Genomic DNA, 110,072 nt, shown 5'->3' with positions numbered 1-110,072 from the left:
CCCCAGCGCCTCGATCCGGAACACCCCGACACAGGCGGCAACGGCCGGCCATTCGGCGGCGAGGTAGCTTTCGATGAAGGCCTCGCTCAGGTGGCGAACCTGCAGCCGAGCGCAGTCGGCATGGTCCCAATAGGTATGGCCATTGCGGGCGAGGGCGGCCGCGCTGTGCAGTTCCATCACCTTGCCCGAGAAGAAGGCGAGGTGCTGCGCCGCCTCGTGCCGACCGCCCGGCTTGTCGAACCGCCGCCCCTCGACCGAAACCAGCGAATCGCTCCCCAGCACCCAGGCATCGGGCACTTCGCGCGAGACCGCGAGCGCCTTGGCCCGGGCCAACGCCAGCGCCACTTCGGCCGGCGGCGCACCGCCCATCTCGGCCTCGATCGCGCGTTCGTCGACCGCGGCCGGCCGGGCCACGAAATCGACCCCGGCAGCTTCGAGCATGGCCCGGCGCGAGCCGCTCTGCGAGGCGAGCACCAGCAGGCTCACTCGGCCTGCTCCGCGGAACGGCGTTCGTTGAAGAAATTGATCACGGCAGCGGCTGTCTCCTCGATCGAGCGACGGGTCACGTCGATCACCGGCCAGCCATTATCGGCAAACATCCGCCTGGCATATTGCACTTCCTTGGCCACGCGTTCCTGGTCGACATAGGCGGTTTCGGGGACCTGGTTCAGCGACAGCAGCCGGTTGCGGCGAACCTGGACCAGCCGCTCGGGCGCGGTGGTCAGGCCAACGACCAGCGGGTGGCGCAGCCCGAACAGCGCGGGCGGGGGCGGGCTTTCCACCACGATCGGGATATTCGCCACCTTGTACCCACGATTGGCGAGGTAGATGCTGGTCGGCGTCTTCGAACTGCGCGATACCCCGGCCAGGACAATGTCGGCCTGTTCCCAGTCTTCCCAGGCCACGCCATCGTCATGGGCAATCGTGTAGTGGATCGCATCGACGCGCGCGAAATAGGCTTCGTCCATCGCGTGCTGGCGACCGGGCCGGGCGTGAGGATGCTGGCCCAACGCCGCCTTGAGCGCCTCGACCGCGGATTCCAGGACCGCCACTGTCGGCAGGCCCAGCGCGCGGCAGCGTTCCTCCAGCCGATCGCGGATCTCCAGATTGGCGAGGGTATAGAAGACCAGCCCGGGATGGCTGGCGATCTCGCCCATGATCCGGTCGAGGTGCTGGAGCGAGCGGACCATCGGCCAGAAATGGCGGCTGACGTCGGCCCCCTCGAACTGGGCGAGCGCGGCCTTGGCAATCGTCTCCAGCGTTTCGCCGGTCGAATCCGAAAGCAGGTGGAGGTGAAGGCGCGGCATGATGCTGGTCAGGGAACCCCTGTGGACAGAGTGCCGCATAAACCACGGGAGAAAGGCCGGGACAAGTTCGGGCCGCAATTCGCTGCCCGTTACCGGCGTTCAAAAGGGACTCTTGTGGACAGGTGGAAAAGGATTCCCACAGGCTGGGGACAGTGGGGACAAGTGCGGCTTGACCAGCCTGTCCGCAGAGTCGCACCCACGCTTTGCCCTGTTCAGGCCGGGACAAATCGGGCAAGGGGCGGCCATCCCCGCTATCCACAGCCCAACAGCTATAGAATCCTATTAAGAATCTAATTTGTATTTGATTGGAATCGCGCAATGCCCGGTTTGCTGCTCCGTACCCTGACTGGCGAAAACACGGCCGAGCGGCCCGTCTGGCTGATGCGCCAGGCCGGGCGCTACCTGCCGGAATACCGGGCGCTCAGGGCCAGCAAGGGCGGTTTCCTGCCGCTGGTCTACGATAGCGAGGCCGCCGCCGAGATCACGCTCCAGCCGATCCGCCGCTTTGGCTTCGACGGGGCGATCCTGTTTTCCGACATCCTGATCGTGCCCTATGCCATGGGGCAGGACCTGGAATTCCTGGTGGGCGAAGGCCCGCACCTGTCACCCCGGCTGCTCGATGCGGCGCTTTCCAGCCTCAGCGCCGTGCCGCAGCGGCTGGAGCCGATCTACGAGACCGTAAAGCTGGTCCGTGCCGCGCTGCCGGCGGACAAGACCATGCTGGGCTTTGCTGGCAGCCCCTGGACTGTGGCGACCTACATGGTCAACGGCGAGGGCAGCCGCGACCAGCATGATACCCGCGCCTATGCCTATCGCGACCGCGCTGGGTTCCAGGCGATCATCGACGCGATCAGCGCCGTGACGGTCGAATACCTGGCCGGGCAGATCCAGGCCGGAGCCGAGGCCGTGCAATTGTTCGACAGCTGGTCCGGCAGCCTCGCTCCGGCCGAGTTCGAGCGCTGGGTGATTGCCCCCAATGCGGCGATCGTCCGGCAATTGAAGGCCCGCTTCCCGCAGGTGCCGGTGATCGGTTTTCCCAAGGGCGCAGGCGAAAAGCTGGCGGCCTATGCCCGCGAGACCGGGGTCGATGCCGTGGGGATCGACGAAACCATCGACCCGGTCTGGGCAGCGAAGACCCTGCCGGCGGGAATGCCGGTGCAGGGCAACCTCGATCCGCTGCTGCTGCTGGCCGGGGGCGATGAGCTGGACCGCCAGGCGCTGCACATTCTCGAGGCCTTTGCCGATCGCCCGCACGTGTTCAACCTGGGCCACGGGATCGGCCAGACCACGCCGGTCGAACATGTTGGCCAGCTGCTGGCGCTGGTGCGCGGGTGGAAGCGCTAGTATGATGTCGCCATGCTATCGTGGGTGCTCAGCATGACCTACCTCTGGCTCAAGGCGGGCCATATCACGTTCATGGTGTTCTGGATGGCGGGGCTGTTCATGCTGCCGCGCTTCTTCGTCTATCACCAGGAAGAGCTGGAGCGCGATGGCGCGAGCGGCCCGCAGCACGCGCTGTGGATCGAGCGCGAACGCCGCCTGCTGAAGATCATCCTCTGGCCTTCGCTGGTGGTCACCTGGGCGCTGGGGCTGGCCCTGGCGATGAGCATTGGCGCCTTCACCCAACCCTGGTTCCACGCCAAGCTGGGACTGGCGCTGATCCTGACCGCCTATCATGTCTGGATGGCCGGCTATGCCGAGGACCTGGCCCAGGGGCGGATGCGCTTTACCGGCAAGCGGCTGCGGCTACTGAACGAAGTACCGGGCCTGGCCGCGGTGCTGATCGTGGTCGTGGTGGTGGTGAAGCCGTTCTAGGCAGACCGGTCGTTGCAGCGTTGACCGCATCGCGGCAAAGGCCTATCTGATCCCCGTCCGGCATGGGCGCCCGACCTGATTGACGCGCCCCGATCCGCTTTCTCCAAGCCCATCGATCGACCGGCCAGCACAGCCTTTGCGCGCTTGCGCAACTTTCGGAAATACCACGACAATGCACCTTAAAGAACTCAAGAAGAAAACCCCCGCCGAGCTGGTCGAGATGGCCGAAGAGCTTGAGGTTGAAGCCGCATCGACGATGCGCCGCCAGGACCTGATGTTCGCGATCCTCAAGGAACTGGCCGAGGATGGCGAGGAAATCATCGGCCAGGGCACGATCGAAGTGCTGGCCGATGGCTTCGGCTTCCTGCGCAGCCCCGAAGCGAACTATCTCGCCGGTCCCGACGACATTTACGTCTCGCCCAACCAGGTCCGCAAATGGGGCCTGCGCACCGGCGATACGGTGGAAGGCGAAGTTCGTGCGCCCAAGGATGGCGAACGCTATTTCGCGATCACCAAGCTGATCAGCGTCAATTTCGACGATCCCGAAGTGGTCCGTCACCGCGTCAATTTCGACAACCTGACCCCGCTTTATCCCGACGAGCGGCTGAACCTCGATACGGTTGATCCGACCGTCAAGGACAAGTCGGCCCGGGTGATCGACATCATCAGCCCGCAGGGCAAGGGCCAGCGCGCGCTGATCGTCGCCCCGCCGCGCACCGGCAAGACCGTGCTGCTGCAGAACATCGCCAAGGCGATTACCGACAACCACCCCGAAGTGTTCCTGCTGGTCCTGCTGGTTGACGAACGGCCGGAAGAAGTGACCGACATGCAGCGCAGCGTTAAGGGCGAGGTGATCTCCTCGACTTTTGACGAGCCTGCCACGCGCCACGTCCAGGTCGCCGAAATGGTGATCGAGAAGGCCAAGCGGCTGGTCGAGCACAAGCGCGACGTGGTGATCCTGCTCGATTCGATCACGCGCCTTGGCCGCGCCTACAACACCGTTGTCCCATCCTCGGGCAAGGTGCTGACCGGCGGTGTTGACGCCAACGCCCTGCAGCGGCCGAAGCGGTTCTTCGGTGCGGCCCGCAACATCGAGGAAGGCGGCTCGCTGTCGATCATCGCCACGGCCCTGATCGATACCGGCAGCCGCATGGACGAAGTGATCTTCGAAGAATTCAAGGGCACTGGTAACTCGGAAATCGTGCTCGACCGCAAGGTGGCGGACAAGCGCATCTTCCCGGCGCTGGATGTCGGCAAGTCCGGTACCCGCAAGGAAGAACTGCTGGTCGGCAAGGACAAGCTCAGCAAGATGTGGGTCCTGCGCCGCATCCTGATGCAGATGGGCACGATCGACGCGATGGAATTCCTGCTCGACAAGATGAAGGATTCCAAGACCAACGAAGACTTCTTCGCTGGCATGAACCAGTAGGATGGCCTTGCTCCTCCCCCGGCACGCGGTTCTGACCGGTGCGCCGGGGGCGGGGAAAACCACCCTGCTCGATGCTGCGGCCGCGGCCGGGTTGACCACATCGCCAGAGGTTGCGCGCCGGCTGTTGCAGCAGCCCGGCGGCATGGACCTCTGCGCGCAGGACCCGCTGGGGTTTGCCGAAGCCATGCTCGAAGCCCATGCGCGCGAGTATCAACGCTTTGCCGATCACCCCGGCCCGGTGGTGTTCGATCGCGGCTTTCCCGACGTGGTCGGTTTTCTCGACGTTTCGGGCCTGCCGGTGCCAGAGGCGGTGGACCGGGCCTGCCGAAACCTGCGCTATCGCGGCCCGATCCTGCGCGCGCCGGCCTGGGCCGCGATCTATGCGCAGGATCCCGAACGCATCCAGGACTGGCAGCAGGCCGTGGCCAGCGACGAGGCCGTGACCGCGGCCTGGCGGCGCTATGGCTATGCGGTGGAAGACCTGCCGCTGGCCGGGGTGGAACAGCGGCTGGCCGTGCTGCGCTCGCGGCTTTAGGCGCTAGCGGCCTGCAGCTGGGCGGCCATCATTTCCCACAGCTTGTTCACCGCCTTGACCGGGCGGACCATCACTTTGAAATCGATGATCTTTCCAGCGTGGTCAAAGCGGATCAGGTCGATCCCGTTGACGTGGATCCCGTCGATCATGCAGGTGAACTCAAGCAGGACGTCGTTACCCTCCACGATCTCGCGCACATAGGTGAAGCTGTCGTTGCCCAGCACCTTGGCGGCGCTCAGCAGGTAAAGCATGACCTTGGCCTTGCCGACCTGGGGCGAGTGGACCACCGGCGAGTGGAACACCGCATCATCGGCCACCAGGGCGCCAAGCAGATCGGCATTGGCGCCGCTGGCCATATAGGCGTGCCAGGCATTCACGCCGGGATGAGTGGTCATGGTGGCTGTTCCTTTTCCCGTGATGACGCCCGATCATGCCGCGCCTTGCGAAGAAGTTCCAGCCTGCCCTATGCCGTAGTCATGGAAACCAGCTTTCAGTCTGCCCTGGCCGAGGCCCGCGAGGCCATGCAGCGCCGCGATGCCGCGCGCGCGGCGGCGATTCTGCGCGAACTGGCCGGTAGCGTCCCGCCGCCCGGCTTTCCCTGGCTGGAACTGGCCACGGCCGAACTGGTGCTGGGGCGGGGCGATGCGGCCGAGGCGGCGATCGACCGGCAGCTAGAAGCCGCGATCCGCGATGTAGCCGCGCTGTTGATGAAAGGACGGCTGCGTGAGCAGGCCGGGGATGCCCGGGCTGCCTCCTCGTTCTATCGTGCGGCCGAGGCCCAGATCACCTTCGATGGCCACTGTCCGCCCGACATGGTCCCGCTGCGGGCCCATGCGCAGGCCTATCTTGCCAGTTCCGAGCAGGACTTTACCGCGCACCTTTTGGGCAGCCTCGATGGCACGCTCAGCCCGACCATGCGCGAGGCGGTGGAACTGCTGACCGGCCAGCGCCAGCTCTATCTGCAGGAGCCGAAGGTATTCTATTACCCCGGCCTGCCGCAGCGGCGGTTCTGGGAGGTGGACGAGTTTCCCTGGCTGCACGACATGCTGGCCTTCGTGCCGCAGATGCAGGCCGAACTGGCGGCGGTGATCGAGGGCGGCGATACCGGGTTCGATCCCTATGTCCGCCACGATCCCAGTCGGCCGGCCCCGGCCAATCACCTGCTGGGCAAGGCGGACTGGTCGGCCTTCCACTTCTGGCGCGATGGCGCGGTGGTGGCGGAAAACGCCGCGCGCTGCCCCGCGACCATGGCGGCGCTGGAACGCGCGCCTTTGCCGGTCATCCCCGGCCGTTCACCCAATGCCCATTGGTCCAGCCTGCTGCCCGGCACGCACATCAAGCCACACAGCGGCATGCTCAACACCCGGCTGATCTGCCACATTCCCGTCCTCACCGCCCCGGACTGCTGGCTGCGGGTGGGGAGCGAGACGCGTACCTGGGAGCCGGGCGTGCCGCTGGTCTTCGACGATTCGATCGAACACGAGGCGAAGAACGACGGGCCGCAGCGCCGCGTCGTCCTGCTGTTCGAGATCTGGCGGCCCGAGATCGGCGAGGAAGACCGCGCGGCAATCACGCGGCTCTTCCAGGCGATCGGGTCCTACAGTTCAGGCTAGATTGGCTGCCAGGAAGGCGCGGGTCCGGCTGTCGGCCAGCTGGGCACCGGCCTCGTCGCGGCGATCGCCCATCTCGGCGGCGAAGCCGTGATCGAGCCCTTCGTAGTCGTGCAGGGTGACCTTGGGATGGCTGTCCAGCCCGGCGTGGATCGCCGCCTGGGCTTCCGGCCCGACGAAATGGTCGGCGGTCGGGATGTGCAGCATCAGCGGATTGGCGATCGCGTGGGCCTCACCCAGCATCTGGTCGATCATCACCCCGTAATAGCCGACCGAAGCATCGATATCGGTCCGCGCGGCCGCCATATAGGCCATGCGACCGCCCAGGCAGTAACCGACCAGGCCAACCTTGCCGACGCCCTCGGTGCCGCGAATGTGGCGGATCGCGGCCTCGATATCCTGCACGCCGAGGTCCGGATCGTACTGGCCGAAATAGCCGAAGGCTTCCTGCAGCTGGTCGGGGACATCGGGATCAAGCTCGATGCCGGGAGCGAAGCGCCAGAAGATATCGGGCGCGATCGCCAGGTAGCCATCCCTGGCCCAGCTGTCGCACTTTTGCCGGATCCCCGGGTTCACCCCGAAGATCTCGGGAATGACGATGATCGCGGCCTTCGCCGCGCCTTCCGGGCGGGCGACATAGGCGGGGATCGTGGCACTGCCATCGAGGGCGGGGAACGCGGTGTTGGTGGCCATGGGGGCTGCTCCCGGTGGATTGGGGGGAAGGAGATCGGCTTTGGCCCAATATGCCCGCTGGATGGACTTTGCCAAGGCCCTGTGCCAGCTTCCTTTGCCAGGGACCTGGAACCGTCGTGCCAAGGAGAGCAAGATGAAGATCAATGTCGAGATCGACTGCACGCCGGAGGAAGCACGCACCTTTCTCGGTCTGCCCGACGTGGGCAAGGCCAACCAGTTCTATGTCGAGGCAATTGCCAAGGCGATGAAGGGGGCGGGCAATGTCGAACAGATTCAGGACATCGCCAAGAACATCGCGCCGATGGGGCAGATGGGCCTCAAGCTGTTCCAGCAATTCGTCGAGAATGGCGCGGCCTTTGCGGCCGGAGCCAAGAAGAAGAGCGAGGACTGAGCGCCCGCCGCCGGGGGTGAACCCGATCCTGCCATGACCGATACGATCTTTGCCTTGTCGAGCGGTGCGCCGCCCGCCGCCATTGCCGTGGTGCGGATCAGCGGTCCGGCTGCCGGAGCGGCGCTGGCCGCGCTGGTTGGCCGGGTGCCGCCAGAGCGCCGGGCGGTGGCCGCCACGCTGCGCAATGGCGCGGGTGAAGTGCTTGACCGGGCGCTGGTGCTGTGGCTGCCGGGGCCAGGCACGGCAACTGGTGAGGATACGGCCGAACTGCACCTTCACGGTGGCCGGGCGGTGGTGGCGGCCGTCTCTGCCGCGCTGGCTGCCGTGCCAGGCCTGCGCGCCGCCGAGCCGGGCGAATTCACCCGCCGAGCCTTTGCCAATGGCCGGATCGACCTCGCCGAAGCCGAGGGCCTCGCTGACCTGCTTTCGGCCGAAACCGAGCTGCAGCGCCGCAGTGCGATCGCCATGGCGGGAGGTGCCCTGTCGCGCAGGGTCGAGGATTGGCGCGAGCGGTTGCTGAGCCTTTCCGCCTCGGTCGAGGCCGTGCTCGATTTCGCCGATGAGGATGACGTGGCAACCCTGCCGGCCGATTTCCTGACCCGGATCGATGCCTTGCGTGCCGAGCTTGCCGCCTGGCTGGCGCGGCCACGGGCCGAAGTGCTGCGCGAAGGCTTCCGGGTGGTCATCGCGGGACCACCAAATGCGGGAAAAAGTACTTTATTCAATGCCTTGGTTCAGGACGAGGCGGCGATTGCCACGCCGATTGCCGGGACGACTCGCGATGTCCTGACCCGCCCGGTGGGCTATGACGGGGTGCCGTTCCTGTTTGCCGATACCGCCGGGCTGCATGATGCGACCGATGATGTGGTCGAAGCCATCGGCATCGAACGCGCGCTTGAGGCGCTGGACCGGGCCGACCTGGTGCTGTGGCTTGGCCCGGAAGGGCAGGGTCCGGCTGGCGCCTGGGAGATCGCCGCACAATGCGATCGGGCAGGGGTTCCGCCCAAACTGCATCCCCGGCACCGGATTTCAGCCGTCACGGGGCTGGGCATGGCCGAACTGATCGCTGACCTGGTTGCCACGGCGCGTCAGGCGCTGCCCAAGCCCGGTGAGGCGGCACTTAATGAACGCCAGCACCACATGCTCCGAGACGCCGCCCGCGCGTTGCACTCGGCCGAGGATGAAGGCGATCCGCTGCTGGTGGCCGAATCGCTCCGCCTGGCGCGAGTGTCATTTGATGGCCTGCTCGGTCGCACAACCACCGAGGATATGCTGGATGCACTGTTCGGGCGGTTCTGCATCGGGAAATAGACTGTTCCACGTGAAACATCGCTGGGGTAAAGCCCGCCCGGCACATGGATCAGTTTGACATCATCGTAGTGGGCGGCGGGCACGCCGGAGTCGAGGCGGCAGCCGCTGCCGCGCGGATGGGCACGCGCACCGCGCTGGTCAGCTTCGATCTCGACGCAATCGGCGCGATGAGCTGCAATCCGGCAATCGGCGGGCTGGGCAAGGGGCACCTGGTGCGCGAGGTCGATGCCTGCGACGGGATCATCGCCCGCGCCGCCGATGCCGGGGCCATCCATTACCGGATGCTCAATCGTTCGAAGGGCAGCGCAGTCCAGGGGCCGCGCGTCCAGGCTGACCGCAAGCGGTTCAAGGCCGCGGTGCAGCACCTGCTTGCCCGTCAGGGTCCCTTGACGCTGATCCGCGGTGAGGCGGCAGCGTTGCGGCTTAGTGGCTCGCGCGTTGCGGGGATCGACCTGGCCGATGGCACGACACTCGCCGCGCGGGCCGTGGTGCTGTGTACCGGCACGTTCCTGGGCGGAGTGCTGTTCCGGGGTGAGGAGCGGATCGTCGGTGGCCGGATTGGCGAGGCTTCGGCCCAGCGGCTGGCCGAACAGCTGCGCGAAGCAGCCCTGCCGATGGCACGCCTGAAAACCGGCACGCCGCCGCGCCTCGACGGGCGGACGATCGACTGGGCGCGGCTGGAAGAACAGCCGTCGGATGCCGAACCATGGGCCATGTCGGCGCTGGGGCCAGGCCGGGTGCTGCCGCAAGTATTCTGCGCGATCACGCGCACCAATGCCCGTAGCCACGACGTCATTCGTGCCAACCTGCACCGCTCGCCGCTGTTTTCGGGTGCAATTGATGCCCAGGGGCCGCGTTACTGCCCATCGATCGAGGATAAGATCCATCGCTTCGGAGACCGAGACGGGCACCAGGTGTTCCTGGAGCCGGAGGGCCTCGATACCCATCTGGTCTATCCCAATGGCATTTCCACCTCGCTGCCGGCCGATGTCCAGCTGGCCATGCTGCGGACCATGGACGGTCTGGAAGGTGTCGAGATGGTCGTGCCGGGCTATGCGGTGGAATATGATCACATCGATCCGCGCGCCTTGCGCCCCAGCCTGGAACTGCGCGATCTGCCGGGGCTCTACTGCGCGGGGCAGATCAATGGCACCACCGGCTATGAGGAAGCCGCCGCGCAGGGCCTGGTTGCCGGGATGCAGGCCGCGGCTGAAGTACTGGGTCGCGTGCCGATCGCGCTGGACCGGGCCAACAGTTATATGGCGGTGATGATCGACGATCTGACCCTGCACGGGGTGAGCGAGCCGTACCGAATGCTGACGGCTCGTGCGGAGTACCGACTTCGTCTGCGGGCCAACAATGCCTCGACCCGGCTGACCCCGCTGGCGCTGGAGGCGGGCTGCGTCGGTTCAGAGCGTGCGGGATGGTTCGCGCGGCGCGAGGAAGCGCGGGAATCGATTGGTGCGGCGCTCGATCAGATGGCCACCGGGCACGAATTGGTTCAGGCCGGATTGCCCGTGCGGGCTGATGTCGGTCGCCTGGCGATGCGCGAATGGCTGCGGTTTGGTGGCATCGATCTCGCCGCGTTGGAACCCTGGCTGGGTGAGGCCGTGGCAATCGATCCCGATCTTGCCGCCGAACTGGCCGAAGATGCCGCTTATGCGCCGTATCTGGCGCGGCAGGAGAACGAGCTGGCCGACCTGCGGGCGGGCGAGGCGCTGCCGTTGGGTGACGACTTTCCCTATGCGGAGATCCCCGGACTGTCGCGCGAGATGGTTGAGCGGCTGACCAAGGCGCGGCCGGCCACTCTGGCTGCAGCGGGGCGGATTCCCGGCATTACCCCGGCGGCACTGGCGGCATTGCTGGTCCATGCCCGCCGTCGCAGCGACATCGCGGCATGATCGACAGCGAGGCAGCGGCGCAAGCCTGGTTGGCGGCTCGGCCCGAATGGGATGCGCTCGCGGCGGAGCGGATCGAGCGGCTCATCGCCTTGCTGGCCGAAGAGAACACCCGGCAGAACCTGGTGGCGGCAGGGAGCCTCCCTGTGGTCTGGCAGCGCCATATCGTCGATTCGGCGCAATTGCTGGCCCATGTTCCACGTGAAACATCCTCGCCTTGGCTCGACCTTGGCACTGGTGCGGGGTTTCCCGGCCTGGTGATCGCCGCGCTGCGCCCTGAATGCGAGGTGGTCATGGTCGAATCGCGGGCGCGGCGGGTCGAATGGCTTGAGCGGGTGCGGGCGGCACTGGGTCTGGAGCGGGCCAGTGTGATCGGGTCACGGCTTGAATTGGTTCCCAGCCGCAGTTTTCGCGTCATTTCGGCACGGGCTTTCGCGCCACTACCCAGATTGCTCGAGCTATCCGCACGATTTTCCACAAAGGACACGCTATACCTGTTGCCGAAGGGGCGTTCGGCGCAGCAGGAACTGCTAGAGTTGAGTCGGTGGAATCATCTGTTTCACGTGGAACAATCGCTCACCGATACCGAAGCCGGCGTGATTGTGGGGCACCTCTTGGGGCCGAAAGGAAGAAAACCGTGATTCGCATGGCGATCGCTAACCAGAAGGGCGGGGTGGGCAAGACCACCACGGCGATCAACCTGGCCACGGCCCTGGCCGCAACTGGCTCGAAAGTCCTGCTGATCGACCTTGACCCGCAGGGCAATGCCTCGACCGGGATCGGGATCGGCGTGGATCAACGCGAACGCTCGACTTACGATCTGCTGGTCGATCAGGTCCCGCTGCGTGAATGCGTTGTGCCAACGCGGATTCCGGGGCTGGATATTGTTCCGGCGACGGTCGACCTGTCTGGCGCCGAGGTTGAGCTGGTTTCGGTCGAGAACCGGACTGAGCGACTGGCCGCCGCCTTGGGCCAGGACGTTGGCCACGATATCTGCCTGATCGATTGCCCGCCCTCGCTGGGCCTGCTGACGCTAAATGCGCTGTGTGCCGCCGATACCCTCCTGGTGCCGCTGCAATGCGAGTTTTTCGCGCTGGAGGGGCTGAGCCAGCTGCTGCGCACGGTCGAACAGGTGCAGCAGCGGTTCAATCCGGATCTGGGGATCATCGGCGTGGCGCTGACCATGTTCGATCGCCGCAACCGTTTGACCGACCAGGTGGCGGACGATGTGCGCTCGTGCTTGGGGCCGCTGGTGTTCGACGCGGTGATTCCGCGCAATGTCCGGCTGTCCGAAGCGCCCAGCCATGGCCTGCCCGCGCTGGTCTATGACCATGCCTGCGCCGGCAGTCGCGCCTATATGGCCCTGGCCCGCGAACTGATTGCCCGCCTGCCCGAAGCAAGGAAAGCCGCATGAGCGACGACGAGATCATCCGCATTTCGGTTCCGCCGGCAACTGGCGCACGCAAGAAGCCGCCAGCCTTGGGTCGCGGCCTTGGCGCCTTGTTGGGTGACAGCCGCCGCGAAGAGCCGCTGGTCAATCCGGCCGCGGTAACTGCACCCGGTGGCAGTGCAGCACCGCGCGAAGGGCTGGCCATGCTGGCCGTGGCCGATATCGTGCCCCATCCGGACCAGCCGCGGCGTCACTTCGACGAGGCCGCGCTGGACGAACTGGCCGCCTCGATCGGCCAGCGCGGGTTGATCCAGCCGGTGATTGTCACGCCATACGGGGCCGGACGGTGGCGGCTGGTAGCGGGTGAACGTCGCTGGCGCGCCGCTCAGCGCGCACAAATCCATGAAATTCCAGCAATTGTTCGCGATTTGGATGAGCGCGAGGTCACCGCGCTGGCGCTGATCGAGAACCTTCAGCGCGAGGATCTCAACCCGATCGAGGAAGCGCGCGCCTATCATCGTCTGGCCGAGAATGATGGGCTGACCCAGGCGGAGATCGCCCGGCTGGTCGACAAGAGCCGCAGCCATGTCGCGAACCTGCAGCGACTGCTGAGCCTGCCGGACAGCGTTGTCGAACTGGTCGAGGCGGGCAAGCTCTCCATGGGCCACGCCCGCGCGCTGGTCGGGGTGGAGGATGCCGCCACGCTTGCCGAGCAGGCGGTGAGCAAGCAGCTGTCGGTCCGCGAGGTCGAGCGACTGGCCCGCCGCAAGACCACCGGCACCAGTGCGCCGCGCCGGGCCCGCAGCGAGCGCGATTCGGCCAGCTCGGCCGATATCGCTGCAGTGCAGAGCCACCTTGAGGAGTTCCTCGGCCTGTCAGTGCGAATCAACACCGATGCCGATCCGAGGTCGGGTGCGGTGACGATTCGTTACCGCACGCTCGACCAACTGGACCTGATCTGCCAGCGGCTGACCGGTGGCGGTATATAAGCAGTAATGATTAGGTGTTTTTGCGGGCAAAGCGTTAACATTTTCCGGTCATCCATTAACCATACCGGAAAATAATCCCACAACTCCGGGTATTTACATAGGTGCTTGCGAATGGGGGCAGACCGCCCGTTCGGGGCGGCGTTCTGGCGCTGTCTTGTAGATTGCTTGGAAGGGATACTGATCAAATGCGTAATTCGCTTCGTCTTGCTCTTGTTGGTGCTGCGCTGAGCGCCGCTTCGTTTGGTTCGGTTGCTCACGCGGCCACTTCGGCCACTGCCACCGCCACGGCGGAAGTGCTCAGCACGCTGACTGTTTCGGCCGATTCGGCCCTGAACTTCGGCCAGATCGCGGCCAACACCGGCGGCACCGTGACCGTCAACGCCGACGGCACCGTTGCTTCGTCGGGTTCGCTGGTTTCAACCGGCACCCGCGCCCCGGCTGGCTTCACCGTGACCGGCACCAACGGCACTTCGGTCGTCGTCAGCCTGCCGACCTCGGCTGCCACGCTGAGCCTGCAGGGCTGGGCTGGCGCTGGTCCGGCTCCGTCGATGTCGCTGGCCGGCTTCAACTCGAACCCGGGCGGTTCGTTCCAGCTGAGCCCCTCGACCGGTTCGGCCACCTTCAACGTCGGCGGCACGCTGACCGTTGGTTCGGGCCAGGCTTCGGGCGTGTACAGAGGGACCTTCGACGTTTCGGTCGAATACCAGTAAGTTGCGATAACCGGATCCGTCCCTCGGGGCGGAGGCGGGAGACCAGGGGCCGCATCAGCCAGACGCTGATGCGGCCCTTCGCTTTTGGTCCTGGCCCGCATCATGCTTAGCGGGATGTTAACCCTGTTTTCCTAACACCTACGGGAACACCCGGAGCGCAAGACAGGCTCCGGTCAAGGAATACGGGGAACCCGCAGGAAATGACCTTCACCAATTCGCTGAACCGCCTGGCCCTTGGCCTGGGGACGATTGTTGCCGCAGCTCTGGCCACGCCTGCCTCTGCGCAGGGCGACCTGCTGGTCGCGCCGACGCGGGTCGTGCTGAACGGTGGCGGTAATGCCGAAGTCGTCCTGAGCAATATCGGCAGCCAGCCGGCGACCTATCGCATCGGAGTCGAGCTGCGCCGGATGGAGGCGGACGGCAACTTTGCCGACGTCACCGAGGCCGAGGCCAATGCCACCGAGAAGGCGGCGCTCGAGATGCTGCGCTATGCCCCGCGGCGAATCACCCTGCTGCCCGGCCAGCCTCAGTCGATCCGGCTCAGCGCGCGACCCGCGCCCGAACTGCCCGATGGCGAATACCGCGTGCACATGAGCTTCCGCGCCGTGCCGCCGGCGCTCTCCCCCGAAGCGGCGCAGGAACAGGCGGCGGCCGGCCAGCTCTCGATCCGGCTTACCCCGGTCTATGGCATCACCATCCCGGTCTTCATCCGCAAGGGTCGGCTCGAGGCCGGGGCGACGATAGCCAACCCGCGGCTGGTCCGCACCGCGACCAACACGGTGCTTGAACTCGACATGCGCCGTACCGGCCAGCGCTCGGTCTATGGCGAGATCCTGGGCAAGCGTGGCAGCGAGCAGGTGTTCCAGATCAAGGGCGTCGCGATCTATCCCGAGGTCGAGGGCCGCACCGTCAAGATCCCTCTGTCAGCCGACCAGCTGGGCAAGCTCAAGGGTCCGGTGCGCATCGAATATCGCGAAATGCCCGAAAACGGCGGGCAGCTGATCGCCGAAGTCACCAGCGCGATCCAGTAAGTCGCTCAAAAGAATATAGAATCGGACATCTGACGTCATGAGGCATCGCCTCCCACAGCTGCGCCTGGCCGCCGCCCTGTTCGGGGCGGCGCTCGGCGTTGGTGTGGGCAGCGCGCCAGCCCAGGCCCAGGCCCACGGGACCGGGTGGACTGCCAGTGACGAGGATTCGCTGATCCTTGAACTGCGCAGCGGTCAGTACAAGCTGGGCGAACCGATGCGCGGTTACCAGATCCCGGCCGGGGTCTGTGTCGATCTGGCCGACCTGATCCAGGCACTCGACCTGCCGGTGCGACTTGACAAGAAGTCGCGCCGCGCAACTGGCTGGCTCTTCGCGGAGGATCAGCGCTTCGTCCTCGATCGCGATTCAAATACGGTACAAACCATGAACGGCAGTCGCGCGCTTGCCGCCGGAGCCGTCTACGATACGCCCGAAGGCTGGTGCGTCGACCTGAAGGCACTGTCCGGCTGGATGGGGGTTCGCTTCCGCGCCGATCTTTCGAACCTGGCGGTCGTGCTGGAATCCGACCGCAAGCTGCCGTTCCTTGAAGCCATCGAGCGCAAGAGTCGCGCGGCGCGACTTCGCGAACCGCGCATGGCCGAATTTGACCTGGCCAAGCTTCCCCAGGCCCAGTTGCCCTATCAGGGCTGGCGGATGCCGTCCGTCGATGTCCAGGTCCAGGCCCAATGGGCCCGGCAGGGCGGGGCCAGTGTCCAGTTCGAGGCCCTGGCCGCCGGGGAGGCCCTGGGGATGAGCTACACCGCCCGTCTTGCGGGCAACAGCAATGCCGGGGCGGATTCGCTGCGGCTCAAGCTGTTCCGCAACGATCCATCGGCCGAATTGCTCGGACCGCTGCGGGCAACGCAAGTGGCGCTGGGTGATGTCGAGACCGTTCGCGGGGCCTTGACCGGGCAGACCGCCTATGGCCGGGGGGCTTTCGTCTCCAACCAGCCGCTCAACCGGCCGGGACGCTTTGGCGTCACTTCGCTGGCCGGTTCCATGCCGGTCGGCTGGGATGCCGAACTCTATCGCAACGGGGAACTGCGCGCTTACCAGGCCGATCGCGGCGACGGGCGCTATCGTTTCGACAATATCGAGCTGCTGTGGGGCGAGAACGACTTCGAAGTCGTGCTTTACGGCCCGCAGGGTCAGATCAAGCGCGAGCGCTCGTCGATGCCAGTCGGGATCGACAGCATTCCGGCGGGCAAGACGCTCTACTGGGCGGGTATTGTCGATGCCGGGCGCGATCTGATCGACCTGACCAGCAATTTCACCGATCCGCACACCGGCTGGCGCTGGGGCGTGGGCGTGGAACGCGGAATCGACCGAAGGACGACGGTCGGCATCGAATATCAAAGCCTGATGCTGGCCGGACAACGCCGCCATTATACCGAAGCGACGCTGCGGCGCTCGCTCGGCCGGATGCTGCTCGAAGTGGCCGGTGCCCAGCAGTTCGGCGCGGGCCGGGCCTTGCGCGCCCAGGCGCTCGGCCGGCTGGGCGGGCTGCGCTATGATGCGCAGGTCCTGTGGATCGATGGCGAGTTTGACAGCGAACTGGTCGATGCCCAGCAGCGGCGCGAATACAGCCTGCGCCTGGGTACCGGGCTGAAGCTGGGTTCCTGGCGTCTGCCGGTCGAGGCCGGGGTGCGGCACTATGCCACGCGCAAGGGGGCAAAGGTTACCGAATGGTTAATGCGCGGCTCGGTCCAGCTGCGCCGTACCACGTTGACCGCCGAACTGGCCCACCGCACGGCTGCCGGGCCGGGCTGGGCCTCGGCCGCCAGCGATCTCGGTTCGCGCCTGACGCTGATCGGCAATACTGCGGTCGGCCCGGTGCGGCTGCGCGGCAGTGCCCGCTTTGCGCTGAGCGGCAGCGAGCACGGACTGGAAAACACCCAGGTCGTGGCGGAGACGGGTCTTGGCAAGTCATCCACCCTGCGGCTGGGCTACGAGCACGACGCGCGCGCGAAGCGGCATGAATACTCGCTCGGCTGGGTCCGCCAGTTCGATCGCTTTGCCCTGCGCGCCGAAGGCCGGGCCGACAATCGCGGCCGCCTGTCGTTCGGGCTGACGCTGGGCTTCAGCTTCGGGCCGGATCCGGTCGATGGTGGCTGGCGAATGTCGCGCCAGCGGCTCGCCGAAAGCGGCCAGGCCGCGATCGAGGTGTTCCGGGACGACAATGGCGATGGCTATCGCCAGGCCCATGAAAGCCTGGTCGAGGGCGTCTCGGTCGAAGCCGGCTTCCGTCATTCCGAGACGCCGACAAATCAGGCCGGCCGCACGGTGATCGACGGGCTGGCACCCTATATGCCGGTGCTGGTCTCGATCGATGCCGGCAGCCTGGCCGATCCGCTACTGCAGCCCAAGGGGCCGGGCGTGGTGGTTGTGCCGCGCCCCGGCGTCGCGGCGAAGATCAGCCTGCCGCTGGCCCCGACCGGCGAGGTCGAGGCGATCCTGCTTGGTCCCGATGGCGAACCACGCGAAGGCGTCACGATCGAGCTGACCGATCCGGCTGGCCGGGTGGTGCGCCAGGTGGCCAGCGATTTCGATGGCTACGTGCTGTTCGATGCCGTGCCCTATGGCGACTATCGCCTGCGCCTGGGCGCGGCGAGCGCGGCGGCGCTGGGGGTGCGGGCGGACCTGGGTCAGGCGCTGCGGATCGACCGGACCAATCCCTCGCTGCGGCTGGGGCGGATCCGGTTGCAGCCGCTGGCCGTGGCGCAGGTGGTTGCCGCCCCTTAATCGCGCGATTAAAATCCGGTTGACCGGGGCGCAGGGCAACGTCAGAAGCTGGCTCGATCAAGCCTAGCCAAAGGGATTGCCATGTCGCTCGATTCGCTTGCCCGCACCGCTTACACCGAAGACCACGAAGCTTTCCGCCAGACCGTGCGCCGCTTCATGCAGGAAGAGGTGGCCCCCCACGGCGCGAAATGGGCCGAGGACGGCATCGTGCCCAAGTCGATCTGGCCCAAGGCGGGCGAACTGGGTCTGCTGTGCCCGACCGTGCCTGAGGAATACGGCGGTCTCGGCCTCGATTTCGGCTACAACGCGATCGTTGACGAAGAGGCGGCCTATCACGGTGGGGTGACCACTGGCTTCTCGCTCCAGTCCGACATCGTCGTCAGCTATATCGTCAACTATGGCTCGGAAGAGCAGAAGCGCCATTGGCTGCCCAAACTGGTCTCGGGCGAAGTGATTACCGCCATCGCCATGACCGAACCGGGTACCGGTTCGGACCTGCAGGGCATGCGCACCACGGCCAAGAAGGACGGCAACCATTATGTGATCAACGGGTCGAAGACCTATATCACCAATGGCCAGAACGCCGACCTGATCCTGGTCTGCTGCAAGACCGACACCGAGATCCAGCCGGCCTACAAGGGCGTGTCGATCGTGCTGGTCGAGGCGGACCGCGAAGGGTTCAAGCGTGGCCGTAACCTCGACAAGATCGGCCAGGACGAGGCCGATACCTCGGAACTGTTCTTCGAGGACGTGCGCGTGCCGATCACCAACTGCTTGGGGCAGGAAGGGATGGGCTTCATCTACCTGATGAGCGAACTGCCCCAGGAACGCCTGTCGATCGCGGTTTCGGCCCAAGCCGGCGCCCAGCGCGCCTTCGACATGACGGTGGAATACACCCGCGATCGCAAGGCCTTCGGCAAACCGATCCTCGATTTCCAGAACAGCCGCTTCGTGCTGGCCGATCTCAAGACCAAGCTGCAGGTTGGCTGGGCGCACCTCGACTGGGCGCTGGCCCGCCATCTTCGCAAGGAGCTGACCCCGGAAGAGGGCGCGGCGGCCAAGCTGTGGCACACCGAGCTTCAGTGGGAAGTGATGGACAAGTGCCTGCAGCTGTTCGGCGGGGCCGGCTACATGAACGAATACCCGATTGCCCGGATGTGGCGCGGCGCGCGAGTTACCCGGATTTTCGGCGGCACGAACGAGATCATGAAGGAGCTGATCGGGCGCAAGCTCTGATCCGCTGACCGGTTGCACAACAAAGGGCGGGAAGCCGGCTGGCTTCCCGCCCTGCTTGTTGGTTGGCGCGTGACGCCGCTTACTTGGTGCGGACGCGCTTGTCCGGGACGATCCGCACCCGCTTGTCGCGGATGATCCGGCGCTTGGGGTGAGAAACGGTCACCCATTCCTCGATCACCGTCGTTTCCTTGCAATCCCGCTTGGGCGCGGCCGGGGCCATGGCGACCGGCACCATCATCATCACCGGCTGCATCGCATAGCCATAGGCATAACCGGGATAGCCGTATCCCGCCGGGCCATATCCGGCAGGGCCATAGCCGGATTGCTGGCGGGCGAGGTAATCATCGAGGTAGCTTTCGCAGTAATCGCGGGCGCGACGCTTGTCCGAAGCATTGCCGATTGCCGTTCCGGCGACAGCCCCCAGGGTGCCGCCGGCAATCGCGCCGACCACGCGGTTGCCGCGGCCCGCGATCGCGCTGCCCGCAACGCCGCCAACCAGTCCACCAACGATCGTGCCGGTGGTCCGGCCCTTGTGGCCAAAGCGGGCGCGGCATTCGGCCAGCCAGTCCGCCCTGGCCTCTTCCCAGGCGATCCGCTGCTGTTCCGGCTGGGACATTGCCGGCAAGCCGGGGCGGTCGACCGAGGGAATCGGGGGCAGGGCAGGCTGCTGTGGCGGGGCCGGCTTCCATTCGGGGCGCGGGTCGTAAGGTGCATTGCCGAACACCCGGCCTTCGGCATCGGTCGCGGCTTGCCCTGCCGCCAGGGCCGGGCTGGCCAGCGTAACGAGGCTGGCGGCAAGGCTGCCGAGCAGCGCGGTGGGCAGGATCCTGGTCTGCGACATGTTGGGTTGTCCGCCGATGGCTGCCGGGGCGAGTCCCGGCGTTAATCTGTAAGTTACCATCGTCAGGCGCATGAAACCAAGCCTCTCGCTGCGGAGAGACTCGCCCTGTCCCGTTTCGGAGCAGGCTGGCGGGGTTAGATCGAAGCGGCGATCGCCGCAGCCAGCGCCTCGATCCCTCTGGCATCATCGGCATCGAAGCGGGCCGGCTCGGGGCTGTCGAGATCGATCACCGCAATCACCTGGCCATCGCGCCAGACCGGCACGACCAGTTCCGAGCGGCTGTCGGCATCGCAGGCAATATGGCCGGGGAAGGCGTGGACATCGGGTACCAGCTGGGTTTCGCCGCTGGCCAGCGCCGCGCCGCACACGCCTTGCCCAGCAGCAATGCGGATGCAGGCCGGCTTGCCCTGGAACGGCCCCAGCACCAGGGCGCCATCGACCGTGCGATAGAACCCGGCCCAGTTGAGCCGGGGCAGGAACTGCCAGATCAGCGCCGAAAGGTTGGCCATGTTGGCGACCGGGTCGGGCTCGTCGTGAACCAGCGCCCGGGCCGCCTCGATCAGGTCGGCATAGAAAGCGGGCTTGGGCTGGGCGGGATCAGGGGTGAAGGCAAACATAAGCGGCCTGATAGGCGAAAGGTCCATTGTCGCCCAGCCCCTGCGCGCTTATCAGTGCAATCATGTCCAGACTTCGGAAATGGCTGATCGGCAGCCTTGTCGTCCTCGTGGTCCTCGCGGGCCTCGGTTATGTCCTCACCCGGCCGACCCCGGCCAAGCACACCGTCGACGAGATGTCGGGCAAGGATCCGCTGATCGTCGAGCCGGATGTCGAGCGGTTCCCGTCGATCCGCATTGCCAAGCCGGTCGGCTGGGCCGCGGGCGAGGCGCCGACTGCGGCGGAAGGGTTGCAGGTCAACCGCTTTGCCGAAGGGCTTGACCATCCCCGCGTGATACTGACCCTGCCGAACGGCGACGTCATTGTGGCAGAGGCCGACGCACCCAAGGGCAACCTCGGCAGCGGGCTCGAGGCGATGGTTGCCAAGCTACTGATGAGCGATGCCGGGGCGCAGAAGGGTTCGCCCGACCGCCTGACTCTGCTGCGCGATGCTGATGGCGATGGCGTGGCCGAAGCGCGCCATCTCCTGCGCCAGGGCAATGGCCTGGCCTCGCCCTCCGGCCTTGGCTGGCGCGATGGCAAGCTGTTCGTGGCGAATCACGATGCCGTGATCTGGTTTCCCTACCAGCTGGGTGAAACGGCCATCACCGCTGCGCCGACCAAGCTGACCGACCTGCCGCCGAGTGGCAATCACTGGATGCGCAACCTGGTGCTCAGTCCCGATGGCACGGAGCTTTACGTTGCGGTCGGTTCGGCTTCGAACATCGGCGAGAAGGGCATGGAAATCGAAGAGGGTCGCGCTGCGATCTGGGAAGTCGATGTTGCCACCGGGACCAAGCGCCTGTTCGCGCAAGGGCTGCGCAACGCCAACGGACTCGACTGGAATCCCTCGACCGGTGAATTGTGGACCACGGTCAACGAGCGCGACATGCTGGGGCCTGATCTCGTGCCGGATTACCTCACCAACGTGCCGGTCGGCGCGCATTATGGCTGGCCGTGGATCTACTGGAAGAAGTACGACGATGACCGGGTTGAAGCGCCGGCGCCGATCTACATCGACGATTACGTCCGCAAGCCCGAATATGGCCTGGGCTCGCACACCGCGCCGCTGGGCCTCGCGTTCCTGCGTGGCGGTGAACGGATCGGTTCGATCTTCACCAACGGGGCCTTCATCGCCCGCCACGGTTCATGGAACCGCGAACCACTGATTGGTTATGACGTCGTCTTCGTGGCCTTCGATGCCAACGGCAATCCGCTGGGCAAGCCGGTCCCGGTGCTGACCGGGTTCCTGTCCGGCAAGGCCGAAACGCGGGGCCGGCCGACCTGGGTCGGGTTCGACAAGACCGGTTCGCTGCTGGTGACCGACGATACCGCCGGGATCATCTGGCGTGTTTCGGCGCCCGGCGCCGCGCCCGGTCCGGCCTTGCGCCCGGTGGTAACCGCGCGGATGCCGGCCCAGCGCCAGCTCGACGCCAAGCTCGAGGCCGAATACCGCGCCGGGATCAAGCAGACCGGCGGCGGCTAGCCGGTCTCGGCAGTCAAGCAATAGGGCGCGGGGTCAAAGGCTGCGCCCGGCCCGACCGGCCAGTTCGGTAACGAATTGCCAGGCGACGCGGCCCGAACGGGCGCCGCGGCGCTTGGCCCATTCCAGCGCTTCGCCATGGTCGAACGCCAGCCCCAGGTCGGCACAATAGCCGCCGACGATCGCCAGGTAATCGTCCTGGCTGCAGGCGTGGAAGCCCACGGACAGGCCAAACCGGTCGGCCAGGGCCAGCTTGTCGTCCACCGCGTCGCGCGGGTTGATCGGATCGTCCTGTTCGCTGGCATGGCGCGGTACGATCGCGCGGCGGTTGGCGGTTACGGCCAGACGGACATTGGCCGGCCGGGCATCGACCCCGCCCTCCAGCCAGGATCGCAGCGCGCGCGGCCCTTCGCTGTCGCCCTCGGCAAAGCCCAGGTCATCGACATAGACGAGGAAGCGGCGTTGCACCCGGCCCAGCTGGTCGAAGAGCACAGGCAAGCTGGGCAGGGCATCGGGCGCGACCTGGACCAGCGCCAGCGCGTTTGGATTTGCTGCCTGCGCCGCGATAGTGCTGGCCCGGATCAGCGCGCTCTTGCCCATGCCCCGCGCGCCCCAGAGCAGCATGTCATGCGCGGCATGGCCGGCCGCCAGGCGCTGCACGTTGCCGCTGACCACTGCCTTCTGGGCATCGATCCCGCGCAGCAGGTCAAGCGCCGGGGCGCTGAAGCGCTGGGCGGGGCGTGCGCCGCTCTGGCCCCAGACAAAGGCCGGTCCAGCGGCCCAGTCGGTCGCGGTACTGGCATCGCCCGCCAGCCGTTCCAGCGCTGCGGCGATGCGGGCCAGCGGATCGCCCTGGTCGCTCATCCTGCCAGGGCCTCGGCGCTGAGCGCATAGAGCAGGTCGGCACCAGCCGTCGCCTGCACCTTCAGCCCGCGCGCCTCGCTGGCGATGTGCGTGGCGAAATAGCGCGCGACCACCGCCTTGGCCCGGGCCTGGGGCGTATCCGCACCCGCCAAGACGCGGGCCTGGCGCTGCAATTGCCAGCCAGCCACCGCCACCGCACTCATCGTGCAGAACGGCACGCTCCCGGCCAGGCGATCATCGAGGCTGGCCGAGCTACTCATCCAGGTGGCAATCTCGCGGCAATCGGTGGCCAGCGCCGCCAGCTCGGGCGCATCGCCGCAATCGGCGGCGATCTCGGCATAAAGTGACGCCAGAACGCCACCCTGTTCATAGCCCAGCTTGCGGGTGACGAGGTCCGCCGCCTGGATGCCGTTGGTCCCTTCATAGATCGGGGCGATCCGAGCATCGCGGTAATGCTGGGCGGCCCCGGTTTCCTCGACAAAGCCCATGCCACCGTGGATCTGTACGCCGAGGCTCGCCACTTCGCAGCCGATGTCGGTGCCCCAGGCTTTGAGCATCGGCACCAGGCAATCGGCGCGCAGCTGCGCTGCCGCATCGCCCAGCGCGCCGCGATCGACCTGCCCCGCGGTGTAATAGAGCAGCGCGCGCGAAGCCTCGGTCAGCGCCCGCATCCGCAGCAGCATCCGGCGCACATCGGGATGCTCGACAATCGCCACTGGCTCGCGGCTGGACCCGCCGGCGCGGGCCGACTGGACCCGCTCGCGGGCATAGCGCGCGGCCTGCTGCAAGGCGCGCTCGGCAATCTGCACGCCCTGGTTGCCGACATTGATCCGAGCCGAGTTCATCATCGTGAACATGGCCTTCAGGCCCTCGTTCTCATGCCCGACCAGCTCGCCAATGCATTCGTCGTTGTCGCCGAAGCTCATCACGCAGGTCGGGCTGGCCATGATCCCCAGCTTGTGTTCGATCGACACGCAGCGCAGGTCGTTGCGCGGACCCAGCGCGCCATCGGGCTTGACCAGGTATCTGGGCACCACGAACAGCGAAATGCCGCGGCTGCCGGCCGGAGCGCCGGGCGTGCGGGCCAGGACCAGGTGCACGATATTGCCGGCCAGGTCATGCTCGCCCCAGGTGATGTAGATCTTGGTGCCCTTGATTGACCAGGTGCCGTCTCCGCGCGGCGTGGCCGTGGTGCGCAGCGCGCCGACATCGGAGCCCGCCTGCGGCTCGGTCAGGTTCATCGTGCCCGACCATTCGCCGCTGACCAGCTTGGGCAGGTAGAGCCCCTGTTGCTCCGGGCTGCCGTGGTGGGCCAGCGCCTCGATCGCGCCGACCGTCAGCATTGGCAGCAGCGAAAAGGCCATGTTGGCCGCGCCGAGGTTTTCGAGCACATTGGCGGCGAGGGTAAAGGGCAGGCCCTGTCCGCCATGCGCTTCATCCCCGGCTACCGCGTTCCAGCCCTGCTCGACATAGGCGCGATAGGCCTCGGCAAAGCCATCGGGCAAGGTCACGGTGCCGTTAGCCAGCCTTGCGCCTTCGGTATCGCCCTTGCGGTTCAAGGGGGCAAACTCGCCGGCGGCGAACTGGCCGATGCCCTCGACAATCGCCTCGACCATGTCGGGGCTGGCCGCGGCAAAGCGCGGTTGGGCGGCCAATTCGTCGATTCCCGCATTCACGCGGATCGCCAGGACCTGGTCGGCAGTGGGGGCGGTGAAGTTCATCGGCGCTGTTTCCCTTGGCTTTGCGGCAATCCGCCTATAGCGGGAGGGGCATGGCCGACAAGCATGAAGCCGCACAGATCCGCGCTGCCGACCCCGCCGGGATTGCGGCCGCGGCTGATCGCCTGCGCGCTGGCGGGCTGGTCGCCTTGCCGACCGAGACCGTCTATGGCCTGGCCGCGCGGGCCGACCGGGCCGAGGCGGTTGCGGAAATCTATCGCGCCAAGGGGCGGCCGGACTTCAATCCGCTGATTGTCCATGTGCCGAGCCTGGCCGCTGCTGAACGGCTGGCGCTGTTCGATGACCGCGCGCGGGCCTTGGCTAATGCCTTCTGGCCGGGCGCGGTTACCCTTGTTCTTCCGTTGCGCGCCGATGCCGGGATCGCCCCGGCGGTGACGGCTGGCCTCCCGACCATTGCCCTGCGCTGTCCGGTCCATCCGGTAATGCGGGCCGTGCTCGAAGCTACTGGTCTGCCGCTCGCAGCGCCCTCGGCCAATCGCAGCGGTGGGGTCAGCCCGACCCGCGCGGACCATGTTGCCGCCTCGCTGGGCGCGGTCGTGCCACTTGTGCTCGATGGCGGAGCCTGCGCGGCGGGGATCGAATCGACGATAGTTGCGCTGCGCGACCAGGGCCGCTGGCAGATCTTGCGCCCTGGCCCGATTGCCGAGGCCCAGATTTCCGCCATTCTTGGCGCGGATCCTGACGTTGTGACGTCAGCTGCGATTGAGGCACCGGGGCAGCTTGCCAGCCATTATGCGCCCGGCAAGCCGGTGCGGCTCAATGCCGTGAAGGCCACGCCAGACGAGTTCCTGATCGGCTTCGCAGCCGTGCCTGGCGATATCTCGTTATCGCCAAGCGGGGACCTCGCCGAAGCGGCGGCCGGGCTTTATGCTGCGCTCCATGCCGGGGCGGCGGCAGGCCAGCCGCGGATCGCCGTGGCGCCGATCCCGGATGAGGGGATCGGCGCGGCTATCAACGACCGGCTGCGCCGCGCGGCGGCCTGATCAGTCGCGCTCGTACGGAACGCCCGGCATGAGTGAACGCATTTCGGCATAGGCGTAATCGGCCTTCCGGCAGGCCTCGTCATCGCCGCGCTCGCACTTCTTCGACTGTTTGCGGTATTCCCGATCAAGTTCGCCAAGGCGCTCTTCTCGGCGGCGGATCTCTCGGCCCCGCTTCTGGTCCTTTTCCGATTGGCTTGTGGTCATCACGTCGACCACGGTACTGCCAGCCTCAAGTGCCCGCGTCGTGCCGCGCACCGGGGCCGAGGCCAGATCGACTGCGGCACCGGCCACCCCGCAGCCAGGCAGGACCAGCAGTGCCGACACGATGAACAGCTTCTTGTTAGACATGAGGGGCCCCAGGCGCGATCAGGACCGGGCTCTTCTGATCGCGCACAGGTTAGCCGAAGATGAACCGATCTTCACTTTCCTGCGGCTTGGGCTGGGGCTACCCCGTTGCCCGGTTCGCAGACCAGCTTGCCCGATCCCATCGCCTCGACCGTGCAGGTGGCCCGGCCGCGCACGGTGACGCTGCCCGACCCAACGATGTTGGCCTTTACCGTGCCATCCGAAGCGAAGGCGGCATTGCCCGAGCCCGCGATGGTCAGGTCGGCAGTCTCGGCCTTGAGGGCATCGGCGGCGGCCGAGCCGCTGCCGACGATGTTGAGCTTGAGCTGTTTGACATTGCCCGCGCCGCGATAGGACCCGGAACCGGCGATGGTCAGGTCGAGCGAATCGCTGGCCACGCCTGGTGTCTCGATGTCGCCCGATCCGGCGATCGTTACCTTGGCTTCGCTGGCCAGGGCGGCGGCATTGATCTTGCCTGATCCGGCCATGGTAAGGCTGCGGGGCGCGGGCATGGTGACATTGACGATGGCCCGGCCGTCATCCCCGCCGATGCCGAAGGTCTTGCCTTCGCGCATTACGCCAAGGGCCCCGTCCTTCAATGTGAAACGCAGCTTTTCGGTAGCGGCAGGATCCCCTTCGACGGTGATCGCCAGCTTGTCGCCGGTGGTCACCCGGACTTCGTCGGGACCCAGCAGGACGAGTTCCTGCGGCGGCGCGCCGGTCAGGTCGAGTTCGGCCAGCGGCTTGCCCTTTTCGCCGTTGATCGAAATGTTGCTGCTGTCACAGCCTGAAACGCCGGCAGCCATGGCCACCGCTACAATCGGCGCAAAGGCGCGGAAAAACTTGTCGAGCTTCATGCCACTCTCCTGCTCTTGTGTATTGGCGATATAATACAGCAGGGCGCATTCGACAAGAGGGCGTTCGTTCGGGTCGTCCGGACCAACGAGAAAGGGCCGCTCCCGGCGGGGAACGGCCCTTTCAAGCGTCAGGTAATCGGGATCAGGCCGTAGCCGTCTCCGCATAGTACTTGGGCGCGTGTTCGTTGAGGATCGCGAGGATCTTCTTGAGCGCGGCCGGTTCGTCGGTCTTTTCCATCGCCGCCAGCTCACGCGCCAGACGCGAGGAGGCTGCTTCGAAGATCTGCCGTTCCGAATAGGACTGTTCCGGCTGGTCATCGGCGCGGAACAGGTCGCGGGTCACTTCGGCGATCGAAACCAGATCGCCCGAATTGATCTTCGCTTCGTATTCCTGGGCGCGGCGCGACCACATGGTGCGCTTGACCTTGGGTTTGCCCTTCAGCGTATCGAGTGCTTCACGCAGCGTCTTGTCGCTCGACAGCTTGCGCATGCCGATCGCCTCGACCTTGTTGGTCGGGACGCGCAGGGTCATCCGCTCCTTCTCGAAGCGCAGCACATAAAGTTCCAGCTTCATGCCGGCGATTTCCTGCTCGAGCAGTTCGATCACCCGGCCAACACCATGCTTGGGATAAACGACGTAGTCACCAACATCGAAGGCGTGCGCCTTGGAAGCCATGTATCGTCCTTTCGTAGGGCAGGGGACACCGGGCGAACAGGACAGCGGCGTGGATCGTCACGGCTACCCGCAGGTACCGCGCTTCCCCCGCTCCCATGTTCGCAGCCCTGCCTGTAGACAGTGATTGCCAACCGTCCGGAGCGCGAAATCCCCGGAAGTCACGAGATTATATAGCATGCAGGCAACAAAATTACCAGTCCGCAGAATCCTGCGGAGTCACAAGCCACTGGCGGACGTCGGTTTCGCCCGGCAAGTGCACGAAATGCAACCGATTCGCCCGCCGGGCGAATCGATCAATCGCCTTCGCCGGGCTCGGGCGAGAAGTACTTCTCGAACTTGCCTTCCTCGCCCTTGTGGTCATCGGCATCGGCCGGCGAATCCTTCTTCGAGGTAAGGTTGGGCCACTCGGCCGAATACTTGGCGTTCAGCTCGAGCCACTGCTCCAGCCCGCTTTCGGTATCGGGCAGGATCGCTTCGGCCGGGCACTCAGGCTCGCACACGCCGCAATCGATGCATTCGCTGGGGTTGATCACCAGCATGTTCTCGCCCTCGTAGAAGCAGTCGACGGGGCAGACCTCAACGCAGTCCATATACTTGCACTTGATGCAGGCATCGGTGACGACATAGGTCATGGCAATCAGGTCCTCTCGGGCGAATGGCTTTCAACCGCTGCTATGGGATTTGCGCTGCGCTCGTCAAGCGTGCGGTAGCATTCGCGCGCTTCAATTGCCGGACCGCGCCGGACGGGCAGGGCAATCACCTCGACAATCCGCACGCCCGAGTGGAATGGCACAGTCAGCACGTCGCCCGCGCCAACCGCGGCGCTGGGCTTTTCGATTCGCCGCCCGTTGAGCCGGAAATGACCCTCCGCGACCCAGTCGTGCGCGGTGGTGCGGGTGGGGGCGAGGCGCAGGAACCAGAGCAGCTTGTCGATCCTCATGGCGCTACTGCCGGTTTCACCGCACCAGCCCGGCCAGCGCGGCAAAGGCGCTGCCCGCCGGCGCGGCAGGGGGGCGGGTTGCCGGTTGTGGTTCGCGCCGGACCGGCTTCCAGCGCCAGCGCAACGGGGCCGCCGGGCCGAATGCGCCCTCGGCCAGCGGGCGCGGCATGAGCGGCTGGAATCCGGCCTGGCGCAGCAACTGGGCATAGGCGGCGGTGGTCAGCCCCATCGAGACGGCCAGCGCCGGATCGATCACCATGGCCTTGCCACCGCCCGCCACGCGCAGACCATGGGCGGCGTGCAGCAGCTTTTCCGCCATGTCGATCCGCAGCGCCTGCTTGCCGAGCGGACGATAGCCGGGCGGCGGGGGAGCCTTGCCGGGCAGCGGCAGGACGGGGGGCATTTTTGGATGCGGCATGGCCAGCACTTGCCCGCGCAGGGCCAGCAGGCTGCGCCAGGCGAGCAGGGGCGCCGCGCGCAGCATGGCCGGAACGAAGATATCAAGCGCGCCGACCTGCACCCCCAGCCGCCGCAAGTGCTGGCGCTGCGGCTGGCTGAGCGCTTCCAGCCCTGATTCAGCCCGCACCAGCATCCCGCCAGCCTCGGCCAGCCGAATCAGCAGCGCGCGCAGCTCCGGCCCGGCCCCCGGATCGCGGCTGGCCAGCTCCAGCTTGCGCAGCGGGGCCAGCGGCGCCAGTTCGCGCTCCAGCCAGCCTGACAGTGCGGCTTCCAGCGCCTGCCGCGCTGGTGCAGGCAGGGCGGCCAGTGCCGGTTCGAGCAGCAGCGCCGGGCTGAGCCGCGCCTTGCCCGGTCCAAGCCGCGCAATTCGCTCGCCATCCGAGGTCAGCGCCGTCCCCGTCAGGATCAGGCCTGCTGCCTCGCCAGCTGCGATCCGCCCGGCCAGGTCGCTCGCCCGGCCCGCCAGCAGGCCGGGCAGGTGGCGTTCGGCAGCGGCCAGCAGCAGCTTGCGATCCGCCAGCCGCGCGCCGGGATCGACCCGGAAGGTGAAGCCGGCCAGCGTCCCCAGCGGTTCGCCATCGACCAGCACCCGGTCATCCTCCAGCGTTACCGGCAGGAGCGCGGCATCCGGCCCCAGCTTCTTCATCAGCACCGAGGTGCGACGATTGACGAAGCGTTCGGTCAGCCGCGCGTGCAGCGCGTCCGACAGGCGCGCTTCGGCGGCGCGGGCGCGGGCGGCCATTTCCTCGCGCGCCACCACCCAGTCGGGCCGCTGGGCGATATAGGCCCAGGATCGGATCGCGGCGATCCGCCCCTGCAGCGTGTCGATATCGCCCACTGGCCGATCCAGCTCCGCAATTGCGCGGGCCACATGATCGCCGGGAATCTGCCCATCCTTGAGATCGGCCCACAACCGCGCGACGAACCGCGCATGGGTGTCGGCGCCGTGCTGACGGAAATCGGGGAGGCGGCAGGCATCCCACAGCCGCGCAACCCGCGCCCGGCTGGTGACGTCGGCGGCAATTGCCGGATCCTCAGCCAGCCGCTTCAGGACGGCAAGGTCGATCGCTTCGGGCGCGGCAGCCAGTTCGGGCCGATCAGGCAGGCGCTCCAGATCGGCGATCAGCGCGGGCAGGGTGCTGCAATCGGGATCGGCTTCGCGCCAGAACAGTCGGGTCAGCGGGGCGAAGCGATGCTCCTCGATCGCATAGACCTCTTCGGGGGTGAACTCGGCATCGTGCGCGCCGGTCCCTGCCAGGGTGCCAAAGGCACCATCGGTCTGGTGCCGCCCGGCGCGCCCGGCGATCTGGGCCATTTCCGCCGGGGTCAGGCGGCGTTGGCGCACCCCGTCGTACTTGGACAGGCCCGCGAAGGCGACATGGGTGACGTCAAGGTTGAGCCCCATGCCGATGGCATCGGTCGCCACCAGGTAATCGACCTCGCCGTTCTGGAACAGCGCGACCTGGCGATTGCGGGTTTCCGGGCTGAGCGCGCCCATCACCACTGCCGCCCCGCCACGGAAGCGCCGCAGCATCTCGGCGATCGCATAGACCTGCTCGGCCGAGAAGGCGACGATGGCGCTGCGCGGTGGCACCCGCGACAGCTTGCGCGCGCCGACATGGCTGAGCGTCGAAAAACGCGGGCGGCCGACGATCTCCGCCTCGGGAACCAGGGCGCGGACCAGCGGCTCGATCGTCGCTGAACCCAGGATCATCGTCTCCTCGCGGCCGCGCGTGTGGAGCAACCGGTCGGTAAAGACATGGCCGCGTTCCCGATCCGCGCCGATCTGGGCCTCGTCGATGGCGACAAAGGCCAGGTCCGGATCGCGCGGCATGGCTTCGGCGGTGCAGAGCAGCCAGCGCGCATGCTTGGGCTCGATCCGCTCCTCGCCGGTGATCAGGGCCACCCGGTCCGCGCCCTTGATCGCGCAGACCCGGTCATAGACTTCGCGCGCCAGCAAGCGCAGCGGAAAACCGATCGCGCCGGAGGAGTGCGCGCACAGCCGCTCGATCGCCAGATGGGTCTTGCCGGTGTTGGTCGGCCCCAGCACGGCCTTGACCCGGGAATCCCCGGACCGGCGGGCACTGGCAGGCGGGTTGCGCAACATTGTGACCAAGGATGTGGCATCGCCCCGTGAGCACTGCAAGGCAGCCTTCCGGCACCATCCCCAATCCAGGCCGACTTTAGGCGAAGATTAACCTTACCAGTGCAGAGCAGAGGCTGATTGCAGCCGCAGGGGCAGGTTTGGTGTTCACGCCGCGCGAAGCGCTTGAAACAGGGGCGGGATCGGCCCCGCTCGGCCTGCGCCTGGCGGGAAGCGCTGCCGCTGTGGCCCCACCCACCGCTGCCGGACTGGACCGCCTGGCCGGACGGCTCGCCGCGCTGAGGCGCGACTGGGAACTGCGCCTAGCCCGGTATGACTGGACCCCGGACCTCGCCGAAGAGATCGGTTCACCCCGCTGGTTTCGGGGCTTGGGGACCTTGTTCGGCCTCAGCGCCCTGGCTCTCGCCTTTCTGCCCGACTTTTCGGCAATCTCCGCCGCCGCAACGATGCCACTCGATCCCGCGGCGCGCGAGGAGTTCCGCAGCCAGACGATCCAGCCACTGGCGCTTGGTGCCGACTCCGGCCACCGCATGGGCCCGACCGAGCGGGTTCGCCCGCTGGCCAGCGTGCCCGAACGGGCCATGATCCAGACCACGGTGACCTTGGGCCAGGGCGACAGTTTCGAGCGCGTGCTGCAACGCGCCGGTGTCAGTTCAGCCGATGCGGCGCAGGTGCGCGGCCTGGTGGCCGGTGCCATCGATCCGGCCGGGATCGCGCCGGGAACCAGGGTTGAGATCACGCTGGGCCGCCGCCCCGCGCCTGACCAGCCGCGACCGCTCGATGCCCTGGCCTTCCGCGCCCGGTTCGACCTGAAACTGGCGGTGGCGCGGACCGAGGCGGGGCTGGCGCTGCGCCCGCAGCGGATCGCGGTCGATGCCACCCCCCTGCGGATTCGCGGCACGGTGGGGGTGGGGATCTATCGTTCGGCGCGGGCTGCCGGCGCGCCGGTCGAGGCGATCCAGCAATATCTTCAGGTGCTCGACCAGCATCTCAGCCTCGACACCGCGATCGAGCCGGGTGATACCTTTGACATCATCGTCGATTTCAAGCGCGCCGCTACCGGCGAAAGCCAGGTCGGCGGCCTGCTGTTCGCCGGGGTCGAGCGCGACGGGCGGGCCAAGGCGCAGTTGCTGCGCTGGGGCGGCGACGGCCAGTTCTTCGAGGCATCGGGCATGGGGGCGCAGCGCACCGGCCTGCTGATGCCGGTGGTGGGCCGCATCTCGTCGAACTTCGGGGCGCGGCGCCACCCGATCCTGGGTTATACCCGAATGCATGGCGGGGTCGATTTCGCCGCGCCGCACGGTGCGCCGATCTATGCCGTGGGCGATGCCGTGGTATCCTTTGCCGGCTGGGGCGGCGGCCATGGCAATCATGTCAAGCTGGACCACGGCGGCGGTTTCGGCACGGGCTATTCGCACATGAGCCGGATTGCCGTTTCGCCCGGGGCGCGGGTCCGGGCCGGGCAGATCATCGGCTATGTCGGCTCGACCGGGCTCTCGACCGGGCCGCACCTGCACTACGAGCTTTACAAGAATGGGGTGAAGGTGAACCCGCTGTCGGTGCGCTTCACCGTGTCGAACCAGGTCGATGCCAAGGAACTGGCCGCGTTCCGGGCGCGGATGGCCGCGCTCAAGGCGATTGCGCCCGGTCTGGCACCGAGCCGCCCCGCCGCGGCACAGATAGCCGTGGCCGCACCCGTTCGGGAAATCGACAAGCCTTCCTGAATCGCCTAGGCAGGCGGGCATGAGTGCCTATCCCGCCATCCGCCTGCGCCGCACCCGCGCCTCTGCCTGGAGCCGCGCCCTCCACCGCGAAACGGTGCTGACCCCCGCCGATCTGATCTGGCCGCTGTTCGTCACCGAGGGTCAGGGTGTGGAAGAACCGATCGGCTCACTGCCGGGCGTGTCGCGCTGGTCGGTGGACTTGATCGCCGCGCGGGCCAGGGAAGCGGTGGCGCTGGGCATTCCGTGCCTGGCGCTGTTCCCCAACACCCCCCCGGCGTTGCGCACAGACGATGGCAAGGAGGCGCTCAACCCGGACAACCTGATGTGCCGGGCGATCAAGGCGATCAAGGATGCCTGCGGCGATGATATCGGCGTGCTGACCGACGTGGCGCTCGATCCCTATACCAGCCATGGCCAGGACGGGCTGGTCGATGGCGCGGGCTATGTGCTGAACGATGCGACGGTTGACGTGCTGATCGGCCAGAGCCTGAACCAGGCGGCAGCCGGGGCTGACGTCATTGCGCCCAGCGACATGATGGATGGCCGGATCGGCGCGATCCGCGAAGCACTGGAAGGTTCGAGCCATGCCAATGTCCAGATCATGGCCTATGCGGCCAAGTATGCCAGCGCCTTTTACGGCCCGTTCCGCGATGCGGTGGGCAGCCGGGGGCTGCTGAAGGGCGACAAGAAGACCTATCAGATGGACCCGGCCAATGCCGAGGAAGCGCTGCGCGAGGTGGAACTGGACCTCGCCGAAGGGGCGGACAGCGTGATGGTCAAGCCGGGCCTGCCCTATCTCGATATTGTCCGCCGGGTGAAGGATGCCTTCGAGGTGCCGGTATTCGCTTACCAGGTGAGCGGCGAATACGCGATGATCGAGCACGCTGCCGCCGCCGGGGCGGGAGATCGCGATGCGCTGGTGCTGGAAACGCTGCTGGCCTTCAAGCGGGCCGGATGTTCGGGCGTGCTGACCTATCACGCGGCTCACGCGGCGCGCCTGATCAATGGCTGAATTCCGGCTGGAGACCGAGCGGCTGGTGCTGCGATCCTGGCGGGACGCAGATCTCGATCCATTTCACGCCGTGTGCAGCGATCCCGAGGTGATGGCCACCCTGGGTCCGGTCATGTCGCGTGACGAGGTGGCGGCATTGATCGAGCGGATGCGCGGGATCGAGGCGGAGCATGGCCATTGTTTCTGGGCCATGGTGCGCCGCGCGGATGACCGGCTGATCGGCTGGTGCGGGGTGATCCGGGGGTCGGTCGGGCCAATCGTGGACAAGGCCGAGCTGGGCTGGCGCATGGCGCGTGATTGCTGGGGGGCTGGCTATGCCACTGAAGCTGCCAGCGCCGCGCGCGACTGGGTCTTTGCCAATCGGGGCGACGATGCCGTCTATGCCATCACCAATGTCGACAACTGGAACAGCCGCAAGGTGATGGAACGGATCGGGATGACCCGGCTGGCCGATGGCGATTTCGATCATCCCAAAGTGCCCCCTGGCGATCCGCTGGTGCCGCATGTGACTTATCGCATGACCCGCGCGGCCTGGTCCGCGCGATGAGCCGCCCGGCAACCGCCCCGTCGCGCACCCTGTTCGTGGCGACGATTCTCGCCGGATCGTTCCTGCTGTTCCTGATCCAGCCGCTGGTCGCGCGGATGGCCCTGCCGCGCCTGGGCGGCGCGCCCAACGTGTGGAACAGCGCCATGCTGGTCTACCAGGCGCTGCTGCTGGCGGGGTATTTCTATGCCCACCGTCTCGCGCGGCTGCCGCTGCGGCGGCAGGCGCAGGTGCATCTGCTCCTGTTCGCGCTGGCCGCGCTTACTCTCCCGATCACCCTGGCCGATCTGCCGCCCCCAAGCCCCGGGATGGAGCCGCTGTGGGTCCCTGCGTTGCTGGCGATTAGCATCGGTCCGGTGTTCTTCCTGGTTTCTGCCCAGGCGCCGCTTATGCAGCGCTGGTTTTCGACCCAGCCCGGTGCCGGGGCGCCCTGGGCGCTTTACGCCGCTTCGAACCTGGGCAGTTTCGCCGGCCTGATCGCCTACCCGCTGCTGGTCGAGCCCTTGCTGCCACTCGAGGCGCAGCGGTGGGGCTGGTCGGCGGGCTATGTCCTGCTGCTGGTACTGATCGCGCTGTGTGCCCGGGCCCGCCGGGGGATCGACGGGGCTGCGGCGGCCGAGGCGCCGCTTGCGCCAGTCCCGCGCCGCCAAGTGCTGATGTGGCTGGCCTTGTCGGCGGTCCCGTCGGGTCTGATGCTGTCCACCACGACGCACCTCACCACCGATATCTTCGCCATGCCGCTGCTCTGGGTGATCCCGCTGGGGCTTTACCTGCTCAGCTTCTCGATCGCTTTCGCTGACCGGCGTGGACCGGCGCGGGCGATTTCCGCACTGGCCTGGGTGGTCGTGCTTGGGGCGGGCGGCTTTGCCATGGTCTCGAACTCGACCGGCGGACTGGCCCCGGCGCTGGCCAGCGTGGTTCTGCTATTTGTGGTCTGTGTTGCCCTGCACGCGCGGCTTTATGACCTTCGCCCTGATCCCGCGCATCTGACCTATTTCTACCTGGTGATGTCGGCCGGGGGTGTGCTGGGCGGGGCCTTTACCGCGCTGGTGGCGCCGCTGGTATTCGACTGGGTTTGGGAACATCCCTTGCTGGTCCTCGCCGCGGCGGCGCTGCTGCCGCTGGGCCTGCTGCCCGACTGGCGGCGCTTGCGCGGGGTCGACCAGACCACCGCGCGACTGGTGCTGATCGTGCTCGGCCCGGTGGCGGGGCTCCTTGCCTATCAACTCCACGGACTGGTCGAATGGCAGGAATCGCCTGGGCAGCAATGGGCGCTGACCGGTGGTCTGGTGGTGCTCGGATTGGCCCTGGCCCCCTGGCGCGGGGTGGTGCTGGCGGTGCTGCTCGCCACGATGCTGGCCCAGGGCGGGGTGCAGACCTTGCGCGACAGTCGCGACGGCCTGCGTGATCGCAGCTATTTCGGCGTCTATACCGTGCGCAACTATACCGAACGCAAGATCCGCACCCTGGCCCACGGCACCACGCTGCATGGCCAGCAATCGCTGGCGCCGGGCCTGCGGCTGGTGCCGCTGACCTATTATGGCCCTGGATCGGGCGCGGGCATCGCGTTCGGCAATGCCGCCCGGCTGTTCGGGCCGAAGGCGCGGCTGGGCGTGGTAGGGCTGGGAACGGGCTCGCTTGCCTGCTACCGCCTCGGCGCGCAGGACTGGCGCTTCTACGAAATCGACCCGGCCGTGCTCGACCTGTCGCGCCAGGGCACTTTCACCTTCATCCGCGATTGCGCACCCGATGCCAAGGTTGTGCTGGGCGATGCACGGATCGAACTGGCCAAGGCGCGGCGCGGCTCGCTCGATCTGCTGGCGGTTGACGCCTTTTCATCCGACGCGATCCCGCTGCACCTGATGACGGACGAGGCCTTCGGGGTCTATCTCGATGCGCTGTCGCCGCGCGGGATCCTGCTGGTGCACATTTCCAACCGCTTCATCGATCTGGAACCGGTGGTCGCAGCGCTGGCGCGCCAGCGCGGCCTGGCCGCTGCCCTGCGCGACGATACACCGCAAGGCCCCTTCGCGGACCTGATGACAAACTCGACCTGGATTGCGCTGAGCCGCGATCCGGCACAATTGCGGGCATTGCAGGCCGTCGTGCCGACCATGCCCTGGCGACCGCTCGTGGCCCCGGCGCCGCATGCCTGGAGCGACGATCACGCCTCGATCCTGCCCCATGTTCTCTGGGAAAACCTGCTGGGAAGCTGAGCCATGAACCGACCTGACGTCACCATCCTCGAAATCCACGGCAAGCGGCCGCGCATTCACGACAGCGCCTTTGTCGCGCCCGGCTGCCGGATCATCGGCGATGTCGAGATCGGGCCGGATGCTTCCATCTGGTACAATTGCGTGCTGCGCGGTGACGTTAGCCGGATCGTGATCGGCGCGCGCACCAATGTGCAGGATGGCAGCGTAATTCATTGCGACGGGCCGATGCCGGGCAAGCCCGATGGCTATCCCACCCTGATCGGCGAAGACGTGCTGATCGGCCACATGGCGATGATCCACGGCACGGTGATCGAGGATCGCGGCTTCGTGGGCTTTGCCGCTCAGACAATGAACGGCTGTGTGATCGAGGCCGACGGGATGCTGGCCGCCGGTGCGCTATTGGCCCCTAACAAGCGCATTCCGACGCGGCAGCTGTGGTCGGGGCGACCCGCCCAGTTCATGCGGGATCTGGATGACCGCGCGCTCGCCGGCCTGCAGCTGGGCGTGAAGCACTATGTCGAGAACGGCAAGCACCACGCCGCCGCGCTGGCGGCCCACGGCCACCTGCTTGGCCAGACCGAGGGCTGACCTTCCTTCGGCGGGAGCCATCCGCGCCCTGGCCGATGCCGAGGGACGGCTGGCCCTGCGGGTCACGCCAGGCGCCCGCGGTGAGGCGATCACGATCGAACAGGGCCGCCTGCTGGTGAAGGTTCGCGCCAAGCCGGAGGACGGCAAGGCCAACGCCGCCGTGCTCGAATTGCTGGCCGAGGCGCTGGGAATCGCGACGTCACGCCTTCGCATGTTGCGCGGCGCAACCGGGCGCGACAAGCTGGTTCGCCTGCTGGATTAGCCTCGGAAGCAGCCAGGTTCAGGCGCTGGGCGGGGCCTTCAGGTGCCGCATCATGTAGCCCAGGTAATCCGCCTTGCCGATCGCCAGCCCATTGGCGCGCAGGATCGCGTAGGCGGTCATCAGGTGGAAATGGAACTGCGGCATCGACCAGTCCCGGACATAGTCGGCGGCGCTCAGGCGGAAGACCAGCCCATTGGGCACGTCGAACTCGATCATCGTGTCATCGCTCACCGGGGCGGCATCGCGGGCCGCGGCGATCAGGGCGCGGACCTCGGCCAGATGGGCGCGGGCCTCGGCCAGGGTGGCGTGATCGCTTGCGGGACCGGCATGATCGGTGCCGAACAGCCGGTTCAGCGTGTTGTAGACCTGCTGGGTCGTGAACCGTACCTGCGTTGCCAGCGGGAACATGTCGGGTGCCAGCCGCGCCTGTAGCAGCGCCTCGCCCTGGTCGCTGGCGGCCGCCTTGCCCAGCAGGTGATCCAGTGTGCCCAGCAGCTGGTCGAAGGTGGCAAGGGTAGTTGCGGCAAGGCTCATGGCAGGCTCTCCAGTTTCGATTTGAAACTGGAATAAGGCGAAGTGACTGGACGTTCAAGCCCCAGGCATCAAGGTATCGGGAGGGGTCAGGTTAGTCGTGGCGCAAACAGGCACAGGATCAGTGCCCAGCCAGCCGCGAGCTACAGCGCCACCTGCGGCCAGCCGATCAGGACATAGGCACCCAGCACCGCTCCGGTGGCCAGACTGATCCACAGCAGCAGCCAGTTGTGCCAGCCCTCGCCACCGGTTCCGGTCAGCCGGGCAGCCACGCCCTGGGCAAACCGGACGAGTGCCCCGGTCATGTAGGTCAGGCCGACCGACACTTCGCCATCGCGCCGGAAGGTATTGTTGAGCGCCCCCATCGCCAGCACCAGCAGGGCCAGCATGACCCAATGGTGGGTCAAGGCACCGGCCAGCGCCGACCCGGCCAGCAGCAAGGCAACCAACGCCAGCACGGCCACCTTGCGCCGCGCCCCGGCCCGAGCCGCCAGCAGCGCGCCGCCGAATACACCCGCCACGAACCCGGCGATCAGCAATGCCGGGATGAGTGCAGCTGCGGGGCTGGTGACCAGATCCACCCCCAGCCGGGTCGTATTGCCCGACATGAAGGACACGAAATAGCTGTTGGCCGAAAGGAACCCCACCGCATCGACAAACCCCGCCAGCGCGGCAGCGGCGATGGCCAGGCGGCGGCGGGACTGATCGATCGCGTTCATGGCAGCAGAGCCTAGCTCCGCGCCATGCCCTTGGCCATGCGGCTCAGCACATCGGCCATGGCCGCACCGATCTCGCGGTCGGCCACTTCGGTTTCGATAATGGCGCGGGTCATGGCTTCGGCCCACTGCCCAGCTGTAGCGCTTGTGATCGCCATGCCGCCGTGGGCGCTCATCATGCACTTGCCGGGGTTCGCCTCGAACCAGTCGCGCGGACCGCCGGCCCAACCGGCGAGGAACGAGGGCAACTGCGCGCGCATCTCGGTCAGATCGGCGGCGTGGATCGCGCGCAGGTCGGCATAGGCCGGATCCTGATCCATCAGGTCATAGAACCGGTCGGTGATCGCGCGCAGCACGGCATGGCCCCCGATCCGCTCAAACGGACTCGTGGCTGGAACTTCGGCGGTTGCAGTCATCGGATGGCTCCAGAACAAGGCTGTGATAGTCTCTGCCCTCGCAGGGCGAAGAGACAGCCGCCTTGATCGGAATCAATCTCCCTCGCCGCCCTTTTCCTGCTCGGCCTTGCCCTTGCGCTTTGGTGCGGGCTTTTCCGCCTTGCTCTTGGCGAGCTTCGGCGGGGCCGGGGTCAGCTCGAAGGACAAGGCATTGTCCTTGACCGAAACGTGGACCTCGCCGCCGTGGCGCAGCTTGCCGAACAGCAGCTCCTCGGCCAGCGGCTGCTTGACCTTCTCCTGGATCAGGCGGGCCATCGGCCGCGCGCCATAGAGCTTGTCATAGCCGCGCTCACCCAGCCATTTCCGGGCATCGCCATCGAACTGGATGTGGACGTTCTGGTCGGCCAGCTGGAGCTCCAGCTGGAGCACGAACTTGTCCACTACCCGGGCGATAACTTCGGTGCCGAGGTAGGCGAAGGGTACGATCGCATCGAGCCGGTTGCGGAATTCCGGGCTGAACATCCGCTTGACCGCTTCATCGCCGGCATCGGCCTTGGATACGTCGCCAAAGCCGATCCCCTGCTTGGCCATGTCGCTGGCGCCGGCATTGGTGGTCATGATCAGCACGACATTGCGGAAGTCGACCGTCTTGCCGTGATGATCGGTCAGGCGGCCATTATCCATCACCTGCAGCAGGATGTTGAACAGGTCGGGGTGGGCCTTCTCGATCTCGTCGAGCAGCAGGACGCAATGCGGCTGCTGGTCGACCGCATCGGTCAGCAGACCGCCCTGGTCGAACCCGACATAGCCCGGCGGCGCGCCGATCAGGCGGCTGACCGAATGGCGCTCCATGTATTCCGACATGTCGAAGCGCTGCATCGGGATGCCCAGGATCTCGGCCAGCTGCTTGGAAACCTCGGTCTTGCCGACCCCGGTCGGGCCGGAGAACAGGAACGATCCGATCGGCTTGTCCGGATCGCGCAGGCCCGCGCGGCTCAGCTTCATCGCGCTCGACAGCACCTCGATCGCCCTGTCCTGACCGAACACGACCCGCTTCAGGTCCTTTTCGAGGTGTTCGAGCGCCTGGCGATCGTCAGAGCTGACCGACTTGGGCGGGATCCGCGCCATGGTGGCGATCACTGCCTCGATCTCGCGCGCGGTGATGGTCTTCTTGCGCTTCGATGGCGGCACCAGCATCTGCATCGCGCCCACTTCGTCGATCACGTCGATCGCCTTGTCGGGCAGCTTGCGGTCATTGATGTAACGGGCCGACAGTTCCACCGCGGTCTTGATCGCATCGGGCGTGTACTTGACCTTGTGGTGCTCTTCAAAGGCGGTGCGCAGGCCCCTGAGGATCTTGATGGTATCCTCGATAGTGGGCTCATTGACGTCAATCTTCTGGAACCGGCGCAACAGGGCGCGGTCCTTTTCAAAGTGGTTGCGGAATTCCTTGTAAGTGGTCGATCCGATGCAGCGGATCGTCCCGCCCGACAGGGCCGGCTTCAGCAGGTTGGACGCGTCCATGGCCCCGCCGCTGGTCGCCCCTGCGCCAATAACCGTATGAATTTCATCGATAAATAGCACGGCGTGCGGCATCTTCTCCAGTTCGGAGACTACCTGCTTGAGCCGTTCCTCGAAGTCCCCGCGATACCGCGTACCCGCCAGCAGGGCGCCCATGTCGAGGCTGTAGATCACCGCTTCGGCCAGCACCTCGGGCACTTCGCCTTCGACGATCTTGCGCGCCAGACCTTCGGCGATCGCGGTTTTCCCGACGCCGGGATCCCCGACATAAAGCGGGTTGTTCTTGCTGCGGCGGCACAGGATCTGGATCGTCCGGTCCACTTCCGGCCCGCGCCCGATCAGCGGATCGACCTTGCCGGCCAGCGCCTTCTCGTTGAGGTTGACGCAGAACTGATCCAGCGCGGATTCCTTTTTGGGATCCTTGGCCTGGGTCTTTTCCTCCTGGGCCGGGCTCTCGTTCTCGGTGCCGCGCGGGGTCTTGTCCTCGATCCGCTTGCCACCCTTGCCGATCCCGTGGCTGATATAGCTGACCGCATCGAGCCGGCTCATGTCCTGCTGCTGCAGGAAGTAGACCGCATAGGAATCGCGCTCGGAAAACAGCGCGACCAGCACATTGGCCCCGGTCACTGTATCCTTGCCGGAGGACTGGACGTGCAGGATCGCGCGCTGGATCACCCGCTGGAAGCCAGCGGTCGGCGTGGGATCGCCCTTCTCCTCGGTCTTCAGGCTCTGATACTCCTGGTCGAGGTACTGGCGCACCACGTCGCCCAGTTCGCCCAGCTCCACCCCGCAGGCCTGCATCACCTGCGCGGCATCCGGATCATCGATCAGCGCCAGCAAGAGGTGTTCGAGCGTCGCATACTCATGGCTGCGGTCCGACGCATTGGTGAGCGCGGCGTGCAGCGTCTTTTCGAGGCTCTGGGCGAAACTGGGCATTTAACGGCCTTCCCACGGCGAGAGTAACCCTTCGCGGAACGAAAGGCGTGAACGGTACTGGTTAGCGAAACCTATATGGTGCGTCGGGCCGCCGCTGCGAAGGGGGGCGGCGCCAATCATGACGATGATGGCCTGAACAGGGCCTCAGCCGCCGCCCGATGCGCCGCCACCTTGTCGCGGTGAGCCTTGATCCGGACAATCTCCGCTTCGAGCAGGGCGATCCGTTCGGCCAGCTCATCCTGCGAATAACGATCGAGGCTTTCACCGGCCAGCAGGCTGGCGGCATCGCGGTTCGGGCGGGGGCGGTCATCATCGTCCATCGCAAACGCAGATTCACCCTTCGCGCGCTTGCTGTCAACCGAACCAAAGGCTAGGCCCATGCCAGAGTGACATCGATGCCACAGGGGCCGACAAATGGCTGAAACGCTTCCCGAAACGATGATTGCGGTTGGGTTCGATGCGCCCGGCGGGCCGGAAGTTCTACGCCCGGTGCGTCAGCCCGTCCCGCAACCGGGTGCCGGGCAAGTGCTAATCCGCGTCGCCTATGCCGGGGTGAACCGGCCCGATGTTGTCCAGCGTCAGGGTTTCTATCCGCCGCCGCCGGGGGCCTCGCCGATTCCCGGCTTGGAGATTTCCGGAACCGTAGTGGCGCTGGGCACGGGGGTGGATACCGTGCTGCTCGGTCAACCGGTCTGCGCGCTGGTTTCGGGCGGCGGCTATGCCGACTATTGCCTGGCCGAAGCCGACCATTGCCTGCCGGTGCCGGAGGGCCTGCCGCTCGATCAGGCTGCGGCCCTGCCCGAAACGCTGTTCACCGTGTGGCACAACGTGTTCGAGCGCGGCTATGCCCGCGATGGGGAGACGATCCTGGTCCACGGCGGCACGAGCGGGATTGGCTCGATGGCGATCATGCTGGGCAAGCTGTTCGGGCTGACGGTGATCGTTACCTGTGGCGGGGCCGACAAGTGCGCCGCCGCGCTGCAAATCGGGGCCGACCACGCGATCGATTACAAGGCGCAGGATTTCGTCGAGGAAGTGAAGCGCATCACGGGTGGCCAGGGCGTGGAACTGGTGCTCGACATGGTGGCGGGCGACTATGTCGCGCGCAACCTGCAATGCCTCAGGGAAGACGGCCGCCACGTGACCATCGCCGTTCAGGGCGGGGTGCGGGCCGAGATCAACATGGCGCAGGTGATGGTCCGGCGGCTGACCCTCACCGGATCGACGCTTCGCCCACGTTCGAACGGGTTCAAGGCGCTGCTGGCTCAGGAAATCGCCCAGTCGGCCTGGCCGCTGGTGGAGAGCGGCGCGCTGCGTCCGATCATGGACCAGACCTTTGCCCTGGCCGATGCGGCCGCCGCCCATGCGCGGATGGAGGCGGGCGCCCACATTGGCAAGATTGTCCTCAAGGCCGGATGAATCCTTGCCCTTTTGAAGGAATCGCCCTAAATTGCCGCCCGAACGGCCGCTCCGCAAGGGGCGGCCCTATCTATTTCTGACGGAGAAGTCTTTCTCCTCGACGGAGTTCCTGGTCGTGACCCAACCCACCCCGCTGATGCCGCACGCCACCGCTTCCTGGCTGGTCGACAACACCGCGCTGTCGTTCGAGCAGATTGCCGAGTTCTGCGGCCTGCACATCCTCGAAGTGCAGGCGATGGCCGATGATCTGGCCAGCAGCAAGTACACCGGGCGCGATCCGGTCCGGGCCGGCGAACTGACCATGGCCGAGATCGAGCGTGGCCAGGCCGATCCGGCCTATGCCCTGAAGATGCAGAAGGCACCGGTCACGGTCAGCCGCACCAAGGGCCCGCGCTATACGCCCGTGTCGAAGCGCCAGGACAAGCCCGACGGCATCGCCTGGATCCTGCGCAACCATCCCGAGATTTCCGATGCCCAGATCGGCAAGCTGATCGGCACGACCCGCAATACCATCGCCGCGATCCGCGATCGCAGCCACTGGAACATCGCCAACATCCAGCCAAAGGACCCGGTTACCCTGGGCCTGTGCAGCCAGCGCGAGCTCGATGCGATCGTGGCCAAGGCCGCCAAGAAGGCCGGTCTGGCTGACGAAGCGGGCGACGATGCGCGGCTGGGCGATGATCGCGAGGCACTGATCGAGGAACTGCGCGCCGAACGCGATGCTGCCAGCAAGGCGGCGGCCGAAGCGGCCCAGGAAGCAGAGGCTGCGGCCTGGCTTGAGGCCAAGCGTGCTGCGGAAGCGACGGACGAAGCCTGATTTTTCATGACAGGCGGCTGATGCCGCTTGCGCCCAGGCCGAACAGCAGCCACCTTGACTGACATGACTGTCAGCAAGGCCAGCGAACCTTGGCGCGAGCATTACGCGCACCCCAATCCATGGGATATGGTGTTCCCGCCGCTGTCGGTGCCGGAGATGTTCGAACAGGCGGTGCGGGCCAATGGCAGCCGCCCTCTGGTCGATTTCATGGGGCGGCGCTTCACTTATGCGCAGCTCCATGCCGAGGCGCAGGCCTTCGCCACCGGACTCCAGCAGCTGGGCATTGCCAAGGGTGACCGGATCGGCCTGTTCCTGCCGAATGTGCCGATCTATGTTTCGGCCTATTACGGCGCGATGCTGGCGGGTGCGACCGTGGTCAATTTCTCGCCGCTCTACACTGTGGCGGAACTGACCGCGCAGGTGGCGGATTCGGGTGCGCGGCTGCTGGTCACTGTCGATTCGTCGGCTCTCCTGCCCACCGCGCTGGCGGTGCAGGAGCAGTCCGCGCTCGAATGGCTGGTGGTCGGCTCGCTCGCCGCGCAATTGCCCTGGGCCAAGGGTGTGGGCATGCGGCTGTTTGCGCGCAAGTCGCTCAGCAAGGTTCCCGCCAGGGCGTTGCGATGGGACGATGTCCTGGCCGATGGTGCGCCCCAGCCCTTGGCAATCGACCCGGAAGAAGATCTGGCCCTGCTGCAGTATACCGGCGGCACCACCGGCACCCCCAAGGGCGCGATGCTGACGCACCAGAACATTACCGCCAACACTCGCCAGGTGATGGCGATCGACCCCCAGGCGGGCGAGCGTGACGTGATCATGGGCGTGCTGCCGATGTTCCACGTCTTCGCCAACATCTGCGTGCTCAACCGTACTGTCGTGAACGGCGGCTGCATCGCCATGTTGCCGCGGTTCGATGCTGGTCAGTGCCTCAAGACGCTGCAGCGGGTCGAGGCCACGGCCATGCCGGGCGTGCCGACGATGTACCAGGCGCTGCTCGATCATCCCGATTGCGGCAAGACCGATTTCTCCTCGCTGCGGATCTGCATTTCGGGCGGCGCGCCGCTGCCCGGCCCGCTCAAGGAGCGGTTCGAGGCTGCCAGCGGGGCGCGGCTGGTCGAAGGCTATGGCCTGACCGAAACCGCCGGGGTCGCCTCGGCCAATCCCTATCAGGGCGAGGAGCGCACCGGCACGATTGGACAGCCGATTCCGGCCACGCGGATACGCCTGCTCGACAAGGAGGATCCGACCCGCGATGCACCGGATGGCGAGCCAGGCGAACTGGCGATCCAGGGTCCGCAGGTGATGCGCGGTTACTGGCGTCGCCCTGAAGAGGCGCTGCACGCCTTTGCCGAGCGGCCCGATGGCCGCTGGCTGCGCACCGGCGATGTCGCCGTGCTGGAGCCGGGCGGCTATCTGCGGATCGTCGACCGGATCAAGGACATGATTGCCGTCGGTGGCTTCAAGGTCTTTCCGAGCGAAGTCGAAGCCGTGCTGCTGCGCCACCCGTCGGTGAAGGAGGCGCTGGTGATCGGGGTAGCCGATCCCTATCGCGGCGAAACTCCGCGTGCCTATGTCACGCTGATGGCCGGGGCGAGCGAGAGCGGCGAGGCGCTGGCCAAATGGCTCAACGGCCAGCTTGGCAGGCACGAGCGAGTCGATGCCGTGGTCGTGCGCGAAAGCCTGCCGAAGACCATGATCGGCAAGCTGGACCGCAAGGCGCTGCGGGCCGAGGTGGGCGTCAGCTAGGCGGCGCGGCCGATCAACTGGCCAAGGTGCAACTAGCCAGGGTTCAACCGGCCAGGGTCAGCAGCTTCTCGATGCTTTCGGCCGGGCTGTCTTCGGGCTGGCCGACGCCGCGTGGGGCAAAGCGGCCATCGACCTGCGCACCCTGCTCGATCGTCAGGGCGTCATAATGCACATCGCCGTGGATCCGGGCGGTCTTGAGGATCACCAGCTCGCGTGCCGAGATCGAACCGCGGACAATCCCGGCCAGCCGCGCGCTTTCGGCCTTGATCGCACCGACGATCTCGCCGGTCTCGCCCTGGACCAGCGCGCTGCAGGTCACATCGCCTTCAACCTTGCCGTCGATGTGCAGGTCGGTCGAAGCCGTGACATTGCCCTTGATCGCCATATCAGCGCCAAGAACCGAGAAAGTCGATCCACGCATGGGGTTACCGCCTGTTGCTGGGCGCGGCGCCGCCGCTGCCGGTTTCTTGGAGAACATTGCTGGCGGCCTTCAGGAAGGGTCGCGGATTGACCGCGCGATCGTTGATCCGCACTTCGAAGTGCAGGTGCGGCCCGGTCGACCGGCCGGTATTGCCGATCAGGCCGATGACCTGCCCGGCTTCAACCTGCTGGCCGACCCGGGCCCGGAAGCCCGACATGTGGGCATAGCGGGTCATCAGGCCATTGCCGTGATCGATCTCGACCGTGTTGCCATAGCCCTGTTGGCTGCCAACGAAGCTGACGGTCCCGGCTGCGGCGGCATAGATCGGTGCACCGACCGGGCCCTTGAAATCGAGCCCAGCATGGAATGCCGCACCGCCGGTAAAGGGATCGGCACGATAGCCAAAGCCCGACGAGATATAGGCGAGGTTGGCGGGCGAGTGCTGCGGAATGCCGGCCAGACCACGCTCCAGCGCTTCCATCCGTTCAAGGCTGACACCAAGCCGCACGAAGCGGGGGTCAAGGCTGCGGCGGGCGGGGCCGAACAGTTCGATCAGCGGACCACCCATCGCGCTGCGATCGTCGAGCCGGGCCAGCATGGCCTTGGGATCGAGGCCGAGCGCCCGGATCCGGTTGGCTGCGGTGGCGGCGCGGTGGTCGGCAAAGCGGGTCAGCCGCTCCACCAGGGCAAGCTGGCGGGCTTCGATCCGGGCCAGGCCAGCGGCTTCGGGCAGGGCTGCACTGACCTTGTCGATCGTCTTGGCGGCTTCACCGCTCGAATCGGACACAGTGCCGGTCCCGGCGATGTCATCGGGCAGGGCTTCGGTCATCTTCTCGAGCGCGTCCTGGCGGCGGGTCAGGTCGTCGGCCACGCTTTTCAAGTCGTCGCGATATTCGGCCACGCGGCTTTCCGCGGTCGCCACTTTGGCCTCGCGGTTCAGCAAGGCCACGCGGTCGCGGGCCGAAAGATACTGTGACACGGCCATGGCCGTCATCGAACCCAGCCAGGCAAGCAGCAGCGCGGCGATAACGCCCGCGCCGATCATCTGGATCCGCCCCGAAACCTTGATAAAACGGACCTGCCCCTGCGACCGCATGAAAAACTCGCGATCCGGGAACCAGCTCCGCAGGCGGTCCATGACCCCGCCAGCTGTCAATTTTTGCAAGACGACCCCAAGCTTTTGTCTGTTCAGACGATGCGGCCCGCTAGCAGCTTCACCGGGCAGTAGCGAATCCGGGTTGGGGGCTTGTCGTTGAATCGCATGACTCGCGCGACGAATCGATTGGCGTTGCGATGACTCGGTGCCCGGTGTTAGGCGCGGGGTCATCATGAACGCCGCCTCCGCCCCCCTGATCGACAGCCCCGATTCGCTCGTGGCCCGCCTCGCCGCCGACGGCCGCAAGGCCCAGGCCGTGCTGGCGCGGATGGATTCCGCGGCCCGCTCAGCTGCCCTGCGTGCTGCTGCCCGGGCCCTTCGTGAAGACAGCGCCGTGATCCTGGCTGCCAATGCCGAGGACATGGCAGCCGGTGCAGCTCGAGGCCTCAGCGCGGCCATGCTCGACCGCTTGCGGCTGGACGAGGCGCGGCTGGCGGGGATCGCCGATGCCGTGGCGGCGGTGGCCGATCTGCCCGATCCGGTTGGTCGGACGATCGACCGGACGGAGCGACCCAACGGGCTGGTGCTGGAGCGGGTTCGGGTGCCGATCGGGCTGATCGGGATTATCTATGAAAGTCGCCCCAACGTGACTGCCGATGCGGCCGCGCTGTGCCTGGGTTCGGGCAATGCCGCACTGCTGAGGGGTGGCAGCGAGGCGGTCCATTCCAACCGGGCGATCCACGCGGCGCTGGTCCGCGGGCTGGTTTCGGCCGGGGTACCGGAGGCCGCGGTGCAACTGGTGCCGAGCCAGGATCGCGCTGTGGTGGGATCCATGCTGACCGCTGCCGGGCAGATCGACATGATCGTGCCGCGCGGCGGGAAAAGCCTGGTCGCGCGGGTCCAGGCCGATGCGCGGGTGCCGGTTCTGGCCCACCTTGACGGGATCAACCACACCTTTATCCACTCCGCCGCCGATCCGGCCAAGGCCGTGGCGATCGCGGTCAATGCCAAGCTGCGGCGCACCGGAATCTGCGGCGCGATGGAAACCCTGCTGATCGATGCGACCTATCCCGCCGCTCCGGCGCTGGTTGGCGCGCTGCTCGATGCCGGCTGCGAGCTGCGCGGCGATGCCCGCGCTGCCGCACTCGATCCCCGGATTGCCCCGGCCAGTGTGGAAGATTGGGATACCGAGTACCTCGATGCCATCCTGGCGGTTGCGGTGGTCGACGGGCTGGACGCCGCACTCGATCACATCGCCCGCCACGGCTCGCACCATACCGATGCAATCGTGACCGAGGATGCTGCCGCTGCCGAGCGCTTTCTGGCCGAAGTCGACAGCGCGATCGTGATGCACAATGCCTCCAGCCAATTTGCCGATGGCGGCGAATTCGGGCTGGGCGCTGAAATCGGGATCGCCACCGGGCGGCTGCATGCGCGCGGCCCGGTCGCGCTGGAAGGGCTGACGACCTACAAGTGGCTGGTGCGCGGCACCGGCCAGGTGCGGCCCTAGGCTGGGCGCCCTGCAACGGATCGGCCTCCTTGGCGGCAGCTTCAACCCGGCGCACGGCGGGCACCGGCGGATCAGTCTCTTCGCGCTTGAGGCGCTGGGGCTCGATGCCGTGTGGTGGCTGGTTTCGCCCGGCAATCCGCTGAAGCCCAGCGCCGGGATGGCCCCGCTGGCGGCGCGGCTGGGTTCGGCGCGAAAGCAGTCGCGCCGGGCGCGAATCGTGCCAACCGCGATCGAGCGCGAACTGGGAACGATCTATACTGTCGATACCCTCGCGGCGCTGCGGCGGCGTTATCCCAGGAATCGCTTCATCTGGCTGATGGGCGGCGATAACCTCGCCCAGTTTCACCGCTGGCGTGACTGGCGCCGGATCGCCCGCACCATGCCGATTGCGGTTATCGCCCGGCCCGGCTATGATGGCCTCGCTGCGGCGAGCCCCGCTGCGGCCTGGCTTGGTCGATACCGGCGATCTGCAGCCAGCTTTGCAAACCGGGCAGGATGGAGCGCACCCGCGCTGATACATTTGCGTTTCGATCCCGATCCGCGTTCGGCGACAGCCATTCGCCGCGCCGATCCAGACTGGGCCCGCCGTCTTGGCGCAGGCACCTTCAGGGATCCGCTGACGCACCATCCAGTCGATCCCGACATGCCATGAACGGCGAGGGTTCTTTTCCCGCGCCCAACCGCGCTGCCCGCCCCAAGGAGCCACCATACCCTGCATGACACCTGATACGCACGCTCCGGCCGCAGCCGGCACCCCTGTCCCGCTTCCGCCCTCGGAACCGGGTTCGCTCCACGCCCTCGTGCTCCAGTCACTGGACGATGACCAGGCGCAGGAGATTGTCTCGATCCCGCTCGAAGGCAAAAGCTCGATCGCCGATCATATGGTGATCGCGAGCGGTCGTTCGACGCGCCAGGTCGCCTCGATGGCGCAGAAGCTCGCCGAACGGGTCAAGCAGGGCGGCTTCGGCCATGTCCGGATCGAAGGTCTGCCGGCGGCCGACTGGGTGCTGATCGACGCGGGCGACGTGGTGGTCCACCTGTTCCGCCCGGAAGTGCGCAGCTTCTACAACCTCGAGCGGATGTGGGCCTTCGGGGATTCGGGCGCGGCCTGATCCCCACGCTGTCATGCGCCTGCATGTGATTGCCCGCGGCAAGATCGGCCGTTCACCCGAAGCCGATCTGGTTGCCCGCTATGCCAGGCGTATAACCTGGCCACTGGTCCTGACCGAATTGCCCGACCAGGGCGGCACGATACCCCCGCCGCTCGCCCCCGCGCGCGAGGTCCTGCTCGATGAGCGCGGCAAGCAGCTTTCTTCCGAACAATTCGCCGCCCTGCTGGGCCGCTGGCGCGACGATGGCGTGCGCGAAGCGCGGTTCCTGATTGGCGCGGCCGATGGCCATGGCGATGCCGCGCGCGGCCAGGCCGATCTCCTGCTCGGATTCGGCCCGATGACCTGGCCGCACCTGATGGTCCGGGCCATGCTGGCCGAACAATTGTGGCGGGCCACGGCTATTCTGGCTGGCCATCCCTATCATCGTTCGGGATAAGACGCGCCGATGAAGCAGCGGCTTGCCCTGATCCTGATCCCGCTGGCCGTGCTGGGCGGTGCCATGACCGTGGCCGCGCAGGACCCGGTTCTCATGCGGCCTACGCCGGATGATCCTGCCAGCCTGCAGCGCGCCCTGGCCGAGGCCCAGGCTGCCGGACGCGCGGCCGAACGGCGCGCTGCTGATTATGAGGCTGCCGCTCGCCAGGCGAGCGCGGCGGTCGATGCCTCCATCCAGGAAGCCGCCGGGCTGGCCGCGCGGATCCAGCAGGCCGAAGCCGGTATCGCCGCGAGCGAAGCGCGCGCGCGGTTGATCGCACGTGACCGGGCGGCCCTGCGCGCCCGGCTGGCCGAGCGGCAGCGGCCGTTGATCCGCCTGACCGCAGCCCTGCAGCGGCTGTCACGACGGCCGGCCAGCCTTGCCCTGCTGCGGCCCGGCAGCCTGCAGGAAGCGGTCTATCTGCGCGCAACGCTGGATGCCATGCTGCCTGAGATTGCGCGCCGCACCGCCGATCTGCGGGCCGAGCTGCGGCGCAGCCAGGCCTTGGAGCAACAGGCCCGGGCCAATGCTGCCGCCTTGCGCCAGACCCAGCGCAATCTGGCCGAGCGGCGCCAGGCGCTGGCGGCGATCGAATCGCGCCAGCGCCTGGCCGCTCGCGCGGCGGGTGGCCTCGCCGCGCGAGAAGCCGATCGCGCCCTCGCCCTGGCCGAGCAGGCCCGCGATCTCGGCGGGCTGGTTGGGGAACTCGATGCCGCCGCGCGGCGCCGCGCAGCCCTTGCCGCCCTGCCGGGGCCGGTCTTGCGCCCCGCCCAGCCGACCGCCGCGCGAACTGCGCCCGATCCGGTCGTCACGGCTGCCGCGATTGTGCGGCTGCCCGGCTTCACCTTGCCGCTCGCCGGTTCGGTTGTGGCGGGTTTCGGGGCGGAACAGCCCGGCTTGCCGCGCTCGCGCGGACTGACGATCGCCGCCCGGCCGGGTGCCCAGGTGGTCGCTCCGGCGGGCGGGCGGGTGGCCTTTGCCGGCCCTTACCGGGGCTATGGCCAGATCGTGATCATCGAACACGGCGGCGGCTGGACCTCGCTGGTGACCGGCCTTGCCGCGCTGGACGCCAGCGTTGGCCAGCGGCTGGTCCCTGGCTCGCCGCTCGGCAGGGCCGGCGCGGGCCAGCCGCGGATCACGCTGGAACTGCGCAAGGATGGCGAGGCGGTGAATCCGCTCGACCAGCTTGGCGCGTGACCGGCCATCTGGCGTTAAGCCGCGCTGCGCGATAGAACGGGCTGAAACTGACTGTGGGACACTCCCCAGGCGAAAGGTCGCTGAACGCATGAAAGCCGCATCTTTTCTCCGCGCCGCGCTGCTGGTCGGCGCAGTGGCGCTGATCCCGGCCACGACTGCGGGACTGGCGGCGGTCGAAGGCCGGTCGAGCGCGCAGTTCAACCGGCTGTTCACGGTCTACCAGATCGTCAAGGCGCAGTATGTCGAACAGGTTGACGATACCAAGCTGATCAACGGCGCGATCGAGGGCATGCTGGCGGCGCTCGATCCGCATTCCAGTTACGTCGAAGGGGCCTCGCTCCAACGGCTGACCAACATGATCGACGGCAACTACTCGGGTCTCGGCCTCTCGGTCGGGATGGACGATGGCGCCGTTCGCGTGATCGCGCCGATGAAGGGCAGCCCGGCTGATCGGGCCGGGGTCAAGGCCGGGGACTATATCACCCACCTCGATGGCAAGCTGATCTACGGGATCGAGCTGGACGATGCGGTGGCCCGGATGCGCGGCGAAGCCGGCACGGCGATCCGCCTGACGATTTTCCGCGAGGGTCGCGACGAACCCTTTGACGTGACCGTGACGCGCGGCGTAATCGACCTCGAGCCGGTGACCTGGAAGCTGGAAAAGGACATCGGCGTCATCTCGGTCAACGAGTTCTCGCGCGATGTCGGGGCGGATGTCGGCGGCGCGATCACTGACCTGCGCAAGCAGGCGGGCGGGCGGCTGACCGGCCTCGTGCTCGACCTCCGGCAGAATCCGGGCGGTTCGCTGGACGAGGCGGTCGCCTTGTCCGACCTGTTCCTGAACAAGGGCGATATTGTCTCGCAGCGCGGCCGTAACCCGCGCGACAACGAGTTCTACCGGGCCGAGGAGATGATCCCGGGCGATGCGGCCAAGGGCCTGCCGGTGATCGTGCTGATCGATGCCGGCTCGGCCTCGGCCTCGGAAATCGTCGCCGGGGCGCTGCAGGACCAGCGCCGCGCGCTGATCATGGGCGAGCGCAGCTTTGGCAAGGGCAGCGTCCAGTCGCTGTTCGAGCTGGACCGGACGCGCGCCGTAAAGCTCACCACGGCGCGCTATTACACGCCTTCGGGCAAGTCCGTGCAGGAAGGCGGGATCGAACCCGATATCCGCGTGCCGCAGATCTCCGACCCCGATGCGCGCCGCCGCGCCGAGTTCACCCTGCGCGAGAGCGACCTGCGCCGCCACCTCGTCAACGAGCTGGGGGTCGAGGACAAGCAGCTGGAGACCGACCGGCAGGACGATCCGCGCTTCAAGATGAGCGCCGAGGAGCTGAAGGCCAAGGGCATCACCGACTTCCAGCTGCATTACGCCATGGAAACGCTCCGCCGCGGCGGGCGTGCGGCGCTGGCGGTGAAGGGCAAGTAAAGCGATGAACCGCACGGCGAATACCCTGGCCCTGGCCACTCCGCTGGCCTTGCTCGGCGGGGCCTATGTGTCGCAATATGGCTTCGGGCTGTACCCCTGCGAGATGTGCTGGTGGCAGCGCTATCCGCACTTCGTCGCGCTGGCGCTTGCCGTGATCGGGCTGGCGCGGCCGGGGCAGAAGGTCTGGACTGCATTGGCGGCGCTGGCGATCCTGGCCTCGGGCCTGATCGGGGCGTTTCATGCCGGGGTCGAATATGGCTGGTGGGAAGGGATCACCGGTTGCGCCACCGTGGCGCAGGCTGGCGGCGATCCGCTCGAGGCGATCCTCAATGCGCCGATCGTGCGCTGCGACGTGGCCCCCTGGACCCTGTTCGGAATCTCGCTCGCGGGTTACAATTTCCTGATTTCAACCGCTGCGGCACTGGCGATTTTCGGCCTGCTGCGGCGCGAAGGAGGTACCAAGTGACCAAGGCCGATACCGCCCGGATGCTGCGGGTTGACCAGGCGGGCGAATATGGCGCGACCTGCATTTACGCCGGGCAGATGGCGGTGATGGGCGACCGGGCGCCGCATGCCGGGGAAATCGCGCATATGGCCGAGCAGGAGGCCGAGCACCGTCGCAAGTTCGATGCCCTGCTGGCCCAGCGCGGGGTGCGGCCGACGGCGCTGCAGCCGCTGTGGGGCGCGGCCGGCTATGCCCTGGGGGCGGCGACGGCGCTGATCGGGCCGAAGGCGGCGATGGCCTGCACCGCCGCGATCGAGACCGAGATTGACCGGCACTATACGCAACAGCTTGAAGAACTTGGCGATTCCGATCCCGAACTGGCCGAGATGATCCGCAAGTTCCGCGATGACGAGCGCGCCCACAAGGAGGCGGCGCTGGCCGCCGGGGCGGAACAGGCACCCGCCTATCCGCTGCTTTCGAGCGCGATCCGGCTGGGCTGCCGGCTGGCAATCCGGGTGGCCGAGCGGGTCTGAAGGCCGATATTTGACGTCCATATTTGATGGGGCGCAAGGACAGCCGCCGCTTCAGCTGTCATTCAGCGCTTCAGGTGCCTATTAAAGGCACACAACTGCCGCTCAAGCGGCACAGGAGATGCACTCAATGCGCCGTCTGAGCACACTTGCCGCCCTGTTGCTGGTACCTGCCGTTCCGGCCCTGGCCCAGGACGCGCCCGAGCCCAAGGTCAACCAGCTGATCGTCTACGGCAATGACGAGTGCCCGGTGTCCGAAGGCGACACGATCACCGTCTGCGCCCGCAAGGAAGAGGCCGAGCGGTTCCGCATCCCGTCGATCCTGCGCCAGTCCAGCTCGCCCCAGAACGAGGCCTGGAACAACAAGGTGCTGGCCTATGAGCGCGTCGGCAGGACCGGGACGATGAGCTGCTCGCCGGTCGGTGCCGGCGGGTGGACCGGCTGTTCGGGCCGGTTGATCGACGCCGCCTATGCCGAGAAGCAGAGCGACGAGGGCCTGCGCTTTGCCGAACTGATCGCCGAAGAACGCGCCAAGCGGCTCTCGACGATCGATGCCGAGGCGGCCAAGACCCAGACCGATGTCGAAGCGCTGGAGCGCCAGTACGAGGAACGCCGCAAGGCGCAGGAAGCTGCCGGTCAGGCCGATGATGCCGCCGCCAGCAAATCCGAAGCCGCGAAGAAGCCCGAAGGCCAATAAGCCTTATTTGCGGGGAATCTGGGCCAGTTCGGCCAGCCAGGCTTCGGCCAGCCCATCGCTGGGTGCGCGCCAATCACCGCGCGGGGAGAGGCTGCCGCCCGATGAGACCTTGGGCCCATTGGGAATCGCGCTGCGCTTGAACTGGCTGGTGCCAAAGAACCGGCGCAGGAAGTTTTCCAACCAGCGGCGGATTTCGGCCAGCGGATAGTCTTCCTTGCGTGCCTCCGGGAAACCGGCGGGCCAGCGCCCGCCCGCCGCATCCTTGCCTCCACCCCCCTTGCTGCCCCCATGGCCCCAGGCATGCCAGGCGAGGAACGCGATCTTGGCTGGGGGCAGGGCCTGGCGGAGGGTATAGTAGAGGAAGAAGTCGTTGAGCGCATAAGGGCCCACCGCCGCCTCGGTGCTCTGGATCGCGCCGCCATCGGCGGGGACCAGCTCGGGCGAGATTTCCTGTTCGACGATCCGGGTCAGCACGGCATCGGTCGCCGCGTCGAACTGCTCGCTCTCCACGCTCCAGCGGATCAGGTACTGGATCAGCGTCTTGGGCACGCCGCAGTTGACGGCATAGTGGCTCATGTGATCGCCGACGCCATAGGTACACCAGCCCAGCGCCAGCTCGGACAGGTCGCCGGTGCCGACCACGAAACCACCGTGGTGATTGGCCAGGCGGAACAGGTAATCGGTGCGCAGCCCGGCCTGCACGTTCTCGAAGGTCACGTCATAGACCTTCTCGCCCCGCGCATAGGGGTGGCCCATGTCCTTGAGCAGCTGTTCGGCGGCCGGGCGGATGTCGATTTCCTCGGCCGTGATGCCCAGCGCCCGCATCAGTTCCCAGGCATTGGCCTTGGTCCCCTCGCTGGTGGCGAAGCCGGGCATGGTATAGCCCCGGATCGCGCTGCGCGGCAGGCCCAGCCGGTCACAGGCCTTGGCTGCCACGATCAGCGCGTGGGTCGAATCGAGCCCGCCGGAAATGCCGATCACCAGGCACTTGGCGCGGGTCGCCTCGATCCGCCGGGTCAGGCCATCAACCTGGATGTTGAAAGCCTCATAGCAGTCCTGCGCCAGCCGCTCGGCCCGGTGCGGGACATAGGGAAAGCGGCGCAGCGCGCGCTTCAACCCCACGTCCTTGTCATGCAGCGGCAGGGTGAAGTCGATCCGGCGGAACTCGCGCTCCGGGTGCCCGGCGGCAATCGCGCTGTCGTTGAACGAGCCGTTGCGCATCCGCTCCAGCCGCAGGCGCTGCACGTCGACATCGGCAACGGCCAGCTGGGGCACGCGGCTGAAGCGTTCGGAACTGGCCAGCTCCTCGCCCAGTTCGAACACCGCGCCCTGCCCGTCCCAGGCGAGGTCGGTCGTGCTCTCGCCCGCCCCGGCGGCGGCATAGACATAGGCGGAAATGCAGCGCTGGGAATGCGCCGCGCAGAGCATCGCCCGCTCGTCGGCCTTGCCCACGGTGATGTTGGAGGCCGACAGGTTGCACAGCACCGTCGCCCCGGCCAGCGCGCCCCGGATCGAGGGCGGCTGCGGCACCCACATGTCCTCGCAGATTTCGAGGTGGAAGGTGAAATCGGGCAGGTTGGCGGCGCGAAACAGCAGGTCGGTGCCGAACGGCACCTCCATCCCGCCCAGCTCGATCGTCTCGGCGACGATATCCTGGCCCGAGGCGAACCAGCGCTTTTCGTAATACTCGCGGTAATTGGGCAGGAAGGTCTTGGGCACCACGCCCAGCACCCGGCCCTGGGTGATCGCCACGGCGCAATTGTAAAGCCGCCCGTTGCGGGCCAGCGGCAGGCCGACGACCAGCACGGCGCGCAGCCGCTCGCTGGCCTCCACCACGCTGGCTAGCGCCGCGCGGGCGGCATCGAGCAGGGCTTGCTGGCTGTGCAGATCGTCGATCGCATAGGCCGTCAGGCACAATTCGGGGAAGACCACCAGGTCCACCCCCTGCCGCTCGGCTTCGGCGGCGAGATCCAGCACGTGGCGGGCATTGCTTGCCGGATCGGCAATGGCGACAGCAGGTGTGGCCGCCGCAACCCGGACCAGGCCGTGGCGGTGGATCGACTGGAAAGGCAGCGGCGCGTTCATCGCCGCCTGCTCTATAGCCTTGGAAGCCAGCCGTCGACCTTGGCGAAATGATCGGCCCAGGTGGGCGCACGAAACTGCGGCAGCAGGGCCAGTTGCCGGGCGCGGTCGGGCGTGTCGCCACAATAGGCGCGGATCGCTGCCTCCCACCCGGCATCGTCACGCGGATCAAGGTAGCGCGGGATCTCGCGCGCGATTTCGCGAAACACCGGCAGGTCGCTGGCGATCACCGGCACGCCGCGCTGCAGGGCCTCGATCACCGGGATGCCGAAGCCTTCGATGAAGCTGGGCATCAGTAGCGCCCGCGCCCCGTCGAGCCAGGCCAGCATGGTGGCATCGTCGCACCGGCCCAGTTCGCGGACATGGCCCCGGAGCAGCGGCGAATGGTCCAGCAGCGCGAACACTTCGTCGGCTTCCCAGCCGCGTTGACCGATCAGCACCAATTCGGGCGCGGCCTGGCCCAGTTCGCGCACCAGCCGTTCCCACAGGTGGAGCAGCAGCAGGTGGTTCTTGCGCGCCTCGATCGTGCCGATCATCACGAAATAGGGGCGGCCTGGCGTTCCGGATCGACCACGCCTTCGCGGTTGCGATAGGCGGCGAGGGCTGCGGCGGCCTCTCCGGCATTGCGCTGGGCCACGGCCACCTCGTTCTCGGCATAGGCGATCAGGTCGCGGCGGCCGCGATTGTTGATCCGATTGACGAGGGCCTCGGCCTGTTCGAGCAGGGCGCGGTTGATCCGTTCGGCGTCCTGTGGGGTGAAGGCGCGGGTTTCCAGCGTGGTGATCGACGATGTCGTATCGTGGCGGACCCGCACCTTGCCCAGGTAATAGCGGAACAGGGCTTCGCGGCTGCCATCGAAGCCAAGCGGGTCGAACCGGTCGATCAGCGAGGCGGCATCACCCGAATAGGCGCGCCGGAAGGCACCATCGCGATCCAGCGTGGCGAGGGCATCGCGCGATCCGATGAATTCGTGCGCGGCATAGATCTCGTCCCCCGCGCGGGCAAAGCCGGTGGCCTTGAACAACATGCCCAGGCCATTGCCCGCTGCCTTTTCGGGGCTGCGCACGATGAAACGCGATTCCGAGACGTAGACGTCCGACGCGATCGCACCGAAATAGACCGTCGCCAGCAAGGTCGGCGCGCAGACGACCAAGAGGAACAGCGGCCCCAGGCGACGGAGCCTTTCCATGAGGGAGCGGAACATCGAGACCGGGCCACCTGCGGTTTCTGGTCTCGGTCCGCTAGGCAGGCAGGCCCGGTGCGTCCACTTTCGGGATGCACCGGTACATTTCAGCTGCCCGGTGGCACGGGCGGCAGTACCGGCTTTGGCGCCGGTCTCGGCCCGGCGTCAGCCCAGCGCGATGTCGGGTGCGTCTTCCTGCTTCATGCCGACCACGTGGTAACCGGCATCGACGTGGTGAACCTCGCCGGTCACCCCGCTCGACAGCTCGGACAGGAAATAGAGGCCCGAACCGCCCACGTCCTCGATCGTCACGTTGCGGCGCAGCGGCGAATTCAGCTCGTTCCACTTCAGGATATAGCGGAAATCGCCGATCCCGCTGGCGGCCAGGGTCTTGATCGGGCCGGCCGAGATCGCGTTGACGCGGATATTGGCCGGGCCCAGATCGTTGGCGAGGTACCGCACGCTGGTTTCCAGCGCGGCCTTGGCCACGCCCATCACGTTGTAATGCGGGATCACCTTTTCCGCGCCGTAGTAGGACAGGGTCAGCAGCGAGCCGCCATCCGGCATCATCCGCGCCGCGCGCTGGGCCACGGCCACCAGGCTGTAGGCCGAGATGTTCATGGTCAGCAGGAAATTGTCGAGGCTGGTATCGACATATTTCCCGCGCAGCTCGTTCTTGTCGGAAAAGCCGATCGCGTGAACCACGAAGTCGATCGTCGGCCAGCGCGCCGCGAGGGCTGCGAAGGCGGCGTCGAGTGCGTCCATGCTGGAGACGTCGCAATCGATCAGGAAATCACTGCCCAGCGATGCCGCCAAGGGGCGCACGCGCTTTTCCAGCGCCTCGCCCTGATAGGAAAAGGCCAGCTCTGCGCCAGCCTCGTGCAGCTTCTGCGCGATCCCCCAGGCCAGCGACTTGTCGTTCGCCAGGCCCATGATCAGCCCGCGCTTGCCTGCCATCAATCCGGTCATTCGTGTCTTCCCCACCATCCCTAGGCGGCGCCGTCTTCCGTTACGGCATCGCCGATCATGTCGCGTTCCTCGGGCGTCACGGCCAGTGCCGCGTTAAGCTCCGCTCCAACCACCATCCCTAGGCCAACCAGCCAGAAAAAGAAAAGCGCGATCATCACGCCGGCCAGGCTGCCGTAAGTGAGATCGTATGTGAAGAACCGCGCCAGCACCCAGGGCAGGGCAATCGTCACCGCCGCCCACCACATCGTCACCAGCAGCGCGCCGGGCCACTTGGGATAGCGCCGTGCGCGATAGGCGGTGGGGGTGAGCGTGAAGAACAGCGCATAGAGCGACACGAACAGCACCACCGCCGGGATCAGGCGCGAGGTGGCGAGGGTCGCCGCCCAATCGCCAAAGCGCGGGAACCAGGCCGCGATCACCTGCTCGACCGTGCCGATCGCCACCTGCGCGAACAGCGAGGCGAGCAGGCCGACCACGGCGATCACGATCACTCCGGTGGAGATCAGCCGGTGCCGCCAGAAGGCGGCGGCTGGCGGCGTGCCATAGGCGCGGCGCAGGATATCGCGGATCGTCTCGATCAGGCTGCCCACGGTCCATAGGCCGATCAGGCCACCGATCCACAGCAGCAGGCCGGAGCGCGCCTGGACCACGTCCTGGGCCACCGGCTCAAGCACGCCGCGCACCATCGGCGGTACGGCCAGCAGGAAGGTGCTGACCGAAGCCTGGCGCTGGGATTCCTCGCCGAACAGGGCAAAGATCGCCGCCACGGTGATGAAGAACGGGAACAGCGCCAGGATCGCCATGTAGGCGAGGTTCCCGGCGTGGATGAAGCCATCGTTCCAGGCCCCGGTCCAGACCCGTTGCAGGACCCGCGCAAAACGGACGAAACGGCGGCGGGTGACCGGGCCGACCTGTTCCTCCAGCCCGGCGCGCCAGCGCAATGCGCGCTTGCGGCGGGCCTCGGGCGAAAGGTCGGGCGCCAGGTGCGCCTCGGCCCGCGCCTGTTCGAGAGGTATCTCTTCCACGCCCCCGCCCGGCCTGGCCTAGACGCCCAGCTTCGCGCGCAGGTTGCGGGGATCGGTCCAGCCTTCGAGCCGCCGGGTCAGGTCGGCATCGCCCTCGGGCAGCTGGATTTCCAGCGTCACCAGCTGGTCGCCGCGGGTCCCGTCCTTGCGGCTGAAGCCCTTGCCGGGGATGCGCAGCGTCTTGCCCGAACTGGAGCCGGGAGCAACGGTGAGCATGACGGCACCTTCGGCAGTCGGCACTTTCACCTTCGCGCCATTGATCGCCTCGTTGAGGCTGATCGGCAGGTCGAGCCGCAGGTTGTCGCCATCGCGGCGGAAGAAGGGATGGGGCTGGATGCGGATGGTGACGAGCGCATCGCCCGCGCCGCCCGGCCCGGCCTCGCCCTTGCCGGACAGGCGCATCTGGGTGCCGTCTTCCACCCCGGCGGGCAGCTTCAGGTCGATGGTCTTCCCATCGGCCAGGGTAATCCGCTGGGTTGCCCGGGCGGCCGCATCGGGCAGCGATACGCCCAGTTGGTAAGCCACGTTGGCGCCCTTGGGCGCCGCTCGCGCCCGTCCGCCATTGCCGAAGGGACTGGCTCCGCCGCCGCCAAAGCCACCGCGCCCGCCGAACAGGCCTTCGAAGATGTCGCCAAGGTCGATCCCGGCGTCATTGCCGCCGCCAAAGCCTTCGAACCCGTCGGCGCGGAAGCCGCGCTGGCCGCCCGCGCCGCCAAAGCCCCCGGGTCCGCCGCCAAAGCCATAGCCTGTTGGGTTGCCGTCGATATCGATCTCGCCCCGGTCAAACCGGGCGCGCTTGTCCTTGTCGGACAGGAGGTCATAGGCGCGGGTCACTTCCGAAAAGCGCTCCGCGGCCTTGGGATTGTCGGCATTGCGGTCCGGGTGCAGCTCTTTCGCCAGCTTGCGATAGGCGGACTTGATGTCCTTCTCGCTCGCGCCGCGCGCTACGCCCAGGATCGAATAGGGATCGGCCATGTCTCCTAGCTAGGAGCCGTGCGGCGATACGGCAAGGTTCTCGCTTTGCGCCGTCCCCCGCCGGGGCTATGGCGCGGGGCATGGACGAACAGCAAGCCGCCGCCGCATCCGCTGATGCGATCCCCGCCGCCGAACCGCTCGCGCTCTTTGCCGAATGGTTCGCCGAGGCGAAGAAGAGCGAGCCCAACGATCCCGAAGCGGTGGCCGTGGCCACGGCCACGCCGGATGCCGCGCCGTCGGTGCGGATGGTGCTGCTGAAGGATCACGGGCCGGATGGCTTCGTGTTTTATACCAACGCGCAGAGCCGCAAGGGTGGGGAACTGCTGGCCAATCCGCAGGCCGCCATGCTGTTCCATTGGAAAAGCCTGCGCCGCCAGATCCGCATCGAAGGCCGGATCGAGGAGGTCGAGCCGGAAATGGCCGATGCCTATTTCGCCAGCCGCAGCCGCGATTCGCAGCTGGGGGCGCTGGCCTCTGACCAGTCGCGCCCGCTGGCCTCGCGCGGGGAATTCCTGGGCCGGATCGCCAAGGTCACCGCGCGGCACCTGGTCGGACAGATCCCGCGCCCGTCGCACTGGACCGGCTTCCGGCTGGTGCCCCATGCCTTCGAATTCTGGATGGATCGCCCGTTCCGGCTGCACGAACGCCGCCGGTTCGAACTGGGCGATGATGGCCAGTGGACTTCCGGGCTGCTTTATCCGTGAGGCCAGTCGGGCCTAAAGCCCGCGTCCCTCGCCCGCGAGGAAGGCGGCATAGGCATCGGCGATCCCTTCGCGCAGGCCGATCCGAGGCCGCCAGCCCATCGCGGTGAGGCGCGAATTGTCCATCAGCTTGCGCGGGGTGCCATCGGGCTTGGTCGGGTCGGTCACGATCTCCCCGGCATAATCGAGCACGTCCATCACCAGAGCGGTCAGGTCTCGGATCGAGATCTCGGATCCGGCCCCGATGTTGACGTGCGGCGCATCGGAATAGTGGCGCATCAGGAAAACGCAGGCATCGGCGCAATCGTCGACATGCATGAATTCGCGCAAGGGGCTGCCCGTACCCCAGACCGTGACCGGGGCGCCGGTGGCCTTGGCCTCGTGCACCTTGCGGATCAGCGCGGGCAGCACGTGGCTGGCGGCAGGGTCGAAATTGTCGCCCGGGCCATAGAGGTTGGTCGGCATGGCGCTGATGTAATCGTGGCCATATTGCTGGCGATAGGCCTGGGCCAGCTTGATCCCGGCGATCTTGGCGATCGCGTACCATTCGTTGGTCGGCTCGAGCGGACCGGTCAGCAGCGATTCCTCCCGGATTGGCTGCTCGGCGAACTTGGGGTAGATGCACGAGGAGCCGAGGAACAGCAGCTTGCCGACCCCGGCCGCATGAGCGCCGCTGAAGATTGCCGTTTCGATCAGCAGGTTGTCGCGCAGGAAATCGACCGGATAGGTCGAATTGGCGAGGATCCCGCCCACCCGCGCAGCGGCCAGGAAGACCGCATCGGGGCGTTCGCGCTCCATCCAGCCCAGCACGGCACGCTGGTCGGTCAGGTCGAGGTCCTGGCGCCCAACGGTCAGTACCTCGCAGTCCTCGCTCGCCAGGCGGCGCACGATCGCCCCGCCGACCATGCCGCGATGGCCCGCCACCCAGACGCGTTTGCCGGCCAGTTCGTATGCCAAGCGCTCAGCTCCCGCGCCCGATGGCGGCGTTCTTCATCGTTTCGAGGTCGGCCCGGACCATTTCGCGGGCCAGTTCGCGCACCGGGGTTTCGTGGCGCCAGCCCAGCTTCTGTTGCGCCTTGGAGGGGTCGCCGATCAGCAGGCCCACTTCGGTCGGGCGGAAATAGCGCGGATCGATCGCCACCCGCAGCGCCCCGGTGGCCTTGCAGAAACCCTGCTCGTCCACCCCGCTGCCGCGCCATTCAAGCGCAATGCCGACATCCTCGAAGGCCCATTCGACGAACTGGCGCACGGTGGTCGTCTCACCCGTGGCCAGGACGTAATCGTCGGGCTCTTCCTGCTGCATCATCAACCACATGCCCTTCACATATTCGCGGGCATGGCCCCAGTCGCGCTGGGCATCGAGATTGCCCAGGTGCAACACGTCCTGTCGCCCCAGCGCGATTGCCGCGGCGGCGCGGGTGATCTTGCGGGTTACAAAGGTTTCGCCGCGCAGCGGGCTTTCGTGGTTGAACAGGATGCCGTTGGAGGCATGCATGCCATAGGCCTCGCGGTAGTTCACCGTGATCCAGTAGGCATAGAGCTTGGCCGCCGCATAGGGGCTGCGCGGATAGAACGGCGTGGTTTCGCGCTGCGGCACTTCCTGGACCAGGCCATAGAGTTCGCTGGTCGAAGCCTGGTAGAACCGGGTGGTCTGCTCCATGCCGAGAATGCGGATCGCCTCGAGCAGGCGCAGCGTGCCGATGGCATCGGCATTGGCGGTGTACTCGGGCGTTTCGAAGCTGACCTGGACGTGGCTTTGCGCGGCGAGGTTGTAGATCTCGTCCGGCCGGGTTTCCTGGACACCGCGTAATTGATTTAGCCACCCTCCTGGATGGTACGAAGTCGCCTTGGCGCTTCAATGCAGGAGGGTGACCGATGTCGATCTATGCTGGTTTGGATGTGAGTGACAAGATGACGCACCTATGTGTGGTCGATGCCGACGGCGCGATTTTGAAGAGGGATGTCGTAGCGAGCGATCCCGATATGCTTGCGAAGTGGCTTGGTAAGCATTGCCCGGGACTGGCCCGCGTGGTGCTTGAGACCGGTCCTCTATCGACCTTCCTATACCATGGTATGATCGAGCGCGGCATTCCGATCGAGTGTATCTGCGCCCGCCATGCCAAGGGCGTGTTGGCGACGCGCGTGAACAAGAGCGATGTGCACGACGCCGAAGGGCTAGCGCAGCTGGCCCGCACGGGCTGGTTCAAGCGGGTGCATATGAAGGCATCCGCGACGCATATCGATCGGGCTGCGCTGCGGATCCGTGCGCAACTGATCACCGCACGGGTCGCAATGGGTAACCAGCTGCGGGGATTGTTGAAGCTGTTCGGGTTGCGCCTCGGCGCCGCCCACACACCCGGTAAGCGCCGTGAGCGGTTGGTTGCCTTGTACCAGCAGAGGCCAGATCTTGAGCCGCTGTTTGCACCTCTGGTGGCATCGATCGAGGTCATCGAAGACCAGCTCCGTGCATCCAACCGGCTGCTGGAAAGCCGAGCGGCTGACGATCCGGTATGCAGCCGGCTCATGACTGTTCCCGGCGTCGGGCCGATCACCGCCCTGACATTCACCGCAAGCGTCGAAGATCCCCACCGCTTCGCCCGCAGCGAAGACGTTGGAGCTTATGCGGGGTTGGCTCCCAGACGCAGCCAGTCCGGCGAACGCGATGTCAGCGGGAACATCTCCAAGGCTGGCGATCCAATGCTGCGGCGATCGCTCTACGAGGCAGCCAACATTATGCTGTCCCGTGTGCAGCGACCGTTCGCGCTGCAGCAATGGGGTCAGCGGATTGCTGAAGCAAAAGGTAACAAGCGTGCCCGGATTGCGGTTGCCCGCAAACTGGCCGTGCTGCTCCATTCGCTATGGCTGAACGAGACAGAGTTCCGCTGGGCATGACACCAGCGCTCTTCTTCCCGGTCAGCCATGCCAGGGTGATCTCGCCCGGATCGTAGAGGTCAAGCCTCGAGTTGGACACAGAGACACCCACCCTTTCCGCCCGGCCGCGATCATGAAGGCTCGGACATACAGCGACCACTCGCCGTCCGATGACCTCGAAGACAACCATTGGCACCGGGAGAAGGAACGCCCATGAGAAAATCAATTAGACAACGATCCGGATCAGGTTGGTCGAATCCGTCATGTCGCCGTAATGCAGCGTCAGCTTGGGGTCGGGTTCGTGCGGGTCTTCATAGATCTCGTCGATCCGCGACGTGTTGAAGGACGAGGCCCGGCGCTTGATCCCGTGCACGCGGTAGCCCTTTTCCAGGAGCAGCCGGGCCAGATAGGCCCCGTCCTGGCCGGTCACCCCGGTAATCAGCGCTGTCTTCATATCTATTTGCCTTCCCTAGCGGAATAGAGGCCAGCGATCCGCCCCATTGCTGTTCTTACCGGTCGGTGCTCGCCGTCAAGCGTCTTGCCCAGCCGCACGATCGTCAATTTCCTGTCCGGCACCACCAGCACGAATTGCCCCAGGTGCCCGTTCATCGAAAAGGCGCTGCGCGGGGCGCCGGGAAAGGGGCGTTCGTCCTCGCCCGGCTGGGCGCGGTTGAGCCAAGTCTGCGCGCCATAGCCCGGATTGCGCGGGTTGGCCGTGGTCATGAACTCGATCCAGGCAGACGGCACCAGTTGCGCGCCATTGACCGCGCCCTTGTTGCGCAGGAATTCGCCGAACCGCGCCCAGTCGCGCGCGGTCGCGTGCATCAGGCTGCCGCCGATCAGGGTGCCGGCGGCATCATACTCGGGGACGATGCTGGTCATCCCCAGCGGTTCGAACAGGCGGCTGCGCAGGTAATCGCCCACCACGCGGCGGCGTTCGGCCGGATCGGTGCTGGCGGTCAGCGCGCGCGCCGCCAGATCGGCCAGGATCACGGTCGTATTGCTGGAATACTCCCAGTGCCGGCCCGGTTCGGCTTCCAGCGGCTGGGCTTCGGCATGGGCGGCCATGGCATCGCGCCCGTCAAGGAACAGCATCCGCACTTCGTCAGATTCATAGACCGGATCCCCAGCCTCGGTATGGCGCAGGCCCGATCGCATCTGCAGCAGGTGGCGCAGCGTGATTTCGCCGCGCGGATCGCCCGGGCGCTGCCAGGCTGGTACTGGTACACCTTCGTCAAGGCGCAGACGCCCATCGGCCACCAGTAGTCCGATCAGCACCCCGGTGACCGTCTTGGCCATCGACCAACTGACGAAACGGGTTTGCGGACCATAGCCGGACCCATAGCGTTCGGCCACGATCCGGCCCTGGTAAAGTACCAGAACTGCACGGGTTTCGGCGGTTTCGGGGGCGCTGAACAAGCCGTCCACCGCCCGCGCCAGCTTGGCGCGCGGAACGCCCGGATCCTTGGCCACGGCGGCGCTCGCCGCCTCGGTCAGTGGCGGTAGCGGCGGTTCGGCAGCCGGTTGCCCGCTGCATGCGATCAGGCTTGGCAGGGCCAGCACGGGCAGGATAAGGGAAAGGCGGCGCGTCGGCATGGCGCGTGCATCCCTTGCGCAAAGGCTGGCCGATGGCAACCGCAAACCCTGCCGCTTCACCGCGCGCCCGCCGCCGCTGGCCGTGGCTTGTGCTCGCCCTGCTGGCTGCGCTGCTCGGCTGGTTCTGGCAGCCGCTCAACAGTTTCGCCGTAGCCGGTGCGTCCTATGGCGCCCGGGTGGCCTGTTCGTGCCGCCACCTGGGCGGGCGCAGCCTGGATGATTGCCGCAAGGATTTCGAACCGGGCATGGAGCTGGTCATGCTGAGCGAGGATGCAGAGGCGCGGAGCGTCACTGCCACCTTCCCGCTGCTGGCCAGCCAGACCGCCACCTTCACCGAGGGCGAGGGTTGCCGGCTCGAACCGTGGGAGCACTAGCGCATGATGATCATGCAATTGACTTCATTCGATTACTTCGGCAGGGGCGCCGCCTCGTTTCGGCAGTCAGACTGAACCATGCAGCCATCCATCACCCCGGTCATCCTGTGCGGCGGCAGCGGCACCCGCCTGTGGCCGCGCAGCCGGGCGACCAAGCCCAAACCGTTCCTGCCGCTGCTGGGCAGCGCCACCCTGTTCGAGGCGACGATCGCCCGCGCCGCGCAGGAGCATGGCTTTGCCGCACCGATCGTGGTGACCGGCGCGGCTCATGTCGATCATGTCGAAGCGCAGCTCGTCGCCATGGCGGGCGCCTCGATCATCGTTGAGCCTGCCGCGCGCAACACGGCGGCGGCGATTGCCCTGGCGGCCTTCCGGCTGCCGGACGATGCGGTCATGCTGGTCTGCCCCAGCGATCACCACATTGCCGATCCGGCGGCCTTCCGCGCGGCTGCCAGCCGTGCCGCGGCGCTGGCGGCAGAGGGCTTTCTGGTATCCTTCGGGATCGAGGCGAAGACCCCGGAAACCGGATTCGGCTATCTCGAGCGCGGCGAACCGATCGCGCATGACGGCTTCCGGGTGGCCAGGTTTGTCGAAAAGCCTGATCGCGCCCGGGCCGAGGCCTTTGTCGCCGGGGGGCGCCACGCCTGGAACGGCGGGATCTTCGCCTTCCGCGTCGGCTCGTTCCTGGCCGAGCTGGCGGCGCACCGGCCGGCGATCCATGCCGCCGTGCGCGCCGCAGTCGCCGCAGGGCGGGCCGATGGCCGCCGGTTCCACCCCGGCGCGGCCGAGTTCGACGGGTTCAAGCCCGAATCGGTCGACTATGCGGTGATGGAGAATACCAGCCAGGCGGCGATGGTGCCGGTCGACATGGGCTGGTCGGATATCGGCAGCTGGGATGCGCTTCATGCCGCCCTGCCGCATGATGCGGCGGGGAACAGCGTGCAGGGCGAGGCCGAACTGGTCGATTGCCACAATGTCCTGGTCAGCAGCGACGGGCCGCGCGTCTCGGTGATCGGGCTGCAGGACGTGATCGTGGTGGTCGATGGCAACGAGGTGCTGGTCACCAGCCACGCCGGAACCCAGCTGGTCGGCAAGCTCAAGGGCGCCAGCCAGCAATGAGCGCGCGCCTGGCCACGCGCCTGGTCGCCAAGCCGTGGGGCCGGGCCGACCTGCCGCCGCCGTTCACCGGCCTTTCGCCGGACCGGATCGGCGAGGTCTGGTTCGAGCCGCCGCCCGCGCTCGACCAGTTGCTGGTCAAGTACATCTTCACCTCCGAACCGCTCTCGGTCCAGGTTCACCCCGCCGATGACCAGACGCTGGCCGCCGGGCAGGGGCGGCAGGGCAAGGAGGAATGCTGGCTGGTGATCGACGCCGAACCGGGCGCGCGGCTGGGGATCGGCCTGCGCGAACCGGCCAGCCCCGCACAGCTGCGTGCTGCCGCGCTTGACGGGTCGATCGAGGACCTGCTGGAATGGCACCCCGTCGCTGCGGGAGACTTCTTCTATATTCCCGCCAACACGGTCCACGCGATCGGGGGCGGGATCAGCCTGGTCGAGGTTCAGCAGAACAGCGACATTACCTATCGGCTCTATGATTACGGCCGCCCGCGCGAACTGCACCTGGATGCTGGCCTGGCCGTGGCGCAGGGCGTCCCCCATCCGGCCAGCTGCCGTCGGCAAGTGCCGGGTGAGGGCTCGGCGCAGCTTGTCGATGGCCCGTTGTTCCGCCTGGACCGGCTGGCCGGGCAGCCCGCCGCCGAGGTGCTGGCCCGCTATGGCGAGGCCCCGGTGCTGGCCATTCCCTTGCGCGGGACGGCGACGATCGGTGATGAAGCGATCGCGGCGGGGGAGTGCGGGGTGGCCGGGTCTTTGGCCGACCTGGCCGTTCCCGGCGATGCGCTGGTGCTGATTGCCCAGCCGATCGGCTGACCTCGCGGCTCAGCGTTCGGTCGCGTCGATCCAGCCGCCGCCGACCACCCGGTCTCCGGCATAGAACACTGCAGCCTGGCCCGGGGCAACGCCGTATTCGGGCTGGGCGAAGCGGATCGTGCAGCCCGTACCGTCACCAAGGGGGCCCTCAAGTGTCACTGCAACGGGCTTTGCCAGTGACCGAACCTTGGCCATGAGCGGTTCAGCAGGCACCGGGCCGATCCGGTTGGTTTCGATCAGCCGCGCGCTGCTGACCGCCAGCAGTCGGCGCGGGCCGACCAGCACGGTCGCGGTCGCGGCATCGATCCCGATGACATAGAGCGGCTCGGGCTGACCCCCGATCTCCAACCCCCGGCGCTGGCCGACGGTGAAATGGATCACCCCCTGGTGCTGGCCCAGTTCGACGCCGGTTTCGGCATGGACGATCGCCCCGGGGCGCACGCCTTCAGGACGGACGGCCTTGACGATCCGGGCATAGTCGCCATCGGGGACAAAGCAGATGTCCTGGCTGTCCGGCTTGGCCGCCGTGCGCAGTCCGGCCGCCTCGGCCAGGGCGCGGACCTGCGGCTTGGGCAGGCCGCCCAGCGGAAAGCGCAGGTAATCGAGCTGGGCTTCGGTGGTGGCGTAGAGGAAATAGGACTGGTCGCGGGCCGGATCGAGTGCGCGGTGCAATTCCGGACCGGCCGGACCGATCACCCGCCGCACGTAATGGCCCGTGGCGAGGCAATCGGCCCCGAATTCGCGGGCCATGGCGAACAGGTCGGTGAACTTGGGCCCCATGTTGCAGCGGATGCAGGGGATTGGTGTGCGCCCTGCCAGGTATCCGTCGGCAAACCGTTCCACCACTTCCTCACGGAAGGCGGATTCGTGATCGATCACGTAATGGGCGATCCCCAGCCGGTCGGCTACGGCGCGGGCATCGCGGATGTCGTCGCCAGCGCAGCAGGCGCCTTTGCGGGCCGCGGCCGCGCCGGTATCGTAAAGCTGCAGGGTCACGCCGATCACTTCGGCCCCGCTCTGCGCTGCCAGCGCGGCGACCACCGAGCTATCCACCCCGCCCGACATGGCCACGACGATCCGCTTGCCCCGCGCCGGGCCATCGAGCTGGAACAGCGCAGCGGGGTCTTCGGCAAGGATGCCGGACAGGGCAGCAGTGGCGGGCGTGGCGGAGGACATGGCCGCGCGCCTTACACGCTCCGACGGGCCGCGCAAAGCTTGGCCGCAGGGCTCGGGAACCGGTCTGGGTCCGTGAACGGCGGGTAAACCCGGCCTTTACCCGATGTTGACCTTGTCAGCGTAGAAGGCAGGCATGGAATTCGCCAGGAACCTCTTTGTCGCCCACGGCACACGGCTTGATCCGGACTTCGCTCCGGGCCTCGCCCCGCAGTGCGACTGGCATTCGCTCAGCGCGCGGCTGCAGGTTGCTCACGCCGCCCGCCAGGCGCTCCAGCAAGTCGAGGTCGATTCGCTGCGCCGGCTGGGTGGTTCGTTCGGGTCGGGAACTACCACGCTGGTAGGTCTAGTGAGCCATGGCTCACGGCCTGTTAACCCAACTGATTTAGCAGATGGCAAAGCCCCCAGTGGCAAAGCCGATGCCGCCGCCGCGCACTCTGCGCACGACGGTCGAGGATGAATATGATCGAGAACCAGAAAATTCGACCCGCGATGGTGATTGGCCCGCTTGGCGAGCCGTTGACGCTCGAGTCGCTGCCGGCGCCCGACACGACCCGCTGGGTGGTCCGCCGCAAGGCCGAGGTTGTCGCCGCGGTCAATGGCGGTCTGCTGACCATCGACGAGGTCTGCGAACGCTACAGCCTGACGCTCGAGGAATTCGCTTCCTGGCAGCGCGCCGTCGATCGTTCCGGGATGCAGGGCCTGCGCGTAACGCGGATCCAGCATTACCGCGACCTTTACGAGCGGCAGCTCAAGTACTGATCCAATCCGAAAACATCCGCCGCGACAGATGTTTGCGGCTGGTGTAGACTGCAAACCCGGGCAGGCCTCCGTCTGCCCGGGTTTGTCGTCGTTTGCGGCATTCCGCCAGGCGTGTCGCGCGATAGCCATGCGCAAGAAGGAGCGGGCCATGGGTGGATGGATTGTTGCCCTGATCGTGGGTGGTGTGGCTGGCTGGATCGCCAGCCGGGTCATGAACCGGGACGCCGCAATGGGGGTGTTCTGGAACGTGGTCGTCGGTTGTGTCGGCTCGGTCGTTGGCAACATGGTTGCCGGCCCGCTGCTGGGGGTCGGCGGCTCGGTGAAGCAGTTCTCGCTGACCGGGCTGGTGATTGCCGTGCTGGGCGCGGTTATCCTGCTTGGCGTGGTCAATCTGGTCCAGCGCGGCAAGGTCCGTTAACCGCTCGCGCCATTCGCCGACCCCGGTCGGCGGTTGGCCGAGCGCCCGATTGCGCCACCGGCGAGCCCGGCCTATGGGCCGGGACGATAGATTGCGTCGGCTTGCCGATAGTGATTTAGTATAGTAATACAGTCTGCGTCAGCAGCCCGGTTCTGTTCCGGGTTCGTCACATGACGCCAACCGATACGGGGCAAGCCGGCCATGAACTACGATTCGCGAATCGCCGCGGAAGACCAGGCGGAGATCGATTCCGCCACCACGCTGCTGGGCGATGTCGAGGAAGAGCGCCGCTCGCGCCGCAAGCTGTGGCTGATCGGCCTGGTTGTCGCCGCGCTGGTCGTGGCAATCTGGTTCTGGCTCAACCGCGGCAAGGCTGCCGATGATGGCGCCAAGGCGAACCAGGCACCGGTGGTTTCGGTGGTCGTACCGGGCAAGGTCACGGTCGATGGCACGATCAATGCCAACGGCACCCTGGCCGCGCGCCGCGAAATGCCGGTCGGCGTGCCGGGCGAAGGCGGCCAGATCGTCTCCGTGCTGGTCGAGCCGGGCCAGTGGGTCGGCGCCGGCCAGGTGCTGGCCGTGATCGACCGTTCGGTCCAGGCCCAGCAGCAGGCCAGCCAGGCCGCCCAGGTCGAAGTGGCCCGCGCCAATGCCAATCTGGCCCAGGCCAATCTCGACCGCGCGAAGCGACTGGTCGAACGCGGCTTCGTGTCCCAGGCCGATATCGACCGGCTGACCGCCCAGCGCGATGCCGCCGTGGCCCAGGTGCGCGTGGCTGGCGCCCAGCTGGGCGTGCTCAATGCCCAGGTCCGCCGTCTCAACGTGGTGGCCCCGGCTGCCGGCCTTGTGCTGGAACGCCGGGTCGAGCCGGGCCAGGTGGTCAGCGGTGGTTCGGGCGTGTTATTCCGCCTCGCCAAGGGCGGCGAGATGGAACTGCGCACCCTGCTGGGTGAAACCGACCTGGCCGCGATCTCGACCGGCATCACCGCCAACGTGACCCCGGTTGGCAGCGAGCGGTCGTTCTCCGGTCAGGTCTGGCAGATTGCCCCGGTGATCGATCCGCAGAGCCGCCAGGGCATTGCCCGGGTCGCGCTGGCCTATGCGCCCGAATTGCGGCCGGGCGGCTTTGCCACGGTTACGATCAAGGCCGGCACAATGGTTGCCCCGGTCCTGCCGGAATCGGCGATCCTGTCGGATACCAAGGGCAGCTTCGTCTACGTGGTCGGCAAGGACAAGAAGGCCGAGCGCCGCGACGTGAAGACCGGGCCGATCGTGCCCGCCGGCGTCGTGGTGACCGAAGGCCTGAGCGGGGCCGAACAGGTTGTCCTGCGGGCCGGGGGCTTCCTGCAGCCCGGTGAAACGATCAAGCCGGTGGCGGCGAAGTAGGCTTCGGTGCCTCGGGAGAGCGCGATATGAGTTTCCGCAACATCTCGGCCTGGTGCATCCGCAACCCGGTCGTGCCGATCATCCTGTTCATCGGGCTGGTCCTGGCCGGCATGGTCACCTTCTCGCGGATGAAGGTGCAGAACGATCCCGACATTGAGTTCCCGATCGTTGTCGTCGCGATCAGCCAGCCGGGTGCCGCGCCGACCGAGATCGAAAACCAGATCACCCAGAAGATCGAAGCCGCGCTGCAATCGATCCAGGGCGTCAACAACATCAGCTCGACCGCCCGCGAGGGCAGCAGCGAAACCTCGCTCGAGTTCGAGATCGGCGTCGACGTGATCGAGGCGCTGAACGACGTCAAGAACGCGGTCGACCAGGTGCGCGGCAGCCTGCCCGACGGGATTCTCGAACCACAGGTCTTCAAGGTCGAGGTATCGAACGATTCGATCGGCTTCTTCTCGGTCATGGCCGATGACATGACGATTGAGCAGCTCTCGTGGTTCGTCGACGATACGGTCACCAAGAACCTGCTCAGCGTGCCCGGCATGGCCGAAGTCAGCCGCGGCGGCGGGGTCAGCCGGGAAATCAGGGTGATTCTCGATCCGGCCAAGATGCAGTCGAACGGCGTCTCGGCCGGCCAGATCAACCAGGTGCTGCGCCAGCTGAACCTCAACGCGGCCGGTGGCCGGGCGGAAATCGGCGGCTCGCGCCAGTCGGTCCGCGTCCTGGGCAATGCCGAAACCGCCTATGCCCTGTCGCAGACCGACATCCCGCTGGGCGGTGGCCGGGTGATCAAGCTGGCCGATATCGCCAAGGTTACCGACAGCTACGGCGAGATCACCTCGATCGGCAAGACCAATGGCAAGTCGGTCGTTACCTTCAGCATTTCCCGCGCCCGCGGCGAATCTGACGTGGCGGTCTATGATGCCGCAGTCGCCCGGCTCGAGAAGATCGAGGCGGATAACCCGGGGATCAAGTTCACCAGGCTGTTCACCACGGTTCCCTATACCAAGGACCAGTACAACAGCTCGATCGCGGCCATGGTCGAGGGCGCGATCCTCGCGGTCATCGTCGTGTTCTTCTTCCTGCGTGACTGGCGCGCGACGGTGATCTCGGCGATTGCCATTCCGCTGTCGGCGATCCCTTCGTTCTGGTTCCTCGACATGCTGGGGATCACGCTCAACCAGATGTCGCTGCTGGCGCTGGGTCTGGTCGCCGGCGTGCTGGTGGACGATGCCATCGTCGAGGTGGAAAACATCGTCCGGCACATGCGGATGGGCAAATCGGCCTATCAGGCCTCGATCGACGCGGCGGACGAAATCGGGCTGGCGGTGGTGGCCACCACATTCTCGATTGTCGCGGTGTTCCTGCCGGTGGGCCTGATGCCGGGGATTCCCGGCCAGTTCTTCTACAACTTCGGCTGGACCGTGGTGGTCTCGGTGCTGATCAGCCTTGCGGTTGCCCGCATGATCACGCCGATGGTTGCCGCCTATTTCCTGAAGGCCGCCGGGCCGGCCGAACATGGCACGGGCCCCTGGATGGACCGCTATGACCGCCTGCTGCATTTCAGCCTCGACAACCGCCGGGCCAAGGAAATGCGCAGCCAGATCGCCCGCGTGGCCAGCGCCCCGGTCTATCACCTGATCCCGGCGGCGGTGGCGCTGTTTGTCGCCCTGTCGCCGTTCCTGCTGCAATCCGCCCCCGAAGTGGGCAAGGTCGATAGCGGGCCTGGCCTCGGCCTGGTCCTCGCGGCCATGCTCCTGGGCGCGCCGATTGCCTATGGCCTCTCGTTCCTGCTTATGTCGCTGATCGGCGCCCTGATCAACCGGTTCGTGACTCGCCAGGAACAGGGCTTCTTTGCCTGGTGCATGTTCTGGACCCGCCGCCTCAATGCGCGCTTGCGCGATCACCGGGTGTGGATGCTGGGCGTTGCCGTGGCGGCGCTGGTCATGTCGGGCGTGATGTTCGCGATCCTGCCGCAGCAGCTGTTCCCCGACCAGAACAGCAATTTCAGCCGCGTGACGATCGAGATGGTGCCGGGCACCACCCTGAAGCAGACCGAGCAGGTTTCCGACCAGGTCGCCGCCCTGCTGCGCGACCGGCCCGAAGTGGAGCGCGTGCAGCAGCGGATCGGCGAAGGCAACGGCTCGATCTTCATCACGCTGAAGGAAGACCGCGGCGGCAAGACCAGCCAGGATTTCGAGCGCGAGATGACCCCGCTGTTGCAGCAGGTGCCCGATGCGCGCGTGAACTTCCAGGCGGTGTTCCAGGCCGGTCCTCCGGGACTGGGGCGGCCGATCTCGGTAATGCTGACAGGCGCGGATTCGGTTGCGCTCGAACAGGCGGCAACCAGCCTGGTGGAGCAGATGAAGACCGTGCCCGGTATCGTCGCGCCGCGCATTGCCGCCGATACCCGTCGCCCGGAACTGATCATCACGCCGCGTCAGGACCTGGCCGCCAGCCTTGGGGTGACCACCGCCGCGCTCAGCCAGACAATCCGTATCGCCACGATCGGGGACATCGACCAGAACGCGGCCAAGTTCTCGCTGTCCGACCGGCAAATCCCGATCCGGGTGCGCCTGTCGGAAGACGACCGCCGCGATATCTCGGTAATCGCCAACCTGCCGGTGGCGACCACCACCGGGCCGCCGGTGCCGCTCAGCCGGGTGGCGGACATCAGCTTCGGTTCGGGCCCGGTCTCGATCCGCCGCTATAACCAGGAACGTCGCGTCTTCGTCGGCGCGGACCTGGCGCCGGGTGCGCTCAAGGGGCCGGTGATGGAGCGGGTAGAAAAGCTGCCGATCATGCAGAACCTGCCGCTGGGCGTGAACAAGAAGCCGTTCGGCGAGGACGAGATCTTCGAGGAGCTGATCACCAGCTTCCAGATCGCGCTGGTTTCGGCGGTGCTGCTGGTCTTCGCGGTCCTGGTGCTGCTGTACCACCGCTTCGTCTCGCCGCTGGTCAACATGGGCTCGCTGTTCCTCGCGCCGCTGGGCGGGCTGCTCTTGCTGGCGGTGGTTGGCCAGCCGGTGACCATGCCGGTGTTCATCGGCATCCTGATGCTGTTCGGGATCGTCGCCAAGAACTCGATCCTGCTGATCGACTTCGCGATCGAGGAAATGGCCCAGGGCGTGCCGAAATACGAGGCGATCGTCGATGCCGGGCACAAGCGCGCCCAGCCGATCGTGATGACCACCGTGGCGATGACTGCGGGCATGATCCCCACGGCGCTCTCGCTGGGCGGCGATTCGGCCTGGCGCCAGCCGATGGGCACGGTGGTGATCGGTGGCCTGATCCTGTCGACCCTGCTGACCCTGCTGATCGTGCCGGCCGGCTTCAGCCTGGCCGACGGGTTCGAACGCCGCGCGGGGCCATGGCTGCGCAAGCGCCTGCTCAGCTATGATCCCAAGGACAGTCTGCCTGATCGGCAGGCCCAGGCCCGGCTTGAGGGCGGGGCCCTGCCGGCGGAGTGAGCGGACCCTCTGCCCCGGTGAACGCGCGCGACGGCCTAACGGTCGATCGCGCGCGCACCATGCGCCGCACGGCCACCGGCCTGCTGGTGCTGATGGCGGCGGTGTTCCTGGTGGCGCGCCAGTACCAGGGACTGCATCCGGCGGTGGGCTATGTCCTCGCCTTTGCCGAGGCGGCGATGGTCGGCGGCCTGGCCGACTGGTTTGCCGTGACCGCGCTGTTCCGCCGCCCGCTCGGCCTGCCGATCCCGCACACCGCGATCGTGCCGGAAAACAAGGACCGGATCGCCGATACGATGGCGACCTTCCTGCGGACCAATTTCCTCACCCCCCAGGTCGTCGCGCGGCGGCTGCGCGGCACCAATATCGCCGCGGCCGTGGGTGGCTGGCTGGCCGATCCGCAAAGCGGCGGGGGCGGGCGGGTCCGCGCCGGGGCGGCCGAACTTCTGGCCCAGGTGCTCGAATCGCTCGATCCCGACCGGCTCGGCAACCAGGTCCGCGGCGGGCTGTTCCGCCAGCTTGACCGGCTGGAGGTTTCGCCGCTGCTGGGCCAGATGCTGGGCGCCGCGATCGCCGACAAGCGGCACATGCCGGTGATTGAATCGCTGGTCCGCTGGGCCGGCCTCACGCTGGAAGATAACGAGGCACTGGTGCGCGACCTGATCCACACTCGCGCCAACGCCATCCTGCGCTGGACCGGGCTGGATGAACGGGTGGCCAATTCGGTGCTCGACGGGCTCTACAAGCTGCTGGCCGAAGTGATCGTCGATCCCGATCATCCGCTCCGCGCCAAGATCGAGGAAGGGCTGGCCCAGCTCGCCAGCGATCTGCAGTCCAACCCCGAAATGCGTGAACGGGTCGAGCGGCTGAAGGGCGAGCTGATCGCCAATCCCGCCGTCTCGGTCTGGTGGCAGGGGGTGTGGGAACGCCTGCGCACCGGCATGCTGGAACGGCTGCGCCGGCCCGAGGGTGAGATCGGCGGCCAGATGGCCGAGGCGCTGGCCGAAATGGGTCGCCACCTGCGCGATGATCCCGCGCTCCAGGCCCAGATCAACCGCTTTGCCCGCCGCGCGCTGGTCGGTGCGGCCAGCCGCTATGGCGACCAGATCGTTCGGCTCGTCTCCGAAACGGTCAAGCGCTGGGATGCCAGCACGGTGACTGACCGGATCGAAAGCGCCGTCGGCCGCGACCTCCAGTTCATCCGCATCAACGGCACCATGGTTGGCGGGCTGGTGGGGGTGACGATCCACGCACTGGACCAGCTGTTGTGACGGTCACACCAGCTCCTGCGCCGCTCCTCACCACCGCGCGCTACGAGTTGTGGCAGCCGCGGGCCGATGACCTGGCCGACCTGTTCGACCTGACCCGTGACGAGGAAACCCGCCGGTTCCTGGGCGGCTTCGTGCCGAGCGAGGCGGACAGTTTCGCCCGCCTGCTGCGCAATGCCGGGTCCTGGGCGCTGTGGGGCTATGGCACCTTTATGGTCCGCCGCCGGGGCGAGGCGCGGATCGTGGCCAATTGCGGCGTGTTCCGCAGCCATCGCGGCTTCGGAGCGGAGCAGGGCCTCGATAATGTCCCCGAAGCCGGCTGGATCGTCCACCGCGACGCCTGGGGCCAGGGCCTCGCCAGCGAAGTCATGCCCGCCGCGCTTGCCTGGTTCGATGCAACGCACGGTCGCCAGCGGACCGCCTGCATGATCGAGGAAGGCCACGGCGCGAGCGAGGCGATTGCCGCTAAGTTGGGCTTCGTGCGCTACGGCACGCAGCAACCAGACAGCGGCGCAGCGCTTGGCCTGTGGGAGCGAATCTAGGCCAACAAAAAAGGCCCCGCTTGCGCAGGGCCTTTTCCGTGTTTCGCGCTATCGCCCGGTTCAGAGCTTCCCGGTCAGTTCCGGGACGGCGTTGAACAGGTCGGCGACGAGGCCGATGTCCGATACCTGGAAGATCGGGGCGTCCTCGTCCTTGTTGATGGCGATGATGGTCTTGGAGTCCTTCATGCCGGCGAGGTGCTGGATCGCGCCCGAGATGCCGACGGCGACATAGACTTCGGGGGCAACGATCTTGCCGGTCTGGCCGACCTGGTAGTCGTTGGGGACATAGCCCGCGTCGACCGCCGCGCGGCTCGCGCCGACGCCCGCGCCCAGCTTGTCGGCCAGCGGGAAGATCGTGGCCTGGAAGGTCTCCGCATCCTTGAGGGCGCGGCCGCCCGAGACGATGATCTTGGCCGAGGTAAGCTCCGGACGCTCGCTCTTGGCCACTTCCGAGCCGACGAAGCTGCTGGTGCCGGCGGCGCCAGGGCCAGAGACGGCTTCGACCGCAGCCGAACCGCCGGTCGCGGCAGCCTTGGCAAAGGCCGTGCCGCGCACGGTGATCACCAGCTTGGCATCGCTCGATTCCACCGTGGCAATCGCGTTGCCGGCATAGATCGGACGGGTGAAGGTCTTGGGGCCTTCGACCGAGAGGATGTCCGACACCTGCATCACATCCAGCAGCGCGGCGACGCGCGGCGCCACGTTCTTGCCGGTGGTGGTCGCCGGCGCCAGGAAGGCGTCGTGACCCGCCATCAGGCTGGCGATCAGCGGGGCGACGTTTTCGGCCAGCGCGTTGGCATAGGCGGCATCGTCGGCCACATGGACCTTGGCCACGCCGGCGATCTGCGCGGCGGCGGCACCGGCGGCGGCGCAATTGTGACCGGCGACCAGCAGGTGAACTTCACCCAGCTGCGCGGCGGCGGTGACGACGGCCAGGGTAGCATCCTTGACCGAGGCGTTGTCGTGTTCGACCCAAACGAGCGTCTTGGCCATCAGGCGACTCCCATTTCCTTGAGCTTGGCGACGAGGGCATCCACGTCGGCCACCTTGATGCCGGCGCTGCGCACCGGCGGTTCGCTGACCTTGAGGGTCTTGAGGCGCGGCGCGATGTCCACGCCGTAGTCGGCCGGGGCCTTGGTGGCGAGCGGCTTCGACTTGGCCTTCATGATGTTGGGCAGCGAGGCATAGCGCGGCTCGTTAAGCCGCAGGTCGGTGGTGACCACGGCCGGCAGCGCCAGCTTCACGGTTTCCAGACCGCCGTCGATCTCGCGCTTCACTACCACATGATCACCTTCGACGGTGACTTCGTTGGCGAAGGTGCCCTGCGGGCGGCCCATCAGCGCCGCGACCATCTGGCCGACCTGGTTCGAATCGTCGTCGATCGCCTGCTTGCCGGTGATGATCAGGCCGGGGGCTTCCTCGCCCGCCACGCCCTTGACAATCTTGGCGACCGCCAGCGGCTCAACCTCGGCGCCATCGTCGACCTGGACGAGGATCGCGCGATCCGCGCCCATCGCCAGCGCCGTGCGCAGCGTTTCCTGGGCCTTGGCCGGGCCGACCGACAGCGCCACGATCTCGGTCACCACGCCCTTTTCCTTCAGGCGAATGGCTTCCTCAACCGCGATCTCGTCGAACGGGTTCATGGACATCTTCACATTGGCGAGATCGACACCCGTGCCATCGGACTTAACCCGCGGCTTCACGTTGTAATCGATCACGCGCTTCACGCAGACCAGGGCTTTCATCTGTCAGCCTTTCGCTAAGCAATGTTGCATCGCGGCATTACTGCCGTTTACGTAAACGTCAACTCCCAAGTCGACCGGTGTCACGCCACCGCGCGGACTTCGGCGACGATCTTCTTCGCGGCATCGCCCAGGTCGTTGGCGGGGACGATCGGCAGGCCCGAATTGGCCAGGATGTCCTTGCCCTGCTGGACATTGGTGCCTTCGAGGCGAACCACCAGCGGCACCGAGAGGTTCACTTCCTTCGCCGCGGCAACGATGCCTTCGGCGATGATGTCGCACTTCATGATCCCGCCGAAGATATTGACGAGAATACCCTTCACCGCCGGATCCTTGAGGATGATCTTGAAGGCCGCGGTGACCTTTTCCTTCGAGGCGCCGCCGCCGACGTCGAGGAAGTTGGCCGGGAATTCGCCGTTCAGCTTGATGATGTCCATGGTCGCCATGGCCAGGCCCGCGCCGTTGACCATGCAGCCGATGTTCCCGTCGAGCTTGATATAGGCCAGGTCATATTCGCTGGCTTCGAGCTCGGCCGGGTCTTCTTCCGTAGTGTCGCGCAGTTCCATCAGATCCTTGTGGCGGAACATCGCGTTCGAATCGAAGCCGACCTTGGCATCGAGCACGTAGAGCTTGTCACCCTCGGCAGTCGGGCAGACGGCCAGCGGGTTGATCTCGATCTGCTCGGCATCGGTGCCGAGGAAGGCGGCATAGAGCCCGGCCAGGATCTGCGCGGCCTGCTTGGCCAGGTCGCCCGACAGGCCCAGCGCCTTGGCCACGGCGCGGCCGTGGTGCGGCATCAGACCGGTGGCGGGGTCGATCGTGATGGTGTGGATCTTTTCCGGGGTGTCGTGCGCGACGGTTTCGATGTCCATCCCGCCTTCGGTCGAGGCGACTACGGCAATCCGGCTGGTGGCGCGATCGACCAGCAGCGCCAGGTAGAATTCCTTGCCGATATCAACGCCATCGGTGATGTAGAGGCGGTTGACCTGCTTGCCGGCTTCGCCGGTCTGCACGGTGACCAGGGTGTTGCCCAGCATGTCCTTGGCGTGGGCTTCCACTTCTTCCAGGCTCTTGGCCAGGCGCACACCGCCCTTGGCATCGGGGCCCAGTTCCTTGAACTTGCCCTTGCCGCGCCCGCCGGCGTGGATCTGGGCCTTCACCACATAAAGCGGCCCGGGCAGCTGCTTGGCCGCGGCAACGGCTTCTTCGACCGACATTGCGGCAATGCCCTGCGGCACGGCGACGCCGAACTTCGCGAGCAGTTCCTTGGCCTGGTATTCATGGATGTTCATGCGCGTTTCCTGCACTGGGGAGTGGCCGCGTGCGGGCCGGAAGTGTCATGGCCCTAAGCACAGTGCGGCCCACTTGAAAAGGGCCTTAATCGGGCGGTTAACTGCGGATTTTGATGCATGGCGGCTTGCCAAGGCGGCGCGGCATCCACAAACCGGGGCGAATGATCGACCGCGCGCGCCTTGAAGCCATTGTCCGCGAGGCCGGGCGCATCGCGCTCGATCGCTGGCCCGGCCATGGCCATGCGCTGGAAGCCTGGGAAAAGGACGCCGGCAGCCCGGTGACCGAAGCGGACCTGGCGGTTGATGCATTCCTCAAGCGCGAGCTTTCGGCGCTGCTCCCCTCGGCCGGCTGGCTGTCGGAAGAAACGATCGATGCGCCCGAACGGCTGGCGGGCGGGCTGCTGTGGCTGGTCGATCCGATCGACGGCACCCGCGATTTCATGCGCGGCCGGCCGGGCTGGGCGGTGTCGGTGGCGCTGGTCAGCTCGGGGCGGCCATTGATCGGCCTGCTCTGCGCTCCGGCGCGTGATGAGCTGTGGGTGGGCGAGGCCGGGCAAGGCAGCTGGCGCAACGGCGAGCGGCTATCGGCCAGCCGCCGGACGGAGTTTGCGGGATCGCGTGTGCCCGCCGAGGCCCTGCCCAAGAGCGACGCCGACCTTGTCAGCGTTTACCAGCCCAATTCGATCGCGCTGCGCGTGGCAATGGTGGCGGCGGACGAGGCGGACCTGGTGGCCACACTGCGGTGGGGCTATGAATGGGATATCGGCGCCGCGGCGTTGATCGCGCGCGAAGCCGGGGCGGCGGTGACCGATGCCTTTGGCGAGCCGCTCAATTACAACAAGCGCGATCCGCGTGCTTTTGGCCTGCTGGTTTCGGCCCCGGCGATCCATGCTGCCGCGGTCGAGCGCCTGGCCGATCGGGCCAGGGCGCTCGCCGGATAGCAGGCGTCAGCCCGCCGCGCGGGCGGCCTGCACCTCTTCCTGGGTGACGGGCACGATCTTGATCTCGACCCGGCGGTTCTTGCGGCGGCCATCCTCGATATCGTTGGAGGCCACCGGCATGGTCTCGCCAAAGCCCTGGCTGCGGATGCGGGCGGACGGAACCCCGCGGGCCATCAGGTAATTGGCCACGGTTCGGGCCCGGTTTTCCGAAAGCGTCTGGTTATAGGCGTCCGATCCGGTCGAATCCGTGTGGCCGTAAACGTCGATCAGGCTGTTGGGATACTTGATCAGGCTGTCGGCCACCGCATCCAGCGTGGTGCGGAATTCGGGCTTCAGGGTGTAGCTCGCCACGTCGAAGGTGACGCCATCGGGCAGGTTGACCAGGATCGCGCTGCCATTGTCGGTCTCGGTCACATCGACCCCGGAGCCGGCGGTCTGTTCCTTCAGCTCCTTGATCTGCTTGTCCATGGTATAGCCGATCGCGGCCCCGGCGATCCCGCCGATCCCCGCACCGACGATCCGGCCGGTCTTGCCGCCGATCAGGCCGCCCAGCAGCAGGCCGGCCAGCGCGCCTCCGGCCCCGCCGATTGCGGTGCGCGAAACCTTGCGCTCACCGGTGTTGGCGTCGGTGACGCAGGCCGAAGTAGTCAGTAACGCGGCAGCGGCGAAGCTCGATACGAGCAGTCGGGACTTCTTCATGTTGCCATCCCCTTCATGAATGCAGACAAGTCTTGGCCTTCGGCTCATGAACATGAATGAATCGTGGATGGCCCGCCCTGTCAACGCGCCTTGTTGACGCACCTTCCCGGAGAACTGGCCGCGCCCCCTTCGCGCAGGGGCCGAATCCTGCTAGCTGACGGACCATGTCACCCTTTCCCTGGTCCGATGTGCTGATCATCGCCGGCCTGATTCTTCTGAACGGCCTGTTTGCCATGTCCGAACTGGCGATCGTCTCCGCCCGCCCCGCGCGCCTGCGGCTCCAGGCCGAACGCGGCCATGCCGGGGCGCGCGCCGCGCTGACCCTGGCCGAGGATCCGGGCAAGTTCCTCTCGACCGTGCAGATCGGGATCACCCTGGTGGGGATCATCGCGGGGGCCTATTCGGGTGCCAGCCTGGGCGGGCCGACCGGCGAGCGGCTGGCCGCGCTGGGCTTGCCGGAACGCTACGCCGACGAAGCCGGCTTTGCCCTGGTGATCGCGCTGACGACCTATTTCAGTCTGGTCATTGGCGAATTGGTGCCCAAGCAGGTGGCCCTGCGCGCGGCTGAACCAATCGCCATGCTGGCCGCGCTGCCGATGGCGCTGGTCGCCCGCGCGACCGCGCCGTTCGTCTGGCTGCTCGATCGCTCCTCGGCGCTGCTGCTGCGGCTGCTGGGGGTGCGTCACAAGGGTGAGGCAGGCGTTACGGCCGAGGAACTGCACATGATCTTCGCCGAAGCGACCCGTTCCGGCGCGATCGAGGAGGACGAGCGCCAGATCATGACCGGGATCATGAAGCTGGCCGACCGTCCGGTGCGCGAGCTGATGACCCCCCGGACCGAACTGGATACCATCGACCGCCGCGCCAACGAGGACGAGCTGCGCGCCGTGATCAAGGCCAGCCCCCATTCGCTGCTGCCCGTGGCCGATGGTTCGCCCGACAACATCGTCGGGGTGCTCAAGGTCCGCGATGTCCAGGCCGCGCTTTTGGCCGGCAAAAAGGTGCAGATCGCCCGGCTGATGAAGAAGGCCGAAATCGTGCCCGACCAGCTCGATGCGATGGACGCGCTGCGCATCCTGCAGCAGTCGGGCGTGTCGATGGCGCTGGTCCATGACGAATACGGCCACCTCGAAGGGGTGGTGACCCCGGCTGACCTGCTCGAGGCGATTGTCGGCAGCTTTGCCAGCCATGCCGATATCGGCGATGACCCGCAGGTGGTGACCCGCGATGATGGCTCGCTGCTGATCGCTGGTTCCTATCCGGCCGATGCCCTAGCCGAACGGCTGGGGCTGGATCTGCCCGAACCGCGCGATTTCGCCACGGCGGCGGGCTATGCCCTGTGGGTGATGAAGAAGCTGCCGCACGAGGGCGAGCATTTCAACGACCAGGGCTGGCGCTTCGAAGTGGTCGATATGGACGGGCGCAAGATCGACAAGCTGCTGGTCAGCGAACTGGCCCGGCCGAAGCACGACTGACGCCTAGGCCGACCGCTTAAGGCGATGGGGCCGACGCGAAAGGGGCCCGCCGTTGCCGACGAGCCCCTTGCTATCCAGAGAAAATCAGGCGGTTCAGCTGCCGGCCACGGCCTGGGCTTCGCGGCCGTCACCCTGCGGGGCGGCGATGATGTCGCGGGTTACTTCGCCCTTGGCCACGGTGTTGGTCTTGGGATCGCCGACCGTCGAGCGGATCGCGGCGGCGGCGGTGCCGGCGCGACCGGTGGCAGCGCGTTCGATCTCGCTGCGCGGGGCGGGCGGGCCGAACAGCGCGTCCTGCGCCTGCTGGGCAGTGCTGCGATCCGAGGGGCGCGGCGCGCCGGGGGCCGGCGGGGTCAGCGCAAAATCGGGCGGAATCACCAGCGGCGCCTGGCGCTGCACGGCGAATTCGTCAGGCCGGTCGCGGTTGAACAGGCCCGTGCTGCCGCACCCTGCCAGCAGGGTGGCGGAACCGATCACGGCCAAAACCATTGAATTGCGGGCCAGGAACTTGCGCATTGTCTCAATTCTCCGTCACGGGAGCGCCCGTGTCATTCTTAGTGTCCGGCTTTTCGCTGATCAGGAAGCTGCGGGCAAGGATTATAACGACACCGATGGTGATCGCCGCATCGGCCAGGTTGAAGACCAGGAATGGCCGGAAATCACCGATATGAAAATCAGCGTAATCAACCACATAGCCGAATTTCACCCGGTCAACGATATTGCCCAGCGCCCCGCCCAGGATCAGGCAGAGGCCGAGGATTTCCCCCAGCAGTTTCTCGCGCATCATCCACACCGCGACGACCAGCGCGATTCCGGCGGTCAGCGCGACCAGCCCCCAGCGCATTTCCATTGACCGCGCGGTCAGCATGCCCAGCGAAACGCCGTAGTTTTCAACCCAGGTCAGGTCGAAAAACGGCAGAATATGGATGTTGCCGACCTGCCGCAATTGCAGCGGACCGATCATCAGCCACTTGAGCCACTGATCTACAACGAAGATCAGCCCGGAGAGGGCCAAGCCGATCACACGGGGGCGGGTAAACAGGCCCTTCATGCGCCCACCACGGTATCACAACGGGCACACAAGGCCCCGTCCGCCGTCACTTCGGGCAGATGGCGCCAGCAGCGGCCGCACTTGTGGTCGGTGGTGCGCGAAACGGTCACGCCCTCGCCTTGCCCGCGCACGACTTTCGCGGTGATGAACAGCTCGGCCAGATCGCCTTCGGGCGCATCCGCCGGCACGGTCACTTCGGCTTCGAGACCAGAGCCCAGCACCTTTTCCCGCCGCAGTGGTTCGATCGCTTCCAGTACCTGGCCGCGCAGGGCGCGCAGGGCGGCGAAGCGTTCGGCCAGGGCTTCGTCGAGCCAGGCCTCGGGCAGGTCGGCCAGTTCGGTCAGGTGGACGCTGCCGCTGTCGGGATAGCGGGTGGTCCAGACTTCCTCGGCGGTGAAGACCAGCACCGGTGCGGCATAGCGGACCAGCGCCTGGAACAGGTGATCGAGCACGGTGCGATAGGCGCGGCGCTCGATCCCGGCCGGATCGTCGCAATAGAGCCGGTCCTTGCGGATATCGAAGAAGAAGGCCGACAGGTCCTCGTTGCAGAAGTCGGTCAGCGCGCGGGTATATTCGTTGAAGTCGAAATCCCCGATCGCCCGGCGCAGCGTGGTATCCAGCTGCTTGAGCTGGCCGAGCATATAGCGCTCCAGCTCGGGCATCTGGGCCACGTCCACCACCTCGGCTTGGCTGAAGCCATCCAGCGCGCCCAGCAGGTAGCGGAAGGTGTTGCGCAGCTTGCGGTACTGGTCGGCCACGCCCTTCAGGATCTCGTCGCCGATGCGGTGATCCTCGGTGAAATCGACCGACAGCGCCCACAGCCGGATGATGTCCGCGCCATAGGTTTCCATCACCTTCAGCGGGTCGACCGTGTTGCCGACCGACTTCGACATCTTCAGGCCCTTGGCATCCATGGTGAAGCCGTGGGTCAGCACCGCCTCATAAGGCGCGCGGCCGCGAGTGGCGCAGGACTGCAGCAGGCTCGACTGGAACCAGCCGCGATGCTGGTCAGAGCCCTCCAGGTAGAGATCGGCCGGCCATTGCAGTTCCGGCCAGCGGCCCGATTCGAGCACGAAGGCATGGGTGCAGCCCGAATCGAACCAGACGTCGAGGATGTCGGTGACCTGTTCGTAGTCTTCGGCCTCGTAATCAGAGCCAAGATATTCCTGCGCGCGGGCGGCGGACCAGGCATCGACGCCTTCGGCCTTCACCGCCGCGATGATCCGGGCGTTGACGGCCGGATCGACCAGGTACTGGCCCGACTGGCGGTGGACGAACAGCGTGATCGGCACGCCCCAGGCGCGCTGGCGGCTGAGCACCCAGTCGGGGCGGCCTTCGACCATCGAGCCAATGCGGTTGCGGCCCTTTTCGGGGACGAAGCGCGTGGCGGCAATCGCGTCCATGGCATTCTGCCGCAGCGTCGTCCCGGGCTTGACCCGGGACCGCTGGCCGTCCTGCGCTTCCTCGCCACCGGTCCCGGCGTCCGCCGGGACGACGATCTTGTCCATCGGCACGAACCATTGCGGCGTGCAGCGGAAGATCACCTTGGCCTTGGAGCGCCACGAGTGCGGGTAGGAGTGCTTGTAATCGGCCGAGGCCGCCAGCAGCGCGCCGGTCTCGCGCAGGTCCGAACAGATCGGCCCGTCCGGCGCGTTGAACTTGGGGTTGATGACCGAGCCTTGCCCGCCGAGCCAGCCCCAGTCGGCGCGGTACTTGCCATCGCCCTCGACCGCGAAGACCGGCTCGATGCCGTGCGCCTTGCACAGCAGGAAATCGTCCTCGCCGTGGTCGGGTGCCATATGGACCAGGCCCGTGCCGCTGTCGGTGGTGACGAAGTCGCCCGACAGCATGGGGCGCGGCTTGGCAAAGAAGCCGCCAAGGTGGTGCATCGGGTGGCGGGCGATTGTGCCGGCGAGGTCGGAGCCTTGGTAAATTGTTACCTTGGTCGCGCCACTTTCGGGAGCACCAGTTCCATTTTGGTTGGCTCCGGTGCGAAGTGAGAGCGCGTAGCATAGATTCTCTGCGACTAGGTATCTGCGGTCACCGTAATGAACCAGAACGTACTCTATATCGGGCCCGTAGGCGATCGCCTGGTTCACCGGGATCGTCCACGGGGTGGTGGTCCAGATAACCGCATGCGCGCCGACCAATTCGGGGATCGGGCTCTCGACAATCTCGAACGCCACGTCGATCTGGGTCGAGGTGATGTCCTCGTATTCAACCTCAGCCTCGGCCAGCGCGGTCTTTTCGACCGGGGACCACATCACCGGCTTGGCCCCGCGATAGAGCTGGCCGCTTTCGGCAAACTTCAGCAGTTCGGCAACGATCGTGCCTTCCGCCTCGGGGTCCATCGTCAGGTAGGGCTTGTCCCAATCGCCGTTGATGCCCAGGCGCTTGAGCTGTTCGCGCTGGGTATCGACCCAGTGCTGGGCATAGGCGCGGCATTCGGCGCGGAACTCGACCGGGTCGACCTGATCCTTGTCGAGCTTCTTCTTGCGGTATTGCTCCTCGACTTTCCACTCGATCGGCAGGCCGTGGCAGTCCCAGCCGGGCACATAGGGCGCGTCCTTGCCCAGCAGGCTTTGCGTGCGGACCACCATGTCCTTCAGGATATGGTTCAGCGCGTGGCCGATGTGCATGTCGCCATTGGCATAGGGCGGGCCATCGTGAAGCACGAACTTCTCACGTCCGGCGCGGGCCTCGCGCAGCTGGCGGTAGAGGCCAATATCGTTCCAGCGCGCGAGGATGCCCGGCTCCTTCTGGGGGAGGCCGGCCTTCATGGGGAACTCGGTCTTCGGCAGGAAGACGGTGTCTCGATAATCGCGCGCTTCAGTCATAGCGCGCGGGCCTTAGCCGGGGCGGCGGGGTTGCGCAATTTTTTGGTTCGCACGACGACGCGAAGGGGCCGGACTTACCGCCAACCAATGTCATCCCCGCGCAAGCGGGGATCCATTCCGGCCCCGACGATGGATCCCCGCTTGCGCGGGGATGACACCTTTGGGGGGAGCGCAACCCCTTCGTGTCTTCGTGTGAAGATCACTCCCGCGCCGCGCGGCGCGCCTCCAGCGCCCGGGCGGTGTCGGATTCCTCCTGCGGGGTGCGCTTGTTGTAGGCCGGGCGCAGTGCCGGGCCGATCGACCAGATATCCTCCACCCAGACATAGCCGGTGAACGTGGCGGGAATCTCGCCGATCTGTTCGGGCAGGTCCAACCCGGTACCACTCTTGCCGCCATAAGGCCCTGTCACGATCACCCGCGCCCCGACCTTGTCCATCCGCTCGATCAGGCGGTTGGGCCAGCCGGCAAAGGCCCATTGGTAATTGAGCGGGATCATCAGCGTGCCATTGCGGCAGGCATCGGGCGTTACGGTGAACCAGCCGGATTTGAGATAGCCGGTGGTGCAGGCGTGCGCGCTTTCCTTGCTGAACACCCAGGCCCCCGGCAGCAGGGCACGCATCCGGGCAACCGGCCCGGCCTCGACGCCGCCATAGAACCCGTCGCCCGCCTTCACCGGATCGCGCCCGGCGGCTTTCAGCGCGGCCAGCAGCAGCTCGGCCTCACCCGCGTCCTTGCTCTTGAAATTGAACAGCAGCGGCGTTTCGCCCGCCACCGCCAGGGCTTCCTCAAGGCTGGGGATCTGCCCCAGGCCCTTGCCGCGGAAGGGGAAGGTCTTGCCGCCATCGGCGGTGTAGCCATGCCCCGCATCGAGCGCCTTCAGCTCGGCCAGGGTCTTGCCCCGCACCTCGCCCGTGCCATTGGTGCGGCAATCGAGCGTCCAGTCATGGAACAGCGCGATCCGGCCATCCTTGGTGGGGGCAATGTCCACCTCGATCAGCTGCGCGCCCAGCCGCTTGGCCATGGCGATCGAACCCAGCGTGTTTTCAAGGTGCGGGTGATAGGGCGCCTCGATCCTGCTGGCGGTGCAGGTATCCTTGTCGATGCCGGTGTGATCATAGAGCTGGTGCACGCCGCGATGGGCCACCAGCTTGACATAGCCGCGCGGATTGTCGGCCAGCCACCAGGCGTTGATCAGCACCAGCGCCAGCACGGTCAGCGCCAGCAGCGCGGCAATGCGTTTGGGCCAGGCGCCCGGAATATAGGCTTTCATGCCAGCAGCTTACGGGCCTGGTCGCAATCGATCAACATCTGCTGGGTCAGCGCGTCAAGGCTGTCAAACTTCGCCTCGGGGCGCAGGAAGTGGTGAAAGGCCACCTCGATCTCCTGCCCGTAAAGATCGCCCGACCAATCGAAGAAGTGCGGTTCCAGCAGTTCCTTGGGCGGATCGAAAGTGGGGCGCACCCCCAGGTTGGCCGCGCCGTGCAGCAGCGGGCCGCCTTCCCACCGGGCGGAGACGGCATAGATCCCGTAATGTGGGCGCAGGTAATTGCCGAGCGGCAGGTTGGCAGTGGGAAAGCCGATCGTGCGGCCGACCTTGTCGCCATGCTGGACCACGCCGCGGATCGCGAAGGGGCGGGTGAGAAGCCGCGTGGCGGTGTCGCAATCGCCAGCCTTCAGCGCCTCGCGGATGCGGCTGGAGGAGACGACCTCGCCGCCTTCCAGCACCGGGCCGACCGCGCGCGCGGCAAGGCCCAGTTCGCTGCCGAGCGATTTGAGCAGCGCGACCGAGCCGCCGCGCCCCTTGCCGAAAGTGAAGTCCTCGCCCGTCACCACGCCCGCCGCGCCCAGCCGTTCGATCAGCAGCCTGGCGATGAAGTCCTCCGCCGTGGTCGCGGCAAGGCTGGCATCGAAAGCGAAGACCAGCATGGCATCGGCCCCGGCGGCGGCGAACAGCTCCTGCCGCTGGTCCAGCGTTGTCAGGCGGAACGGGGCGGCATCGGGGGCGAAAAAGCGCACCGGGTGCGGATCGAAAGTGGCGATGATGGCCGGGCGGCCCTCGGCCTTCGCCCAGGCGATTGCCTCGCCCGCCACGGCCTGGTGGCCAAGGTGGAAGCCATCGAAATTGCCCAGCGCGATGATCGCGCCGCGTAAGGGATCGGGAATCGGGTCGGTCGCGTGAAGGCGGGGAATGGTCATGCGGCAGTCTTGGTCGCTTGTGGCAGTTGGCCGAGCGGGACGATCCCGGCGCGCAGCACGCGCAGGGCATTGCCGCCCATCACGGCGCGGATCTCATCGGGGGTGAAGCCCTCGTCAAGCAGGGCCTGGGTGACCTGCGCCAGTTCGCTGGTATCGAATCGCACGGTCGTTGCCCCGTCATAATCGCTGCCCAGCGCGACATGCTGGATGCCAACCAGGTCGCGCACGTGCTTCATCGCACGGGCGGCGGAACGCGGGGAGGTGTCGCAGATTGCGCCGTCCCAATAGCCGATGCCGATGATCCCGCCGGTCTTCGCGACCGCGCGGATTTCGTCGTCGGACAGGTTGCGGTTGGTCTTGCAGGTGGCCTGGACCCCGCCGTGGCTGGAGACGACCGGGCGGCGCACGCGCGGCAGCAGTTCGGCGAGGCCCTGGTGCGAGAGGTGGGCAATGTCGACGATCATGCCCAGCTCTTCCATCCGGGCGACGACCTGCCAGCCGAAGGGGGTGATCCCGCTCTTCTTCACCCCGTGCATCGATCCGGCGACATCGTTGTCGAAGAAGTGCGTCAGCCCCGCCATGCGAAAGCCCGCGGCGTGCAGCTTGTCGAGGTTCTTGAGATCGCCCTCAAGGTTCTGCAGGCCCTCGATCGTCAGCATGGCGCCGACCGGGCCTTTGCCGCCCTGCCGTGCGGCGATCAGCGCATCGAGCGCGGCGGCATCGGCCACCTTGGCCAGCTTGCCCTGCGATCCGGCCACCGCGCGGTTCAGCTTGGTCCCATGCCACAGCGAGCGTTCGAGCAGCGAGCCCCAGGTGCGGACCGGCTGGGCCTGGGCGATCACCAGCGGGGTGATATTGTCGGTATCGCCGGAATTGCCGTCGTAATTCTGCCCGCGCGGGGTCTTGGTCACGCTGGAGAACAGTTGCAGCGCAACGTTGCCGTCCTTCAACCGGGGCAGATCCATATGGCCGCGCTCCGCCCGGTCGAGCATGTCGCGCTGCCACATCAGCGTGTCGGAGTGCAGGTCGACGATCTGCAGCGTCTGGTGCAGCGCGCGGGCCTCGGCACTGACGGGAATGCCGGGCTGGCCGTCGATCCGGTTCATCGAGGCTTCGATGTAGCCGGGGGCAAAGCCGAAGAAGCCCACCGCGCCCAGCGCCAGTGCCGCCAGCGGCATCCATACCCGTTTGCGCATCGCTGTCCCCTTCCTTGTCCCGCGATCAGTCCGGTTTACGCAGCAGGGTGACGAATGCAAAGCCCGGTGCGCGGCCATCAGGGGCGTGGGTCTCGTGCGCGGTTTCGATCCATTCGGCGCGGTCGAAGTGGGGGAAGCGGGTGTCGCCCTCCGGCTCGGCCGCTACCTCGGTCCATTCGATCCGGTCGGCATGGGGCAGGAAAGCGCGATAAATCTCGGCCCCGCCGATCACTGCGATGTGGGGGGCATTGGCCAGGGCAATCGCCTCTTCCGGGCTGCGCGCCACTTCCGCGCCTTCCTCAGCCCAGTCTGGATCGCGGGTCAGCACGATATGGCGGCGGCCGGGCAGCAGGCCGGGCAGCGATTCGAAGGTCTTGCGGCCCATGATCATGGGCTTGCCGATGGTCAGCGCCTTGAAGTGCCGCAGGTCGGCGGGAAGGTGCCAGGGCAGCGCACCCTCGCGCCCGATCACGCCGTTCGCGGCCACGGCGACCACCAGGAACACTTCGCGGTGATTCACAGTGTCAGCCGGGTCACGTGGCCCATCTTGCGCCCGGGCCGGGCGGCGGCCTTGCCATAGAGGTGCAGGTGATTGCGCGGATCGGCCAGGATCGGGGCCCAGTCATGCGCCTCGTCGCCGATCAGGTTCCACATCTCCACGCCCCTGGCGGCGAGCGCGGGATCGCCCAGCGGCAGGCCGCAGATGGCGCGGATATGGTTCTCGAACTGGCTGGTCAGCGCGCCCTCGATTGTCCAGTGGCCCGAATTGTGGACCCGCGGGGCCATCTCGTTGAAGACGGGGCCGGCCCTGGTGGCGAAGAATTCCAGCGTCAGCACGCCGACATAGCCGAGCGCCGCCGCCACCTTGCCCGCCAGTTCGCGCGCGGCGGGGACCTGGACCAGTACTTCCGGCCCGGCCGGCACGGTCGAGCGGTCAAGGATCCCGCCCTTGTGCACGTTTTCGGCGCTGTCCCAGAACACCACCGTGCCATCCTGCGCGCGGCACAGGATCACGCTGAATTCGTGTTCGAACTCGACAAAGCCCTCATAGACCAGCGGCTGGCCGGGCAGGCGGATGCCCAGCGCGTCGTGATCGGTCATGATCCGCCACTGGCCCTTGCCGTCATAGCCATCGCGGCGGGTCTTGAGGATGCCGGGCGAACCGATCGTATCCAGCGCGTCGGCCAGGTCCTCGTCGGTATCGACCGGGGCATAAGGCGCGGGACGCCCTCCCAGTCCCTCGACAAAGCGCTTCTCGCTCAGCCGGTCCTGCGCCACTTCGAGGGCGCGGGCACCCGGCAGCAGGGCGACCCCGCCCAGTGCCTTCAGCGGGCCGACCGGGACGTTTTCGAACTCGTAGGTGACAGCGGCGCAATCGCCGGCAAACCGGGCCAGGGCCGCCGCATCGTCCCACGGCGCACAGGTGAACTGCGCGGCCACGTCGGCGGCAATCGAATCGGGTTCGGGGGCGAAGATGTGGACCCGGTAGCCCAGCCGCGCCGCCGCCATGGCCAGCATCCGGCCCAGTTGACCGCCCCCCAGGATGCCAATGGTCTCACCCGGTGGGATCATCGCCTCAGCTCGGCCGTTCCGCCACGCCGGCGCTCTGTGCGGCGCGATAGGCCTTGAGCCGCTCGGCCAGGGCCGGATCGGTGGTCGCGAGGATCGCCGCCGCCAGCAGTCCGGCATTGGTCGCTCCGGCCTCGCCGATGGCGAGGGTCCCGACCGGAATCCCGGCGGGCATCTGTACGATCGAGAGCAGGCTGTCCTGCCCGGACAGCGCCTTGGACTGGACCGGCACGCCCAGCACCGGCAGGTGGGTCATGCTGGCGACCATGCCCGGCAGGTGCGCCGCGCCCCCGGCCCCGGCGATGATCACCTTGAAGCCTTCGTCCGCCGCGCCTTGCGCGAATTCGACCATCCGCTGCGGGGTGCGGTGGGCGGATACGATCCGCGCGTCATAGGCGACGCCCAGCTTGTCCAGCGCCTCGGCTGCGCGGCTCATGGTCGGCCAGTCGGACTGGCTGCCCATGATGATCGCGACCGGGGCGGCGACAGGTGCGGTCATCTCAGCGCTCCGCCAGGTAATAGCGCTCAATGGCGCTCAGGTTGTCATCCAGCTCATAAACGATCGGCTGGCCGGTCGGGATCTCGAGGCCGGTGATCTCGGCGTCGGAAATGCCCGAGAGGTGCTTGACCAGCGCCCGCAGCGAATTGCCGTGGGCCGCGATCAGCACCGTTTCACCGCCACGCAGCGCCGGGGCGATCGCGCTTTCGTAATAGGGCAGGACCCGGGCAATGGTGTCCTTCAGGCTTTCGGTGTTCGGAATGGCGATCCCGGCATAACGAGGGTCGCTGCCCAGATCGAACTCAGAGCCAGCTTCCAGCACGGGGGGCGGAATGTCGAAACTGCGGCGCCAGATCTTGACCTGTTCATCGCCATGCCTTGCCGCCGTCTCGGCCTTGTCGAGCCCGGTCAGCCCGCCATAGTGCCGCTCGTTCAGCCGCCAGTCCTTGGTTTCCGGGATCCAGACGCGCCCGGCCGCTTCCAGCGCCAGATGGAGCGTGCGGATCGCGCGGGTCTGAAGCGAGGTGAAGGCCAGGGTGGGCAACATGCCCTTGGCCTTCAGCAGGCTGCCGGCCGCGCGGGCCTCGTCCTCGCCCTTGGCGGTCAGGTCGACATCCCACCAGCCGGTGAAGCGGTTTTCGAGGTTCCACTGCGACTGGCCGTGGCGGACAAGAATCAGGCGAGGCAAAGACCGGCTCCCCAATTGGCTTAGGAGCACCCGCCCCTAGCTTGACCCATCCTCTTTGGGAAGGGGCGGTTTGCCGGTTGCAAGGACGCGGGCCTGCTCCTTGCGGCGGCGCAGGTTTTCGCGCAGCTTGGCGGCCAGGCGCTCCTCGCGCGTGAGTTCGGTTTCTTGACCCATGATCAATCGCGCTGCGCTATCAGGCTCGTGCTTGACAAAGCAAGGGGGTGCGGCCAATAGCGCGCCCCTGCCCGGACCGGCCCTGCGCCATGCCGGGTCGTCTCGCGAATGGTGTGCTGCTGTAGCTCAGTGGTAGAGCGCATCCTTGGTAAGGCTGAGGTCGGGAGTTCAATCCTCCCCAGCAGCACCATTCGCCCCCTGCTTCGCTGCTTTACTGGCTGGAACCGGCCCGCCCGCTGACGAATTCGCGCGCCCAGCTCTGCCAGTGATCGCGTTCGACCTGGTCGAGATTGGCGTCGAGCCAGCGGGCCCGCATCAACTCGTCCTTGCTCAGCGGCGAATCGAACACCAGCCCGCAGCGCCCGCCCGCGCTCCAGCGAACCGTGCAGAATGTCTCGGCCTCGGGCCAGCGCAACACGCAGGAGGATTTTGGACGAATGATCATCCGGGTGGCGATGCGGGCCCCGGTGCGCGACAGGTTCTCGACCACCGCATGGCCTTGGCCATCAAGCGTGATCAGCTCGCCTGGCAGGCTCAGCCGCAGGCGCGCATCGGCGCGACGGCCGGTCTGCGAACGATGGTAAAGATGCGCTGCGAAACCCATGGCACCAAATTGGCACTAATCTGGTCACATGATCGTCACCAGCGCAATAATGGATTCCACGTATCAGGCGCGCAAATCGGCCCATTCCGGGTGTCGATCGAAGGCGGCGGCGACATAGGAGCAGGCCGGGACAACCCTGAAGCCCTGCGCGCGGGCGTCGGCGACCAGCGCCTCGACGAGCTGGCCGGCCACGCCGCGTCCCCCGATCTTGCGGGGGACCAGGGTATGTTCGGCCACCCGCGCACCGCCGCGCGTCACCCAGGTCAGGCGGCCGATCGCGGTCTCTCCGGGCAGGTGGGCATGGTATTCGCCAGCGCTATCGGTACCGTGGCGGGTGATAGTCACTTCGGCCATAGCGTGTTCCTTGCGCTTGACGGCGCGGCCCGCCGCCATCATGCGCCATATGGTCATGCAGTTCCTTTCCGACAATGCCGCTTCGGTCCATCCCGCGCTGTGGCAGGCCATGCAGGCCGCCGATGCGCCCGATTCGCCCTATGATGGCGATGCGCTCAGCCAGACCCTCGACGCCGCCTTTGCCGCGCTGTTCGGGCGCGATTGCGCGGTGCTCTGGGCCGCGACCGGCACGGCGGCCAATTGCCTCGCGCTCGCCACCATGGTTCAGCCGCACGGCGGCGTGGTCTGCCACCGCGAGGCGCATATCGAGGTGGACGAGGGCGGGGCGCCGGGGTTCTACCTCCACGGGGCCAAGCTGCTGCTGGCCGAGGGTGAGGGCGCGAAGCTGACGCCCGCGGCCATCGCAGCGGTGATCGATCCGATTCGCAACGATGTGCACCAGGTGCAGCCCCACGCCGTCTCGATCACCCAGGCCAGCGAATATGGCCGGGCCTATCAGCCAGGCGAAGTGGCAGCGATTGCGGCCTTCTGCGCCGCGCGCGGTCTGCCGCTGCATGTCGACGGGGCGCGGTTCGGCAATGCCGTGGCGCACCTCGGCTGCACGCCCTGGGAAGCTTGCCAGGGCGCGGCGGCACTGAGTTTCGGCTTCATCAAGAACGGCGGCCTCGGGGCCGAGGCGCTGGTGTTCTTCGATCCCGCGCTGGCCGATGTGGCGCGCTATCGCCGCAAGCGTGCCGGGCACCTGCAATCGAAGGGGCGCTACCTTGCCGCCCAGCTTCACGCCATGCTGAAGGACGATCTGTGGCTGGCCAATGCGCGCCACGCCAATGCCGCCGCGCGCGAACTGGCCGGTGCGGCGCAGGACCGCCTGCTCCACCCGGTCGAGGCGAACGAGGTGTTCCTGCGCCTGACCGAAGCGGAACGTGCGGCGCTGCGCGCCCAGGGCTTCTCCTTCTACGACTGGGGCGACGATGCCGCCCGGCTGGTCACGGCCTGGAACAGCCGCGACGCCGATGTCGCGGCGCTGGCCCGCGCGATTTCCGCCCTGTGAGTGTCGGGCTGTGAGCGGGGTTACCCTGACGCCGCGCTCGATCGCGGCCTTTGTCCTGCTGGCGCTGGTCTGGGGATCGACCTGGCTGGTGATCAAGGACCAGATCAGCGCGGTGCCACCCGCCTGGTCGGTGGTCTGGCGCTTTATCCTGGCCGCCGGGGCGATGCTGGCCTTTGCCGCCCTGCGCGGCGAGCGGCTGCGGCTGACCGGCCCTGAGCTGCGCCTGGCCATGGCCATGGGGCTGTTCCAGTTCAGCCTCAACTTCCAGTTGATCTACCAGTCCGAGCACTATCTCACCTCGGGCCTGGTCGCGGTGGTCTTTGCGCTGATGATCGTGCCCAATGCGATCCTGGCTCGTCTGGTGCTGGGCGCGGCGATTACCCGGCGCTTCATGGCCGGATCGGCAATCGCCCTGACCGGCATCGCGCTGCTGATGCTGCACGAATACCGGATCGCCCCGCCGAACAGCGGGGTGACGACCGGTGTGGTGCTCGTGGCCGTTGCCATCCTGTCGGTCTCGGTCGGCAACCTGCTGCAGGCCACCGATACGGCCAAGGGCGTGCCGGTGCTATCGCTGATGGGCTGGGGCATGTTCTGGGGCGTGATCATCAGCGCCGGATACGCCGTGGTCGCCGTCGGCGCGCCGACGATCGATCCGCGGCCGGGCTACCTGGCCGGGATCGTCTACCTGGGCCTGGTCGGTTCGGCCCTGACCTTCCCGCTCTACACCCAGTTGATCCGCGAATGGGGACCGGGTCCGGCGGCCTATAACGGGGTGGCCGTGCCGGTGGTGGCCATGGTGCTGTCCACCCTGTTCGAAGGTTACCGGTGGAGCCTGCTGGCGGCGGGCGGGGCCGTGCTGGCCATGGCCGGGCTGCTGGTCGCCCTATCGGGCCGCAAGTAGCGACGCCAGCCCTTCGCGATAGGTGGGAAAGCGCGGCTGCCAGCCCAGCGCCCGGCGGGCCTTGCCGTTCGCCACCCGGCGGTTCTCGGCATAAAAGGCGCGCGCCATGGGCGAAAGGCCGGCCTCGTCGAGCGACAGCAGCGGCGGGAAGGGGCGGCCGAGCAGGCGGCAGGCATGCTCGATCACCGCGTTCTGGCTGCAGGGCAGGTCATCGGCAATGTTGTAGGCCCCGGCCGGGGCATCCAGCGCCAGCACGACGGCGCTGACGATATCGTCGACATGGACCCGGCTGAATACCTGATTGTCGAGCGCGATGCGGTGGGCCTTGCCTTCTTCCACCCGCTCCAGCGCCGAACGGCCCGGACCGTAGATGCCCGGCAGGCGCAGCACCCGCGCGCCGCGCGCCAACCATGCGGCGTCGGCCTCGGCCCTGGCGGTGCGGCGGCCGGTGCCTGTGGGCGCGCTCTCATCGACCCAGGCGCCCTGTGTGTCGCCATAGACCCCGGTCGAGGAGAGATAGGTCAGCCTCTTGCCGGTCAGCGCCTCGCCATAGACTTCCAGCACCGGATCGCCATCCGCACCGGGCGGGACCGAGGACAGCACCTGGTCGGCATCGGCCAAGGCCAGGCGCACGTTGGTTGCATCGTCAAACCGCAAGGTGCCGGCGCTGCCGGTGGAGATCACTTCCCAGCCCTGCGCTTCCAGCACGGCGGCGAGGCGGGCGGCAGTATAGCCAAGGCCGAAGATGAACATGCGCGGCATGGCGCCGCCATAGGCGGAGATGCTGGCAATCGGAAGTGGCTTGGCTAGAAGGGGCGGCATGGATGCCATGACTGCCCCCCCGACCGCCACCCCGACCCCGGTTCCCGCAACCATTCGCCGCGAGGATTACCGGCCGCCCGAATGGCTGGTGCCGGAAATCGCGCTCGATTTCGCGCTCGGCCTTGATGCGACGACGGTCCGCGCGCGGCTGACCGTGGCCCGCAACGGCACCGACCGGACGCTGCGCCTCAATGGCGACGGGATCGCAGCCCGCGCGGTGCTGGTCGATGGTGCGCCGCGCAGTGACTGGCGGATGGACGGGGCGGACCTGATGATCGACCTGCCGGGTGCTGCCCACGTGGTGGAGATCGAAACCGCGCTGAACCCCGCCGCCAATACCCAGCTGATGGGGCTCTATGCCTCGAACGGGATGCTCTGCACCCAGTGCGAGGCCGAGGGGTTCCGCCGGATCACCTTCTTCCCCGACCGGCCCGATGTGCTGTCGGTCTATTCGGTGCGGATGAGCGGGCCGAAGGCGCTGTTCCCGGTGCTGCTGTCGAACGGCAATTGCACCGCTTCGGGTGACGGCCCGGATGGCACCCACTGGGCCGAATGGAACGATCCCTGGCCCAAGCCGAGCTACCTCTTCGCGCTGGTCGCGGGCGATCTGGTCGCCAACCACGACAGCTTCACCACGATGAGCGGCCGCCGGGTCGACCTCAACATCTGGGTGCGGGATGGTGACCAGGACCGCACCCACCACGCGATGCAGGCGCTCAAGGATTCGATGAAGTGGGACGAGGAGGTGTTCGGCCGCGAATATGACCTCGACCTGTTCAACATCGTCGCCGTCAGCGATTTCAACATGGGGGCAATGGAGAACAAGGGGCTCAACGTCTTCAACACTCGCTATATCCTGGCCGATCCCGACACCGCGACCGACATGGACTATGACGGGATCGAGGGCGTGGTGGCCCACGAATACTTCCACAACTGGTCGGGCAACCGCGTGACCTGCCGCGACTGGTTCCAGCTGAGCCTCAAGGAAGGCTTCACCGTGCTGCGCGACCAGCTGTTCAGCGCCGACATGGGCAGCGAACCGGTCAAGCGGATCGAGGACGTGCGCGTGCTGCGCAGCGCCCAGTTCCCGGAAGACAGCGGGCCGCTGGCCCACCCGATCCGGCCGGACTCCTATCAGGAGATCTCCAACTTCTACACCGCCACGGTCTATAACAAGGGCGCCGAAGTCATCCGGATGATGCGCACCCTGGTCGGGCCGGAGCGGTTCCGCAAGGGCTGCGACCTCTACTTCGACCGCCACGATGGTGAGGCGGCGACTTGCGAGGATTTCGTCAGGGCGATCGAGGATGGGGCGGGGGTCGACCTCACCCGGTTCCGCCTGTGGTACAGCCAGGCCGGCACGCCGAAGGTCACCGCGCGGCTTGCCCATGAGGGCGAAACGGCCACCCTGACCCTGACGCAGGAAGTGCCCGCCACCCCCGGCCAGCCGACCAAGCAGCCGATGGTGATCCCGCTGCGGCTGGCGCTGTTTGACCGGAAAAGTGCGAAACACCATGGTGAACAACTGGTTACGCTGAGTGAACCTCAAGTCGAGTTGAAGTTCAGCGGATTTGCCGAACGCCCGGTCCTGTCGCTCAATCGCGGCTTCTCCGCGCCGGTCACTGTTGCTGCCGATACCACGGCGGCCGACCTCATGTTCCTGGCCGCGCACGATGACGATTCCTTTGCCCGCTACGAAGCGCTCCAGCAGCTCGTCGTTCAGCACCTGGTTGCCGTAATCGGCTCGGGCAAGGCCGACCCGGATGGGCGCGCAGGCATTGCCCAGGCGCTGGGTGCGGTGATCGCCGATCCGGCGCTGGATGACCTGATGCGCGGCGAGCTGATGGCCCTGCCGGGCGAAACCTATCTGGCCGAGCAGTTCGAACACGCCGATCCCGGCACGATCCGGGCCGAGCGCGAGGGGCTGAAGGCTTACCTTGGCACGGCCTTGCAAGATGCCCTGGTGGCGCTCCATGCCCGCGCCAGCGCCGTGCCCTACAGCCTCTCCGCCGAGGCGCGGGGCGCGCGCAAGGTCAAGACCCAGGCGCTGGTCTACCTCGCCGCCGGGGTTCCGGCGCTGGCCGCCGAGCTGGCCACCGCGCAGTTCGACGTGGCCGACAACATGACCGACCGCCAGGGCGCGACCATGGTCCTGGCCGGGCTCGATCACCCGCTGCGCGAGGCCAAGCTGGCCGCTTTCTACCAGCGCTTTGCCGGCAATGCCCTAGTGATCGACAAGTGGTTCTCGATCCAGGCCAGCTCGCTCCACCCCCGGGTGCTCGATCATGTCGCGGCCCTCGCGAAGCATCCGGACTTTACCCTGGCCAACCCCAATCGCGCCCGCGCGCTCTACATGGCCCTGGCCGGGAACCTCGGCGCGTTCCATGCCGCCGATGGCACCGGCTATCGCCTGATCGCCGACCTGATCCTGGCGCTCGACCCGCTCAATCCGCAGACCGCCGCGCGGTTCGTCGCTCCGTTGGGGCGCTGGCGGCGGATCGAACCGGGCCGCGCCGCGCTGATGCGGGCCGAGCTGGAGCGGATCCTGGCGGCACCGGCGCTGTCGAAGGACACCTATGAACAGGTGAGCAAGAGCCTTGGCTGAGCCGGAACCGGTCGAGGTCAACCGCGCCACCCTGCTGGCAGGGCTGCCGCACGGCTTCCTGGGGCGCCGGGGCGGGGTTTCGACCGGGATCGTGTCGGGCCTCAACGTTGGTCTTGGCACCGGGGATGAACCCGCGGCGGTGGCAGAGAATCGCCGCCGCGCCATTGCCGCGGTGCTGCCGGGCGCACGCCTGGCCACGGTCTATCAGGTCCATTCGCCCGATTGCGTCACCGTGACCGAGCCCTGGCCCGATGCCGACCGGCCCCACGCCGATGCGCTCGTAACCGACCGGCCCGGCCTGCTGCTGGGCGTGGTCACTGCAGATTGCGCGCCAGTCCTGCTGGCCGATGCCGCTGCCGGGGTGATCGGCGCGGCCCATGCCGGGTGGAAGGGGGCCGTGGGCGGTGTGACCGACACGACGATAGCCGCGATGGAGGCCCTTGGGGCTCAGCGGGGGCGGATCGTCGCTGCGATCGGCCCGACCATTGCCCAGCCCAGCTACGAAGTGGATGTCGGGTTTCGCGACCGCCTGGTGGCACTGGCGGCGGAGAACGCCGGGTTCTTCGTTCCGGGGCAGCCGGGCCACTGGCAGTTCGATTTGCCAGGCTATGTCGCCAAGCGACTGAAATCGGCTGGAATCAAGGCAGTCGAACGGCTCGATCTCGATACCTATCCAGACCCCGCAAGGTTCTTTTCGTTCCGCCGCGCCACCCACCGCGGCGAGCCCGATTATGGTCGCCAGATCGCCCTGATCGGCCTGCCGGACGAACGGCCCGATTGACCTTGCGGCCTGTGCATCTGATGGTGCGAAAAACGCTGTTGGCATGGGGCTTCCTTGCGTCTATCAGGCGCGCCAAATCGCAGGCTCGGGTGGCTGTGCCGGTCGTGCCGCGAAGTCAGGAAGGGGGCTTCCTGGTCAAGGATTCAGGGTTGGTACGCCGAAGCCGCAGATCGGTTCCGGGGGTACCCGCAAAAAGGCAGGATAGGTTCGACCATGGCTGAAAATGCTGGCACCGACACACTCGAAGGGACTTCCACCGATGGTGTGCGGCGGCGCGACTTCATCAATATTGCGGCAGTCAGTGCAGCCGGCGTCGGCGGCCTGGCGGTAGTCTATCCGCTGATCAGCCAGATGTCGGCTTCGGCCGACGTGCTGGCGCAGAGCTCGACCGAAGTCGATATCAGCGCGATCCAGCCGGGCCAGGCGATCAAGGCGATTTTCCGCAAGCAGCCGGTGTTCATCCGCAATCTGACCCCGACTGAAATCGAAGAGGCCAACAAGGTCGATGTCGGCGCGCTGCGCGATCCGCAGACCCTGGCCGAGCGCACCAAGGAAGGCCACGAGAACTGGCTGATCACCATGGGCGTCTGCACCCACCTGGGTTGCGTGCCGCAGGGTGCCGCCGAGGGCGAGGTCAAGGGCGAGTATGGCGGGTATTTCTGCCCCTGCCACGGTTCGCACTATGATACCGCTGCGCGCATCCGCAAGGGCCCGGCTCCGACCAACCTGGTCGTCCCGGAATATGAATTCACTTCCGACACTGTCGTGAAGATCGGTTGAGGGCACCCGACATGAGCTTTCCCTGGGCAAACGAATACAAGCCGACCAACCCCGTCATGGTGTGGATGGACGAGAGGCTGCCGCTGCCGCGGTTGATCTACGGCGCGGTCGGTGGCGGCTATGAAGTGCCGCGCAACCTCAACTATTTCTGGAACTTCGGGTTCCTGGCCGGCCTGTGCCTGATGATCCAGATTGTCACCGGCGTGGTCCTGGCGATGCATTATGCGCCGAACACGCTGGTTGCCTTCGATTCGACCGAGCACATCATGCGCGACGTCAACTGGGGCTGGCTGATGCGCTATGCCCACGCGAACGGGGCCTCGGCCTTCTTCGTGGTGGTCTATCTGCATATCTTCCGCGGCTTCTATTACGGGTCCTACAAGGCCCCGCGCGAGATGATCTGGCTGCTCGGGGTCGTGATCTTCCTGCTGATGATGGCGACCGCCTTCATGGGCTACGTGCTGCCCTGGGGCCAGATGAGCTTCTGGGGTGCCCAGGTCATCACCGGCCTGTTCGGCGCCATCCCGCTGGTCGGCGAGCCGATCCAGTATTGGCTGCTCGGCGGATTCGCGCCGGATAATGCCGCGCTGAACCGCTTCTTCTCGCTCCACTTCCTGCTGCCCTTCGTGATCCTGGGCGTGGTGATCCTGCACGTGTGGGCGCTGCATATCCCGGGTTCGTCGAACCCGACCGGCGTCGAGGTGAAGAGCGAGAGCGATACCGTGCCGTTCCACCCCTATTACACCGCCAAGGATGGCTGGACGGTCGGCCTGTTCATGATCATCTACAGCATGTTCGTGTTCTTTGCGCCGAACATGCTGGGCCACCCGGACAACTATATCCCGGCCAACCCGATGAGCACCCCGGCGCTGATCGTGCCCGAATGGTACTTCTGGCCGTTCTACGCGATCCTGCGCGCCTTCACCTTCGACTTCTTCTTCATCCCGGCGAAGCTGATGGGCGTGCTGGCGATGTTCGCCGCGATCCTGGTGTGGTTCCTGCTGCCCTGGCTGGACAAGTCGCCGGTGCGTTCGTCGAACTATCGCCCGCTCTATCGCAAGTTCTTCTGGTTCGGCCTGATCCCGGCGATGATCGTCCTGTTCATCTGCGGCGGGGCCCACGCCGAAGAACCCTTCATCATGCTCAGCCAGATCGCGACGCTTTATTACTTCGCGCACTTCCTGATCATCCTGCCGATCGTGTCCTCGATCGAACGGCCCGATCCGCTGCCCTACTCGATCACCGAATCGGTGCTCGGCCCGGCTGCGGCCAAAGCCTGACCCAACGCGAGACGGAAAGAGACCGATATCATGATCCGCATCCTCTCCCTCCTCGCCGGTGCCTTCTTCACCGTGGTGCTCGCTTACTCGTTCGTGCGCGGGGCTTATACAGCCGCGACCGAACCGGTGGCGCTGACGGCCGAAAAGGTGTTCTACAAGAAGCCCGAACCGCTCCACCTGCCGAGCGATGGCCTCTTCGGCAAGTTCAATCGGCAGCAGCTGCAGCGCGGCTTCCAAGTTTACCAGGAAGTCTGTGCGGCCTGCCACTCGATCAAGCACGTCGCCTTCCGCGACCTGGCCGCGCTTGGCTACAACGAGGCCGAGATCAAGGCGATTGCCGGCAAGGCCACTGTCACGGCCAAGGACCCGCTGACCGGAGAGGTAAAGGATCGTCCGGGCATGCCTGCCGACAAGTTCCCGCCGGTGGTCTATGCCGGCCTGGGCGTGCCGCCTGATCTGTCGCTGATCACCAAGGCCCGCCCGAACGGCGCTGCCTATGTGCACTCGCTGCTCACCGGTTATCAGGCCCAGCCGGCTGAACTGCTCAAGCAGTTCCCCGAAGCCAAGACCGGCGACGGGCTGCACTACAACCCCTATTTCAAGAACCTCAACCTGGCGATGGCCGCGCCTCTGACCGGCGAAGGCCAGGTGACCTACAGCGATGGCACCAAGGCTACCGTCGAGCAGATGTCGACCGACGTCACCGCCTTCCTCGTCTGGACTGCGGAGCCGAGCCTCGAGCAGCGTCGTCAGACCGGCTTCTGGTGGATCGGCTTCCTGATCTTCGCCACGGTGCTGGGCTACATGGCCTATCGCAACATCTGGGCCGACAAGAAGGGTCACTGATCCTGACGGCCTGACAGGCAAATCGAAACGCCCCTCGCATCACCCGATGCGGGGGGCTTTTCCTTGGGGGGCAAGGCGATGAAACCCGAAGAGCTCAAGGCGCTGGTTCGCACCGTGCCGGACTTTCCCAAACCCGGGATCCTGTTCCGCGACATTACCACCCTGATTGGCCATGGTGCGGGCTTCGCCGCGACGGTCGAACACCTCGCCAACCTCGCACAGGCGGCAGGGGCAGAGGCGATCGCCGGCATGGAGGCGCGCGGCTTCATCTTCGGCGCGGCGGTGGCGGCCCGGCTCGAACTTGGCTTCGTGCCGGTGCGCAAGCCCGGCAAGCTGCCGGTGCCGGTGCTGGCGATCGACTATGCCCTGGAATACGGGACCGACACGCTGGAGATCGATCCCACCGCAATCCATGAGGGACAGCGCGTGGTCATCATCGACGATCTGATCGCAACGGGCGGAACGGCGCTGGCTGCTGCGCAATTGCTGCGCCGGGCCGGGGCGCAGGTCGATCATGCGCTGTTCGTGATCGATCTGCCGGATCTTGGCGGGGCTGACCGGCTCCGCGAGGCCGGGCTCAGCGTCGCGGCGCTGATGGATTTCCCCGGGCATTGACCGGGCCGCGGCGCTGGCGCATAGGCGGCGTCAGCACACCACGGCGCGGGTATAGCATAGTGGTAATGCTCCAGCCTTCCAAGCTGGCTAGAGGGGTTCGATTCCCCTTACCCGCTCCACTTTCCTGACCGTTGGCGTTCGTCCTCGTCTGGAAAAATTCCGAGAAATCGCTATATTCCACGCCAAACTGACCGTTGGTGTTCGGTATCGTTCGCCTGCAATCACCTTGCAATGGGGGCCACATAGGGGGCCAGCGGGTCAGTGGTCAATTCGGATGGCCCCCCGCTGGGGGCCATTGGCGGTGAAGGTGCGTTGGACTATGGCACTGACAGATGTGGCGATTAAGAACGCGAAGCCGCGCGCGAAGCCTTACAAAATGGGCGATTCCGGCGGCCTGTTCCTGCTGGTCCAGCCGTCAGGGGGCAAGCTCTGGCGCTTGAAGTACCGGGTGGATGGCCGCGAGAAGAAGCTGGGGATTGGGACCTACCCTGAAGTGAGCCTCGCAGAGGCCCGTAAGAGGCGTGATGACGCAAGGGAATTGCTGGCAGCTGGTAAGGACCCGTCACGCGAGAAGCAGCGCGATAAGGTCCGGTCTCGCTTGCAGGCCGACAACACCTTCACTGCCATTGCCAGGGAGTTCTGCGACAAGCGCAAGCGGGACGGTGACAGGGCTTGGTCAGCGGCTACTGCCAAACGGAGCGAATACCTCCTGTCGCTGCTCGATAGGTCGATCGGCCGGATGGCCATCAACGAGATTGAGCCTCCCGAGGTCCTTGCAGCGATCCGCAAGATCGAGGCCAAGGGCAATCTCGAAAGTGCCCGCCGAACCCTCCAACTGGCGAGCGCCGTGTTCCGCTACGCTGTCGCGACGGCACGGCTGACCTCTGATCCCACACGCGATCTTCGTGGCGCGCTGACCGCACCTACTGTCACGCACTATGGGGCGATCATCGACGCCAAGCGGGTCGGAGAGCTTCTCAGGGCGATCGATGGTTACGAGGGGCAGGGTCTGACCAAGCTTGCCCTGCAACTGGCGCCACACGTCTTCGTCCGTCCCGGGGAACTGCGTCACGCGGAATGGTCGGAGATCGATCTGGAGGGCGCCCTCTGGGTCATCCCAGCCGAGAAGATGAAGATGCGGAAGGCCCATCATGTTCCGCTGTCACGCCAAGCCGTCTCGGTACTGCGTGACGTGAAGGCCGTTACAGGCCCAGCCGGATATGTCTTCCCCTCCATGCGAACCCGGTCACGCCCCATGAGTGAGAACACCATCAACGCTGCGCTTCGGCGGCTGGGGTACGCATCGGACGAGATGACCGCCCATGGCTTCCGGGCCATGGCATCCACCCTGCTCAACGAGAGCGGCAAGTGGAGCCCCGATGCAATCGAGCGGGCGCTGGCACACGGCGACAAGGATAAGGTCCGCGCCGCTTACCATCGCGGTGCGCACTGGCAGGAACGCGTGGAGATGGCCCAGTGGTGGAGTGACTATCTCGATCAACTTCGGAAGGGTGCCGATATCGTAAAGTTCCCCGAACGGGAGGTGATTTGAGATGGATGAGCGGCCATTCGAGCAAGTGCAAAAGGACCTGACTGACCAGTTCGTTCGCGATGAACCGGCGACGGAAACTGATGAGGAACTCGGCAACGCGGTGCTAGGTGTCATTCTACAAAGCGAGCGCTTACGCCATGGCGTTGAGGCGTCAGGCCCAAAGCAAGCGGAAGTAGATCGGGAAACGATTAACCGTCTCTACAACCAGACCGAACTCGGTCCAGAGCACGTCTTCGCGGAGAGCATATTCAAGAGGCTGGCCGTCGACCCGGCTAGTGCCATGCGCCACTACCGGCAAGCCATAGATCAGCGCAACAGAACGCAGTCCCAAAGGGCGAAGTCGGCACGCCCGCGCAGTTATGACAGCATCACTAGGCTAATTAACGATATCGTCCGCGATGACCCTGCACTTAAGACAACGGCGGTGCTGGATGAACTTGCAGCAATTGATGGCATCATCATTTCAGATGGCGAAATCCGTAACACCCAAGATGCTGAAACCATGAAGGTCAGCAACCTTCCGAGCCGCGTGTCGGACGCACGCAAAAGGTTTTCGGGCTAACCCGGCTAAGCCGAAAACGACTCAGGCAGACCCGATTCGTTCGATTCTGAACGCTGAAAGGGTTTGTTCCATGATTGACGTATCTCAGCCTAAGTTCGCTTTTAGTATCCGTGAGGCCTGCGCCGCTTCTGGCCTTGGCAAGACTACGCTCTACACGCACATCAACTCCGGGCGCCTCAAGGCCATCCGCGTTGGCGGTCGCACGCTGATCCCTGCGGAAAGTCTGCATACCCTTCTGAACGGGGAGGCAGCGTAATGACCCCGTCAGAACAGCAGCAGCTCTTCCTGAGCGACCTTCGCACTGGCCCGGGCTTCATCGGGTGGCTGGCCCCTGGCGGGACGTTCAAGCAGCAGGCGTTCGCTACGGACCAACAGGCAAGTAGCCTGATTGGCAGCTATTCGGGTTCTGCCAATGTTTGGGTCAGCATGGCTACGTTCGGTCTTGGTGCGTGCCGCGCAGCGCAGAACGCCGAGTATCTGAAGTCGTTCTGGCTCGACGTGGATGCCCACGGCAAGGGGCCTTACGGTACCCCCGACGAGGCGCTGGCAGGGATCAAGACCTTCGTTGCCGACGCTGGTCTGCCTACGCCCAATTTCGTCCACATGACCGGTCACGGGATGCAGGCCTTCTGGGTACTGCCCTCTCCCATCAGTAAACCGGACTGGCAGCCGGTTGCCGACGACCTTCAGGAGCTGGCCAAGCGCATGAATCTTGGCGCGGACCCCATCACGGCCGATGCTGCGCGCATTCTCCGGGTGCCGGGGACTTATAACTTCCGCGATCCCGACAATCCTGTTGCGACCAGTCTGAGCAAGGTGAAGGCGGGCTACACCGATCTTCATGCCTTCCATGCTGCCATCAAGGCTGCCTTGTCGAAACTGCCGTCTCCGGCCACGAAGCCGACTAAGACGCTGCCTGCTGGCATTCCCGACACGCCTGCCAACAGCGCGCTGGTCAAGGCGATGCTGAGCGCCATCGACCCTGATTGCGATTACGACCCCTGGCGCAACATCTGCTGGGCTGTGGCTGCCTCTGGTCTTTCTGACGCCGAGACCATTACTCGCGACTGGAGTGCGACTGCCGACCGCTGGGACAAAGTGCCTTTTGATGAAGTGGCTTTTGATAGGGTGTGGGACAGCTATGACCCTGACCGCGAAAAGGCTGTCGGTTTTGGTACGCTTGTCCATCATGCGCGTCAGGCGGGTTATACGGGCGATATTCCGCGGGCGCTGGAGCAGTTAGAGAAGCTGGAGTTCAAGAACGACGCTTCCGCGACGGTAACTATCACGCCGAAGGGCCTTATGACCCAGCGCGCATCGGAAATCGAGCCGGAACCGGTCGAATGGCTTATTGAAGGAGCAATCCCCATGGGGATGCTCGTGGTCATCGGCGGCCAGCCCGGCATGGGTAAGTCGCAGATCGCCATCAAGCTGGCAGCGGCGGTGACGACCGGGGAGGGCCTCCCCGATGTCTAAGTCGATGTTTACCGGTAGTGTGATCATCCTCGCCAACGAAGATGACGCTGCACGTACCATCCGTCCCCGGCTCGATGCAGCCGGGGCGGACACTAGCAAGGTGCATATTGTTGAGGGGGTGGTCCGCGATGGTCAGCGCCCCGATCTGTTCCAGCTCGACACCGATGTGGCATACCTTCGCGCTCGTGCGCAGGAAATCGGTGACGTTCGCCTGATCATCATTGACCCGCCGTCGGCCTACCTTGGCGCGAAGGTGGATGCGCACAAAGAATCCGACGTGCGCCGGGTGCTGGCACCCTTGTCACAGCTTGCCCAAGAAACGGGTGCGCTGGTCCTGCTGGTCGTGCACCTCAATAAGCGCAGCGATGGTGGCGCTCAGCAGCGGTTCGGCGGATCAACTGCCTGGATCGCAGCGCCCCGCGCAGCCTTCTTGGTTGCCGAGGAGGAATCAACCCGTCGCCGCTACATGCTGCCGGTCAAGAACAACCTTGGCAATGACCGCCTTGGCTTCGAGTACCGCGTGGTCGAAGCGCTGCTGGACTATCCTGCCGGGGCAATCAAGGCACCGCACATCGAGTGGCTGGGCACGAGCGAGCGCTCTGCAACCGAACTCCTTAACCCTCCCAAACCCAAAGGCCCCAGTGCCGTCGATGAAGCGAAGGATTTTCTCCGCAAGCAGCTCGCAGACGGTGCTCAACCTGCGGTGGTTATCCAGGCCGCTGCAGAAGGTGCGGGGATCAGCAGCGCATCGCTGAACCGGGCCAAGGCGCAGCTTGGGATCAAGCCGGTCAAGAGCGGAAGCAGCTGGACCTGGAAGCTGGGGAGTATCTTCAATGACTAACTGGAAGGAACTGGGCGACGGCGAGTACACGCGTATCCTCGATGATGGTGCCGTTGCCAAAGTCCTCGAGCAGCTGCCTTTTTGGCGTGCTGCTGTCGATGAGCATATGGTAGACGACATATTCTGGGATGCCGGAGAGGCGATGAAAGCCGTTGACGCTTGGGAAATCGGGCGCGGCAAGCTGACTTTCCACCCTGTTGAGCGCCGCTGGCTTGGGGATGACCAGAAGGGTTATTCGCGCAACTCCCAGAATGGCCTACTCAAGGTAACCCAGTCGTCCTGCGGCAACTGGAAGATCGACTTGGTGCCGGAGCGCTGCTTCCGTGAAGCCAAGGCCGCCCGGCGCTATGCTGATGAGCGTCTACCGTGACTGGTGGGGAAGATGCTCATGCACCCTATCTTGGTTATCTTGAGCATCTTGATCTTCTTGAGTGCCTTGAAGGCCGATTGAGCAGGAAGATGTTCAAGATGATCAAGATGCTCAACATTCTCAACACGCACAGCCTGAGCATCTTGGTCGCTTCCATGAGGTCAGCGCGCAATTTTTCCAATGCCCATCCGGCGCGCGCGTCGGCTGCTGTAATGTAAGAAAGCTGGCCCATGCCCCTCCCCAACATAGCCTCAGGAAAGACCCAGCGCTGCTCAGCAAAGTGTAAGGCGCGAGGTGCACCGTGCATGAACCCCGCCGCTTTCGGCATGAGGGTCTGTCGTTATCACGGTGCCCGCCGACCGGAGACGATCAGACGTGCGCGCGACCACTTAGCATGGAAGCACGGGCAGGAGACTCAGAAGGCGAAGGCGGAGCGTAGCCAGAGACTTGCTGAGCTGAGGCAGCTTGAGGAACTGTCATTCGTCTTCGGGCTAGTCCCTGTAGGCACTGCGCGTTGGCGTGGGAGGAAACCAATTAGTTTGCAAGACCATGCCGACGCATGATGAGGCCGGGGCTTGTCAAGGGTGACCCGCCATGGCGCATCATGTCTATCGGCCTGCGCCAATGGGCACACGGGTTCTGATCGATGCCCATTGGTGTAAAGCTGCCCCGCTCGCAATAGGCTGACGGTGGCCCAGAGCAACTACTATCACAAAGTCGAAAAAGTTCAGTTCCAGTGTTCCACCCCCACCCGGGTGCAGGTCCCGTAGGCCCTCAAATGCGGATGTGCCGCAAACGGCAACGACAGGGGAGGATAAGTTATAATACTTATTCCACGAGCGGGAGCGCGTCGTCTTTATAGTTTTTATATCCATGGACAGCACTGCTTTTCTGCATAAAGCCGATTGGATTATGGCAGCGTGCTGATCGGACTTTTCCGGCTCGGCCGATACTAGTTTTTTTGTGCGTGCGTCATCGTGGCGCTTCGCATCATGTCTAATGATTAGAGGCCCTTATGACGCCACGACGTGTCACGCAGATGGTCAAAAATTTTATCTGGAAAGTGGCAGGTAACGATCGCGGCGCAGCGACGATTGAGTACGGACTGGTCCTCGGCCTTATTGCTATGGCCATCTTTTTCATACTGCAGGACTTAGGGGGAATGGTCTCGACTACCTACGACT

At 66.4% G+C, this 110,072-nt stretch carries 110 protein-coding genes, 2 tRNA genes and 4 pseudogenes (1 of these 116 running past the window's edge); 66 read left to right on the top strand and 50 right to left on the bottom strand.

Going from position 1 to position 110,072, the window contains the following annotated elements; translation table 11 throughout:
- On the bottom strand, positions 1 to 480 hold the 5' portion of the coding sequence (locus O9281_RS09285) for a Maf family protein (protein WP_298185035.1). Its footprint begins 105 nt before the window's first position; only the first 480 of its 585 coding nucleotides appear in the window; it begins with the start codon at positions 478 to 480; its stop codon lies beyond the left edge, outside the window.
- A 2-nt stretch (positions 481 to 482) separates the two neighbouring features.
- Positions 483 to 1,307 (bottom strand): pyruvate, water dikinase regulatory protein, encoded by an 825-nt coding sequence (locus tag O9281_RS09280; RefSeq protein ID WP_298184850.1) that lies wholly within the window; start codon positions 1,305 to 1,307, stop codon positions 483 to 485.
- A gap of 318 nt (positions 1,308 to 1,625) precedes the next feature.
- Here O9281_RS09280 and hemE point away from each other — a divergent pair, with 318 nt between their 5' ends.
- The 4 genes from hemE (at position 1,626) to O9281_RS09260 (ending at position 5,086) form a co-directional block, all read left to right on the top strand.
- Positions 1,626 to 2,651 carry a uroporphyrinogen decarboxylase gene (hemE, locus tag O9281_RS09275; protein ID WP_298184849.1) on the top strand — a complete coding sequence of 342 codons (1,026 nt, stop codon included), beginning with the start codon at positions 1,626 to 1,628 and terminating at the stop codon, positions 2,649 to 2,651.
- A gap of 33 nt (positions 2,652 to 2,684) precedes the next feature.
- Positions 2,685 to 3,122, top strand: coding sequence for a CopD family protein (locus tag O9281_RS09270; RefSeq protein ID WP_298184847.1), 438 nt, complete (start codon positions 2,685 to 2,687; stop codon positions 3,120 to 3,122).
- 172 nt (positions 3,123 to 3,294) lie between these two features.
- Entirely contained in the window at positions 3,295 to 4,551 is a 1,257-nt protein-coding gene (rho, locus tag O9281_RS09265; protein ID WP_298184845.1) for a transcription termination factor Rho, read from the top strand.
- A 1-nt stretch (position 4,552) separates the two neighbouring features.
- Entirely contained in the window at positions 4,553 to 5,086 is a 534-nt protein-coding gene (locus O9281_RS09260) for an AAA family ATPase (RefSeq protein ID WP_298184843.1), read from the top strand.
- Here the strand turns inward: O9281_RS09260 and O9281_RS09255 are convergent.
- A complete protein-coding gene (locus tag O9281_RS09255; protein WP_298184842.1) occupies positions 5,083 to 5,481 on the bottom strand; it encodes a nuclear transport factor 2 family protein in 399 nt (132 codons plus the stop codon). The two genes, O9281_RS09260 and O9281_RS09255, sit on opposite strands and share 4 nt — an antisense overlap.
- Positions 5,482 to 5,562: 81 nt before the next feature.
- On the opposite strand from O9281_RS09255, the gene O9281_RS09250 reads away from it, so the two are divergent.
- Entirely contained in the window at positions 5,563 to 6,699 is a 1,137-nt protein-coding gene (locus O9281_RS09250) for an aspartyl/asparaginyl beta-hydroxylase domain-containing protein (protein ID WP_298184840.1), read from the top strand.
- Here the strand turns inward: O9281_RS09250 and O9281_RS09245 are convergent.
- Positions 6,691 to 7,389, bottom strand: coding sequence for a dienelactone hydrolase family protein (locus O9281_RS09245; protein WP_298184838.1), 699 nt, complete (start codon positions 7,387 to 7,389; stop codon positions 6,691 to 6,693). The two genes, O9281_RS09250 and O9281_RS09245, sit on opposite strands and share 9 nt — an antisense overlap.
- Before the next feature lie 40 nt (positions 7,390 to 7,429).
- Between O9281_RS09245 and O9281_RS09240 the strand changes: the two genes are divergently transcribed.
- From O9281_RS09240 to O9281_RS09195, 10 genes are all read left to right on the top strand, one after another.
- A complete protein-coding gene (locus O9281_RS09240; protein ID WP_363321466.1) occupies positions 7,430 to 7,780 on the top strand; it encodes a DUF6489 family protein in 351 nt (116 codons plus the stop codon).
- Positions 7,781 to 7,813: 33 nt separating this feature from the next.
- The gene (gene mnmE, locus O9281_RS09235) at positions 7,814 to 9,091 is read left to right on the top strand and encodes a tRNA uridine-5-carboxymethylaminomethyl(34) synthesis GTPase MnmE (protein ID WP_298184836.1); all 1,278 of its coding nucleotides are present in this window, start codon (positions 7,814 to 7,816) and stop codon (positions 9,089 to 9,091) included.
- A 44-nt stretch (positions 9,092 to 9,135) separates the two neighbouring features.
- The gene (mnmG, locus tag O9281_RS09230; protein ID WP_298184834.1) at positions 9,136 to 10,992 is read left to right on the top strand and encodes a tRNA uridine-5-carboxymethylaminomethyl(34) synthesis enzyme MnmG; all 1,857 of its coding nucleotides are present in this window, start codon (positions 9,136 to 9,138) and stop codon (positions 10,990 to 10,992) included.
- Positions 10,989 to 11,630 (top strand): 16S rRNA (guanine(527)-N(7))-methyltransferase RsmG, encoded by a 642-nt coding sequence (rsmG, locus tag O9281_RS09225; RefSeq protein ID WP_298184832.1) that lies wholly within the window; start codon positions 10,989 to 10,991, stop codon positions 11,628 to 11,630. The genes mnmG and rsmG overlap by 4 nt, the downstream gene beginning before the upstream one ends.
- Positions 11,627 to 12,403 (top strand): AAA family ATPase, encoded by a 777-nt coding sequence (locus tag O9281_RS09220; protein WP_298184830.1) that lies wholly within the window; start codon positions 11,627 to 11,629, stop codon positions 12,401 to 12,403. Before rsmG ends, O9281_RS09220 begins: the two co-directional genes overlap by 4 nt.
- Positions 12,400 to 13,368 (top strand): ParB/RepB/Spo0J family partition protein, encoded by a 969-nt coding sequence (locus O9281_RS09215; protein WP_298184828.1) that lies wholly within the window; start codon positions 12,400 to 12,402, stop codon positions 13,366 to 13,368. The genes O9281_RS09220 and O9281_RS09215 overlap by 4 nt, the downstream gene beginning before the upstream one ends.
- Positions 13,369 to 13,553: 185 nt before the next feature.
- The gene (locus O9281_RS09210) at positions 13,554 to 14,078 is read left to right on the top strand and encodes a DUF4402 domain-containing protein (RefSeq protein ID WP_298184826.1); all 525 of its coding nucleotides are present in this window, start codon (positions 13,554 to 13,556) and stop codon (positions 14,076 to 14,078) included.
- A gap of 200 nt (positions 14,079 to 14,278) precedes the next feature.
- Positions 14,279 to 15,109: a molecular chaperone gene (locus O9281_RS09205; RefSeq protein ID WP_298184824.1), complete on the top strand. Its 831-nt coding sequence runs from the start codon at positions 14,279 to 14,281 to the stop codon at positions 15,107 to 15,109.
- Between the two features lie 37 nt (positions 15,110 to 15,146).
- The gene (locus O9281_RS09200; RefSeq protein WP_298184822.1) at positions 15,147 to 17,849 is read left to right on the top strand and encodes a carboxypeptidase-like regulatory domain-containing protein; all 2,703 of its coding nucleotides are present in this window, start codon (positions 15,147 to 15,149) and stop codon (positions 17,847 to 17,849) included.
- An 81-nt stretch (positions 17,850 to 17,930) separates the two neighbouring features.
- A complete protein-coding gene (locus O9281_RS09195; RefSeq protein WP_298184820.1) occupies positions 17,931 to 19,085 on the top strand; it encodes an acyl-CoA dehydrogenase family protein in 1,155 nt (384 codons plus the stop codon).
- 79 nt (positions 19,086 to 19,164) lie between these two features.
- Here O9281_RS09195 and O9281_RS09190 read toward each other — a convergent pair whose 3' ends face one another.
- A complete protein-coding gene (locus O9281_RS09190; protein ID WP_298184818.1) occupies positions 19,165 to 19,926 on the bottom strand; it encodes a glycine zipper 2TM domain-containing protein in 762 nt (253 codons plus the stop codon).
- Positions 19,927 to 20,060: 134 nt separating this feature from the next.
- A complete protein-coding gene (locus O9281_RS09185) occupies positions 20,061 to 20,543 on the bottom strand; it encodes a GAF domain-containing protein (RefSeq protein ID WP_298185028.1) in 483 nt (160 codons plus the stop codon).
- A 62-nt stretch (positions 20,544 to 20,605) separates the two neighbouring features.
- Here O9281_RS09185 and O9281_RS09180 point away from each other — a divergent pair, with 62 nt between their 5' ends.
- Positions 20,606 to 22,066, top strand: coding sequence for a PQQ-dependent sugar dehydrogenase (locus O9281_RS09180; RefSeq protein ID WP_298184816.1), 1,461 nt, complete (start codon positions 20,606 to 20,608; stop codon positions 22,064 to 22,066).
- Between the two features lie 33 nt (positions 22,067 to 22,099).
- On the opposite strand, the gene O9281_RS09175 is transcribed toward O9281_RS09180, so the two are convergent.
- Together O9281_RS09175 and O9281_RS09170 are read right to left on the bottom strand one after the other, a co-directional pair.
- A complete protein-coding gene (locus O9281_RS09175; protein ID WP_298184814.1) occupies positions 22,100 to 22,927 on the bottom strand; it encodes an ATP-binding protein in 828 nt (275 codons plus the stop codon).
- Entirely contained in the window at positions 22,924 to 24,648 is a 1,725-nt protein-coding gene (locus O9281_RS09170) for an acyl-CoA dehydrogenase (RefSeq protein WP_298184812.1), read from the bottom strand. The genes O9281_RS09175 and O9281_RS09170 overlap by 4 nt, the downstream gene beginning before the upstream one ends.
- A gap of 50 nt (positions 24,649 to 24,698) precedes the next feature.
- Here O9281_RS09170 and O9281_RS09165 point away from each other — a divergent pair, with 50 nt between their 5' ends.
- On the top strand, positions 24,699 to 25,649 hold the full coding sequence (locus tag O9281_RS09165) for an L-threonylcarbamoyladenylate synthase (RefSeq protein WP_298184810.1): 951 nt from the start codon (positions 24,699 to 24,701) through the stop codon (positions 25,647 to 25,649).
- Here O9281_RS09165 and O9281_RS09160 read toward each other — a convergent pair whose 3' ends face one another.
- From O9281_RS09160 to O9281_RS09135, 6 genes are all read right to left on the bottom strand, one after another.
- A complete protein-coding gene (locus tag O9281_RS09160; RefSeq protein WP_298184808.1) occupies positions 25,650 to 25,997 on the bottom strand; it encodes a hypothetical protein in 348 nt (115 codons plus the stop codon).
- A 71-nt stretch (positions 25,998 to 26,068) separates the two neighbouring features.
- Positions 26,069 to 26,851 (bottom strand): head GIN domain-containing protein, encoded by a 783-nt coding sequence (locus tag O9281_RS09155; RefSeq protein WP_298184806.1) that lies wholly within the window; start codon positions 26,849 to 26,851, stop codon positions 26,069 to 26,071.
- Positions 26,852 to 26,993: 142 nt separating this feature from the next.
- Positions 26,994 to 27,527: a CarD family transcriptional regulator gene (locus tag O9281_RS09150; protein ID WP_298184804.1), complete on the bottom strand. Its 534-nt coding sequence runs from the start codon at positions 27,525 to 27,527 to the stop codon at positions 26,994 to 26,996.
- 293 nt (positions 27,528 to 27,820) lie between these two features.
- Entirely contained in the window at positions 27,821 to 28,159 is a 339-nt protein-coding gene (gene fdxA / locus O9281_RS09145) for a ferredoxin FdxA (RefSeq protein WP_298184802.1), read from the bottom strand.
- Positions 28,160 to 28,164: 5 nt separating this feature from the next.
- Entirely contained in the window at positions 28,165 to 28,467 is a 303-nt protein-coding gene (locus O9281_RS09140; protein WP_298184800.1) for a S4 domain-containing protein, read from the bottom strand.
- Positions 28,468 to 28,483: 16 nt separating this feature from the next.
- A complete protein-coding gene (locus tag O9281_RS09135; protein ID WP_298184798.1) occupies positions 28,484 to 31,033 on the bottom strand; it encodes a helicase-related protein in 2,550 nt (849 codons plus the stop codon).
- A 140-nt stretch (positions 31,034 to 31,173) separates the two neighbouring features.
- Between O9281_RS09135 and O9281_RS09130 the strand changes: the two genes are divergently transcribed.
- Genes O9281_RS09130 through O9281_RS09105 form a run of 6 tightly spaced genes read left to right on the top strand, consistent with a single transcriptional unit; the run spans position 31,174 to position 37,376 of the window.
- Positions 31,174 to 32,754, top strand: coding sequence for a M23 family metallopeptidase (locus O9281_RS09130; RefSeq protein ID WP_298184796.1), 1,581 nt, complete (start codon positions 31,174 to 31,176; stop codon positions 32,752 to 32,754).
- A gap of 19 nt (positions 32,755 to 32,773) precedes the next feature.
- On the top strand, positions 32,774 to 33,766 hold the full coding sequence (hemB, locus tag O9281_RS09125) for a porphobilinogen synthase (protein WP_298184794.1): 993 nt from the start codon (positions 32,774 to 32,776) through the stop codon (positions 33,764 to 33,766).
- Positions 33,759 to 34,313, top strand: coding sequence for a GNAT family N-acetyltransferase (locus O9281_RS09120; RefSeq protein WP_298184792.1), 555 nt, complete (start codon positions 33,759 to 33,761; stop codon positions 34,311 to 34,313). The genes hemB and O9281_RS09120 overlap by 8 nt, the downstream gene beginning before the upstream one ends.
- Positions 34,310 to 36,526 (top strand): hypothetical protein, encoded by a 2,217-nt coding sequence (locus O9281_RS09115; protein ID WP_298184790.1) that lies wholly within the window; start codon positions 34,310 to 34,312, stop codon positions 36,524 to 36,526. The genes O9281_RS09120 and O9281_RS09115 overlap by 4 nt, the downstream gene beginning before the upstream one ends.
- 3 nt (positions 36,527 to 36,529) lie before the next feature.
- On the top strand, positions 36,530 to 37,114 hold the full coding sequence (locus tag O9281_RS09110; RefSeq protein WP_298184788.1) for a gamma carbonic anhydrase family protein: 585 nt from the start codon (positions 36,530 to 36,532) through the stop codon (positions 37,112 to 37,114).
- Positions 37,095 to 37,376, top strand: a complete 282-nt coding sequence (locus O9281_RS09105) for a DUF167 domain-containing protein (RefSeq protein WP_298184786.1) — start codon at positions 37,095 to 37,097, stop codon at positions 37,374 to 37,376. Before O9281_RS09110 ends, O9281_RS09105 begins: the two co-directional genes overlap by 20 nt.
- A gap of 18 nt (positions 37,377 to 37,394) precedes the next feature.
- Here the strand turns inward: O9281_RS09105 and O9281_RS09100 are convergent, their stop codons facing one another.
- The 5 genes from O9281_RS09100 to O9281_RS09080 all read right to left on the bottom strand — a co-directional run bounded on the left by O9281_RS09100 (position 37,395) and on the right by O9281_RS09080 (position 41,795).
- Complete coding sequence (locus O9281_RS09100; RefSeq protein WP_298184784.1) at positions 37,395 to 37,910, bottom strand: DUF1993 domain-containing protein; 516 nt, start codon at positions 37,908 to 37,910, stop codon at positions 37,395 to 37,397.
- A gap of 140 nt (positions 37,911 to 38,050) precedes the next feature.
- Positions 38,051 to 38,626, bottom strand: coding sequence for a DUF1275 family protein (locus tag O9281_RS09095; RefSeq protein WP_298184782.1), 576 nt, complete (start codon positions 38,624 to 38,626; stop codon positions 38,051 to 38,053).
- 11 nt (positions 38,627 to 38,637) lie between these two features.
- Positions 38,638 to 39,039 (bottom strand): group II truncated hemoglobin, encoded by a 402-nt coding sequence (locus tag O9281_RS09090; RefSeq protein WP_298184780.1) that lies wholly within the window; start codon positions 39,037 to 39,039, stop codon positions 38,638 to 38,640.
- 72 nt (positions 39,040 to 39,111) lie between these two features.
- Positions 39,112 to 41,475: an ATP-dependent Clp protease ATP-binding subunit ClpA gene (clpA, locus tag O9281_RS09085; protein ID WP_298184778.1), complete on the bottom strand. Its 2,364-nt coding sequence runs from the start codon at positions 41,473 to 41,475 to the stop codon at positions 39,112 to 39,114.
- A 116-nt stretch (positions 41,476 to 41,591) separates the two neighbouring features.
- On the bottom strand, positions 41,592 to 41,795 hold the full coding sequence (locus tag O9281_RS09080; RefSeq protein ID WP_298184776.1) for a DUF1192 domain-containing protein: 204 nt from the start codon (positions 41,793 to 41,795) through the stop codon (positions 41,592 to 41,594).
- Between the two features lie 94 nt (positions 41,796 to 41,889).
- Here O9281_RS09080 and O9281_RS09075 point away from each other — a divergent pair, with 94 nt between their 5' ends.
- The 3 genes from O9281_RS09075 to O9281_RS09065 all read left to right on the top strand — a co-directional run bounded on the left by O9281_RS09075 (position 41,890) and on the right by O9281_RS09065 (position 45,454).
- Positions 41,890 to 42,894 carry an NAD(P)H-quinone oxidoreductase gene (locus O9281_RS09075; protein ID WP_298184774.1) on the top strand — a complete coding sequence of 335 codons (1,005 nt, stop codon included), beginning with the start codon at positions 41,890 to 41,892 and terminating at the stop codon, positions 42,892 to 42,894.
- A 115-nt stretch (positions 42,895 to 43,009) separates the two neighbouring features.
- The gene (locus O9281_RS09070) at positions 43,010 to 43,711 is read left to right on the top strand and encodes a DUF1013 domain-containing protein (protein WP_298184773.1); all 702 of its coding nucleotides are present in this window, start codon (positions 43,010 to 43,012) and stop codon (positions 43,709 to 43,711) included.
- A 63-nt stretch (positions 43,712 to 43,774) separates the two neighbouring features.
- Complete coding sequence (locus O9281_RS09065; RefSeq protein ID WP_298184772.1) at positions 43,775 to 45,454, top strand: long-chain fatty acid--CoA ligase; 1,680 nt, start codon at positions 43,775 to 43,777, stop codon at positions 45,452 to 45,454.
- A 43-nt stretch (positions 45,455 to 45,497) separates the two neighbouring features.
- On the opposite strand, the gene O9281_RS09060 is transcribed toward O9281_RS09065, so the two are convergent.
- Both O9281_RS09060 and O9281_RS09055 read right to left on the bottom strand, forming a co-directional pair.
- Complete coding sequence (locus tag O9281_RS09060; protein ID WP_298184770.1) at positions 45,498 to 45,875, bottom strand: polymer-forming cytoskeletal protein; 378 nt, start codon at positions 45,873 to 45,875, stop codon at positions 45,498 to 45,500.
- Between the two features lie 4 nt (positions 45,876 to 45,879).
- Positions 45,880 to 47,013 carry a M23 family metallopeptidase gene (locus O9281_RS09055; RefSeq protein WP_298184768.1) on the bottom strand — a complete coding sequence of 378 codons (1,134 nt, stop codon included), beginning with the start codon at positions 47,011 to 47,013 and terminating at the stop codon, positions 45,880 to 45,882.
- Positions 47,014 to 47,203: 190 nt separating this feature from the next.
- Here O9281_RS09055 and O9281_RS09050 point away from each other — a divergent pair, with 190 nt between their 5' ends.
- The 9 genes from O9281_RS09050 to O9281_RS09010 all read left to right on the top strand — a co-directional run bounded on the left by O9281_RS09050 (position 47,204) and on the right by O9281_RS09010 (position 54,363).
- Positions 47,204 to 48,481 (top strand): glutamate-5-semialdehyde dehydrogenase, encoded by a 1,278-nt coding sequence (locus O9281_RS09050; protein ID WP_298184766.1) that lies wholly within the window; start codon positions 47,204 to 47,206, stop codon positions 48,479 to 48,481.
- Position 48,482: 1 nt separating this feature from the next.
- Positions 48,483 to 49,133, top strand: a complete 651-nt coding sequence (locus O9281_RS09045) for a nicotinate-nucleotide adenylyltransferase (protein ID WP_298185026.1) — start codon at positions 48,483 to 48,485, stop codon at positions 49,131 to 49,133.
- A 64-nt stretch (positions 49,134 to 49,197) separates the two neighbouring features.
- Positions 49,198 to 49,593 carry a ribosome silencing factor gene (gene rsfS / locus O9281_RS09040; RefSeq protein WP_298184764.1) on the top strand — a complete coding sequence of 132 codons (396 nt, stop codon included), beginning with the start codon at positions 49,198 to 49,200 and terminating at the stop codon, positions 49,591 to 49,593.
- Positions 49,594 to 49,606: 13 nt separating this feature from the next.
- Positions 49,607 to 50,029, top strand: coding sequence for a 23S rRNA (pseudouridine(1915)-N(3))-methyltransferase RlmH (locus tag O9281_RS09035; RefSeq protein WP_298184762.1), 423 nt, complete (start codon positions 49,607 to 49,609; stop codon positions 50,027 to 50,029).
- Between the two features lie 9 nt (positions 50,030 to 50,038).
- On the top strand, positions 50,039 to 51,265 hold the full coding sequence (locus tag O9281_RS09030) for a peptidoglycan DD-metalloendopeptidase family protein (RefSeq protein WP_298184760.1): 1,227 nt from the start codon (positions 50,039 to 50,041) through the stop codon (positions 51,263 to 51,265).
- 88 nt (positions 51,266 to 51,353) lie between these two features.
- A complete protein-coding gene (locus O9281_RS09025; RefSeq protein WP_298184758.1) occupies positions 51,354 to 52,691 on the top strand; it encodes a S41 family peptidase in 1,338 nt (445 codons plus the stop codon).
- A 4-nt stretch (positions 52,692 to 52,695) separates the two neighbouring features.
- A complete protein-coding gene (locus O9281_RS09020; RefSeq protein WP_298184756.1) occupies positions 52,696 to 53,157 on the top strand; it encodes a disulfide bond formation protein B in 462 nt (153 codons plus the stop codon).
- 20 nt (positions 53,158 to 53,177) lie between these two features.
- Positions 53,178 to 53,669, top strand: coding sequence for a demethoxyubiquinone hydroxylase family protein (locus O9281_RS09015; protein WP_298185023.1), 492 nt, complete (start codon positions 53,178 to 53,180; stop codon positions 53,667 to 53,669).
- 127 nt (positions 53,670 to 53,796) lie between these two features.
- Positions 53,797 to 54,363, top strand: a complete 567-nt coding sequence (locus O9281_RS09010; protein WP_298184754.1) for a hypothetical protein — start codon at positions 53,797 to 53,799, stop codon at positions 54,361 to 54,363.
- A 3-nt stretch (positions 54,364 to 54,366) separates the two neighbouring features.
- Here the strand turns inward: O9281_RS09010 and O9281_RS09005 are convergent, their stop codons facing one another.
- From O9281_RS09005 to O9281_RS08980, 6 genes are all read right to left on the bottom strand, one after another.
- Complete coding sequence (locus O9281_RS09005) at positions 54,367 to 56,448, bottom strand: NAD(+) synthase (protein WP_298184752.1); 2,082 nt, start codon at positions 56,446 to 56,448, stop codon at positions 54,367 to 54,369.
- A gap of 11 nt (positions 56,449 to 56,459) precedes the next feature.
- A complete protein-coding gene (locus tag O9281_RS09000) occupies positions 56,460 to 56,981 on the bottom strand; it encodes a glycosyltransferase (protein WP_298184750.1) in 522 nt (173 codons plus the stop codon).
- Positions 56,981 to 57,649 carry a hypothetical protein gene (locus O9281_RS08995; RefSeq protein ID WP_298184748.1) on the bottom strand — a complete coding sequence of 223 codons (669 nt, stop codon included), beginning with the start codon at positions 57,647 to 57,649 and terminating at the stop codon, positions 56,981 to 56,983. Before O9281_RS08995 ends, O9281_RS09000 begins: the two co-directional genes overlap by 1 nt.
- Positions 57,650 to 57,793: 144 nt before the next feature.
- Complete coding sequence (gene fabI / locus O9281_RS08990; protein ID WP_298184746.1) at positions 57,794 to 58,597, bottom strand: enoyl-ACP reductase FabI; 804 nt, start codon at positions 58,595 to 58,597, stop codon at positions 57,794 to 57,796.
- Between the two features lie 20 nt (positions 58,598 to 58,617).
- Positions 58,618 to 59,622, bottom strand: coding sequence for a YihY/virulence factor BrkB family protein (locus tag O9281_RS08985; protein WP_298184744.1), 1,005 nt, complete (start codon positions 59,620 to 59,622; stop codon positions 58,618 to 58,620).
- Positions 59,623 to 59,640: 18 nt separating this feature from the next.
- A complete protein-coding gene (locus O9281_RS08980) occupies positions 59,641 to 60,597 on the bottom strand; it encodes a J domain-containing protein (RefSeq protein ID WP_298184742.1) in 957 nt (318 codons plus the stop codon).
- 80 nt (positions 60,598 to 60,677) lie between these two features.
- Between O9281_RS08980 and pdxH the strand changes: the two genes are divergently transcribed.
- The gene (pdxH, locus tag O9281_RS08975) at positions 60,678 to 61,301 is read left to right on the top strand and encodes a pyridoxamine 5'-phosphate oxidase (protein ID WP_298184740.1); all 624 of its coding nucleotides are present in this window, start codon (positions 60,678 to 60,680) and stop codon (positions 61,299 to 61,301) included.
- A 12-nt stretch (positions 61,302 to 61,313) separates the two neighbouring features.
- On the opposite strand, the gene O9281_RS08970 is transcribed toward pdxH, so the two are convergent.
- Together O9281_RS08970 and gmd are read right to left on the bottom strand one after the other, a co-directional pair.
- Complete coding sequence (locus O9281_RS08970) at positions 61,314 to 62,255, bottom strand: GDP-L-fucose synthase (RefSeq protein ID WP_298184738.1); 942 nt, start codon at positions 62,253 to 62,255, stop codon at positions 61,314 to 61,316.
- A 4-nt stretch (positions 62,256 to 62,259) separates the two neighbouring features.
- A pseudogene (gene gmd, locus O9281_RS08965) lies at positions 62,260 to 63,108 on the bottom strand (GDP-mannose 4,6-dehydratase); the annotation flags it as partial.
- A gap of 65 nt (positions 63,109 to 63,173) precedes the next feature.
- Between gmd and O9281_RS08960 the strand changes: the two are divergent.
- The gene (locus O9281_RS08960; protein WP_298184736.1) at positions 63,174 to 64,190 is read left to right on the top strand and encodes an IS110 family transposase; all 1,017 of its coding nucleotides are present in this window, start codon (positions 63,174 to 63,176) and stop codon (positions 64,188 to 64,190) included.
- Between the two features lie 211 nt (positions 64,191 to 64,401).
- Here O9281_RS08960 and O9281_RS08955 read toward each other — a convergent pair.
- Positions 64,402 to 64,623: pseudogene (locus O9281_RS08955) on the bottom strand (GDP-mannose 4,6-dehydratase); the annotation flags it as partial.
- 2 nt (positions 64,624 to 64,625) lie between these two features.
- Positions 64,626 to 65,765 (bottom strand): serine hydrolase, encoded by a 1,140-nt coding sequence (locus O9281_RS08950; protein WP_298184734.1) that lies wholly within the window; start codon positions 65,763 to 65,765, stop codon positions 64,626 to 64,628.
- A 32-nt stretch (positions 65,766 to 65,797) separates the two neighbouring features.
- Between O9281_RS08950 and O9281_RS08945 the strand changes: the two genes are divergently transcribed.
- From O9281_RS08945 to O9281_RS08935, 3 genes are all read left to right on the top strand, one after another.
- Positions 65,798 to 66,139 carry a hypothetical protein gene (locus tag O9281_RS08945; protein ID WP_298184732.1) on the top strand — a complete coding sequence of 114 codons (342 nt, stop codon included), beginning with the start codon at positions 65,798 to 65,800 and terminating at the stop codon, positions 66,137 to 66,139.
- A gap of 78 nt (positions 66,140 to 66,217) precedes the next feature.
- Positions 66,218 to 67,258 carry a mannose-1-phosphate guanylyltransferase gene (locus O9281_RS08940; RefSeq protein ID WP_298184730.1) on the top strand — a complete coding sequence of 347 codons (1,041 nt, stop codon included), beginning with the start codon at positions 66,218 to 66,220 and terminating at the stop codon, positions 67,256 to 67,258.
- Entirely contained in the window at positions 67,255 to 68,067 is an 813-nt protein-coding gene (locus O9281_RS08935; protein ID WP_298184729.1) for a class I mannose-6-phosphate isomerase, read from the top strand. Before O9281_RS08940 ends, O9281_RS08935 begins: the two co-directional genes overlap by 4 nt.
- Positions 68,068 to 68,076: 9 nt before the next feature.
- On the opposite strand, the gene mnmA is transcribed toward O9281_RS08935, so the two are convergent.
- Positions 68,077 to 69,243, bottom strand: coding sequence for a tRNA 2-thiouridine(34) synthase MnmA (mnmA, locus tag O9281_RS08930; RefSeq protein ID WP_298184728.1), 1,167 nt, complete (start codon positions 69,241 to 69,243; stop codon positions 68,077 to 68,079).
- A 133-nt stretch (positions 69,244 to 69,376) separates the two neighbouring features.
- Here mnmA and O9281_RS08925 point away from each other — a divergent pair, with 133 nt between their 5' ends.
- The 7 genes from O9281_RS08925 to O9281_RS08895 all read left to right on the top strand — a co-directional run bounded on the left by O9281_RS08925 (position 69,377) and on the right by O9281_RS08895 (position 77,086).
- Positions 69,377 to 69,700 carry a hypothetical protein gene (locus O9281_RS08925; RefSeq protein ID WP_298184727.1) on the top strand — a complete coding sequence of 108 codons (324 nt, stop codon included), beginning with the start codon at positions 69,377 to 69,379 and terminating at the stop codon, positions 69,698 to 69,700.
- 2 nt (positions 69,701 to 69,702) lie between these two features.
- Positions 69,703 to 70,002: a DUF1153 domain-containing protein gene (locus O9281_RS08920; protein ID WP_298184725.1), complete on the top strand. Its 300-nt coding sequence runs from the start codon at positions 69,703 to 69,705 to the stop codon at positions 70,000 to 70,002.
- Positions 70,003 to 70,129: 127 nt separating this feature from the next.
- Positions 70,130 to 70,420: a GlsB/YeaQ/YmgE family stress response membrane protein gene (locus O9281_RS08915; protein ID WP_298184723.1), complete on the top strand. Its 291-nt coding sequence runs from the start codon at positions 70,130 to 70,132 to the stop codon at positions 70,418 to 70,420.
- A gap of 201 nt (positions 70,421 to 70,621) precedes the next feature.
- Positions 70,622 to 71,806, top strand: a complete 1,185-nt coding sequence (locus O9281_RS08910; RefSeq protein ID WP_298184721.1) for an efflux RND transporter periplasmic adaptor subunit — start codon at positions 70,622 to 70,624, stop codon at positions 71,804 to 71,806.
- A 26-nt stretch (positions 71,807 to 71,832) separates the two neighbouring features.
- Complete coding sequence (locus O9281_RS08905) at positions 71,833 to 75,279, top strand: efflux RND transporter permease subunit (RefSeq protein ID WP_298184719.1); 3,447 nt, start codon at positions 71,833 to 71,835, stop codon at positions 75,277 to 75,279.
- Positions 75,280 to 75,338: 59 nt separating this feature from the next.
- Positions 75,339 to 76,547: a DUF445 domain-containing protein gene (locus tag O9281_RS08900; protein ID WP_298185021.1), complete on the top strand. Its 1,209-nt coding sequence runs from the start codon at positions 75,339 to 75,341 to the stop codon at positions 76,545 to 76,547.
- Positions 76,544 to 77,086 carry a GNAT family N-acetyltransferase gene (locus O9281_RS08895; protein ID WP_298184717.1) on the top strand — a complete coding sequence of 181 codons (543 nt, stop codon included), beginning with the start codon at positions 76,544 to 76,546 and terminating at the stop codon, positions 77,084 to 77,086. The genes O9281_RS08900 and O9281_RS08895 overlap by 4 nt, the downstream gene beginning before the upstream one ends.
- A 60-nt stretch (positions 77,087 to 77,146) precedes the next feature.
- Here the strand turns inward: O9281_RS08895 and O9281_RS08890 are convergent, their stop codons facing one another.
- The 3 genes from O9281_RS08890 to sucC form a co-directional block, all read right to left on the bottom strand.
- Complete coding sequence (locus O9281_RS08890; protein WP_298184715.1) at positions 77,147 to 78,079, bottom strand: electron transfer flavoprotein subunit alpha/FixB family protein; 933 nt, start codon at positions 78,077 to 78,079, stop codon at positions 77,147 to 77,149.
- Positions 78,079 to 78,831 (bottom strand): electron transfer flavoprotein subunit beta/FixA family protein, encoded by a 753-nt coding sequence (locus tag O9281_RS08885; RefSeq protein WP_298184713.1) that lies wholly within the window; start codon positions 78,829 to 78,831, stop codon positions 78,079 to 78,081. The genes O9281_RS08890 and O9281_RS08885 overlap by 1 nt, the downstream gene beginning before the upstream one ends.
- An 80-nt stretch (positions 78,832 to 78,911) precedes the next feature.
- Positions 78,912 to 80,120: an ADP-forming succinate--CoA ligase subunit beta gene (sucC, locus tag O9281_RS08880; RefSeq protein WP_298184711.1), complete on the bottom strand. Its 1,209-nt coding sequence runs from the start codon at positions 80,118 to 80,120 to the stop codon at positions 78,912 to 78,914.
- Positions 80,121 to 80,281: 161 nt separating this feature from the next.
- Between sucC and O9281_RS08875 the strand changes: the two genes are divergently transcribed.
- Positions 80,282 to 81,061 (top strand): 3'(2'),5'-bisphosphate nucleotidase CysQ, encoded by a 780-nt coding sequence (locus O9281_RS08875; RefSeq protein ID WP_298184709.1) that lies wholly within the window; start codon positions 80,282 to 80,284, stop codon positions 81,059 to 81,061.
- A 6-nt stretch (positions 81,062 to 81,067) separates the two neighbouring features.
- Here O9281_RS08875 and O9281_RS08870 read toward each other — a convergent pair whose 3' ends face one another.
- Positions 81,068 to 81,760, bottom strand: coding sequence for an OmpA family protein (locus tag O9281_RS08870; RefSeq protein ID WP_298184707.1), 693 nt, complete (start codon positions 81,758 to 81,760; stop codon positions 81,068 to 81,070).
- Between the two features lie 164 nt (positions 81,761 to 81,924).
- On the opposite strand from O9281_RS08870, the gene O9281_RS08865 reads away from it, so the two are divergent.
- Entirely contained in the window at positions 81,925 to 83,235 is a 1,311-nt protein-coding gene (locus O9281_RS08865) for a hemolysin family protein (protein WP_298184704.1), read from the top strand.
- A gap of 93 nt (positions 83,236 to 83,328) precedes the next feature.
- On the opposite strand, the gene O9281_RS08860 is transcribed toward O9281_RS08865, so the two are convergent.
- From O9281_RS08860 to O9281_RS08810, 11 genes are all read right to left on the bottom strand, one after another.
- On the bottom strand, positions 83,329 to 83,751 hold the full coding sequence (locus O9281_RS08860; protein WP_298184702.1) for a DUF3035 domain-containing protein: 423 nt from the start codon (positions 83,749 to 83,751) through the stop codon (positions 83,329 to 83,331).
- A 4-nt stretch (positions 83,752 to 83,755) separates the two neighbouring features.
- Complete coding sequence (lspA, locus tag O9281_RS08855; RefSeq protein WP_298184700.1) at positions 83,756 to 84,286, bottom strand: signal peptidase II; 531 nt, start codon at positions 84,284 to 84,286, stop codon at positions 83,756 to 83,758.
- Positions 84,283 to 87,123 carry an isoleucine--tRNA ligase gene (gene ileS / locus O9281_RS08850; protein WP_298184698.1) on the bottom strand — a complete coding sequence of 947 codons (2,841 nt, stop codon included), beginning with the start codon at positions 87,121 to 87,123 and terminating at the stop codon, positions 84,283 to 84,285. Before ileS ends, lspA begins: the two co-directional genes overlap by 4 nt.
- Positions 87,124 to 87,322: 199 nt before the next feature.
- Positions 87,323 to 88,393, bottom strand: coding sequence for a glycerophosphodiester phosphodiesterase family protein (locus tag O9281_RS08845; RefSeq protein WP_298184696.1), 1,071 nt, complete (start codon positions 88,391 to 88,393; stop codon positions 87,323 to 87,325).
- Positions 88,390 to 89,319: a bifunctional riboflavin kinase/FAD synthetase gene (locus O9281_RS08840; RefSeq protein ID WP_298184693.1), complete on the bottom strand. Its 930-nt coding sequence runs from the start codon at positions 89,317 to 89,319 to the stop codon at positions 88,390 to 88,392. The genes O9281_RS08845 and O9281_RS08840 overlap by 4 nt, the downstream gene beginning before the upstream one ends.
- Positions 89,316 to 90,515, bottom strand: coding sequence for a dipeptidase (locus O9281_RS08835; protein WP_298184691.1), 1,200 nt, complete (start codon positions 90,513 to 90,515; stop codon positions 89,316 to 89,318). Before O9281_RS08835 ends, O9281_RS08840 begins: the two co-directional genes overlap by 4 nt.
- Before the next feature lie 25 nt (positions 90,516 to 90,540).
- Positions 90,541 to 91,035 (bottom strand): dihydrofolate reductase, encoded by a 495-nt coding sequence (locus O9281_RS08830; RefSeq protein ID WP_298184689.1) that lies wholly within the window; start codon positions 91,033 to 91,035, stop codon positions 90,541 to 90,543.
- Positions 91,032 to 92,087, bottom strand: a complete 1,056-nt coding sequence (locus O9281_RS08825) for a 5-(carboxyamino)imidazole ribonucleotide synthase (RefSeq protein ID WP_298184688.1) — start codon at positions 92,085 to 92,087, stop codon at positions 91,032 to 91,034. The genes O9281_RS08830 and O9281_RS08825 overlap by 4 nt, the downstream gene beginning before the upstream one ends.
- Before the next feature lie 4 nt (positions 92,088 to 92,091).
- On the bottom strand, positions 92,092 to 92,583 hold the full coding sequence (gene purE / locus O9281_RS08820; protein ID WP_298184686.1) for a 5-(carboxyamino)imidazole ribonucleotide mutase: 492 nt from the start codon (positions 92,581 to 92,583) through the stop codon (positions 92,092 to 92,094).
- Position 92,584: 1 nt separating this feature from the next.
- Positions 92,585 to 93,271, bottom strand: coding sequence for a 2,3-diphosphoglycerate-dependent phosphoglycerate mutase (gene gpmA / locus O9281_RS08815; protein ID WP_298184684.1), 687 nt, complete (start codon positions 93,269 to 93,271; stop codon positions 92,585 to 92,587).
- A 36-nt stretch (positions 93,272 to 93,307) separates the two neighbouring features.
- A complete protein-coding gene (locus O9281_RS08810; protein WP_298184682.1) occupies positions 93,308 to 93,445 on the bottom strand; it encodes a hypothetical protein in 138 nt (45 codons plus the stop codon).
- A 115-nt stretch (positions 93,446 to 93,560) separates the two neighbouring features.
- On the opposite strand from O9281_RS08810, the gene O9281_RS08805 reads away from it, so the two are divergent.
- Positions 93,561 to 93,635 (top strand) — tRNA-Thr (locus tag O9281_RS08805).
- A 21-nt stretch (positions 93,636 to 93,656) separates the two neighbouring features.
- Here the strand turns inward: O9281_RS08805 and O9281_RS08800 are convergent.
- Together O9281_RS08800 and O9281_RS08795 are read right to left on the bottom strand one after the other, a co-directional pair.
- Positions 93,657 to 94,049 carry a PilZ domain-containing protein gene (locus tag O9281_RS08800; RefSeq protein ID WP_298184680.1) on the bottom strand — a complete coding sequence of 131 codons (393 nt, stop codon included), beginning with the start codon at positions 94,047 to 94,049 and terminating at the stop codon, positions 93,657 to 93,659.
- A gap of 63 nt (positions 94,050 to 94,112) precedes the next feature.
- Positions 94,113 to 94,403, bottom strand: coding sequence for a GNAT family N-acetyltransferase (locus O9281_RS08795; RefSeq protein ID WP_298185019.1), 291 nt, complete (start codon positions 94,401 to 94,403; stop codon positions 94,113 to 94,115).
- A 55-nt stretch (positions 94,404 to 94,458) separates the two neighbouring features.
- Between O9281_RS08795 and O9281_RS08790 the strand changes: the two genes are divergently transcribed.
- Both O9281_RS08790 and O9281_RS08785 read left to right on the top strand, forming a co-directional pair.
- Positions 94,459 to 95,454 carry a low specificity L-threonine aldolase gene (locus tag O9281_RS08790; RefSeq protein WP_298185016.1) on the top strand — a complete coding sequence of 332 codons (996 nt, stop codon included), beginning with the start codon at positions 94,459 to 94,461 and terminating at the stop codon, positions 95,452 to 95,454.
- A pseudogene (locus tag O9281_RS08785) lies at positions 95,375 to 96,283 on the top strand (DMT family transporter); the annotation flags it as partial. The gene O9281_RS08790 and the pseudogene O9281_RS08785, both read left to right, overlap by 80 nt.
- Here O9281_RS08785 and O9281_RS08780 read toward each other — a convergent pair.
- Positions 96,277 to 97,120: pseudogene (locus O9281_RS08780) on the bottom strand (NAD-dependent epimerase/dehydratase family protein). The pseudogenes O9281_RS08785 and O9281_RS08780 sit on opposite strands and share 7 nt — an antisense overlap.
- 58 nt (positions 97,121 to 97,178) lie before the next feature.
- Between O9281_RS08780 and pepN the strand changes: the two are divergent.
- The 14 genes from pepN to O9281_RS14635 form a co-directional block, all read left to right on the top strand.
- Positions 97,179 to 99,785, top strand: a complete 2,607-nt coding sequence (gene pepN, locus O9281_RS08775; RefSeq protein WP_298184674.1) for an aminopeptidase N — start codon at positions 97,179 to 97,181, stop codon at positions 99,783 to 99,785.
- Entirely contained in the window at positions 99,778 to 100,566 is a 789-nt protein-coding gene (pgeF, locus tag O9281_RS08770; protein ID WP_298184672.1) for a peptidoglycan editing factor PgeF, read from the top strand. The genes pepN and pgeF overlap by 8 nt, the downstream gene beginning before the upstream one ends.
- A gap of 213 nt (positions 100,567 to 100,779) precedes the next feature.
- The gene (gene petA, locus O9281_RS08765) at positions 100,780 to 101,346 is read left to right on the top strand and encodes a ubiquinol-cytochrome c reductase iron-sulfur subunit (protein ID WP_298184670.1); all 567 of its coding nucleotides are present in this window, start codon (positions 100,780 to 100,782) and stop codon (positions 101,344 to 101,346) included.
- Between the two features lie 11 nt (positions 101,347 to 101,357).
- Positions 101,358 to 102,626: a cytochrome b/b6 gene (locus O9281_RS08760; protein ID WP_298184668.1), complete on the top strand. Its 1,269-nt coding sequence runs from the start codon at positions 101,358 to 101,360 to the stop codon at positions 102,624 to 102,626.
- Positions 102,627 to 102,656: 30 nt separating this feature from the next.
- Complete coding sequence (locus O9281_RS08755; protein WP_298184666.1) at positions 102,657 to 103,472, top strand: cytochrome c1; 816 nt, start codon at positions 102,657 to 102,659, stop codon at positions 103,470 to 103,472.
- A 78-nt stretch (positions 103,473 to 103,550) separates the two neighbouring features.
- Positions 103,551 to 104,087, top strand: coding sequence for an adenine phosphoribosyltransferase (locus O9281_RS08750; RefSeq protein ID WP_298184664.1), 537 nt, complete (start codon positions 103,551 to 103,553; stop codon positions 104,085 to 104,087).
- A 45-nt stretch (positions 104,088 to 104,132) separates the two neighbouring features.
- A tRNA-Gly gene (locus O9281_RS08745) sits at positions 104,133 to 104,206 on the top strand.
- 200 nt (positions 104,207 to 104,406) lie between these two features.
- Positions 104,407 to 105,639, top strand: a complete 1,233-nt coding sequence (locus O9281_RS08740) for an integrase arm-type DNA-binding domain-containing protein (protein WP_298184662.1) — start codon at positions 104,407 to 104,409, stop codon at positions 105,637 to 105,639.
- Between the two features lies 1 nt (position 105,640).
- The gene (locus tag O9281_RS08735; RefSeq protein WP_298184660.1) at positions 105,641 to 106,201 is read left to right on the top strand and encodes a hypothetical protein; all 561 of its coding nucleotides are present in this window, start codon (positions 105,641 to 105,643) and stop codon (positions 106,199 to 106,201) included.
- A gap of 70 nt (positions 106,202 to 106,271) precedes the next feature.
- Positions 106,272 to 106,457 carry a helix-turn-helix domain-containing protein gene (locus O9281_RS14640; RefSeq protein WP_363321465.1) on the top strand — a complete coding sequence of 62 codons (186 nt, stop codon included), beginning with the start codon at positions 106,272 to 106,274 and terminating at the stop codon, positions 106,455 to 106,457.
- Positions 106,457 to 107,677 (top strand): AAA family ATPase, encoded by a 1,221-nt coding sequence (locus O9281_RS08730; protein ID WP_298184658.1) that lies wholly within the window; start codon positions 106,457 to 106,459, stop codon positions 107,675 to 107,677. Before O9281_RS14640 ends, O9281_RS08730 begins: the two co-directional genes overlap by 1 nt.
- Complete coding sequence (locus tag O9281_RS08725; protein WP_298184656.1) at positions 107,670 to 108,518, top strand: AAA family ATPase; 849 nt, start codon at positions 107,670 to 107,672, stop codon at positions 108,516 to 108,518. Before O9281_RS08730 ends, O9281_RS08725 begins: the two co-directional genes overlap by 8 nt.
- Entirely contained in the window at positions 108,511 to 108,888 is a 378-nt protein-coding gene (locus tag O9281_RS08720; protein WP_298184654.1) for a hypothetical protein, read from the top strand. Before O9281_RS08725 ends, O9281_RS08720 begins: the two co-directional genes overlap by 8 nt.
- A gap of 1,015 nt (positions 108,889 to 109,903) precedes the next feature.
- Positions 109,904 to 110,072, top strand: a 169-nt coding sequence (locus tag O9281_RS14635; RefSeq protein WP_363321469.1) for a Flp family type IVb pilin, incomplete at its 3' end; no start/stop codon positions are given.

The sequence above is a fragment of the Novosphingobium sp. genome (genome assembly GCF_027531025.1).
Taxonomy (GTDB): Bacteria; Pseudomonadota; Alphaproteobacteria; order Sphingomonadales; family Sphingomonadaceae; genus Novosphingobium.
The sequence above is the reverse complement of the archived record's forward strand: the minus strand, read 5'-3'. Positions and strand labels throughout refer to the sequence as shown.

What these genes read in the sequence shown, in the direction of transcription:
- O9281_RS09280 (WP_298184850.1), bottom strand. Translation starts at nt 1,307, where the DNA reads ATGCCGCGCCTTCACCTCCACCTGCTTTCGGATTCGACCGGCGAAACG.
- hemE (WP_298184849.1), top strand. Translation starts at nt 1,626, where the DNA reads ATGCCCGGTTTGCTGCTCCGTACCCTGACTGGCGAAAACACGGCCGAG.
- O9281_RS09270 (WP_298184847.1), top strand. Translation starts at nt 2,685, where the DNA reads ATGACCTACCTCTGGCTCAAGGCGGGCCATATCACGTTCATGGTGTTC.
- rho (WP_298184845.1), top strand. Translation starts at nt 3,295, where the DNA reads ATGCACCTTAAAGAACTCAAGAAGAAAACCCCCGCCGAGCTGGTCGAG.
- O9281_RS09260 (WP_298184843.1), top strand. Translation starts at nt 4,553, where the DNA reads ATGGCCTTGCTCCTCCCCCGGCACGCGGTTCTGACCGGTGCGCCGGGG.
- O9281_RS09255 (WP_298184842.1), bottom strand. Translation starts at nt 5,481, where the DNA reads ATGACCACTCATCCCGGCGTGAATGCCTGGCACGCCTATATGGCCAGC.
- O9281_RS09250 (WP_298184840.1), top strand. Translation starts at nt 5,563, where the DNA reads ATGGAAACCAGCTTTCAGTCTGCCCTGGCCGAGGCCCGCGAGGCCATG.
- O9281_RS09245 (WP_298184838.1), bottom strand. Translation starts at nt 7,389, where the DNA reads ATGGCCACCAACACCGCGTTCCCCGCCCTCGATGGCAGTGCCACGATC.
- mnmE (WP_298184836.1), top strand. Translation starts at nt 7,814, where the DNA reads ATGACCGATACGATCTTTGCCTTGTCGAGCGGTGCGCCGCCCGCCGCC.
- mnmG (WP_298184834.1), top strand. Translation starts at nt 9,136, where the DNA reads ATGGATCAGTTTGACATCATCGTAGTGGGCGGCGGGCACGCCGGAGTC.
- rsmG (WP_298184832.1), top strand. Translation starts at nt 10,989, where the DNA reads ATGATCGACAGCGAGGCAGCGGCGCAAGCCTGGTTGGCGGCTCGGCCC.
- O9281_RS09215 (WP_298184828.1), top strand. Translation starts at nt 12,400, where the DNA reads ATGAGCGACGACGAGATCATCCGCATTTCGGTTCCGCCGGCAACTGGC.
- O9281_RS09210 (WP_298184826.1), top strand. Translation starts at nt 13,554, where the DNA reads ATGCGTAATTCGCTTCGTCTTGCTCTTGTTGGTGCTGCGCTGAGCGCC.
- O9281_RS09205 (WP_298184824.1), top strand. Translation starts at nt 14,279, where the DNA reads ATGACCTTCACCAATTCGCTGAACCGCCTGGCCCTTGGCCTGGGGACG.
- O9281_RS09200 (WP_298184822.1), top strand. Translation starts at nt 15,147, where the DNA reads ATGAGGCATCGCCTCCCACAGCTGCGCCTGGCCGCCGCCCTGTTCGGG.
- O9281_RS09195 (WP_298184820.1), top strand. Translation starts at nt 17,931, where the DNA reads ATGTCGCTCGATTCGCTTGCCCGCACCGCTTACACCGAAGACCACGAA.
- O9281_RS09190 (WP_298184818.1), bottom strand. Translation starts at nt 19,926, where the DNA reads ATGTCGCAGACCAGGATCCTGCCCACCGCGCTGCTCGGCAGCCTTGCC.
- O9281_RS09185 (WP_298185028.1), bottom strand. Translation starts at nt 20,543, where the DNA reads ATGTTTGCCTTCACCCCTGATCCCGCCCAGCCCAAGCCCGCTTTCTAT.
- O9281_RS09180 (WP_298184816.1), top strand. Translation starts at nt 20,606, where the DNA reads ATGTCCAGACTTCGGAAATGGCTGATCGGCAGCCTTGTCGTCCTCGTG.
- O9281_RS09175 (WP_298184814.1), bottom strand. Translation starts at nt 22,927, where the DNA reads ATGAGCGACCAGGGCGATCCGCTGGCCCGCATCGCCGCAGCGCTGGAA.
- O9281_RS09170 (WP_298184812.1), bottom strand. Translation starts at nt 24,648, where the DNA reads ATGAACTTCACCGCCCCCACTGCCGACCAGGTCCTGGCGATCCGCGTG.
- O9281_RS09165 (WP_298184810.1), top strand. Translation starts at nt 24,699, where the DNA reads ATGGCCGACAAGCATGAAGCCGCACAGATCCGCGCTGCCGACCCCGCC.
- O9281_RS09160 (WP_298184808.1), bottom strand. Translation starts at nt 25,997, where the DNA reads ATGTCTAACAAGAAGCTGTTCATCGTGTCGGCACTGCTGGTCCTGCCT.
- O9281_RS09155 (WP_298184806.1), bottom strand. Translation starts at nt 26,851, where the DNA reads ATGAAGCTCGACAAGTTTTTCCGCGCCTTTGCGCCGATTGTAGCGGTG.
- O9281_RS09150 (WP_298184804.1), bottom strand. Translation starts at nt 27,527, where the DNA reads ATGGCTTCCAAGGCGCACGCCTTCGATGTTGGTGACTACGTCGTTTAT.
- fdxA (WP_298184802.1), bottom strand. Translation starts at nt 28,159, where the DNA reads ATGACCTATGTCGTCACCGATGCCTGCATCAAGTGCAAGTATATGGAC.
- O9281_RS09140 (WP_298184800.1), bottom strand. Translation starts at nt 28,467, where the DNA reads ATGAGGATCGACAAGCTGCTCTGGTTCCTGCGCCTCGCCCCCACCCGC.
- O9281_RS09135 (WP_298184798.1), bottom strand. Translation starts at nt 31,033, where the DNA reads ATGTTGCGCAACCCGCCTGCCAGTGCCCGCCGGTCCGGGGATTCCCGG.
- hemB (WP_298184794.1), top strand. Translation starts at nt 32,774, where the DNA reads ATGAGTGCCTATCCCGCCATCCGCCTGCGCCGCACCCGCGCCTCTGCC.
- O9281_RS09120 (WP_298184792.1), top strand. Translation starts at nt 33,759, where the DNA reads ATGGCTGAATTCCGGCTGGAGACCGAGCGGCTGGTGCTGCGATCCTGG.
- O9281_RS09115 (WP_298184790.1), top strand. Translation starts at nt 34,310, where the DNA reads ATGAGCCGCCCGGCAACCGCCCCGTCGCGCACCCTGTTCGTGGCGACG.
- O9281_RS09110 (WP_298184788.1), top strand. Translation starts at nt 36,530, where the DNA reads ATGAACCGACCTGACGTCACCATCCTCGAAATCCACGGCAAGCGGCCG.
- O9281_RS09100 (WP_298184784.1), bottom strand. Translation starts at nt 37,910, where the DNA reads ATGAGCCTTGCCGCAACTACCCTTGCCACCTTCGACCAGCTGCTGGGC.
- O9281_RS09095 (WP_298184782.1), bottom strand. Translation starts at nt 38,626, where the DNA reads ATGAACGCGATCGATCAGTCCCGCCGCCGCCTGGCCATCGCCGCTGCC.
- O9281_RS09090 (WP_298184780.1), bottom strand. Translation starts at nt 39,039, where the DNA reads ATGACTGCAACCGCCGAAGTTCCAGCCACGAGTCCGTTTGAGCGGATC.
- clpA (WP_298184778.1), bottom strand. Translation starts at nt 41,475, where the DNA reads ATGCCCAGTTTCGCCCAGAGCCTCGAAAAGACGCTGCACGCCGCGCTC.
- O9281_RS09080 (WP_298184776.1), bottom strand. Translation starts at nt 41,795, where the DNA reads ATGGACGATGATGACCGCCCCCGCCCGAACCGCGATGCCGCCAGCCTG.
- O9281_RS09075 (WP_298184774.1), top strand. Translation starts at nt 41,890, where the DNA reads ATGGCTGAAACGCTTCCCGAAACGATGATTGCGGTTGGGTTCGATGCG.
- O9281_RS09065 (WP_298184772.1), top strand. Translation starts at nt 43,775, where the DNA reads ATGACTGTCAGCAAGGCCAGCGAACCTTGGCGCGAGCATTACGCGCAC.
- O9281_RS09060 (WP_298184770.1), bottom strand. Translation starts at nt 45,875, where the DNA reads ATGCGTGGATCGACTTTCTCGGTTCTTGGCGCTGATATGGCGATCAAG.
- O9281_RS09055 (WP_298184768.1), bottom strand. Translation starts at nt 47,013, where the DNA reads ATGGACCGCCTGCGGAGCTGGTTCCCGGATCGCGAGTTTTTCATGCGG.
- O9281_RS09050 (WP_298184766.1), top strand. Translation starts at nt 47,204, where the DNA reads ATGAACGCCGCCTCCGCCCCCCTGATCGACAGCCCCGATTCGCTCGTG.
- rsfS (WP_298184764.1), top strand. Translation starts at nt 49,198, where the DNA reads ATGACACCTGATACGCACGCTCCGGCCGCAGCCGGCACCCCTGTCCCG.
- O9281_RS09035 (WP_298184762.1), top strand. Translation starts at nt 49,607, where the DNA reads ATGCGCCTGCATGTGATTGCCCGCGGCAAGATCGGCCGTTCACCCGAA.
- O9281_RS09030 (WP_298184760.1), top strand. Translation starts at nt 50,039, where the DNA reads ATGAAGCAGCGGCTTGCCCTGATCCTGATCCCGCTGGCCGTGCTGGGC.
- O9281_RS09025 (WP_298184758.1), top strand. Translation starts at nt 51,354, where the DNA reads ATGAAAGCCGCATCTTTTCTCCGCGCCGCGCTGCTGGTCGGCGCAGTG.
- O9281_RS09020 (WP_298184756.1), top strand. Translation starts at nt 52,696, where the DNA reads ATGAACCGCACGGCGAATACCCTGGCCCTGGCCACTCCGCTGGCCTTG.
- O9281_RS09015 (WP_298185023.1), top strand. Translation starts at nt 53,178, where the DNA reads ATGCTGCGGGTTGACCAGGCGGGCGAATATGGCGCGACCTGCATTTAC.
- O9281_RS09010 (WP_298184754.1), top strand. Translation starts at nt 53,797, where the DNA reads ATGCGCCGTCTGAGCACACTTGCCGCCCTGTTGCTGGTACCTGCCGTT.
- O9281_RS09005 (WP_298184752.1), bottom strand. Translation starts at nt 56,448, where the DNA reads ATGAACGCGCCGCTGCCTTTCCAGTCGATCCACCGCCACGGCCTGGTC.
- O9281_RS09000 (WP_298184750.1), bottom strand. Translation starts at nt 56,981, where the DNA reads ATGATCGGCACGATCGAGGCGCGCAAGAACCACCTGCTGCTGCTCCAC.
- O9281_RS08995 (WP_298184748.1), bottom strand. Translation starts at nt 57,649, where the DNA reads ATGTTCCGCTCCCTCATGGAAAGGCTCCGTCGCCTGGGGCCGCTGTTC.
- fabI (WP_298184746.1), bottom strand. Translation starts at nt 58,597, where the DNA reads ATGACCGGATTGATGGCAGGCAAGCGCGGGCTGATCATGGGCCTGGCG.
- O9281_RS08980 (WP_298184742.1), bottom strand. Translation starts at nt 60,597, where the DNA reads ATGGCCGATCCCTATTCGATCCTGGGCGTAGCGCGCGGCGCGAGCGAG.
- pdxH (WP_298184740.1), top strand. Translation starts at nt 60,678, where the DNA reads ATGGACGAACAGCAAGCCGCCGCCGCATCCGCTGATGCGATCCCCGCC.
- O9281_RS08960 (WP_298184736.1), top strand. Translation starts at nt 63,174, where the DNA reads ATGTCGATCTATGCTGGTTTGGATGTGAGTGACAAGATGACGCACCTA.
- O9281_RS08950 (WP_298184734.1), bottom strand. Translation starts at nt 65,765, where the DNA reads ATGCCGACGCGCCGCCTTTCCCTTATCCTGCCCGTGCTGGCCCTGCCA.
- O9281_RS08945 (WP_298184732.1), top strand. Translation starts at nt 65,798, where the DNA reads ATGGCAACCGCAAACCCTGCCGCTTCACCGCGCGCCCGCCGCCGCTGG.
- O9281_RS08940 (WP_298184730.1), top strand. Translation starts at nt 66,218, where the DNA reads ATGCAGCCATCCATCACCCCGGTCATCCTGTGCGGCGGCAGCGGCACC.
- O9281_RS08935 (WP_298184729.1), top strand. Translation starts at nt 67,255, where the DNA reads ATGAGCGCGCGCCTGGCCACGCGCCTGGTCGCCAAGCCGTGGGGCCGG.
- mnmA (WP_298184728.1), bottom strand. Translation starts at nt 69,243, where the DNA reads ATGTCCTCCGCCACGCCCGCCACTGCTGCCCTGTCCGGCATCCTTGCC.
- O9281_RS08925 (WP_298184727.1), top strand. Translation starts at nt 69,377, where the DNA reads ATGGAATTCGCCAGGAACCTCTTTGTCGCCCACGGCACACGGCTTGAT.
- O9281_RS08920 (WP_298184725.1), top strand. Translation starts at nt 69,703, where the DNA reads ATGATCGAGAACCAGAAAATTCGACCCGCGATGGTGATTGGCCCGCTT.
- O9281_RS08915 (WP_298184723.1), top strand. Translation starts at nt 70,130, where the DNA reads ATGCGCAAGAAGGAGCGGGCCATGGGTGGATGGATTGTTGCCCTGATC.
- O9281_RS08910 (WP_298184721.1), top strand. Translation starts at nt 70,622, where the DNA reads ATGAACTACGATTCGCGAATCGCCGCGGAAGACCAGGCGGAGATCGAT.
- O9281_RS08905 (WP_298184719.1), top strand. Translation starts at nt 71,833, where the DNA reads ATGAGTTTCCGCAACATCTCGGCCTGGTGCATCCGCAACCCGGTCGTG.
- O9281_RS08900 (WP_298185021.1), top strand. Translation starts at nt 75,339, where the DNA reads ATGCGCCGCACGGCCACCGGCCTGCTGGTGCTGATGGCGGCGGTGTTC.
- O9281_RS08890 (WP_298184715.1), bottom strand. Translation starts at nt 78,079, where the DNA reads ATGGCCAAGACGCTCGTTTGGGTCGAACACGACAACGCCTCGGTCAAG.
- O9281_RS08885 (WP_298184713.1), bottom strand. Translation starts at nt 78,831, where the DNA reads ATGAAAGCCCTGGTCTGCGTGAAGCGCGTGATCGATTACAACGTGAAG.
- sucC (WP_298184711.1), bottom strand. Translation starts at nt 80,120, where the DNA reads ATGAACATCCATGAATACCAGGCCAAGGAACTGCTCGCGAAGTTCGGC.
- O9281_RS08875 (WP_298184709.1), top strand. Translation starts at nt 80,282, where the DNA reads ATGATCGACCGCGCGCGCCTTGAAGCCATTGTCCGCGAGGCCGGGCGC.
- O9281_RS08870 (WP_298184707.1), bottom strand. Translation starts at nt 81,760, where the DNA reads ATGAAGAAGTCCCGACTGCTCGTATCGAGCTTCGCCGCTGCCGCGTTA.
- O9281_RS08865 (WP_298184704.1), top strand. Translation starts at nt 81,925, where the DNA reads ATGTCACCCTTTCCCTGGTCCGATGTGCTGATCATCGCCGGCCTGATT.
- O9281_RS08860 (WP_298184702.1), bottom strand. Translation starts at nt 83,751, where the DNA reads ATGCGCAAGTTCCTGGCCCGCAATTCAATGGTTTTGGCCGTGATCGGT.
- lspA (WP_298184700.1), bottom strand. Translation starts at nt 84,286, where the DNA reads ATGAAGGGCCTGTTTACCCGCCCCCGTGTGATCGGCTTGGCCCTCTCC.
- ileS (WP_298184698.1), bottom strand. Translation starts at nt 87,123, where the DNA reads ATGACTGAAGCGCGCGATTATCGAGACACCGTCTTCCTGCCGAAGACC.
- O9281_RS08845 (WP_298184696.1), bottom strand. Translation starts at nt 88,393, where the DNA reads ATGAAAGCCTATATTCCGGGCGCCTGGCCCAAACGCATTGCCGCGCTG.
- O9281_RS08840 (WP_298184693.1), bottom strand. Translation starts at nt 89,319, where the DNA reads ATGACCATTCCCCGCCTTCACGCGACCGACCCGATTCCCGATCCCTTA.
- O9281_RS08835 (WP_298184691.1), bottom strand. Translation starts at nt 90,515, where the DNA reads ATGCGCAAACGGGTATGGATGCCGCTGGCGGCACTGGCGCTGGGCGCG.
- O9281_RS08825 (WP_298184688.1), bottom strand. Translation starts at nt 92,087, where the DNA reads ATGATCCCACCGGGTGAGACCATTGGCATCCTGGGGGGCGGTCAACTG.
- purE (WP_298184686.1), bottom strand. Translation starts at nt 92,583, where the DNA reads ATGACCGCACCTGTCGCCGCCCCGGTCGCGATCATCATGGGCAGCCAG.
- O9281_RS08810 (WP_298184682.1), bottom strand. Translation starts at nt 93,445, where the DNA reads ATGGGTCAAGAAACCGAACTCACGCGCGAGGAGCGCCTGGCCGCCAAG.
- O9281_RS08800 (WP_298184680.1), bottom strand. Translation starts at nt 94,049, where the DNA reads ATGGGTTTCGCAGCGCATCTTTACCATCGTTCGCAGACCGGCCGTCGC.
- O9281_RS08795 (WP_298185019.1), bottom strand. Translation starts at nt 94,403, where the DNA reads ATGGCCGAAGTGACTATCACCCGCCACGGTACCGATAGCGCTGGCGAA.
- O9281_RS08790 (WP_298185016.1), top strand. Translation starts at nt 94,459, where the DNA reads ATGCAGTTCCTTTCCGACAATGCCGCTTCGGTCCATCCCGCGCTGTGG.
- pepN (WP_298184674.1), top strand. Translation starts at nt 97,179, where the DNA reads ATGGATGCCATGACTGCCCCCCCGACCGCCACCCCGACCCCGGTTCCC.
- petA (WP_298184670.1), top strand. Translation starts at nt 100,780, where the DNA reads ATGGCTGAAAATGCTGGCACCGACACACTCGAAGGGACTTCCACCGAT.
- O9281_RS08760 (WP_298184668.1), top strand. Translation starts at nt 101,358, where the DNA reads ATGAGCTTTCCCTGGGCAAACGAATACAAGCCGACCAACCCCGTCATG.
- O9281_RS08755 (WP_298184666.1), top strand. Translation starts at nt 102,657, where the DNA reads ATGATCCGCATCCTCTCCCTCCTCGCCGGTGCCTTCTTCACCGTGGTG.
- O9281_RS08750 (WP_298184664.1), top strand. Translation starts at nt 103,551, where the DNA reads ATGAAACCCGAAGAGCTCAAGGCGCTGGTTCGCACCGTGCCGGACTTT.
- O9281_RS08740 (WP_298184662.1), top strand. Translation starts at nt 104,407, where the DNA reads ATGGCACTGACAGATGTGGCGATTAAGAACGCGAAGCCGCGCGCGAAG.
- O9281_RS08735 (WP_298184660.1), top strand. Translation starts at nt 105,641, where the DNA reads ATGGATGAGCGGCCATTCGAGCAAGTGCAAAAGGACCTGACTGACCAG.
- O9281_RS14640 (WP_363321465.1), top strand. Translation starts at nt 106,272, where the DNA reads ATGATTGACGTATCTCAGCCTAAGTTCGCTTTTAGTATCCGTGAGGCC.
- O9281_RS08730 (WP_298184658.1), top strand. Translation starts at nt 106,457, where the DNA reads ATGACCCCGTCAGAACAGCAGCAGCTCTTCCTGAGCGACCTTCGCACT.
- O9281_RS08725 (WP_298184656.1), top strand. Translation starts at nt 107,670, where the DNA reads ATGTCTAAGTCGATGTTTACCGGTAGTGTGATCATCCTCGCCAACGAA.
- O9281_RS08720 (WP_298184654.1), top strand. Translation starts at nt 108,511, where the DNA reads ATGACTAACTGGAAGGAACTGGGCGACGGCGAGTACACGCGTATCCTC.